The organism is Serratia sp. CC22-02, assembly GCF_900182895.1.
Classification (GTDB): Bacteria; Pseudomonadota; Gammaproteobacteria; order Enterobacterales; family Enterobacteriaceae; genus Serratia; species Serratia nevei.
Map to the genome: position 1 here is coordinate 62120 of NZ_FXUD01000004.1, position 113896 is coordinate 176015.

The window sequence follows — 113896 nt, forward strand, 5'->3', positions numbered from 1 at the left end:
TTCGAACCCTCGATACACTTTCGCGTATACACACTTTCCAGGCGTGCTCCTTCAGCCACTCAGACACCTCACCGTTTTGTTGTCGAAAACGCGTTGCGCTGTCGACGGGCGCTAATGTAGGAGAATCTGATCTCAGCGTCAACCCTCTTATTTCATTCTCATGACTGTTTAGCCAAACTTGCAGCAATTTGCTGATTTACCGAACGATATTCCCACTCGCGGCCACCGGCGGGCAGGGCAGGCAGCGGTTGGAATCCATGAAAGACGATTGTTTGACCTTTTTCTATACAGTTAGCTCAATATGTCGCCAATGAGATTGGGTTGTTTGCTGTTATATGCATTAATACTGGATTATTAGTCAGATGTGTCGCTAAATGGAATCATGTCGGCGCGGCGTTTTTGGCAAGGAACATCACGACGCCGCGCAGATTGCCGGGTGACAGGCCGGCGATATCGCAGACAGGGACAGACTCATTACATAATAATGCAGTAGAGGTTCGTTTTGACTCCTTCAGATGCCATGCCGGCGCCGCAAGCGCGCCATGCCATTCCCCCCGGTGCGGGGGCACTGTTCTTCATCCAGATCTTCGCCACGCTCGGCTTCGCCGTGCTTTACTCTACGCTGGTGCTGTACGCCACCAAGCGGCTGGGCTTTAACGAAAGCAGCGCCAACGCCATGATGGGCGTATTCGGCGCCTTCAACTATGGCCTGCACATGTTCGGCGGTTACCTCGGCGGCCGATTCCTCAGCAACCGCAACCTGTTCGTGCTCGGCATGGTGCTGCAGGTGATCGGCTGCGCGCTGATTGCCGTCGCGGGCGTGTGGGGGCTGTACTGGGGGCTGGCGATGTTCCTGACCGGCAGCGGCCTCAACGTTACCTGCATCAATATGATGCTCACCCAGCGTTTCAAGCCGGACGATGATCGGCGCGAATCGGCGTTCCTGTGGAACTACGCCGGTATGAACCTCGGGTTCTTCGTCGGCTTTACCGTCGCCGGGTATTTCCAACTGACGGAAAACTACCGCGCGCTGTTCCTGTTCGCCACGCTGGGCAACGCGGCGGCGATCATCGTCGCCGTCTGCCGCTGGCGCATTCTGGCGGATCTCAATACCCCGCTGCACGACGCCACCCGCAGCCAATACCGTTGGCGCATGCTGGTCGGGCTGGCGGTGCTGGTGGCGCTGGTGCCGATTATCCGCGTGATGCTGACCCATGCCGAGTTCAGCGGCCACTTCGTGATCGTGCTCGGCGCGCTGATCTTCCTGATGCTGTGCGTGGTGACCCTGCGCCACCATCCGCGCGATGAGCGCCGCAGAATGGCGGCCTATCTGATCCTGGCGCTGGGCTCGCTGGTGTTTTGGGCGCTGTACCAGCTGGCGCCGATGGGGCTGATGCTGTTCTCCGAGCACAACATCAACCTGAACGTTTACGGCATTCAGGTGGCGCCGCAGTGGATCCAGAACATCAACACGCTGGTGATCGTGGTGGGCGGCCCGCTGCTGGCCTGGTGGTTCAACCGCCTGCGCGCTCGCGGTTGCAACATCGACATTCCGCTGCAGTTCTCCGGATCGCTGTTCTGCATCGGCTTGGGCATGCTGGTGCTGCCGCTGGGTATCAGCATGGCGGGCGGCGACGGGCTGGTGGCGTTTAAATGGATCGTTATCAGCTATGTGCTGCAAAGCGTCGGTGAATTGATGATCTCGCCGATCGGCTACGCGATGATCGGCAAGCTGGCGCCGCCGCGCTATCAGGGCGTGATGATGGGCTGCTGGATGATGGTGACCGGCGTCGCCTCGGTGCTGGCGGGCTACGTCTCCGGCCTGATGCCGGAAAACAGCGGCAGCACGCCGCTGCAAACCAACCCCGGCTACAGCGAAATCTTCAGCGCGCTGGGCTGGGGAGCGACGGGCGTCGGCGTAGCGATGCTGATTTTAATTCCGCTGCTGCGGCGCCTTATCCGGCGCGACGGCCCGTCCGCCGCCTGATTCGCTAACATGCACAACAGCCCCACTGGTCGGGGCTGTTTTTATTTTGGGCTTTAACGCTTGCATCCGGCGGCGAATCGCGAAAGGCTGGAGGAAAACCAATAAAAACAAACGGGAGCCCGCAGTATGAACATCATTTATTACCACCCCTTGTTTAACGCCCAGGAATGGCTGGCCGGCATCAAGCAGCGCCTGCCGCAGGCCGAGATCCGCGAGTGGCAGCGCGGCGACGAGCGGCCGGCCGATTACGCGCTGGTGTGGCGCCCGCCGCACGAAATGCTGGCCAACCGCCGCGATCTGAAAGCGGTGTTCGCCCTCGGCGCCGGCGTTGACGCGATCCTCGATCAGGAGCGCAAACACCCCGGCACGCTGCCCGCCGGCGTGCCGCTGCTGCGGCTGGAGGATACCGGCATGGCGCAGCAGATGCAGGAATATGCGTTGAGCTATGTGCTGCGCTATTTCCGTCGTTTCGACGAGTATCAGGCGCTGCAGCAGCGGCAGGAGTGGCAGCCGCTCGATCCGCACTCGCTGGATGATTTCACCATCGGCATTCTCGGCGCCGGCGTGCTGGGGCAGAGCGTGGCGCGCAAACTGACCGAGTTTGGCTTTAGCGTGCGCTGCTGGAGCCGCAGCGCCAAACAGATCGATGGCGTGCAAAGCTTCGCCGGGGAGGCGCAGCGCGCGGCCTTCCTCGACGGCGTCAAATTGGTGATCAACCTGCTGCCCAATACGCCAGAGACCGTCGGCATCCTCAACCGCGAGCTGTTCGCGCAGTTGAGCACGGGCGCCTATCTCATCAACATCGCGCGCGGCGCGCATCTGGTGGAGGCCGATCTGCTGGCAGCGCTGGAGCAGGGGCAACTGGCCGCCGCCACGCTGGACGTGTTCGCCCGCGAGCCGCTGCCGCAGGATCACCCGTTCTGGCGTCATCCGCGTGTCACCATTACCCCGCATATTGCTGCCATCACGTTGCCGCAGCAGGCGATGGATCAGATCGCCGCCAACATTCGCGCGCTGGAGGCGGGGCATGCCCCGGCCGGCGTGGTAGACAGGCAGCGGGGTTACTGATCCTTCAGCCGCCGTTCGGTAACTGATAAGCTGTTATCGTCATCGCGCCTGTCCGTACCTTTGCGGGCGGGCCCTCTGGAAGGAGAAACAATGTACCCCGTTGATTTGCATATGCACACCGTCGCCAGCACCCACGCCTACAGCACGCTGCACGATTACATCGCCGAAGCCCAGCAGAAGGGCATCAAGCTGTTCGCCATCACCGATCACGGCCCGGACATGGCCGATGCGCCTCACTACTGGCACTTTATGAACATGCACGTGTGGCCGCGCCTGGTGAACGGCGTGGGCATCTTGCGCGGCATCGAAGCCAACATCAAAAACCTGCAGGGCGACATCGACTGCACCGGCCCGATGTTGACCGCTACCGACGTAATCATCGCCGGTTTCCATGAGCCGGTGTTTGCGCCGCAGGATAAAGCGTCCAATACTGAAGCGATGATCGCCGCAATGGCGCAGGGGGACGTGCATATCATCAGCCACCCCGGCAACCCGCGCTACCCGATCGACATTCCCGCCGTCGCGGCGGCGGCGGCTAAATACGAGGTGGCGCTGGAGCTGAATAACTCGTCGTTCACCCACTCCCGTAAGGGCAGCGAGGCCAACTGCCGGGCGATCGCCGCCGCGGTGCGCGATGCCGGCGGCTGGCTGGCGCTGGGCTCGGATTCGCACGTCGCCTTTTCGCTGGGTAACTTTGAGCACTGCGAGCGCATTATCGAAGAGGTGGGCTTCCCGCAGGAGCGCATTCTCAACGTCAGCCCGCGCCGGTTGCTGGACTTTCTCGAGCGGCGCGGCAAGCCGGCGATTGCGGAATTGGCCGATTTGTGACATCGTCCCGGCAAAATTTTCCGTATTGTATAAGGCATTATCATGAATGAGTTTTCCATTGTCTGCCGCGTGCTGGGTACGCTGTTCTACCGTCAGCCGCAGGATCCGCTGCTGGTGCCGCTGTTCGCGCTGATCAAAGAGGGCAAGCTGCAGCAACATTGGCCGCTGGAGCAGGATGACCTGTTGAAGCGCCTGCAGCAGGGCTGCGACGTCAACCAGCTGGCGACTGATTTCAACGCGATGTTCGTCGGCAGCGAATGCAGCGTGTCGCCGTTCCGCTCCGACTACGTCGAAGGCGCCAGCGAGGCGGAAGTGCGCACCTTCCTGCAGCAGCGCGGCATGCCGCTGGCGGAGGCGCCGGCCGACCATTTCGGCCAGCTGCTGCTGGCAGCGTCCTGGCTGGAAGATCAGTCGCAGGAAGATGAAGCGCAGGCGCAGATCGTCCTGTTCGACGAGTTCCTGCTGCCATGGTGCGGCCGCTTCCTCGGCAAAGTGGAAGCGCACGCCACCACCGCTTTCTACCGCACGCTGGCGCTGATGACCCGCGACGCCATCCAGGCGATGCGCGACGAACTGGCGGAGTACGAGCAGGACGACGAAGCGGGCGACGAAGACGCGTAACGCTGCAGCTCATCCCGGCGGGCCGCCCGGCCCGCCGATCCGCTAAACACAGGTTTGCATCCCCCAGACGTAAATTGACAAAAGATCCCCTAATCTGGCGGTTTACCGTCGGTTCGGCCGCGCCTGCGCGCCGCGCTTTTTCACGCAAGGGGTAGATGATGAAAAGTAACTGGATGCAGCAGATTCAAACGTTGATCGGGCAGAAGGCCGGCGCGATGGGCGGAGCAGAAGGCATCGGCAAGCTGCTGGCGCCCACGGCGCTGGGCGGCCTGGTCGGCGTGCTGTTGGCCAACAAATCCTCGCGCAAGCTGGTGGGCAAGTTCGGCAAGAATGCGCTGATCGTCGGCGGCAGTGCGGCGGTGGGCGCGGTGCTGTGGAACAAGTACAAGCAGCGGGTGAAGGAGACCCATCAGGGCGAACCGCAGTTCGGTTTGCAAGCCACCCCGGTGGATCTGCGCGCCAAACGCTTGGTGCAGGCGCTGGTGTTCGCCGCCAAGAGCGACGGCCATATCGATGCCGACGAGCAGCGCGCCATCGATCACAGCCTGGCGCAGCTGCAGGTGGGGGAGGAGGCGCAGAGCTGGGTGCAGGAAGCGCTCGATCAGCCGCTCAACCCGGAATTGATCGCCCGCAGCGTGCAAAACGAAGACGAGGCGCTGGAGGTTTACTATCTGAGCTGCCTGGTGATCGACGTCGATCACTTTATGGAGCGCGGCTACCTCGATGCGCTGGCGCTGGCGCTGAAGATCCCGGCGGACGTCAAGCAGGGCATCGAGAGCGACGTCAACGAGAAAAAACGCGAGCTGGCGTAGCGCCGCTTGGCAAGCCGGGGGGAATCGTGTCACTCTTGCCGCAATCTATGTAAGCGGATGATTTAGCAATGATGACCCCACCGAAAGCGGAAAAACGCCCTTATCCCATCACCATCCACGGCGACACGCGCGTGGATGACTATTACTGGCTGCGCGACGACGAGCGCGCAGACCGCCAGGTGCTGGACTACCTGCAGGCGGAGAACGCCTACACCGATGCGATGCTGAAACCGCAGCAGGCGCTGCGCGAAACCCTGTACGAAGAGATGGTGGCGCGCATTCCGCAGCAGGAACATTCGGTGCCTTACGTGCGCCACGGCTATCGCTATCAGACGCGCTATGAGCCGGGCAACGAATACGCGATTTCCGTGCGCCAGCCGCAGGCCGAAAGTGAGCACTGGGAAGTGCTTATCGACGGCAACCAGCGCGCCGAGAACCACGAGTTTTACACCCTGGGCGGGCTGGACGTCAGCCCCGACAACCAGCGGCTGGGGGTGGCGGAGGATTTCCTGTCGCGCCGCCAGTATGACATTCGCTTCAAGAACCTGGCCGACGGCAGCTGGGCGGATGAAGTGCTGGAGAACACTTCCGGCAGCTTCGAGTGGGCCAACGACTCCTCGACGGTGTACTACGTGCGCAAGCACGCCAAGACGCTGTTGCCGTATCAGGTCTATCGCCACGTGGTGGGCAGCGATCCGCAGCAGGACGAGCTGATTTACGAAGAGCTGGACGATACTTTCTACGTCGGGCTGGAGAAGACCACCTCCGAGCGCTTTATCCTGATCCACCTGAGCAGCACCACCACCTCGGAGATCCTGCTGCTGGACGCCGATCGTGCGGACGCCAAGCCGCAGCTGTTCGTGCCGCGCCGCAAGGATCATGAGTACGCCATCGATCACTATCACCAGCATTTCTACATCCGCTCCAACAAGGACGGCAAGAACTTCGGCCTGTACCAAAGCGAACAGGCGGACGAAGCGCAGTGGCAGACGCTGATCGCCCCGCGCGCCGACGTGATGCTGGAGGGCTTCAGCCTGTTTCGCGACTGGCTGGTGGTGGAGGAGCGCAGCGCCGGCCTGACGCTGCTGCGCCAGATCCACTGGCAGACTGGCGAAGAGAAGCGCATCGCCTTCGACGATCCGACTTACACCACCTGGCTGGCGTATAACCCGGATCCGGAGACCGCGCTGCTGCGCTACGGCTATTCGTCGATGACCACCCCGACCACGCTGTACGAGCTGAACATGGACAGCGGCGAGCGGACGATGCTCAAACAGCAGGAAGTGAAGAACTTCACGCCGGAAAATTACCGCAGCGAGCGGGTGTGGGTGAAGGCGCGCGACGGTGTCGAGGTGCCGGTCTCGCTGGTGTATCGCCAGGACAGCTTCCAGCGCGGCGCCAACCCGCTGATGGTGTACGGCTACGGCTCCTACGGCAGCAGCATGGATCCGGCGTTCAGCGCCAGCCGCCTGAGCCTGCTCGATCGCGGTTTCGTGTTCGTGCTGGCGCACATTCGCGGCGGCGGCGAGTTGGGGCAGCTGTGGTATGAAGACGGTAAGCTGTTCAATAAGCAGAACACCTTCAACGATTTTATCGACGTGACCGAAACGCTGGTCGCCCAAGGGTACGGCGACGGCAAGCGGGTGTTCGCCATGGGCGGCAGCGCCGGCGGCCTGCTGATGGGGGCGGTAATCAACCAGGCGCCGCAGCTGTTCCACGGCGTGGTGGCACAGGTGCCGTTCGTCGACGTGGTGACCACCATGCTGGACGAGTCGATCCCGCTGACCACCGGTGAATACGACGAGTGGGGCAACCCGAACGAGCAGGCCTATTACGACTACATCAAGCAGTACAGCCCGTACGATCAGGTGAAGGCGCAGGCATACCCGCATCTGCTGGTGACCACCGGCCTGCACGATTCGCAGGTGCAGTATTGGGAGCCGGCCAAGTGGGTGGCCAAGCTGCGCGAACTGAAAACCGACGATCGGCAGCTGCTGCTGTATACCGACATGGATGCCGGCCACGGCGGCAAGTCCGGGCGCTTCAAGGCCTATGAGGATATTGCGCTGGAGTACGCCTTCATTCTGGCGCTGGCGGAGTAACGGCATTCGGCGGGCGGCCTCTGTGCCGCCCGCCGTGTTAGCCAATCAGATAGTATTTCAGCGTGTGCTTCATGTCCGGGCTCAGATCGTCGATGGATTTCAGCATCCAGCGCAGATAGCCGGGATCTTCCTGGGCGATGCGATCGATCTCCTGCCCGCGATACTTGCCGAATTTGAACTTCTTCAGCAGCACCGGTTGTTCGGTGATCTGCACCATTTGCTCCGGCGTCCAGCCCGAATCCTTGATGATGCGTTGCAGCAGCGCGGCGGTGACGTAGCAGTCATACAGCGCGCGGTGCGGATACAGCGTGGCGTCTGCCGGTAGCTGCACATCCAGGTTCAGCGCATAGCGCAGATATTGGTTGCCGTACTTGATGTCCGGATACAGCGTGCGCGCCAGCTTGAGGGTACATATCCAGGCGCCGTTCATCTCCGGCAGCACGCCGCGATCGAAAGCGGCGTTGTGCGCCACGTAGTAAGGGCTGCCCTGATAGCGGCCGATTGCCACCGCGATGCGCGGTTTGCCTTCCACCATTTGCTCGGTGATGTGATGAATCGCCATCGCGTCGAGGCTGATGGGGCGATCCGGGCTGACCAGATCGCTCATCGGGTTGGTCAATTGACCGTCGAGCAGATCGAGGGAGGCCACTTCCACCACGCCGCCGTCCAGCCCGCAGGTCTCGGTATCTATTACGCGTAACGTCATGTTTTCCTCCGCGTTGCCGTCAGCCTCAGCTTAACCGGCACAGGCGGCCGTGCCAACCGTCGGAAGTCTTGTCGGCGATGATCAGACTTGAGGCGTCATCCGGCGCGGCAACCAGGAGCTCTCCCATGTTATCCCAGATGGCGCTGCGGCCTGCCGGGATCCAGCCACCGGTCGGTGCCGCATGGTTGGCCATCAACGTGACCATACCGTAACGCCGAGCATAGTCTGCCAGCGCGGCGCTGTCTTTCGCGTAACCGGCTTCAGATACCAGGACGCCGGCGGCATAAATGTGCGCACCCGCCCGTGCGGCGGCGCTCGCGTGGCCGGGCTCCGAAGTATCGGCACAGATAGCTAGCGCGATGTTGTGGTGATGGAGTTCCAGCAACGAGCCGCCCTCACCGGGCGAGAAGTATTGCTGTTCCGCGCCGTGCAGATGCTGTTTGGTATAGGTAGTCAATGCGCCGTTGGGGTGAAAGATCAAGGCGGCGATATGCAATGCCGGGCCACTGCGCAAAGGCGCGCCGACGATGATCGTCATCTGCCGTGATTGAGCCACTGCACTGAGCGGCAGCAGGCGAGGATCGTCCAGCGTCAGCGCCAACTCGGGGGCGTAGGCGAGCTCATAGCCGCTCAGCGACAGCTCGGGAAAAACCAGCAGCTGCACCTGCCGATCGGCTGCCTGCGCAACAAATTCAAGGTGACGTTCAAGGTTGCAGGCGATATTGGCCGCCGCAGCGGGGTATTGGGCGGCGGCAAGGGTGATGCAGGACATCGGCCATCTCTCCAGTGAGGCAATAAAAAACCCGCCTTGGCGGGTTTAATGACGGATGGAAGGACGCTTACTCACCAGACGGATGCGCTTTTTTGGCGCGTTTCTCCGCACGTTTCTCAGCTGGGGTTTTCAACGGCTTCTTCTTCGCATTCTTTTTGCTATCCATTCCCTTACTCATGATGGCCTCTCGTTACCTATGATTGGGTGGCTTGCTCAGCTATTAACCGCCTAAAGCCAAGAGGATGCAAGCGGCAAAGTGCAGGTTTAGGTTAACCGGCTGTTTGTGCATGAAATTTTGTTTTTGGATGACCGGGTGCTAAAAATAAATATTATGTTATAATGTTACACTTTTGGTGTTGGGAGAGCGCAATGACAGTCATGACGTTACCGGATGCGCAGCAACTGCTGGCCATGCCGGATTCTGATTATATGAACTCGGTTCAACGGGCGTTTTTCCGCCAACGGTTGCAGGACGAGCGGCAAAAGCTGCTGCTGCACATCGATGAGCTGAAAAAAGAGATCGACGGCGGCGAAGCGACGGGCGATGAAGCCGACAAGGCGGCGCGCGAAGAGGATCTGCGCCTGCTGTTCCGCCAGTTGGATCGCGAAAGCCGCCTGCTGCCGAAAATCGACGCGGCGCTGGCGCGATTGCAGAACGGCGAGTACGGCTACTGCCGGGAAACCGGCGAACCTATCGGGCTGGCGCGCCTGCTGCTGCGCCCGACGGCGGAGCTGAGCATCGAGGCGAAAACCGCACAGGAGATGCGTGAGCCGCATATGCGCAAAGGTGGCTAATTGAGTCCCGCCGGGGGGCGAATGTGCCCCTCAACCGATCGGACCTGTGGGCATTTTGCAGGCAGGTCGTTGTGATTTTGAGCAAACGCGCGCCGAGTTCTCGGCGCGCGTTCGAGTTTTCGGGTTTTACCGTTGACCTGCCGGGCGGCTTCCGCTTTGATGAAAGCATGACTCACAGAGAGACGGAAAGCGCCATGGAACAATTACGAGGTTTGTACCCGCCGTTAGCAGCATACGACAGCGGTTGGCTGGACACTGGGGATGGCCACCGGATCTACTGGGAGCTGAGCGGCAACCCGAACGGTAAACCGGCGGTCTTCATTCACGGCGGGCCGGGTGGCGGCATCTCCCCGCATCATCGTCAGCTGTTCGATCCGGAACGCTACAAGGTGCTGCTGTTCGATCAGCGCGGTTGTGGCCGCTCCCGTCCGCACGCCAGCCTGGACAACAACACCACCTGGCATTTGGTGGCCGATATCGAGCGGCTGCGCGACATGGCCGGCGTCGACCAATGGCTGGTGTTCGGCGGTTCCTGGGGATCGACGCTGGCGCTCGCCTATGCGCAGACTCACCCGGAGCGCGTCAGTGAAATGGTGTTGCGCGGCATCTTCACCCTGCGCAAGCAGGAACTGCATTGGTATTACCAGGACGGCGCGTCACGCTTCTTCCCGGACAAATGGGCGCGCGTGCTGTCCATTCTGTCGGATGACGAGCGTAAAGACGTGATCGCCGCCTACCGGCAGCGGCTGACTTCGGCCGATCCGCAGGTGCAGCTCGAAGCGGCCAAGCTGTGGAGCGTGTGGGAAGGGGAGACGGTGACGCTGTTGCCAAGCCGCGAATCCGCTTCGTTCGGTGAAGATGATTTCGCCCTGGCGTTCGCCCGCATTGAAAACCACTATTTCACCCATCTGGGCTTCCTGGAAAACGATGACCAGCTGCTGCGCAACGTGCCGCTGATCCGCCATATTCCGGCGGTGATCGTCCACGGCCGCTATGACATGGCCTGCCAAGTGCAGAACGCCTGGGATCTGGCCAAGGCCTGGCCGGAAGCGGAACTGCATATCGTGGAAGGAGCGGGGCATTCGTTTGATGAGCCGGGCATCTTGCACCAGCTGATGATCGCCACCGACCGGTTCGCCGGCAAGTGACGTAAAAACCCCGCCGTTACGGCGGGTTTTTTGTTATTTGACCTTCGGCTCGTACGGCAGGCGCGAAAACCTGTGGGATTCCGCGCGGTAGTGCGCCACGCGCTCGCGAAAATAGTCGCGCAGCGCTTCCGGCTGCTCACGCTCCACCACTTCCGGGATCACCGGCATGTTGTAGCGCTCTTTGTACGCCACGCCTGAGGCGGCGAGATCCACGTTCACCCGGTCCATCTCTTCTTTAGACAGCTCGGCCAGATTGTAACCCACGCTATGCTCCTTACTTACTTTGCCGCTTTGAACCTGCGCAGAAGGTAATCCACCCGGCGGCGCTTGGCAAGCCCGTTGCGCCGCTGCTGCGGGCGATATTTGTCCGGGAGTAATGCAATCTATTTATTCTTTTAAATAAGAATGATTCGCTTTTTGATTAAAATAAAAGATGAAAATAATTATCATGTTAATTCTCAATGTGGTGATGATATTTTAATTTGTTGATATATATGATTTTTATAATTAATGTGATTTGAGTGTAAATAAGGTGTTTTTATTTTTACGGCAGCAGGGCATAATGCGCGGAAATTAAATTCATGACCTGCAAAATAAAAGGAATCATTATGCTGACGCAAGAAATGACTCAAAAGCTGAATGAGCAACTGAATCTGGAGTTCTACTCCGCCAACCTGTACCTGCAGATGAGCGCATGGTGCAGCGATAAAGGCTTTGAAGGCGCCGCCGCATTTCTTAAAGAGCACTCTCAGGAAGAGATGCAGCATATGCAACGTCTGTTCGACTACCTGAGCGACACCGGCTCTCTGCCGCTGCTGGGCAGCATCGCCGCACCGCCGGTGACGTTCGAATCGCTGGCGGACGTGTTCCAGCAGACCTACGAACACGAACAGTTGATCACCCGTCAGATCAACGAACTGGCGCACGCCGCCATGACCGCGCACGATTACTCCACCTTCAATTTCCTGCAGTGGTACGTGGCGGAGCAGCACGAAGAAGAGAAACTGTTCAAATCCGTGCTGGATAAGCTGGCGCTGGTGGGCACCAGCGGCAAAGGTCTGTTCTTCATCGACAAAGATCTGAAGAAAATGGGCGCGATGGGCCAGGGTGGCAACGGCCAGGCTTAATCTGCACCAGAACACTGAAAAACCGCGCGCGGGCGAGCCTGACGCGCGGTTTTTTTTACCCTGCGTTTATCGCGGTTATGCGGCGATACGTGCTGCCGGATCGCAAAATGCCAGTGATGCGCTCGACTTGCCGCAGCGTGGTCGTTATGATTTACCGCGATACGCTACAGGGATGGTAGAGTCAAAACAGCGGGTTAGCCGATACAACCCGTTTTTCTGTTTACCCGTGGCGCAATCATTTGCGGTGGGTTGGGGCCGCTGATACATCGCCTTGGCTGTGGCCTTAACCCTTATGACCCTCTTTATACTGTTAAGGGATACCACTGTGATCGGTAAAATTCGTTCCTCCTGTCGCCTGCTTTCCACCGTTTTCGTCCTGTTCGTCGGCCTGTCTTCGCAGCAAGCGCTGGCGCACGCCCACCTGAAAGTGGAAACGCCGAAGGCAGACGCCAGCGTCAGCCCGGCGCCGAAAGCGCTGACCCTCAGCTTCTCCGAAGGCATCGAGCCGAACTTCAGCGGCGTGAAAATCACCGGCCCGGACAACGCCGTGGTGAAAACCGGCAAGCTGCAGCTCGATCCGAACAACAACACCCAGGTCAATGTGCCGATCGAAGGCGAACTGAGCGCGGGCAAATACAACGTCAGCTGGCATGTGGTGTCGGTCGACGGGCATAAAACCAAAGGCCAGTACAGCTTCACCGTAAACTGATCGTGAGTCTGGCGACCCTGTTCGTTCTGTGTCGCTTGGTGCACTTTGCGGCGGTGATGCTGATGTTTGGCATCAGTCTGTTCACCGCCTTACTGTCACCGCAGCGCCTCTCCCCGATCCTCTCCCGCGATGTGCGCCCGCTGCTGCTTGCCGGCACCTGGATTGCCGGGCTTTCCGCCGTGGCGCTGCTGGCCATTCAGGCTGGGCAAATGGGCGACGGTTGGGAAGACGCCTGGCGGCTGGAGGTCTGGTGGGCGGTGCTCGGCACCACCTTCGGCGAAGTGTGGCGCTGGCATCTGGGCCTGTCGCTGCTGGCGATCCTGAGCCTGCTGCTGCCGGAAAGGCCGCGTGCGCAGGCGTTGGCGCTGTGTTCGGCGCTGCTGCTGGTCAGCCTGGCGTTCATCGGCCACGCGGCGATGCACGAAGGCACGCTGGGCGCGCTGCACCGCGCCAACCATGCGGTGCACCTGCTGGCCGCCGGCTACTGGTTCGGCTGCCTGGCGCCGCTGCTGGTTTGCCTGCGCTACCTGCAGCCGCCGCAGTGGCGCAGCGACGCCATCACCACGCTGATCCGTTTCTCGCGCTGGGGGCACCTGGCGGTGGCGGCGGTGATCGTCACCGGCATCGTCAACAGCCTGATCATTCTCGGCGGTTGGCCGCTCAACCTCGGCTCGCCTTATCAGCGCCTGCTGCTGGTCAAAACCGCGCTGGTGGCGCTGATGGTAATGGTGGCGCTGGCCAATCGCTACGCCATCGTGCCGGCAATGAGCCGCGTGCCGGCGCTGGCGCAGCGCGGGGTGGTGCTGGCCTGCTGGCTCGAAGTCGGGCTGGGGATGGCGGTGCTGCTGCTGGTCAGTTTATTTGCAACCTATGCGCCGGTTTGACATTTCAGCTTGCCGCAGGCCGGCAAGCTGCGGGAAAATCGACGCGAATAGCAACCTTAAGGCCATCACATGAAATCGGTATTACTCGGCATTACGCTGCTGGCAACCGCGACCGGCGCGCTGGCGGCAGACAAACTGGTGAACATCACCAAACTGGAGTACGGCAAACAGTGGGCGTTCACCAAGGAAGAAGTGACGCTGCAATGCCGCAGTGGCGGCGCGCTGTTCGTGCTCAACAACAGCACCCTGATGCAATACCCGCTCAATGACGCAGCGGAGCAGCAGGTGAAGAAGGGCCATCAGCGCGCGCAACCGCTGGAGGTGCTCCTGCTGGACGACCCTGCCGAACCGGGGAAAAAAATGAGCCTGGCGCCGTTCATTGAACGCGCCGAGAAGCTGTGCGCTGACTAACCGCTTGTTTGCCAACGCCTTGCCCAACGTGCGCGGATTGATGCGCATTTGCCGCATAGTTATTTCGTCACGAAACTATCACGCGGCCGCCGGGCGGCTGGCAAAACTGGCGCGGTAGGCTACTCTTAAAGTGCACGGCTGAACAAGCCCTGCATTAAATGCCAACTTTTAGCGCACGGCTCTCTCCCAAGAGCCATTTCCCTAGACCGAATATAGGAATCGTATTCGGTCTTTTTTTGTGTGATTGATTTATAAGTATTTTTTCTGAAAAATCGAAATTACTCGAAATTTACTCGAATTTTGATATTCGGTCTTTTACAGTATTACGTACTCCTTCCTCCTCGTGTTGAGATATTTCAACGTCATCGTTTCTGATGAATGCCCAAGCAGTTTTTGCGCAAAGTCTTTCCCTCTTTCCTTTTCATACAGCCGGCCAGCCAAACTGCGGATCTCGTGAAAGGTCGGCGGACTTTCCTCGAACGACAAACCTGAAGCCTTCCGAGCCGCAACAAATTTTTTCGTTAGTCCATCAGGATGCAGTGAGCCATCAGGGCTGTTTTTGCGGATTCCTGCGCTGATCATAAAGTCTGTCGTGCTGACCAACCTGCAGCGATCGATCACTGTCCCTAGGCGGAGACCTGCAATTTTCAGCTCCAGATCGAGGGGGAGGGAAATCATGGCACCCGTCTTCCCTTGCTCGACAAGCAGTCGACCGTTTACGACATGGCTGAAACGCATCTGAGTCAGATCTTCGCGGTGTTGGCCAGAAACCAAAGCCAGATCCATCGCCAAGCCGAACCAGGGCGGCATTGTGTCTGCTGCACCACGAATAGGACTCAGTTAATGCTGGGGATGATCAGTGATGCTGACAATAAGTTATTGATAAAATGGATGGAGTATGTTTAAAAGATTCAGTAATTAGATGGGAATGGAAGTGAAGTGGTCATATGGCCGGAGCCGCCAAAATAAAGCCCTCATGGTAGAGGGCTGAATAGGTCAATTATTATTCGTTCCCAATGATACAATGGCTGTATTACCAGAAATGAACAGGGAATATTCCTTATTGGTTGAGATTGGTTTAATCCCACTGCTGATCATACGAGAAAGCGCATTTTTATTGTTTTGTTCATTTCCGTAACCATGCAGTGTCTGCGGGAACCCTTTATTAATTAGCTGGAAAGAGGCTAGAAACTCAGATGCAGGGCTAAGGAAATAGCCTATTAATGGTTTGTTGCTCATTAGCAGTTTAGTTCTTTCATCTATATTGACTTGGCCAACTGTTCCGATGGTTTTTATTTCGTTATTAGTCATCAAGTCGCGACCAATCATGTTGAAAATGAAATCTTCATACTCGCGCTGTGATTTAATAGCGCTGCTTAGTTGAGCACTGAATGCAATTACTGTAATAACAGGAACAAGTGACAAATATTTCATTTTGGGTAAGAAGCAAACAACGGGGATCGCAATCAAAACAAGACACACAGAGAAGGAGACCAGAGTCCTTGGAAATACAGGTGCGTCTTTAAGAAATATGGTTGGCCCCATAAGTGAAACTAAAAACACAATTAAGGAAAGCACCCAATAAAGACCGAATGATAATGTCATTTTTCCATTATGGCGATTTGCAATTAGTGTGAAAATCAAACCACTAACGACTGGAATTAAAAAATAAATATAAACTGGCCCATAAAAATAAGATAGAACCATATCTTTTAATGCCATTGTCGTAGCTAGCAGATGTTCCAGCCCTTCAGAATTAGCTGATATGATCTCTGCGCGTGAATTGCTTTTTGTAGCAAAAAACAACATGTAAACTAAGTAAAAAGAGATAAATAAAACTGTACTTTTAAATGTTTTATTTATAATCCCAGTAGCCTTGCAGTTATTTTTAACTGCTGCGATCATAATGTCCACAGCAAGTAAACCAATAAATATATTAGCGCATGGCTGATATAGGGTTAAAGATAGTACTCCGGCTAACAGTTTCACCGAAACTTGTCTGATAGGATTATTAGCTTTATAGGTATAAGCCATAACTGCCAGGAAAAACGCAACAGACATGCCTAAAGAGTCATATCTGTAAGCGATATTTTGTAACATGAATGGATTAAAAATGAGAAGAGCAGCAACAAACTTGTGTGAAGAGACTTCTAACCTCGATAAATGCTCGCTAAGTAAAAGCGACGCTCCGCCGATAAACAAGCAGGAAGCAATCATTGTATAGGGGAATAAATCAAGGTTATAGTGGCCACTGGCGGATAAAATCTTCATGAGAATATCTGCAACAGGTCTACCCAATCCTCTCCATCCATACTGGCCAGTTATGGCTCTATCTAGGTCATCCCTATAAAAGATACCAGCTTGGATTAGCGGATAAATAAAAAGAAGAGCAATCCCTGAATAAAGAAAAAGTGCTTTTTTGTCGATTTTACAAAACATATTAATTCTCACCTTACTTCTTTATTATATAACGTGGGCGGCGTTTGGTTTCTATGTATATTCTACCAATATATTCCCCAAGCACTCCGATGCCTATAAGCTGTACACCACCGAGGAAAAGAATGGAAACTATAATTGAAGCATAACCAGCCACAGGGTTTCCCCAAATAACTTTATCTATAATCATCCATGCACCATACATAAATGAAATTGCAGCGACAAAAAATCCAATGTACGCCCAAACCCGAAGAGGGAAGGTGGAAAAACTTGTGATTCCCTCTATTGCCAAATTCCAAAGCTTCCAGCCATTGAATTTGCTGGTTCCTGCGACTCGCTCGGCTCTCGAGTATTCAACAATTGCAACATTTCCGCCAACCCAGCTAAGGATACCTTTCATAAATAGGTTCCTCTCCGGAAGCAACTTAATATTCTCTACGACTTCCCTGGTCATTAGCCTAAAATCACCTACATTCTCTTCTATAGCTGGTTTGCTTATTTTATTGTGAACGCGATAAAACCACTCTGCCGTTTTCCTCTTCATCCTGCCATCGCATTGTCTATCCATACGCTTGGCCAATACCACGTCTGCGCCATCTTGCCACTTATTTAATAAATGGGGGATAACATCAATTGGATCTTGAAGGTCAACGTCAATTGGGATAATGGCATCTCCGGTAGCAGCTTCCAAGCCAGCAAACAGTGCGGGCTCTTTTCCGAAATTCCGGGTAAAGTTCACTGCTTTAACCTTGGGGTCATTGATAGCCAGCGAGGAAATTATTTCTTCTGTCGTATCTGAGCTGCCATCGTTTACGAAAACGATCTCAACGTCTATATGCTCAAAAAGCTTGAACTTACGGACAGACTGATAGAAAAGAGGAATTGCTTCTTCCTCGTTGAATACGGGAACTACAAGTGAAATTTTCATTTATCTTCCCTGAAGACAACTAACTTAGAATAAATGAAGCCACAGATTAGGCTGATCACTGAAAAAGTAACGAGAGTTACAATTGGGTTTGCATGTAGCGTATCTGCTGCCCAACCGACAGAGAATGCCATACCTCCCATAAACAACACATACACCGTATAGCGGTTAGTTGTAGCTTGCGCTTTGAACGTCCACTTGGCGTTAGCAAAGAACGAAACGGTTACAGCGATGCTGAAAGCGACAACATTAGAAACTGATTGTGAGAAGCCGCTAAAGAGCATGAGTCCAAAAGCAGCCCAGTGAACCAAGGTATTGATTACACCTACAGATGCATAACGTATAAAGGTCTTCAATGCGTGAAATTCTTAAAAGTTGGTTTGCCATATTTTGCCATCGCATCATACTGATGGCAAAATTTTCACCCTACACACGATGAGTCGCTCATACACACACATCGTTATGATGACCGGTCCCCATTACGATTTTCGAACTTTTTCTAGGGATGTGCAGCATTAGCTGCGTAAGCCGTCGAATTTTTTTCGAATCAAGCCGAGATTTTTGATAACTATTTGAAAGCAAAAGACGCTTAACGGAGGTGCTTTTGATGGCTTTATAATCAAATTTCAATATATCTATTTGAAATTGCTTGTTTTATTTATTTTCGCTCGATTAAAGGAACCGTATTCGGTATTTTTTTGTGATTGATTTATAAGAAAATTTCCCCTAAATCATCTGCAACAATCCTCTGTTTTCTTTTCGAGCTACCAGACTCTAAGCGCGAACGAATAATGTTCCCTCTGCGATACGAAGCAAGGTTCAATTCATCCAGTCAATTTGTTAGGATCGCCTGACCTACATGACTATTGGTGCAGTACATTGAAAATTAAAGCGTTGTTATTTGTTGCGTTGGCCGCGCTGGCCGGCTGCAGCCAGGAGGGAACCTCGATGAATCAGCCCGTAAACGAGAAAGGCGGCCAAACGGAAGTGTTGCTGGTGAACAGCGCGCTGGTGGACTGCGTGGGCGTCGGCCCGATGAAGTGCATGCAGGTGCGCCGCTCCGCGCAGCAGCCGTGGGAGTTGTTCTATACCGGCATCGAGGGTTTCACCTTCGAACCGGGTTATCAGTATCGGCTGAAAGTGCGCGTCACTCCGGTGGAGAACGTACCGGCCGATGCCTCATCGCTGCGTTATACGCTGATTGAGCAGTTGGAAAAGAACAAGGCGTAATGGATCTACCTTGTCACCACCAAATGGCGTTTCATTTGGTGGTGACGACTTCAGGAAAGTTTGTCTTTTTTCTTTCTTCTGGAGGATTCGAAAGTGGCGAAGGCATGTGCAAGAGCAAACCCCAACGCACAGTAGCGTAGAGGCCAATTTTCTTTGGTCCATGTTTCAGAGTCAGCAATAAACATCGCGTTGCCGTTGGCAAAAAGGGTAAATTGCCAGCAAAGGATTAAAAAGCATATCGTAACCAGAACGACATAACCCTTGGAACCCAGAGGCGGTCTGAAGCCGTATTTCACGGCCAGACAGGCTGCGGCAGCGAGAGTAGAAAGAATATAATATAAAGTCGGTTCCATCACTGTTCCTGGCTGCCTTTATAAATGGAATTAAGGGTTGAGACATCTGCGCCACCTTCAAGCATCAAGCTGGTTCTTCCCATGTTTCTCCAACCGCGAATATAGTCTGTATTGATGTAGCGAAATAATCGCCAGGCTTCAGGTTTCAGCGACAGTTTTAGTAAACCATAGCCTGATAACAGTAAGTCTACGCCACCTAACGCCATGTCTGCTGCTGAATGGGAATAGCCTAGTGTTGAAGCCGCAGAACGGTACATCATTCGGCCTGGACCAATAGTATTCTTGCCAAATAACAGCGTATAACCGTTTTCGTAGACATTATTGATGCCATTGATTAAAAGTAACGTTCCTGGAATGGCTCCGACGCCAGTCCAATCCAAGCCCACGCCGAGTAAAATTTGTGCTATTCCCGAGAGGAAGCCAACGCCGGCTAACACGTAGGTCACTACGGCGTCATGACTGACTTTCTTTCTCATTACGGCATAAAGGTGTCACGGCGTCAGTTCGCAATAAGCGCTCTTGCTCAGAAAGCGATTGATATTCTTGCTTCATTTCTCTCATTGCAACATTCGCCGCTTCACCTACTTGTTGGCATTTTTGCAATTTATCATTCACAAAGCAGTGCATCTCATGTCTGAAGGCATTACCGACTGTCCGATCTTTTAAAAAGTCCCTATTAACGCGCTCTGAGAGTTCTAAAAGCCTACGTCCTTGTTGACGAGCCATCGTTTGCGAGTAGGTATTTAAACGTTCCTTTAGTAACAGTGGATTATCCATTTTTCTTTGTTCCTCCCTGGATTTCGACTGAAAAACAGCCACACCATAACGCAACGCCAGAAGCATGATCAACTTTTGCTGATTTGAAGAGGGAAGGCTTGAACGCGCTGAGGGTACGAAGCGTGGCGTGTAGAGGCATCACAATGCGGAGTTGGGCAACCCTGATCCCTCGACTAAACTGGTCTGTTCACTGCGCTTGTTTTCGCACTTTCTTAAGTATATCGAGAAAATCAGGTATATTGTCCTTCGGTTTTTAGCTACCAAGAAAAAATTACTATGATTATCAAACCTAAAATTCGTGGTTTTATCTGCACCACCGCTCACCCGGCAGGCTGTGAAGCCAACGTCCGTGAGCAAATCGCCTACGTTAAGTCGCGCGGCGAACTGAAAAACGGGCCTAAAAAGGTGCTGGTCATTGGTGCATCCACCGGTTACGGTCTGGCCTCGCGCATCAATGCCGCTTTCGGCAGCGGTGCGGCCACCATCGGCGTATTTTTCGAGAAGCCTGGCAGCGAAGGCAAAACCGGTTCCGCCGGTTGGTACAACTCCGCCGGTTTCGACAAGGCAGCTAAAGAAGAAGGCCTGTACGCGAAAAGCATCAACGGCGATGCATTCTCCAACGAGTGCCGTCAGACCGTGATCGATCTGATTAAAAAAGACCTGGGTCAGGTTGACCTGGTGGTTTACTCGCTGGCTTCGCCGGTGCGTAAGATGCCGGAAACCGGCGAAGTGGTGCGTTCCGCACTGAAGCCGATCGGCGAGCCGTACAAATCCGTCGCGCTCGACACCAACAAAGACGTGCTGGTTGAAGCCGTGGTCGAGCCGGCCAACGAGCAAGAAATCGCCGACACCGTGAAGGTGATGGGCGGCCAGGACTGGCAGCTGTGGATGGACGCGCTGGACGAAGCGGGCGTGCTGGCGGATAACGCGCAGTCTGTCGCTTACTCCTACATCGGTACCGATCTGACCTGGCCAATCTACTGGCACGGTACGCTGGGCAAGGCGAAAGAAGATCTGGATCGCGCGGCGCACGCCATCAACCAGAAGCTGCAGGCCAAAGGCGGCGCGGCTTACGTTGCGGTGCTCAAGTCGGTAGTGACTCAGGCTTCCTCCGCCATTCCGGTAATGCCGCTGTATATCTCCATCGTGTTCAAGATCATGAAGGAGCAGGGCATTCACGAAGGCTGCATCGAGCAGATCCAGCGTCTGTTCGCCACCAAGCTGTACAGCGGTGCGGCGCCGGACACCGACGAGAAACACCGTCTGCGCCTGGATGACTGGGAACTGCGCGACGCCGTGCAGGAAACCTGCCGTGAAATCTGGCAGCAGCTGAACGACAACAACATCAACGAACTGACCGATTACCAGGGCTACAAGGCGGAATTCCTGCGCCTGTTCGGCTTTGGTCTGCAGGGCGTTGACTACGACGCCGATCTGAGCGGCGAAGCCAACTTCGATGTGATCGAGCTGGTCTAAGCGCGTCGAGCGGTCAAACAAGGTCGGGTTAGCCCGGCCTTTTTTATTGCACGCGAATTATCGGGTGGCTAAGCGAAAATGTTTATTTCAGGTTAATAGGTTAACCAGGTGATTAACATCGACGGGCGGCGTTGAAATAACGGCGGTTATTAAACTAAAGAAAGTCATTTTTTTATTTACCCTTGCCGCCGGCTGCGGGTATTTTATTTCCTTTAAGGAGAAAACGATGACATGGCGTTATTGGGCCCCGACATCGTTATTGTTGTTGAGCGCTTGCAGCGCGATTCAGCCGACGTCGACGTCCCCAGACTGGTCTCAGCCGCAGCCTGCCACGCGGGAGCAGCGGCAGCGCATCATGGCGGGCGAGTCCGCCTCCTCGGTATTGCACGAAGGAAATGTTGGCATTGGCGGCACCTTCGATGGGTCGAAAATATTCGATCGTTAAGCCGCTAAATATATTCAGCCAAATTAATGCGCGCATTCTGTCGATATTGTCGGAGGGTTTACCTTTCCTGCGCTATTCTGCCGTGGCCCGACCATTTATTGCGTTAGCAGACAATTCGTTTTCCTTATAGGGAACTGCCGGTTTATTTCGGTGTAATCAAAGGAGTTGCCCATGGCGAAGGACATGGCCGCGATCTTTCTCTTGCTGTTGCTGCCGCTAAGCCAAAGCGCCGGTGCGGCGCGCTACGACAGGCAATGTGAAGGCGTGTCGCCGGTGCTGTTTCAAAAGCGGCTGAAAGCGCTGGCGCAGGATCTGCGGCAGGAAATGAGCGAGGAAGCTCCACCGGCAGAGCGCGATGCGGAAGAGCTGGCGCGGCTGGCGGAGTGCGGTATCGAGCCCGGCAAAGCGCCCGTCACTGGCGGGCAGCGCGCGCCCCGTTCAGAGGAAAAGCCGCCGGCATCGCCGAACGGTTGTTGAGCCGGCGTGCGCGCAGAGTAAAACGATGTAAAAGGAATCATTAATGAAAAGGATAGTGTTGGCCGGCGCGGCCTTGTGTTGCGCCAGCTTCGCGCAGGCGCGGGTGGATTTGGAATACCATGCGGCGGCGCCGAAGGACAGCAAGGTCACCGAGGAGTATCAGAAAAAGCGCGACGCATTGCGCCACAAGGTGTGGAATGTCGATAATCTGACGCTGGCCAACGAGCAGGCGATTGCGCGCGAACAGCAGCGCGAGGCGGCAGAGAGCGCCAAACGGCAGCAGCATCACCTGGAGCAGCAGGAGAAAAAGCAGCGCTGCCTGCGGAGACACTCGAAAGATCCTCACCGCGAGGCGAAGTGTTACATGCACAGCTTCTAACATTAACCGTCCGGGCGCCATCAGCGCCCGGCGTCGTTTAGGCCGGGCGGCAATGCTCTTTCAGCATGGCGATCGCGTCCGGTTTCAGCTGATACAGATAGACCGGGCGGCCGGTGGCGCCGTACAGAATACGGGTGCCGAGAATGCCGCTCTCCGCCAGATAGATGAGGTACTTGCGGCAGGACACCCGCGAAATGCCGATGGCGTTGGCCAGGTTGTCGGTGGAGAATTCGCTGTCATGCTGCTGTTCGATCCACTCGCACACCGTGCTCAGGGTAATGCTGGTCAGCCCCTTCGGCAGCTTCTTGCTCTCCTGGCCGCCGGGCTGGCGGCGCAGCAGGCTGTCGACATCGGCCTGCGAAAACTCGCGCTGCGCCAGAATCTGCGACTGCTGCCGGTAGTGGCTCAGCGCCTCCTTGAAGCGGCTGAACTGGAACGGTTTGATCAGATAATCCACCACGCCGTAGTGCAGCGCCTTTTGCACCGTGTTCACGTCGCTGGCGGAGGAGATGATGATCACATCGGTCTTCTCGCCCAGTTCGCGCAGGCCGGGCAGCAGATCCAGCCCGTTCTCCTGCTGCATGTAGATATCCAGCAGCACCAGATCGATGCTGACGTCGGCATCGGCCAGCAGGGCGCGCGCCTGGTTCAGGGTGGCGACCGTCGCCTGGCAGTGAAAACCGCTGACCTGGCTCAGGTAGTATTTGTTCAGCTCCGCCACCATCGGGTCGTCGTCGACAATCAGTACGTTAATCATGGGCTCTGCTCTTGGCCTGATAGGGAAGGTGCACGAAAAATTGGGTCAGCTCGCCCGGTTCGGATTCGAAATCGATGCTGCCGCCCAGTTTCTCCAGATGGCTGCGGATCAGCGCCAGGCCAATGCCGCGTCCCGTTCCCTTGGTAGAAAATCCGTGTTCGAAGATGCGCGCGCCGATCGCCGGATCGATGCCGGGGCCGTCGTCGCTGACGATACAGTGTAATTGATCGTCGTGGTGATGGAAGCTCAGGCCGATCTCGTGGCCCTCAACGCCGTCGATGGCGTCGATGGCGTTTTCGATCAGGTTGCCGAGCACGCTGATCAGCACATGGGTGGTTTCCGCGTCGTCGGTTTCCGGCAGCAGGCTGGTTTCCTCGATGGTCAGCTCAACGCCGGCTTCGTGGGCGCGGCTGATCTTGCCGATGAAGAAGCCCGCCACTTCCGGCGAGTGAATCTTGCGCAGCAGCGCGCCGATCTCTTCCTGATAGTTGCTGGCGGTATTGATGATGTAGTTTTCCAACTGCTGGTAGGCCTTCATGTGCAGCATGCCGAGTATCACGTGCAGCTTGTTCATAAATTCGTGCGACTGCACCCGCAGCGCATCGGCGTAGTGCGCCATGCCGCTCAGGCGCTGCAGCAGGCGGCTGACCTCGGTCTTGTCGCGGAAGGTGGCGATGGCGCCGGTCACCTGGCCGTTGACGATCACCGGGACGGTATTGGTCAGCAGTTCGCTGCCGTTGAAGCTGATCTGCCGATCGCGCAGCGGTTTGCCGCTGGCCAGCACCTCCGCCAGATGCAGCTGCGCCGGCCAATGCTTGCTGGCGGCTTCCAGCAGCAGGTTTTCCACCGGGCCGCTTTGGCGCAGCAGGCGCTTGGCCTCGTCGTTGACGATGGTGATGCGGGATTCATTATCGACCGCGATCACGCCTTCTTTAATCGATTGCAGCATGGCGTTGCGCTGTTCGAACAGGTTGGAGATTTCGTAAGGCTCGAAACCCAGCATGATGCGCTTGAGTGCGGAGACCAGGAAGAAGGTGCCCAGGCTGCCGACCAGCGCGGCGAAGGCGATGGTCCAATAGATGATCCAGCGGCTTTCCGCCACCACCCGCTGCACGGTATCCAGCGCGATGCCGAGCGCCACTACGCCGATTTGCTGTTTCTGCGCGTCATACACCGGCACGAACACCCGCAGCGCCGGGGCCAGCGTGCCGCGGTTGATGGCGCTGTTGACGTTGCCTTGCAGCGCGGGCGCCAGATCGTCGCCGATAAAATGCTGGCCGATCAGCCAGGGTTTGGGGTGCGAATAGCGGATACCCTGCATATCCACCACCACCACGAACAGCAGCTCGTTTTGATGGCGCACCTGCTCGGCGAAGCGCTGAATGGCGCCGCTTTGGTCGCGCCGCTGCAGGCCGTCAACCACCGTGCTGGAGAGCGCCAGCGTATTGGCGACGGCGATGGCTTTCTGCTGCAGCTGATCTTGCCCCTCGCGGCTCATCTGCACGAAAAACAGCGCGAATACCACCAGCAGCACCGAAGCGATGATGGCGGACACCATCAGCGTGATGGAGGTGCTCAGCTTGAGCGGCACCCGTTGTTTTGGCATGGCGGTTCTCCGAATGGCGATATCACGGCGTATTCTAGCGAGGAATGAGGCAAGCTGCAGTTACCGGCAGCAGGTTATAGCATGCTGCCGGGGAGCGGGGGGCTTATTTTAGTTACAAAAGCGGGTCACTGCTGGTGGTAGATCTCCAGCGCCTGTTGGCCGCTGGCGCCCTGATGGATGATTGCCATCAACGCGCGCACCACCTGCGACGGATTGCTGTGTTGATAGACGTTGCGGCCGTAGACCATGCCGGAGGCACCCTGGGCCATCAGCGCGGCGGATTTCTCCAGCACCGGCCCCAGCTCCCCCTTGCCGCCGCCGCGCACCAGCGTCGGGCAGCGCGCCGCTTCCACCACGCGGTGGAAGTCTTCCACCCGCTCGGTCGGGTCGGCCTTGATGATGTCGGCGCCCAGCTCGCGCGCCAGCCGCACCAGCGGCACGATCTTCTCCACGTCGCCGAGCGAGCCGTAGGCGGCGCCCTGGCCGGCCGGGGCCATCACCAGCGGTTCGATCATCAGCGGCATGGCGTATTGATCGCAGGCGTGGCGCAGGCGGCCGATGTTTTCCACGCACTGGCGGAAAATGCCGGGCTCATCCGGGATCATATACAGATTGACCACCACCGCGGCGGCGTCCATTTGCAGCGCCGCGAGGATCGGCGCCTCCGGGTTGTGCAGCACCGCCCACATTTCGCGGTGGCGCGCGGCGTTATAGGCGTTGCCGACGTCGGTGCGCATCACCAGCGCCGGTTTTTCGCGCTGCGGCGCGCGCTGCAGCAGATCCGCCTGGCCGTAGTTGACCTGAATGGCGTCGGGGCGCGCGGCGATCAGGTTGCCCATCACCCGTTCGATATCTTCCAGGCCGATCAAGAAATCCGGTTCGTTGGCGATGCCGTGATCGATCGCCACGTCCAGGCACTTGCCGTTGTTGAACAGGCGGTTCATCCGCACCTTACTGCTGAGCTGCATGTCAGGTCCTCCTGAGATAGGGATATGTCCATTATTGCCGAGTAAGGATGGTCGGGAAACGCGGAAACCGCAAACTGCGTGGCCGCTCGCAGTTTTTGCCGGCGCACGAAAGAGGAACGCTCGCCGGCGGCTTTCATTTCATTTGTTAGATCCGTGTCATGTTTTTGTTAATAAGCCATTCCAAAATGCATGTTTCGCTTGTTTGGGTTAAAAAGTTTCAATAATCTAAATTATGAAATAAACATTTAAAAATGTGCTGAAGGTGCCGTTTGTTGTGCCAGGGGTTTATTTCAATTGGTTGTTTTTAATCTGTTTTGAGATATTGATCACCATTTTTCCAACGACCTTTATACGGCGATAACGCGGTAAATTCGCCGTATCAAAGGGATAACACCGACCGTATTGTTGTTTGAATGTAAAAAATATTTTTCATTAGCTGTCAACCAACAGACCTCTTCATTCTAACGATTAAAGGGTAACGAACATGAAGCTGAAGAAACTGATCGCCGCCTCGGTACTGATGTGCATGCTGCCGGCCAGCGTGTTGGCGAAAGACATCAAGATCGGCGTTTCCATGGCTTACTTCGATGACAACTTCCTCACCATTCTGCGCCAGTCGATGCAAAACAAAATGAAGGCCGACGGTAATGTCAGCGGCCAGTTCGAAGACGCCAAAGGCGATATCGCGCAGCAAATTCAACAAATCGAAAACTTCGTCAGCCAGGGCGTCGACGCCATCATCCTCAACCCGGTGGATACCCAGGGCGTCAAGCCGATGATTAAGCTGGCCGAGAAGGCCAAGATCCCGCTGGTGTTCGTCAACCGCAAGCCGGAAGTGGCGCTGCCGGCCGGCATGGCCTACGTCGGCTCCGACTCCAAGCTGGCCGGCAAGCTGCAGATGGAAGCGCTGGCCAAGCTGATGAACGGCAAGGGCAACGTGATGATCCTGATGGGCGAGCTGTCGAGTGAAGCCACGCGCGACCGCACCCGCGGCGTGGAAGAGGTGGCGGCCAACTATCCCGGCATCAAAATAGTCGATAAGCAAACCGCCAAGTTCTTCCGCAAAGAGGCGGTGGACGTTACCACCGACTGGATTTTGTCCGGCCAGCAGATAGACGCCATCGCCTCCAACAACGACGAAATGGCCATCGGCGCTATTTTGGCGCTGAAGCAGGCCAAGAAATCCGGCGTGCTGGTGGCCGGCGTTGACGGCACGCCGGACGCGCTGGAGTTCATCAAGAAGGGCGATCTGGCGTTGAGCGTGTTCCAGGACGCTAAAGGCCAGGGCGAAGGCGCGGTGCAGACCGCCGTTCAACTGGTGAAAGGCGAGAAAGTGGAGAGCAACGTGCTGATCCCTTACCAGCTGATCACCCAGGCCAATTACCAGCAATTCGCCGATAAAAACAAGAAATAAGCCGTGAAGCCCGCCGCGGGCGCCGGTGTGGGGCGAGCGCGGCGGAAAACGTGGGTCAGTGCGGAGGTAAGCGGTATGTACCCTTATGTTCTTGAGGCCGAAGGCATCAGCAAGCAGTTCCCCGGCGTCAAAGCGCTGGATAAGGTCTCGATTAAAATCAAACCCGGCAGCGTGCACGCGCTGATGGGGGAAAACGGCGCGGGTAAATCGACGCTGATGAAATGTTTGATCGGTATCTACCACCCGGACGAAGGCTCGATCAAAATCAAAGGCCGGCCGGTCACCTTCAGCGATACGCTGCAGGCGCTGCATTCGGGCATTTCCATGATCCACCAGGAGCTGAACCTGGTGCCCTACATGACGGTGGCGGAAAACATCTGGCTGGGGCGCGAGCCGGCGCGGCTGGGGTTCGTCAACCACGAACAGCTGAACGAACAGACCCGCGAACTGCTGGCGCGGCTGAACATCAAACTGCAGCCGGAAACGCTGGTGGGCGAGCTGAGCATCGCCAACCAACAGATGGTGGAGATCGCCAAGGCGGTATCCTACAACGCCGACGTGCTGATCATGGATGAACCGACCTCGGCGCTGACCGAAGGCGAAGTGGTGCACCTGTTCGCCATCATTCGCGAGCTGCGCGAGCAGGGCAAAGGCATCATCTATATCAGCCACAAGATGGATGAGATCTTCGCCATCACCGATGAAGTGAGCATCTTCCGCGACGGCACCTTCATCGCCTGCGACAAAACCGAAAACCTGACCAAACAGTCGCTGATCACCATGATGGTGGGGCGAGAACTGACGCAGATGTTCCCCAAATTCAACAACAATATCGGCGAGGAAGTGCTGCGGGTGGCGGGGCTGCGCCGCAGCGGCTGGTTCCATGACGTATCGTTTAGCGTCAAGCGCGGCGAGATCCTCGGCGTTGCCGGGCTGGTGGGCGCCGGGCGCAGCGAAGTGATGGAGAGCCTGTTCGGCATGCACCCGGCGGACGGCGGCGAGATCTTTATCGAAGGCCAGGCGGTGAAAGTGGATTCCCCGGCGAAGGCGATCGAGAGCGGGCTGGCGTTCCTCACCGAAGACCGCAAGAAATCCGGCCTGTTTCTGGTGCTGTCGGTGGTCGAGAACATGAGCATCGTCAACCTGTCGGAATACATCGGCAAGAACGGTTTCGTCAGCCACGTGCAGATGGCCAAAGACTGCATGGATCAGATTAAAAAGCTCAACATCAAAACGCCGACCATGGATCAGATCATCAATAACCTCAGCGGCGGTAACCAGCAGAAGGTCTTGATCGCGCGCTGGCTGCTGGCGCAGCCGAAAATCCTGATCCTCGACGAACCGACGCGCGGCATCGACGTGGGGGCGAAAGCGGAAATCTACCGCCTGATCAGCGAGCTGGCCAACCGCGGCGTCGCCATCATTCTGGTTTCCTCCGAGCTGCCGGAGATCCTCGGCATGAGCGACCGGGTGATGGTGATGCACGGCGGCCGCATCACCGGCATTTTGGACAAAGACGACGCGGACCAGGAGAAGATCCTGGCGCTGGCCTCAGAATAACGAAGGGTGAACATCATGAGTAACGTAAAGATTGAGAAGCCGCTCTCCGCCGATTCAACGGGCAAGGGAACGCTGTTCTCCGGGCTGAGCGGCAAAATGCCGAAGGATACCGGTATCTTCATCGTGATGATCGGCATCGCGCTGATCTTCGAAATCCTCGGCTGGTACATGCGCGATCAGTCATTCCTGCTGAACCCGAACCGCCTGCTGCTGATCGTGCTGCAGGTGGCGATCATCGGCATCATCGCGGTGGGCGTCACCCAGGTGATCATCACCACCGGCATCGATCTCTCCTCCGGCTCGCTGATTGCGCTGACTGCGGTAGTGGCGGCCAGCCTGGCGCAGACCTCGGACAGCATCTCGCCGATGTATCCGGGGCTGCTCGATCTGCCGGCGGCGATCCCGATCGGCGCGGGGATCGGGGTGGGCATCGTCTGCGGCTTTATCAACGGCTTCCTGATCACCCGCACCGGCATTCCGCCGTTCATCGCTACGCTGGGGATGATGGTGTCGGCGCGCGGCCTGGCGCAGTACTACACCAAGGGCAACCCGGTCAGCTTCCTGTCGGACGGCTTCACGTCAATCGGCCAGGGCGCGATGCCGGTGATCATCTTCCTGGTGATTGCAGTGATCTTCCATATCGCACTCAAGCACACCCGCTACGGCAAATACATCTACGCCATCGGCGGCAACATGACCTCGGCGCGGGTTTCCGGCATCAACGTCAATAAGTACCTGGTGACGGTTTACACCATCGCCGGCGGCCTGGCGGGGTTGGCGGGCGTGGTGCTGGCGGCGCGCGTCAGCAGCGGCCAGTCGAGCATGGGGATGTCCTACGAGCTGGACGCCATCGCCGCGGCGGTGATCGGCGGCAGCAGCCTGATGGGCGGCGTCGGGCGCATCACCGGCACGCTGATCGGCGCGGTGATCCTCGGCCTGATCAAAAGCGGCTTCACCTTTATCGGCGTCGATTCTTACATTCAGGACATCATCAAAGGCGTGATTATCGTCGCCGCCGTGTCGATCGACATGCGGCGCAACCGTAAAAAACACTGATTGCCGTGAATTGCCGCCGGCGCCAGGGTTGGCCGGCGGCGTTTTTTTACCGGGGGACACATCATGAATTACCTGAAAGGGTTGTGGCTGGCGGTGGCGCTGTGCGCGTCTACCCCGGCATGGGCGCAAACCATCGGCGTGTCGATGGCCTATTTCGACCAGAACTTCCTCACCATCATCCGCCAGGCGATCGACAAGGAGGCCAAGGCGCGCGGCATCACCGTGCAGTTTGAGGACGCACGCGGCGACGTCGGCCGCCAGACCGATCAGGTGCAGAGCTTTATCAGCGCCGGGGTGGACGCGATTATCGTCGATCCGGTCAACTCGGCCAGCACGCCGGTGATGACCAAAATGGTCCAGGCCGCCGGCGTGCCGCTGGTGTACGTGAACCGCACGCCGGGCGACGCCAAACTGCCGCAGGGCGTGGTGTTCGTCGGCTCCGACGAGCGGGAATCCGGCACGCTGCAGATGGAAGAGCTGGCGCGGCTGGCCGGCTATCAGGGCAACGTGGCGGTGATGGTCGGCAACCTGACCGACGCCGGTGCGCTGCAGCGCACCAAAGACGTGGAGCAGGTGGTGAGCAAGTACCCGAAAATGAAGGTGGTGCAGAAGCAGAGCGCCAACTATTCACGCAGTGAAGGTATGGACCTGATGATGAACTGGCTGACCAACGGCGAAGCGATCGACATCGTCGCCGCCAACAACGACGAGATGGCGATTGGCGCAATCATGGCGCTGCAGCAGGCGGGCAAGGCGGACAAGAAAGTGCTGATCGGCGGCATCGACGCCACGCCGGACGGCCTCAAGGCGCTGGCCTCCGGCAAGATGCAGGTCACGGTGTTCCAGGACGCGGTCGGGCAGGGCAAAGCCTCGGTCGATATGGCGCAGCGCATGATCAACGGTGAAAAGCTCGAGCCGTATTACTGGATCCCGTTCGAGCTGGTGACGCCGGCCACGATGCAGAAGTATGCGGCCAGGCCGTGAGTTAACCGTCAGATTCGCGTTGCCGGGGCGCTGCTTGCAGCGCCTTTTTTCATTGGCGTCAGTTACATGTCCGCTTGCGGCCAGCGCGGCGCGGGATCTTGCTTCACACTGAGGATCTTTAAACCGCGTGAGGATGAGCGATGAACGCATTGAACGGCAAGGTGGCGGTGATCGGCGGCGCCAGTTCGGGGATCGGCAGGGCGGCGGCGCTGCTGTTCGCCCGCCAGGGGGCTGCGCTGGTGTTGGGCGCCCGGCGCGAGCGGCTGTTGGCGGAGCTGGTGGAGGACATTCGGCGCGAGGGGGGGCGGGCACTCGCGGTGGCGGGCGACGTGCGCGATGAAGCCTTCGCCGAACGGCTGACGGCGACGGCGGTCGACGAATTCGGCGGGCTGGATATCGCCTTCAACAACGCCGGCACGCTGGGGCCGCTGGGGCCGTCGCTGGCGCTCACCGCGCCAGAATGGCGCGAGGTGCTGGAAACCAACCTGTCGAGCGCCTACTACGGCGCCAAATATCAAATCCCCGCCATGCTGGCGCGTGGCGCGGGCTCGGTGATTTTCACCTCCACCTTCGTCGGCCACACCGCGGCGTTTCCCGGCACGGCGGCCTATGCGGCCGGCAAGTCGGGGCTGATCGGCCTGACGCAGGCGCTGGCGGTGGAGTTCGGCGGGCGCGGCATTCGGGTGAACGCACTGCTGCCGGGCGGCACGGATACGGCGATGGGCCGGCAGATGAGCAATACCCCGGAGGCGCTGGCGCAGGTGGCCGACCTGCACGCGCTGAAGCGGCTGGCGATGCCGGAGGAGATCGCGCAGGCGGCGCTGTATCTGGCGTCTGACGCTTCCTCATTTGTCACCGGCACCGCGATGCTGGTGGACGGTGGCGTGTCCATCCAGCGCGGCTGAGACCACGGGCGCCGTGGCCTCAGCGGGCGTCAGAAAGCGGACAGGTGGCGGCGCACGATCTCGCGGCCGATCTCCAGCGAGGCAGTCGCCGCCGGAGAAGGGGCATTGCACACGTGCAGCGAGCGTTTCCCCTGCACGAAATGGAAGTCGTCCACCAGCTTGCCGTCGGCGGTCAGCGCCTGAGCGCGCACGCCGGCCGGGCCGGGCCGAATATCCTGCTCCTGCAGCGCCGGGATCAGCCGACGGGCGTTCTCGGCAAAGCGGCGGCGCGACAGCGAACGGCGCATTTCCGCCAGCCCTTCGCCGAGGTAGTTGCCGGCGATTTTCCAAAAGCCGCGATAGCCGAGCACCTCGCTCAGATCGCGCAGGCTGAAGTCGCATTTGCGGTAGCCTTCGCGTTTGAAGGCCAGCACCGCATTGGGGCCGACGTCGCGTTTGCCGTTATACATGCGGGTAAAGTGCACGCCGAGGAAAGGGAAATCCGGGTTGGGCACCGGGTAGATCAGATGGTTGACCAGGTGATTTTTCGCGTCGTCCAACACATAGTATTCACCGCGGAACGGCACGATCTTCATGCCGGTTTCGTAACCGGCCAGTTTGGCGATGCGATCGCTGAACAGCCCCGCGCAGTTGATCAGCAGCCGTCCCTCGAAGGTGTCGCCGGCGGCGGTGACGGTGACGCCGGCGGCGTGCTCGCGGATGGCCTCAACCTGATGGCCGTAGGCGATCTCGCCGCCGCGCCGCACAATGATCTCCGCCAGCTTGGCGGCCACCTCCGCGTAGTTGACGATGCCGGCGTCGGGCACCAGCAGCGCTTCAAGGCCATTGACGTGCGGTTCGCGCTCCCGCAGCTGCGCCTGTGACAGCCGGGTGACCTGCAGGCCGTTTTGCAGCCCGCGCTGATAGATGTTCTCCAGCCGATCCAGTTCGTTTAGCTGGGTGGCGACAATCACCTTGCCGCATTGGTCGTGATACAGGTCGTGTTCGCGGCAGAAGGCGAACATGCTGCGGTTGCCCTGTTTTGCCAACTGCGCTTTCAGGCTGCCGGGCGTGTAGTAAATGCCGGAATGCACCACGTTGCTGTTGTGGCCGCTTTGGTGCGCCGCCGGGCCGCGTTCTTTTTCCAGGATCAGAATGCGCCGCTGCGGATCCGCTTCCTGCAGCGCATTCACCACGCCGAGCCCCACCAGGCCGGCACCGATAACGATCGCGTCGTACATCACGGCTCTTGCTCCTCGTTTTCCAGGCGGCGTAATTTGCCGCGTACGTTGTTCAGATGGCTTTGCATGGCGGCGGTGGCCGCCGCCGCATCGCCGTCGCGAATGGCGATAAACACCCGCTCATGTTCGTCGATCACCCGCTGGCGCTCGGCCTGCCGCCCTAGGTTTTTGCTGAGCGAGTACACCAGCACCCCCAGATACAGCTCGTGCATGTTATCGAGGATCTGCACGAAAAAGGGGTTATGCGAAGCCTGCATGATGGCGCGGTGGAACAGGTAGTCCTGCCGATAGCCGATCTGGCCGTCGTTCAGCGTACAGTGACGAAAGGCGAGGTGCGCCTGTTCGATCGCCTGCAATTCCTGTTCGGTACGGCGCTCGGCGGCCATGCGCGCCGCCTGCTGCTCCATGACCTCGCGCATTTCCAGCAGCGCTTCCACCTCGCGGCGGTCGGCTACCTCCATCACCAGCGGTTCGTATTTGCTCAGCAGCGAATGCTGTTCCACCCGGTGGCCGCCGCCCTGGCGTGAGGAGATGATGCCGCTGACCTCCAGCACGCCGAGCGCCTCGCGCACCGGTACCCGGCTGACGCCGAACGCGTCCGCCAACACGTTTTCCGACGGCAGCTTCTCGCCGACCGGAAAGGTGCCGTCGTTGATACCGGCTTTCAGCTGCGCCAGCACCTGATGAGAGGCTTTCTGGCGCGTGACCTTGCGGATCATGACGCGCCTCCCGGCAGCGCGGCGCGCTGTTTATAGCGCAGCAGGTGCATGGCGGCGGCGGCGGCGATCAGGGCCGCACCGCCCAGATCGGTCATCAGGCCCGGTTTGATCAGTAAAATCGCCGCCGCGGTAAACAGCACCCGCTCCAGCCAGTGGGTCTTCATCAGCCAGAAATTGGCGCTGGCGATCGACAGGGCGTAGATCCCCACCAGCGCGCTGATCACCATATGCAGCACCGACAGTGGGTTGAGATCGTCACCCTGCATCAACAGCATCGGGTTGTAGACCAGAATGAACGGGATGATAAAGCCCGGCAGCGCCAGGCGCACCGCGTCCCACGAAGTTTGCATCGGATCGGCGCGGGCGATGCTGGCGGCGGTGTAGCTGGCCAGCGCCACCGGCGGCGTGATGTTGGACAACGCGCCGAACCAGAACACGAAGAAATGCGCCGCCAGCGGCAGCACGCCGGCTTTGATCAGGATCGGCGACACGGTCACCGCGACCACGATGTAGAGCGCGGTCGAGGGTAGCCCCATGCTGAGCACGATGCACACCAGCATCACCACCAGCAGGATCATCCACAGGGTGTTGTCGGTCATGGCGACGATGTTGAACGCCAGCGTGGAACCGATGCCGGTCATGGTCACCACGCAGATGATCACGCCGATGGCGGCGCAGGCGATGGTGACCTGGATCGAGCCGCGCGCCGCGTCATTCAAGGCCAACGCGATTTTTTTCGGCGTCATGCGCACCGAACTGTCGGGGGTGAGCCAGCTGGCGACGATGATGGCAATGATGCCGAGGAAGCCGGCATAGATCGGCGTTTTGCCCAGCAGCAGCGTGCCGATAACGATGACGAGCGGCAGCAGCAGCAGCCCGCGCGCCTTCAGCACCGCGCGCACCTGAGGGATGTTCTCCTTGTTGATGCCTTTCAGACCCTGTTTCTTGGCTTCCAGATCGATTGCCATGATCAGCGCGGCGTAATAGAGCAGCGCTGGCACGATGGCGGCGATGACGATGGTGGTGTACGAGATGCCGAGGAAACCGGCCATGATAAACGCCGCGGCGCCCATGATGGGGGGCATGATCATGCCGCCGGTGGAGGCGGTGGCTTCCACGGCTCCGGCGAAGCGGGACGACAGTCCGATGCTTTTCATCAGCGGAATGGTGAAGGTGCCGGTGGTGGCGACATTGGCCACCGCGCTGCCGCTCAACGAGCCGGTCAGTGCCGACGAGATCACCGCCACCTGGGCCGGGCCGCCGCGGCGGCGTCCGGCGGCGGCCAGCGCCAGATCGTTGAACAGCGCGGTCGCGCCGCTGACGCTGAGAAAGGCACCGAACAGAATAAACACCACGATGGCCGTGGAGGCAGTGGACAGGGTGATGCCGAAAATCCCCTCGCCGGTCATGAACAGCCGATACAGCAGGCGTTCTACCGAGAAGCCGCCGTGGCCGAAGATGCCCATGAAGTATTGCCCGAACAGCGCATAGAGAATGGCGAAGCTCGCCAGGCCGGGGATGAAATAGCCGGTGGTGCGCCGCGCGGCTTCAAACAGCACGCCGATACCGATCGCTGCCATCACATAGTCGGTGGCGTTGGGGATGCTCTTGCGCACCACGTGCAGATCGACGTAGTTAACGTAGAAATAGCCGTAGCTGACCAGCGTCAGGATGATGAACAGATAGTCCCAGCGGTTGAAGCTGCGGGTGGCGTACCGGGCCGAGAAGGGGAACAGGATAAAGCCCAGGATCAGAATGCCGCTCAGGAAAGTGGTGTTGCGGTAGAACTCCTGCGTGTTGGACAACGCGTTGGCGTAGATGGCATAGGCGGAGATGGCGATCGCCAGGACGGTTGCCAGCTGCAAATAGACGCCGCTCAGCGGCCGGTTGCCGGCGCCGGCTTCTTTGTCCAGATCGACGGCGGGCTGCGGTGAAGAAGAGTGAGTGCTCATACGTCCTCCTGGATTAGGGGTTGGCGGCCAGCGCGGCGGCTTCCGGCGGGATCAGATAATCGGGTATCTCGACGCCGGCTTCGCGGTAGTAGCGATAGGCGCCGAGGTGCAGCGGCACCGAAACGCCTTTCAGCGCATTTTCCAGCGAGATGTATTTGGCCGAGCTGTGTACCTGGTGCACTTCCGGCAGGTTCTCGAACATCGTTTTGGTCAGGTCGTACACCAACTTTTCATCGAGCCGGCTGAGGGCCACCAGAATATTGGGCTGTGCGATGGTGGCGACCGCCTTGGGCTGGCGCGGGTAGGTCTCCGCCTTGATGTCGAAACGGAACCAGGAGTTGGCGATGGCGTTGATGCTGGCCAGCTGTTCGTCGGTGACTTCCAGGATGCGTGCCGGCACGCCGCTGGCATACATATCGGTGACGGCGGCGGCCGGCACCCCGGCGGGCAGGGCGCCGCCGTCCAGGCGCCCGTCGCGCATCGCGGAAACCGTGTCGCCGTAGCCGAGGTATTCCGCCGACAGCGACTTTTTGGTCAGGTTGACGCCCTGCAGGATGATCATCGTCGACTGTTCGGTGCCGCTGGCCTGCGGCCCGACGGAAAAGCGCGTGCCGGCGATATCGTTCAGCGTGCCGTCTTTCACCCGGCTTTCCAGCATCACGAAGTGTTCGACGTTGGGCCACAGCATGGAGATGGAGCGCAGATCGCCGTAGGCGCGGCCGTCGAAGTTACGCACGCCCTGATAGGCTTCGACGGCGATCAGGCTTTGCAAAATCGCCAACTGAGCCTCGTCTTTTTGCAGCAGGTCGATATTCTCGATCGAGCCGGCGGAGGATTGGCCGGTGACCTGTATCCCCTGGTGCTTCAGCCGGTTGCTCCAGACGTTGGCCAGCCCGACGCCCATCGGATAGTAGGTACCACCGGTGGAAGCGGTGGCGACGGAGAGGAAGGTTTTATCGGCGTTTTCCGCTTTGCCGGCGATGGCCAGCAACGCGGCGCCGACCACGGCGCAGGTAATAAGTAACGTTTTGATTTTTCTATTTTTCATTATTTTCCCCAGCGGTTTTTTGAAACAAATAGAAAACATTTACGCAAACTTGTATACAACATGGCAGCTTTATTCACCTAAAGCGCAGTGCTTGATTTGTGATCTGAGCGGGCGAAAATTGAACGATGCAGCGGGGGGCGGAAATGAAAAACCCGTGGCCGGGCGCCACGGGCATGCGGGGGAGGGTTACCAGCCTTTGACGGCGTCGCCCTTGTAGATGTCGGCGGCGCTGGCCGCCACTTCGTCGGTCTGATAGGCCTTGACCAGATCTTTCACTTTCTCGCTGTCTTTGTTGTCGATGCGGCTGGCGAAGATGTTGACGTACGGCGAGTTTTTGTCTTCGACAAACAGCCCGTCCTTGGCCGGCGACAGGCCGATCTGGCTGGAATAGTTGGTGTTGATGATCGCCAGCGTCACTTTCTGATCGTCCAGCGCGCGCGGCAGCTGCGGCGCTTCAATCTCGACGATCTTCAGCTTTTTCGGGTTGCCGACGATGTCCAGCGCGGTCGGCAGCAGGCCGACGCCCTCTTTCAGGGTGATCAGCCCCTGTTTTTGCAACAGCAGCAGCGAGCGGCCCAGGTTGGTCGGATCGTTCGGCACCGCCACCTGCGCGCCGTCCGGCAGCTGGCTGAGTGCGGTTATCTTCTTCGAATAGCCGGCGATCGGGTAGACGAAGGTGTTGCCCACCGCCGCCAGCTTGTAGCCGCGCTCCTGCATCTGCTTGTCCAGATACGGCTTGTGCTGGAAGGCGTTGACGTCCAGATCGCCGTTGTTCAGCGCTTCGTTCGGCAGCACGTAGTCGTTGAAGGTCACCACCTCCACGTCCAGATCGTATTTCTGCTTGGCGACCTTTTGCACCACCGCCCACAGCGACTGATCGATACCGGCGCTGATGCCGACCTTGATGTGGTGATCGTCCTGTGCCGTCGGGCCGCAGGCGGTCAGCAGCAGCGTGCCGGCGGCGGCCAGCGCCAGGGTGAGGTTTTTCAGCGTAAATGTCATTTTCCCAGGGTCCTTGTCAACATTGCCTGCTAATTTGGGCGGGCAGAATAGTGGCAGTGACTGTAGGTAATCGCTGGGCTAAAACAAAATACTGATTCACTATGACTCATAGCGATTAGCTATGAGCGGCCGCCTCCCGGTGCGGTGCGGATTGTTTTGACGGCGAATCGGCGGGCTTATTATGATAGCCGTTGGCCCGCGAGGGCAGACTGGGTACTGAAACGAAGGAAAAGACAATGCGATTGAACACTTGGAGCAAGGCGCTGCTGCCGCTGGTGGTGTTGGCCTGCGTCTCGGCGACTCAGGTTCGGGCGGCGGAGAGCGATACCGGGCCGATCCCCAAACAGCTGCTGGGCAACTGGCGCGTCAGTAAAATTGTGCCGACCCAGACCACCGGCTGCTGGGATCAACAGCAGGCACAGAGCCTGATCGGCGGCAAAATCAGCTACAAAGCGGATGCGTTCAGCTGGAACGGCACGGCGCTGAAAAGCGAAGGGGCCACCGTCAGCACCGTAGAAGCGCAGGAGTTTGTCGAGGACAATTCCGGCAGCAGCTCCTACATCGATTTCCCGATGCTGGGCATCAGCACGCCGTCGGTCGAACGCGTGGCCATTCAGCACGCGGATACCGCCATCAAAGGCATCACCGATCAGGGCACCGATGGGGTGCCCGGCGATAACGTGCTGGTGAAAGACGCCAACACGCTGATCCTGTCGCTGTGCAACGTCTGGTTTGAGGCGCAGCGCGAGAAGTAATTTTTGCCTTCAGCCCCGGCAACGGGGCTTTCCCTCCGCGTCGCCACCCGTCATACGCGCCATTTCTGAACTAAAATTAACCATAACGATATGACCCCGGCGTGATATCGGAGCCTCGGCTCTACCGAGTCCATGACAGGAGGCGCTATGTGTTACCACCATATTGTCATCGCCACCGATCTGAGCGATGGCGGCAAACGGCTGGTCGAAAAGGGGGCGCTGCTGGCGGAGGCGCTGCAGGCCAAACTCTCGCTGATCTATGTGGACGTTCACTACGACACCTACCACGCGGCGATCGGCTTTTCGGAGCGCAGCTATGACGGCATGCCGTTCGAAGAGAAGATCCGCAAAGAGCTGGAGCCCACCACGCAAAACGTCAATTACCCGATCGCGGAGGTGATTATCGGGCGCGGCGGCTTCGTCGACGAACTGCGTACGGCAGTCGTGGATAAGAACATCGATCTGCTGGTGTTCGGCCATCACCACGATCTGTGGAGCAACCTGTTTTCTTCCACCCGCAATGCCATCAACCAGCTGAATATCGACGTGCTGGTGATCCCGATCCGCTCATAAACGCGGGCCACCGCCGGGCAACGATGGCGGTGGCCGCTGCGGCTTATTGCGTGAAGAAGTCGTTATACAGCATGTACAGGTGTGCTGCGCTCCAGGAGAAATTCGGCGCGCCTTGCTGCTTGCCGGTGAGCGGGTTGTAGTTCTCGCGGATTGGCCCGTCGGCGACCAGGCCGTCGGCGTGGCGGAAGAAGGCCTGCGCCATTGCCACCGCATCGTCGCGATAGCCGTAGCGCTCCATGCCCTTGAGGCCGAAATACAGCTGATCGACCCACACGCGGCCGCGCCAGTAGATGTCCGCGCCGAACGCCGGATTGGTCAGCGCCGCGGTGCCGAGCGGCACGTAGGTATTGAACTCGCGCGGATCCTTCATCACCCTGACCACCGCATCGGCGTGCGGTTGGCTGGCGGCGCCGTTGAACAGCGGCGACCAGCCTTCCGGCCCTTTGCCGCGTTCGACGATCGGTTTGCCGGCGCAGCCGTTGGCCAACGGCTGGCTTTCGATGCGGATGTCATAGAAGAAACCGCTCTGCTTGTCGAACATGCAGGTGTTGATGTAGGCCGCCAGCCGGTCGGCTTTGGCGCGGAAGGCAGCGGCCTCGGCACCGCGGCCCAGAATATCGGCCATCTCCGCCAGATAGCGGTTGTCGCTGTACATATAGCTGGCCTGATCCACCGACTCTTGCAGCAGCGAGTAGCCGAGCAGCGTGCCGTCCGGCGCGCGGTTTTCGGCGAATTTTACCTGCCAATCTTCGCGTTTGCCGCCCTGCGCCACGTAGCGCGCCAATTGATCCGGATCGATAAAGCCGAATACCGCCGCGTCGTCGCGGCCCGACTCCCAGGAGGCGGCGGTCTGCGCCGGGATCTCGATGCTGTCGTACTGCCCCTCGCGCACGATGCGATCGTAATTGTCGAGGCCGGTCAGCGTTCGCTCGCGCTGCCCGCGTTTGACGGTAAACAACATGCGCCCGTCGGGGGTATTGTGCGCTTTGTCACGGGTGGCGCCGTACTCCGGCACGCCGTTGCCGTTGTGATCGCGGTTGCGCAGCCACCAGTCATGGTAGGCCACCAGCTTCGGGTACATCTCCGCCAGCCAGCCCTTATCGCCGGTGACGCGATACACCTCCATCACCGCCCAGGCCGCCAGGCTCGGCTTGGTGTTGCGCTCGTTCCAGTTGCCGCCGTCGCCGCCGCGCTCCGGGCTGGGGTTGTAGGCGATAAGGTCGGGCAGAAAACCGGCGTCCCACGGGCGCAGGGCGTCGCCCGGTCGGATCTGGAAGGCGAACACTGCGCGAATGTTGTCCTTGGCCACGTCCGGGTTGAAGTGCGCCATGGCGTAGGCCTGTTTCCAGGTGTCCCACGGCCAGGTTTGGTTGCCGGAGAACCAGCGCCCGGTCACCGACGGGGTGACCGAGTCGAACTTCATCGCCCCGGCTGCGCCGCGCCAGTTGCCGTTCAGCGTTTCCATCGCTTTGACCGCCACGCGGGTTTGTTCCGGCGTGGCGTGCGGGTTGCTGAGCCCAGTGGCGAGATAGCGTTCCCAGCGCTGGGCCGACGCGGCCATATAGCGCTGCGGGTGAGCGAGGATATCGGCGATAGCGCGCTGTTCGCGCTGTGCCTCTTCGGCGGTGAGCAGGTGCGAGTAGGTGGTGTACAGGGTGGTGGAACCGGTGATGCGCGCCGTGGCGCGGAAGCGGTGGCCGTCGACCGTGGTGCGCTGCGGCAGTGATTTGTGGATCTGATATTCGGACTGGCCCGAGGTCATCAGCTGCGACGGCGCGCGCACCTTGCCGAAGGTGACGCGCAGGCCGTCAGCCGTCGGCACAATGCGGCGCGTGTAGTCCGGAAACGCCTGCTCGAGGGTCGCCGGCGGCTGCGGTTTTTGCTCTTTGGCCGCGTAGCGCTCCAGCAATTCACCGTCCCACACCAGCTCCAGCGGCGTGTCGGTCAGGATTTGGGTTTCCAGCAGCGAGGTGCGCGCGGCGGCGAAGCGCAGCGTCAGGTTGACGGTCACGCCCGGCGCGCTGAGCCGCTGCACCAGGGCGCCGGGCAGGCTGTAGGCCGTCATGGTGAAATGCACCGGTTTACCGTCTCGATAGACGCTGAGCCGATCGAAATTGTTGGCCATAAAGTTGATGTACTCTTCGGTCAGCAGCGCCGGGCCGGGGAAACCGCCCATGCCTTCCGGCCCGCTCGGCAACAGGTGGCCGTGCCAGGCGCCGAGATCGAAGAACGGATTGAAGCGCTGGTGATCGTCGAAATCGTAATCGAGCATAAAGTGCGGCGCGCCGCGGCGGTCGATGACGTTTTTATAGCGCTCGGCCAACGGGGCGTCGGCGTCGGGCGTTTTCGGCACACAGCCCGTCAGCGCCCATGCGAGGATGAGGGCAGTGGCCAGCGGGGTCAGGGGAGTCATGTTCATCGTAGGAGCCTCAACGGTTACCAATAGAAATATTGCATCAGAAACACCGAGTTGCTGGCACCGGTGCTGTCGTTGCGCATGAAGAATTTGCTGTCCAGCGCGGTGGCCAGTTTGCCGCCGGCGTATTCGTACCAGACGCCAAACTGGGCGTATGAGGTGGCGGTGTCCGCCGCGCGATCAAACCGGTGGCGGGCGTAGCTGTAGGCGGTGGAGAGATACAGCCCTTTGGCGGTTTCCGTCATCGCGCTGAGCATCAGGCCCGATTCGCTGCCGGGATGGCCGCCGCTGTCGCCTTTGCCTGTGTGGTGCCAGATGCGGCCGGCCAGGTGCTTACCGCGCAGCCCCAGCAGAAACAGCTGCCCCAGCCCGTCGGTCACTTCCAGGCCGGTCAGCAGCGTCAGATTCTCCTGCAGGTCGTACTGGGTGTAGCCGTTGGCCATCGCCCGGTAGGTATACTTGTCGGAATAGCGGTCGTATTTACCGAAGTGCAGCAGCGCCTTGCTCTCGTCGATGCGGCTTTCCGGGGCCGCCGTCACGCTGTAGCGAAAGCGCCCGGTCAGGTTTTGCAGCTTGGCGGCATAGCTGAGATCGCGGGTGTTGGGGATCACGTAGCCGTACTCCGGCGTGAAGTCGCCCCACCACTGCAAATCGTCGAGCGACGAATCGTTGCGCACGCTGAGCATCATCTCGGTGCCGTCGTCGGTGCGGTAACCGCCGTAAAAGCGGTTCAATCCACCCTCGAAGCCGCCCCAGCTGTGGTCCGGCGTCCAGGCGTGGCCCTGGCTGTCCGCCTGCACGGTCCAGCCTTCGCCGTAAATCAGGCCGAACCAGTGTCCCCGTTTGATCTCCAGGCCACCTTCGATATAGGTGCCGTCGCTGTATTGATGCTGATGTTCGCCGTTCAAATAGACGCTGCCGCCGATGCCGAGCTCGCCGTAAAAACGCAGGGCGGTCGCGGTGCTATCGGGTAGCGGCGGCGGCGGGAGCTGATTGCGCTCCGCCGGGGTCACCGGTTCCTGCGCCGCCCAGGCGGGCGCATTAACGAGCAGCAACAAGGGCAACAGGGCGTGATGGCTTAGTGATTTCATGGGGCATAGCCTGGTGTTGGATGGATCGGAACGTCAGCCGAGCGGCGGCTCACGCGAGGTCGCTCCCGGATCCCTGGGAGAAGAGAAAAAGTCCGCCCTCATGGGGCAGTAAACGGCAGGTATATTAGTAAAATATTTAGTAAAAAATACGCTTAAATCAGTAAATCGTTAACTTGATCACAGCGGGCGAAATGGGTATCTTTCGCTGCAGGCGCCCGGCAACGGCTGGCATGAGCGTGCGCTGGCCCGGTCTGGGAAGGAGAGGAGGCGGGCGGCGCTGTACGCCGTGGCGCTATCCGATTAAGCTACCGTTTTTCGTCTGTGCATTGGGACTCTATGGCCACACTGAAGGAAATTGCTGAAGCCGCTAATGTGTCCGTCGCCACCGTTTCGCGCGTGTTGAATGACGACCCCACCCTGAGCGTGAAGGCGCAAACCCGCCAGAAGATCCTGGAAGCGGCGGAGCGCCTCGAATACAAGGTTGCACCTTCCAAACGGCAAAGCGGGCAACGCCTGCATTTCGCCGCGCTGTTCACCTATACGCAGGGCGTGGAGATCAACGATCCCTATTACCTGGCGATGCGCTACGGCATCGAAACGCAGTGCGAAAAGCTGGGCGTGGCGCTGAGCGCCGGATATGACTTCAACGGCGACAAGGCGCTGCCGGCGGCCGACGGCCTGCTGGTGATCGGCCGGCCACAGCCCGCGCTGTATGAGCAGCTCAGGCAGCAGGAAACGCCGGTCGTATTCATCGACGGCGTGGTGGAGGATGAGCGGTTCGACTGCGTCAATGTCGACCTGTACAAGATCAGCCGCAAGGTGATCGACTACTTCATCGGCCGCGGCTATCAGCGCATCGGCTTTATCGGCGGGCGCGACGATCCGGCCGGCATCGACCAGCGCGAGCAGGCGTTCGTCGAGTATGGCCGGCAGCAAAACGTGGTGCGAGCGCAGGACATTTACCACGGTGATTTCAGCAGCCAGTCGGGCTACCAGTGCGCCAAAGCGATGTTGCAGAGCAAGAATGGCTATCCGCCGGCGCTGCTGGTGGCGACCGATTCGATCGCGATCGGCGTGCTGCGTGCGCTGCACGAACACGGCATTCAGGTGCCGGGGCAGATCGCGCTGATCAGCGTCAACGACATTCCCACCGCCCGCTTTATTTTCCCCGCCTTGTCCACGGTGCGCATCCCTTCGGAAACCATGGGCGCACAGGCCGTCAACCTGCTGGCGGAGCGGCTGCGCGATGAGCGCGCCGTCCCGTTGTCGATCTTCGTTCCCAGCTCGCTGCAGCTGCGCGACACCACCGTCGCCTGACCGGCCCCGCCTCGGCGGGGCGTTGCGTTGGCGCCCAAAATTAACGTCATGATAAAAAAAGGCATTTGAGATTTATTGTGATCCTGTCGTCATTTGGTAAATATCAACTGTAGTTTTTACTAAATATTTACTATCGTTTCCGCATTGCACAGGTGTCGGGAGACGTGACGTGAATAATTGGGAAAACATTGAAAAACAGTCGGAGCACCGGTTGGCACCGCGCGCGAGCTTCTTCAGCTACGCGGACGCCGGGCAGGCGCTGAGCTTCGATCGCAACGCCAGCCGGCGCTTCCAGCTGCTGAGCGGCCGCTGGCGTTTTCGCTTCTTCGAGCACCCGGCGCAGGTGCCGGCGGCGTTTTATCGGGAGCCGATGAACGACTGGGGCGATATGGCGGTGCCGGGCATGTGGCAGCTGGAAGGGCACGGCCATCTGCAGTACACCGACGAGGGCTTCCCGTTCCCGATCGACGTGCCTTACGTGCCGACCAACAACCCCACCGGCGCCTATCAGCGCCCCTTTACGCTCGACGCCGGCTGGCAAGATCAGCAGGTGCTGATCAAATTCGACGGCGTGGAAACCTACTTCGAGGTGTACGTTAACGGCGACTATGTCGGCTTCAGCAAGGGCAGCCGGCTGTGCGCCGAGTTCGACATCAGCCCCTATGTGCGGCAGGGCGAGAACCTGCTGTCGGTGCGGGTGATGCAGTGGGCCGATTCCACCTACATCGAAGATCAGGACATGTGGTGGATGGCCGGCATCTTCCGCGATGTCTATCTGATCGGCCAGAGCGCCACTCACCTTCACGACCTGACGCTGGTCACCACCTTTGATGAGCGCTATTGCGACGCGCAGTTGGCGATCGATGCCGAGCTGCGCCATCTCGGTGTGCAGGCCGCCGAGGGCTGCCGCCTGCAGGCGCAGCTGTTCGACGGCGATCGCTGCGTGGCGGAGCAGTGGCGCGACGATCTGCGCATCGAGCAGGCGCTGAGCTGCCGTTTCGAACTGCCGGTCAGCCGACCGCAGCAGTGGAATGCGGAAAATCCCTATCTGTATCAGCTGTTGCTCAGCCTGTATGACGGCGCCGGCAACCTGCTGGGCGTGGTGCCGCAGCGGGTGGGTTTCCGCGAGATCGCGGTGCGCGACGGGCTGATGTACGTCAACGGGCGCTACCTCAAGCTGCACGGCGTCAACCGCCACGATCACGATCACCGCAAAGGACGCGCCGTCGATATGGCGCGGGTGGAGCGTGACATCGTGCTGATGAAGCAGCACAACATCAACTCGGTGCGCACCGCCCATTACCCCAACGATCCGCGCTTTTACGAGCTGTGCGATCTCTATGGCCTGTTCGTGATGGCGGAGACCGATTTGGAAAGCCACGGCTTCGCCAACGTCGGCGATCTGAGCCGCATCACCGACGATCCTCGCTGGGAACAGGCCTACGTCGAGCGCATCGAGCGCCACGTGGCGGCGCAGAAAAACCACCCGTCGATCATCATCTGGTCGCTGGGCAACGAGTCCGGCTACGGCTGCAACATTCGCGCCATGGCCCGGCGCTGCAAAGCGCTCGATCCGAGCCGTCTGATCCACTATGAAGAAGATCGCGACGCCGAAGTGACCGACGTGATCAGCACCATGTATTCCCGCGTGGCGATGATGAACGCCTTCGGCGAATACCCGCACCCCAAACCGCGCATCCTGTGCGAGTACGCCCACGCGATGGGCAATGGCCCCGGCGGGCTGTTCGAATACCAGTCGGTGTTCAACCGTCACGCCAGTTTGCAGGGGCACTACATCTGGGAGTGGTGCGATCACGGGCTGCTGAGCCACGACGCGCAGGGGCGCGAGCGCTACCAGTACGGCGGCGATTACGGCGACTACCCGAACAACTACAACTTCTGCATGGACGGCCTGATCTATCCGGACCAGCGCCCCGGCCCCGGCCTGCGTGAATACCAGCAGGTGCTGTGCCCGGTGGAGGTGACGGCGGAAGAGGGGGCGGGTGACGTGCTGCGGGTGAAAAACCGCTATTGGTTCAGCTCGCTGGCGGATATCACGCTGAAGGTCAGCGTCAAGACCGACGGCCGCCAGGTGGCAAGTTACGAATTCAAGCTGCCGCATCTGCAGCCGGGTGAGAGCGAAGACATGCATCTGCCGGTGTTGGCGCTGGGGCAGGGGGAAACGCTGATCGACGTGGCGGTGCATAAGGACAGCGCCACCCGCTACAGCGAGAGCGGCCAGCGGCTGGGGCATTATCAGCATCTGCGCCAGGCGGCGACGCGGCGACCGGCTCCACCGTTGGCCGATGCGCCGGCGCTGCAATGCCGCGAGGAGAATCATCAGCTGCTCGTCAGCGGCGGCCGGTTCCAGCTGGCGTTCTCGCTGCTGAGCGGCGAACTGCTGTCGTGGCGGGTAGACGATGAAGAAATGGTGGGGCGCGCGCCGCGCATCACCTTCTTCAAACCGGTGATCGATAACCATAAACAGGAATATGAGGGGATTTGGCTGCCGCAACATTTCCCCATCATGCAGCAGCACTTCCGCCGCCTCAGCCGGCAATGGCAGGGCGAAGATCTGCTGCTCGAGGTGCACAGCCTGATTGCGCCGCCGGTGTTCGACTTCGGCATGCGCTGCACCTACCGCTGGCGCATCTCCCCGCAGGGCTACGTCAGCCTGGATCTGTCCGGTGAGCCTTATGGCGATTTCCGGCAGATTATCCCGAAAATCGGTCTCGATTTCGGCATCAGTCGCCGCTTCGTGCAGGTGGAATACTACGGCCGCGGGCCGGGCGAGAACTACCGCGACAGCTGCCGAGCCAACCTCATCGGCCACTACCGGCAGCGCGCCGAGGCGCTGTTCGAACACTATCCGTTCCCGCAGGACAACGGCAACCGGCAGGACGTGCGCTGGCTGAGCCTGCAGGACGCGGCGGGCAAGGGGATCTTCATCCAACCGCGGCGGCCGATCAACTTCAGCCTGTGGCCTTACAGCGTCGAGATGCTGCACCAGGCCCAACACATCAACGAGCTGGAACCGAGCGACTGCCTGACGCTGAACCTGGACGACCAGATCCTCGGCCTCGGCTCCAACTCCTGGGGCTCCGAAGTGCTGGATACCCACCGGGTCTATCTGGCGCCGTTCAGCTACGGCTTCACACTGGTGCCGTTCGACGGGCGGCAAACGCAGGGTGCCGCGCTCGCCGGTTATGACTTCGCGCCCGCTCATCATCACCCGCAGTCTGCGGAGGAAAACGTATGATCATTCTCGAATCCCTGGCGGAGTTCCAGCGCATTTATCACAGCGGCAAGAAGTGGCTGCGCTGCATGGAAGCGATCGCCAATGTCGAGCGCATCAGCCCAAACGTGTGCCATTCGATCGGCGACTCGCTGACGTATCGGCTGAGCGTCGGCGCCGGCCGCCAGCACGGCTGGCTGGAGGGCAACCGCCGTTACTTCGACGTGCACTATTACCTCGACGGGGAAGAGACCGTCGAGGTTGCCGACAAACGGGCGCTGACGACGGTGGCGCCCTATCAGGACGAAACCGACCGCGAGTTTTTCAGCGGCGAAGGCGAGAGGCGCCGGGTCGGCAAAGGCAACGTGGTGATCTTCGAAAACCACCAGGCTCACCGCTTCGCAGAAAGCGGCAAGGTAAAAAAAGTCATTTTAAAAGTGACGGTGGAAGACAGCTATTTCGTCAATAAATAGCGCGCTCGCCGATCGATAACAACAAACCGAAGTCCCCTACACCATTCGGAGAATCTCTATGGCTGCGTCGAACAGAAACACCATCGGCAAGTTTGGTCTGCTGTCGATGACGTTTGCGGCAGTGTTCAGTTTCAACAACGTGATTAACAACAATATTCAGCTCGGCATCGCCTCGTCGCCGGTGTTCCTGGTGGCGACGATCATTTACTTCATTCCCTTTTGCCTGATCATCGCCGAATTCGTCTCGCTCAACCGCAACTCCGAGGCCGGCGTTTATGCCTGGGTGAAAAGCGCGCTCGGCGGGCGCTGGGCGTTTATCACCGCCTACACCTATTGGTTCGTAAACCTGTTCTTTTTTACCGCGCTGCTGCCGCGCGTCATTGCCTACGCTTCTTACGCGTTCCTGGGCTATGACTATGTGTTTACCCCGCTGACCACGGCGATCATCAGCATCTTCCTGTTCGCCTTCTCGACCTACATCTCCAACAGCGGCGCAAAACTGCTGGGGCCGATGACCTCCGTCACTTCGTCGCTGATGCTGCTGCTGACGTTTTCCTACATCGTTCTGGCGGGCGCAGCGGTGCTGGGCGGCATCGAGCCGGCCGACCCGATCAACGTGCAGGCGATGACCCCGAACTTCAACTGGGCGTTCCTCGGCATTACCGCCTGGATCTTCCAGGCGGCGGGCGGGGCGGAGTCCGTGGCAGTGTACGTGAACGATGTGAAAGGCGGCAGCCGCGCCTTTGTGAAGGTGATCATCGTTTCCGGGCTGTTCATCGGCGTGCTGTATTCGGTGTCTTCGCTGCTGATTAACGTATTCGTGCACCGCACCGATCTGCACTTTACCGGCGGCACGGTTCAGGTGTTCGAAGGCCTGTCGGCGCACTTCGGCCTGCCGACGGTGCTGATGAACCGCTTTGTCGGCATCGTTTCCTTCACCGCCATGTTCGGCTCGCTGCTGATGTGGACGGCGGCGCCGGTGAAGATTTTCTTCACTGAGATCCCGAAGGGCATTTTCGGCGAGAAAACCATTCGGCTGAACCGGCACGGCGTGCCGACGCGCGCGGCCTGGATCCAGTTCTTCATCGTCATCCCGCTGATGCTGATCCCGACGTTGGGTTCCAGCAGCGTGCAGGATTTGATGAACACGCTGATCAACATGACCGCCGCCGCCTCGATGTTGCCGCCGCTGTTCATCATGCTGGCCTACCTGAATCTGCGGCTGAAGTACGACCGGGTGGCGCGCGATTTCAAAATGGGCTCGCGCCTGCAGGGCATCGCCATCGTCAGCGTGCTGATCGCCATCTTCACCGTCGGTTTCTTCGCTTCGACGTTCCCGACCGGCGCCAGCATCATGACCATCGTGTTCTATAACGTCGGCGGGTTGGTGGTGTTCCTGGGATACGCCTGGTGGAAGTACAACCGCTACTCGAAGACCCTGAACGCCGAGGCGCGCTACCACGAAGACATGCCGCTGGCGCGCCTCGCGCTGGAAGCGCAGGAAGGGGCACCGGCCGGGCAACCCGCGCTGACCACGCCCGCTTGCAATAAGCCGCTGTAATCTCTCCTCTATCGGCTCCGCGCTCCGGCGCGGAGTCTCGCTTGTGTAAAAAATCCACGTCTGCGTTTGCATAATACATAAGTGAACACTAATGTGTTTATATGAACGAAAATGACATCTTCAAAGCGTTGGCCGATCCGACCCGCCGCACCATCTTCGACAAACTCGCCGCCGGCAGCATGAACGCCAGCGCGCTGCGCGAAGGGCTGCCCATCAGCCAGTCGGCAATGTCGCAACACCTGGCGGTGCTGCGCAATGCCGGGCTGGTGCGCGAGGCGAAGCAGGGGCGCTGCGTCAATTATCAGGTCGACCCGGACGGGCTGGCGCAGATCGCCCAGTGGCTGACGAAGTATCGCGCCTGGTGGCCGGCGCGCATCGACGCGCTGCAAACCTTACTGAAGGACATGGATCAATGAACAAACGGGCTGAGCAACCGCCGCGCGATCGGCTGGTGTTGGAATATTCGCTCGATGCGCCGCCGGAAAAAGTGTGGCGGGCGCTCAGCATTCCCGAGCTGCGCGAGCAGTGGCTGCCGACGGGGGATCTGGCGCAGGCCGAACCGCTGGCCACCACGCCGGGCGAGGCGGTGAGCTACCGCCTGCGCGACGACCAACCGCCGTTCCGCGAAAGCGTGGTGACGCTGCAGATTGTGCCGGATGCCGGCGGCGGCAGCCTGCTGCGGATTATTCACCAGCTTGACGCCGCCAACGACGGCCCGACGACGGTGATGCGCGCCGCCTGACGCGTTAAACACACTTCCCTTTGTTGCCAACCCAGGAGTTCACCGATGCGTGAGAAGATGATGCTCGTCCCGATGGTGGTGGAACAGACCAGCCGGGGAGAACGCTCCTTTGATATTTATTCGCGCCTGCTGCGCGATCGGATCGTGTTCCTCAACGGTGAAGTCAACGACGACGTGGCTGAAATGCTGTGCGCCCAGCTGCTGTTTCTGGAGGCGGAAAACCCGGAAAAACCGATCCATCTGTACATCAACTCGCCGGGTGGGGCGATCACCAGCGGGCTGGCGATTTACGACACCATGCAGTACCTGCGCGCGCCGGTGCATACCCTGTGCATGGGCACCGCGCGTTCGATGGGTTCGTTCCTGCTGATGGCCGGCGAGCCGGGGCACCGCATGGCGCTGCCCAACGCCAGCCTGCACGTGCACCAGCCGCTGGGCGGCTTTCAGGGGCAGGCCTCCGACATCTTGATCCACGCCGAAGAGATGAAGCGCACCAAAGACCGGGTGATCCGGCTGTACGCCCAACATTGCGGCCTGAGTGAGGAAGCGGTAGAGCAGGCGTTGGATCGCGATCGCTTCATGACCGCCGACGAAGCGGCGGCCTGGGGGCTGATCGATAAGGTGCTGCGGGAGCGGTAAAACGGCTCAGCGAGGCTCGGCGGCCTGCGGCGTGTGCCAAACCCGTTCAAGCCCGAATTCGACCATCGCGAAATAGAGGCTGAAATAGCGCTCTGCCATGATAAAGAACGAGCTGTTGAGTTCGATCACTACGTTATTGGTGGTGGTCAGCAGGCCCGATTTTTCCGCCGCCTGCAGGATGCGGTTTACGTGCGCGCGTGAGACGGAGCACGACTTGGCGATTTTCGCCGAGGAGAGCAGCAGAAAGGGGGAGTCCTGCCGGATGCTTTCGATATGCAGCATCAGCAGCACCATGTGGCCGGCGTCCTTGCTGATAAACAGTCCGGATTGCGGCACCAGATCGATCAGGTAGATCTCCTTGAGCATCAGCTGCCCGTAAGCGGCGAAAAAGGTGGGCAGAAAGTCGGGCGCCGCCAGCAGCGCCGCGATGGGCATCTGTGGCGCCAGCGCCTGATAGGGCCGCGCCATGGAGGCGATCAGCGCCTGGGTTTCCGCCAGCGCGTGCGGCGTAGGCTTATAGCGCAACTGGCGTTTGTCATGTTCGCAGGGTTTGACCTCCAGCCGGCGGCCGACCCGCAAAAAGAACAGAAAGGAGTCCAGGGAGTTCTCGCTGATCATGTTCTTTCCTTTAAAAAAGGCTTTGATGTCTTTCAGCCCGGCGGCGGGCTGGTGGTAGTAAATGGACAGGATGGTGGAACAAATGATGAACCGGCTGTTCCTGAAGATGATTTTGTAAAACAGCGGATGCTTCTTGTAGGTCTCTTTCAACAACTCCCCGTGTTTGACGATGGCGGCGTGAAATCCCGGTGACTGCCTGATGTTGTTGGCCTGTTTCTCCAGGTGAAACTGTAGCTGGAATCTGCTTAGACTCATTTTTCCCTATTTCCTGTACTTAAAAAATGTGCTGCTTTTTATCGTTATGGGTTTGCTGTGTATGACTTGACGATCTGTTGGCCCTGGTCGTTGATGAGGGTGGCCTGAACGGTGATCTGTGAAGGGAGTGTCGGCGCCGCAACGCCGTCGAGGTGATAATCCCGCATGCTGAACGGCGCGGTCATCATGTCGCTTTCTTGCCGCACCGGGTAATCACGTTTTCCTATGTGTACGCTTATGCGGGCGAAGGAGAGATAAAACGCCGACCGGTTGTGGCAGCGCAGCAGATAGCCGCCCGGCGATTTTTGCAGCGAGAACGAGACGGCCTCGGCCGCGTTTTCGGCGTTTCCCTTTAGCGCTTTGGGGCGGTAGAAGATTTTCATCTGCGTGTTCATCGCCAGCGTCACGCGCGACGCCAGCGGCGGCGTGGTCGGCTGGCTGGGCGGGATCTCATACAGGTTAAGCCAGAACACCGACTCCCTGTCGGTGGGCAGGGCCGCGCCGGCAAACAGGATCCGCAGCCCTTTCAGCGCCGAAGGCGGCAGGGCGAATACGCTGGGCAGGGTGACAAACGGCGCGCGCGACAGTTCGGGGGCGGCATTGACGTCGCCGTTATCGACCCAGGTTTGCGCCACGATCGGATAGCCGTTGGTGTTGAGCAACATCAGGGTTTTTTCCGTGTCACCCTCGCGGAAAATCACCCGGGTGGCGGAGGCGATGATGCCCGCCTGCGCGCCCATGGCCGCCAGCGCCAGCAGCAGGGCGCATCCCATTGTCAGATATTTCTTTCTCATCATTATTGCACCTTAACCCAGACGTAGGCCCTGGCGTCCACTTTGCCGGCGGTGACGGTTTGCCCGGGCAGCCGGGCAAGCGTGGCGGTGAGCTGGGTGGTGTAGTGGGTAAACCCCGCCGCGGTGCTGCCGCCGCCGCTGGCGCCGTTGAGCACCGGGTACCAGCCGGCGTCGTTGCCCTGCGGGCATTGCCCGGCGCTGCAACGCGCCCAGCCGACGAAGTTCATCGGCGCGCCGTTGCCGGCGTTGGCGAGTGCGATGCCCACGCCGGTGGCGACGCTGCTGTCGGTGCCGTAGCCGCTGGAGAGCAGGTAGCTCACGCCGCCGTTGGCGCTGACCAGCCCGAGCTGCTGCGCCGCGACATAGCTTTCATACGGTACCTGCAGGCCGAGGGCGGTATTGTTGCTGCTGACGCCGGACACGGCGGCGTTGTCGCATTCGATATTGATGGTGAACTGCGCCTGAGAGGTTTGCCCGGCGGTCAGCTGGCTGACGGAAATGGTCGGCAGGATCACCAGCGGCGTGACGTTGCGCGCCACGCAGGTGGCGGTATAGGTCAAGGAGGAGATGGGTGCGGTGCCCATGCCCATCGCGTTCCAGCGCCCGGTGCCCCAGGTGGCGTAGTTGGTGGCGGAGTCGCTGCCGATAGGATCCGAGGCGATGCCGGGCCCCTGAAAGGTGACATAGCCGTTCGGCTGCGTGCAGGTATAGTTCGAATTGCCAGTGGTCGAGGCCATGCCCACCAGCGGGTTGCCGGCGCTGTAGCCGCAGTAGTTGCTGGCACCCGCGCCCGGCAGCGAGCTGATGCGGATCAAATCGGCACGGATGGCGCTGAAGTCTTTCACCCGGATCTGAATTTTGCTGCCGACGGTGGCGTAGCGGGTAATCGGCGCCGACTGCCAGTAGCGGGTAAAAACCTTGCCGGAATCCAGATGGGTCAGGCGGATGCCGACGTAGGGGAAGTAGGTGGCGTAGTAGTTGGGATTGCCGTCCTGGGCGCCCAGATCGTAATAGCCGCCGACGCGATCGTCGCCGTTGGTGGCGAAGACTTCATAGATCTGCCCCGCGTCGCCGGCGTCGCATTCATACAACACCTTGTTGGGATCGGGATAGCGTGTGCCGGAGGTGAAGTCGAACACGCTGGTGCCGAGCGGCGTGCCGACGGGCTGCAGGTAAGTGCTGGTCAAATTGACCCGGCCCAGCGCCGTGCCCACCCCGCAGGGATCGCAACCGGAATCGATCCAGGGGGCGACCCGGGTGCATTGCGCCAGCGCGGCGGGCGCGCCGAACAGCGACAGGGCGAGCAGCGCCAGGGCGGCGATCGGGTAAAAAATGCGTTTCATCGTCTCTCCTGAAAATAAGTTTAACGGGCTAGCGGCACGGGGCGCTGAGCCGTTGAATCGGGCCGTCTTCCCCGGCGGGCAGGCGATAATGCAGCGTGCACTGCTGGCCGGGGGCGTCGCCCCAGTTCAGCGTCAGCGCACCGGCATTCCGGTCGCTGCGCAGATACACCTGATTGGCCTGGCCGACCATGCCCACGCTGTTGCCTGCCGCGTCAAGGACGTTGGCGCCCATCGGGATCGGTGCGTTATCGGGCCGCTGCGCGGTGATCAGCAGCGCCTGGCCGCGCACGGTGTTGAAGTGCAGGCGCACCGTGGCACCGGCATAAGGAGCCACGCGCCGCTGGCCGTCTTCCAGTTCCGCTTTGTCGTTCATGCCCTCGGGATTCAGCGCGACGGTGTTGTAGTGATAGGGCACCAGCGACGGTGCCAGGGCGTAGCCGAAGCGATCGACGCGCGCACCCTGGCCGTCCATCACCCGTGCGCCGCTGGCGCCGGGCGCCTCGATCAGGGCGAAGGTATCGCCGACATACGGCCCTAATGTCACGCCGCCGCGGTGCGCCACCACCGCCCCCTGCAGCGACAGGGAGCCTTGTCGGTACTGGCGCGCGGTGGAGAACGAGCCGGTGACGTTGGCGTAAGGCAGACGGGTTTGCAGGTTGCCGCCCCAGATGCTTTGTTGGCGATCGTCATCGGTGGTGAAGTTCAGGCCGTAGCTGACCGGCTGTTCGTCGCCGACGCTGCCCGATAGCGCAGCCTGATAGTTGCCGCCCTGGCCTTGGCTGTGGTTGGCCAACAGCGAGACGCTGGGGGCGGATGACGAACGGCCGAGCGGGAAGCTCAGCGACAGGGCGGTGACGGTCTGCGCGTTCTGCGCCAGCGGCGCGCTGTAGACGTTATCCAGCGGCCCGTAGCCGCGGTAGTCGCCGTTGCTGTAGCCCAGGCTGCGGGTGCGGGTGACGGAGAGGTTAAGCGCCACGCCGTTGCCGAAGGTTTTTCCCCAGCCCAGCTGGAGCTGATTGTCGCGGCCGCGCTGATCGCGGTAGTCCTGAGTCGAGCCGGACATCGTCAGGCTGCCGAACGTCCCCATCCCCTGATTGACGGCGACCTCGAAGCGCGAACGCTGGCGGTAGGAGTCGGACTGCCAGTTTTGGCCGGTAGTGGCGGCGCGCCGTACGCCGAGCACGTCGCTGAGATCGCGAAAGCCTTCGGTGGAGTAGCGGTAGCCGGCGATGGATAAGGTGGTGTCCGTCGGGCTGAAGGTTCGGCTGTAAGAGAGGTGCAGCATCCAGCCGGAGGCGCCGCCGTCCGGCAGGCTGGCGTGGGAATAGGTGGTGTCCATGCCGAAGGCGCCCAGCCAGCTGCTGTACACGCCGCCCAGCATCATCGCCTGATAACCGTCCGCCAGCTGGTTGCCGAGGTTGAAGGTCAGGGCGTTGGTCAGGCCGTGCTGCCAGGTCACTTCGCTGAACAGATCGTTGTCGCCGACGTAGCGGGAACGGCCGACGATCGCGGAGTAGCGCGACTGACCGGGGCGGATGGATTCCGGCACCGCGGCGAACGGCACGGTGAAGGTACTGACGCTGCCGTCGGCTTCCGTCACCACCACGGTGAGATCGCCGGCGTAGTTGGTGGCGTACAGATCGTTGATGGCGAACGGCCCCGGCGCGACGGTGGTTTCATACAGCGTGCTTTTGCCCTGCAGCACCGTCACGCGCGCGTTGCTTTTCGCCACGCCGCGTACCACCGGCGCATAGCCGCGCTGCGAATCCGGCAGCATGCGGTCGTCCGAACTGAGCTGAATACCGCGAAATCCCAGGCCGGAGAAGAAGTGCCCGTCGGTAAAGCCTTCGCCCAACAGCATTTCGCTGCGCCAGGGCAAAATTGCGCGCTGGACGTAGCGGCGGCTGGTGTCCAGGTGGCCGCCGAACTCCCGATCGTAGCGGTAGCTGGACTGCTGGCGGTAGCGCCATAGCCCGAGGTTGAACCCGCCGTTCAGGTTGGCGTAGGTCGAGTCGAGATCGCGGGTTTGCCCCTGTCGATAACTGACGTGGTACTGGTTGAGGTTGTAATTGACGAAGGCCATCGATTCGCCGCTGTCCAGGCTGGCGGGATTGACGCTGCCGCGCGGCTGGCCGTTCAACAGCGCCTGCGGAATGCTCAGATCCAGCCGCAGCCGCGAAATGTCCGCGTTCACCGCGATGTCCTTGAGATCCCGACCGGGCAGCAGGCATTCTGCTTCGGCGGCCGCCGGCGGATTTTTCAGCCCGAAGCGCGCCAGCTGCGGCCGATCGAAACAGGGCAGCACCTGCTGGCCTGCGCGCACGAAGCGAATTTGGTCGCGCTCGAGAAACTGGCCGTTGAGGTACAGATCGAGCTGATAGCTGCCGGGAGCAACGGCGTCCTGTTGGTTGAACTGGCTCAGCGCGCTGTTGCTCAGCACGCTGCCGCGCAGCAGCGCGGGATCGAAGGTATAGCCGTCGGCGGCGGCGCAGCCCAGCGGCAGCGCCAGCAGCGCGCAACACCAGCGCGCAGGCAGCGGCGTCGCCTTGCGGACATCGAACATGAAAACCTCCCTGTCTGGTTTCAGCGCGCGACGTCCAGGGTGCGTGAGATTTCCACCCCATAGTCATTGATGACGCGCAGTGCGACCTGCCGCACCTCCCCGTTCACCGGCCAACTGGCCTGCGAAAACGGCGGGATCAGATCCGCCTGCGGGATGGTGATGCGCTTCGCGCCGCTCAGGATCGCGGCCTGGCTGACGTTGGCGTAGTAGCCGGTCGGGTTGTCGACGCGCAGCGCGTTACCGGCCTGGCGCAGGCTGAGCCGATCGATGACGTGGTTGGCGTCGCCGGCCAGCCCGGTGGGGCGATAGAACACCTTCAGCCGATTGGTGACCACCAGCAGCAGTTTGTTCTTGTCGCTGTCCGTCTGGCGCACGGCGGGCACCTGCAGGAAGTTGAGGTAGAACAGCGATTCGCGATCGCGCGGCAGCGGCTGGCCGACGAACGACAGCCGCACCATCTGCCCGCTGTGCGGATTCATGCGGAAGATTTGCGGCGAGGCGACAAAGGGCGCATCGGCGTTTTCCGGCGTGGATTTGGGGTTATTGATGTCGAGCCAGATCTGCATCAGCGCCGGGGTGCCGTCGTCGTTGGTGAACTGCAGCGTTTTTTCCCGCGCCTCGGCGGGGTAGATCACGCGGTTGCCGAGCAGCGTCACGCTGGCCGACGCGTGGGTAGCGGCAAAACTCATCAGGCAAAGCGACAGGGCGGCCCATCGGCGGGCGGAGCGGGTTATCTGCGGCATAAACGTGAACCGATAAAGGGAGCGAGTCATTCAGCGCCGCCCGGCGAAGGGCGGCGCTGGCATCAACAGGTATGGCGCCTGACGCCGGCTTATTTGTAGCTAATGGCGAACTGTGCGGTGGCGATCACCGAACCGGCCGCCACGCCGGTGTCTTCCGCGTAGTAGCGGGCCACCAGGTTCTGCGAGGTGGAGGTGGCGTCTTTGGCCAGCGTCATCGCCGACGTGGTGACGGTCGAACCGCTGGCGAACGACAGCGGCGTGGTGGCGTCGCTGTCCAGCAGTTGAATGGACACTTTGGCCGCATCGCCCGCGTTGCCCAGGTTGCCGTTGGTGGTTGGGTTGTTGCCCGCCAGCACGGTTTTGATCGCCGTATCGCTGGTTGCGGCCGCACAGCCGGTCACGTTGACGGTGAAGGTGGTGTCGCCGGCGGTGGCGCCTTTGGTGGCGAGTTTGCTGGCGGCGACGGTCGGCAGCAGAACGACCGGGTTGGATTGGTTGCCGTTAATATTCACCGAGCAGGTTTGCGTGCTGACTTCGCCTTTAAATTGCACCGTATTGGACGAAGCGGCCGCACAGGCGCCGGAGAGAGCCAGCATGGATAATGCGACTAATTTAACATTCATGTGAAATGCCCTTTAATTTACTTTAGAGAAAAGCTTTCCTGACAGTAATAAATTACTGACGTGCGGTTGTGGGTTAATCATGTTGCGCAATTGTTTTTTAAACTCGTCGGCAAACATGGATTTTCATCCTAACAAACTAAGAATTTTCCCTATAGGTGTTTTGAATAAGGCAATAAGACGAGAAGGCCTGCTGTTACATTTTTTTTCATTTGTGCTTATATCATACAAAATAGAAAATAGATCTATATCATTACGTTGCGATTTTATTGGATCGCCAGTTTTTGTGATTGAAATAATTTGAAACATTCATGCCTTTTTTGCGTATTAATCAACGTGCTGACGGTTGCGTGATTATTTGAAAAACATGTTATCAAGATGTTTTATATCGGTGTGCTTTGCAGGCGAATTACCCCAAAAAAGAGCAGCGACAAGCCGCCTGAGGTGTGGAAGCATGCGTCCATGCTGATAAGGAGAATTAAAGTGAGAGTGATTTATATCGATGGTTCATCGCTGTGCCGGCTGGGCATGAAAACATTATTGGGCGGTGGGGTGATAACCTTATCCTCACCCAATATGAACATCATTAAAAATATAAGCCCGGCGCCTGATTTAATTATTATGGAGTTTCCCCAGGAGATTTACCGGTTCGAGGCGTATTTAAAATTCATTAAATATTCACGCAGTGAATATAAAGACGTCCGGTTACTGTTCTTCATCGATAAGACTTCACCGCTGATCCTGGCGTTTATCGCTGCGGCGCAGCCGGATGCGATTTTGCACAAACGGGAAGCGCTGCAGGTGGTGCGAGAGACCTGCGCAACGCTGGCCCGCCAGGAGACGAGCGAACGGCACGTGGTGAACCGGCAGCGGGGGGCGGCAATCACGCCTGGCGAGGCGGCAGTGCTGTGTGAAACCGCCCGCACCGAAGATATCCGCCTGACCGCTCGGCGGCTTAACCTGCACCCGAAAACCGTTTATTCGCACCTCAATAACGCCGGCAAAAAGTTCGGCATCCGCAATCGGGTCGAACTGCTGAAGATGATTGCGCTGTTGTAGCGCACCGTTAGCGGGTTTTGCCGACGGCCAGCCGCCATCGCGTTATCTCGTCGGCGCCGGGCCCGGCGGCCAGCGCCAGGTTTTGCGGCGGCAGCGATTCGCCGGTCACGGCATCGACCACGCGCAGGGTGGCGGGGTGGCCGGTCGCACGGTCGACCACGCGCAGCGGCGGCCCGGCCAGCTCGGACAGGTTCCACTTGTCGCCAATCTGGATCATCGCCATCACCAGCAGCCCGAGATCTTTTCCCTTCTCCGTCGGAAGATACTCGTAGCGATCGGGGCGCGTCTGGTATTGCCGCTTTTCGATAAGGCCGCTGCCTTCCAGCGCCTTGAGCCGATCGGCCAACGTGTTGTTGGTGATGCCGGTCGATTGGCGCAGATCGTCATAGCGCGAGAGCCCCAGCAACAGATCGCGCATGAGAATCGCGCCCCAGCGATCGCCCAATGCCGACAGCACGTGGGCCACCGAGCACGTCATACCTTCAAACCCTTTTGCTTTCACGTTGCCTTGCCTCCGTTTGCCGCCCTAATGCGGATAATTTTATCGCCTCGGCTTGATCACTTCAATGATTGGAGTTATTACTCTTATTATTGGAGTTTTGTTTGACACAGGCTGCCGGCCAGAACGATTGTCGATACCCCGCAGCTTTACCGAGGAGATAACGCGATGCCACTGTGGCAGATTTACCACCCTGAACCGGCCTTCAGCGCCGCCGATAAACGCGCGATTGCGCAGAAGGTCACTGCCCTGTACCAGGACTTTTTGCCGCGCTTCTACGTCAACGTGTTCTTCCACGCGCTGCCGCCCGGTACGGCGTATCTCGGCGGCGAACCGGCCGATGATTTTGTGCGGGTGACCATCGACCATATCGCGCGCGCCATGGACAACGACGCGGAGCAGCAGCAATTCCTGGCGGCCTGCACCCGCATCCTGCAACCCTACATCGTCGCACGCGGGCTGCGCTGGGAGCTGCACGTGGACGAAACGCCGTTCTCACTGTGGACTATCGAAGGTTTGAAACCCCCGTTGCCGGGGACGGCAGCGGGGGAGAAATGGCGCAGCGAGAATCGGCCTTCGGTGTGGGAGGGAAGTTGATGGGTTCGATTGGCAAGCAGAGCAAAATCAGCCCCGGGGCGTGGAGGGGAGTAGGCGCGTGGGCCGTAACGTCTTGCCATTGGCATGAGCACCTTTAAAAAATGCAGACCACCCGGTCTGCATTCCAAATGTCACTCTCTGGGTATTGACCGTGCTCGCTGCCTTGTCAGGCAGGCGTTGCAGCGGCAGCCAAACGCTATTCGCCACCGCGAACCGTCATCAGCGCTTAGCCTTTTCGCTTAAAGACCTTTTGCCGCAGCCAGTATTTGATCTGGCCCTAATACTCTTTGCCCAGCAGGACGATGGTAATGATAAACAAGGTTTCACCGACCACGACAAGCGTAGAGACAACGACAATCTTTGTAGGGGATATCGAGGAACGGAATGACAGAAATGTTAAACCAAGACTAAAGAAATAGCATCAGCATTGAAAGCTAATTTTTCGCCTTTTTTGTATTTTTACTGCGATAGTTAACGGCTGGATCTTGTAATTTTACCATTTTCAAATTTTCGCAGTATATCTAAGGTGGTTAATGCCTGTATGTTGAAATTTATGGGGGCCTTATATGTGATTTTATCCACTATTCTGTTAAAACTAATTTCTTTTAATTAATACGATATTTTCTTAATTAGGAATTCATTCGCGGTTAATATTGGGTTGATTACAAAGTTATGATTCGTATCTTAAATTAATTCCAATTCTCGATATGAATTTAAAAAACGCCATTTAATAACAGGAGGTTTTTTCTTGCGAAAAAATTCAATAGCTTCTGTTGATGCTTAACGTTGTGCGACAGGATGTCGAGATTAGAATTGGATGTGCATCATATATATATTCAGTTTTATGATGCACGAAATCATAGAAGGCTTAAATAGCAGTGGTTTTGATAGGCATTTTAAATTATACGTATAATAAAATATGCTGCTCGTGGTTTTTATTTTTTTAGTATGTTTTTATGATTGAAAAATAAAAAAAGAAAATGGTACTATTTAATTATTGACTATGTGTTTTGTGTCTTTATAATAGTAAGGCTTAATGGCTTCTAACTGAATTGGGGGTGGAATGGAATTCTATTTTAGCACAAGGAAAGATATTGCTGATAAGCCAGGAATATATTTAATGCAGGACAACATTGATAAAGGATGGGGGAATCCTTGGAATGACTTTGGTCATGTAATGCTTTTTACAGTATATTATAAAAACGATAAAAGTGAGGTTTATCGGCTTGGTAATATTAGAGTGTTATCTAAAGATTTTTTAGATACTGCAAGCCATTTTAAAGAAAATGGCATTGCATTGGATGATAAAACAATTGATATTACGAGTGTTTTAAATATAGGTGATGTGGTTTCGCTACCTGAAAAAAATGATTTTTATCAAGCTGTCAATAAGGTTTTTTCAACGAAGAATGAGATAAGATTATATTTGCGTGGAATTTGTGATGCCAGTTATCTTAAGCAAATGAAGAGTACTCATGAGACTTGGGAAGGTTATACAGGTGCACTTTTTCGTGATAGCTCGAGTAAAGATGCTATTCTCATGCAAGGTGCTTCAATTGCATTAGGTCATTATAAAATAAAGAATGATTTGTCAATATCTATTGACTCTCTCTCTGAGGGTTTTGAGTCATTTGAATTTTCATTCTTCAATTCAGAACGTGACTCTCATTCAAGTGATAATGTGAACCTGTTAATTGGAAAAAATGGAATTGGTAAAACACACATACTTAAACACTTAGCTGATATGCTAACTGGAATCAAGGATACAATTAATAGGCCGTATATAAATAAAATTGTTGTTGTCGCTTACTCTCCTTTTGAAGACTTTAAACTCAAGGATGACATTGTTGAGGAGTTAAAGGAAAAATATAAAGATAACTTTAAAGATATTACTGATTCAGAACAACTACTCGATGTAAACGACTATGCATATATAGGTTTTAAAAATAAAAATGGAGTGTTTGATAAAAATGCGCCTGAGCAATATGGAGTTAAAGCTTTAAAGAGTATTCTGATCCAAGATGGGAATGATTGGTGGAGAGAAGTAAAAAAATTTAACACGCTAAAAAATACACTATCTTCAGCAATTTGTTTTGATAAGCTTGGAGTTTATAAGGTCAATGGGGATTTTGTTGAGGTTTCAAATGAAAAAATTGATTTAATTAATATTGCGGAAAATGAACTTGACCTGACAAAAGGTATTTCCTTCATTTTCAATGACGAAAAAGTTAATTTGAGCTCTGGTCAAGTTATTTTCTCATGCATGATTCCTTCAATTATTTCAGAAATCACAGATGAAAGTTTGCTTATAATAGATGAACCAGAGCTATATTTACACCCGACTCTGGAAGTGGCTTTGATTTCGATGCTAAAGAGAATTCTAAAGGTGTATTCGTCATACGCAATTATTGCGACACATTCTGCTGTAATGGCTAGAGAGATCAAGAGGGGATGTGTTAAAGTTTTAAAAAACAAAGGTAGTAAAACATTAATTAACCCACCTTCAATCGAAACATATGGTGAGTCCCTTGACCAAATAATAGGAGAGGTTTTTGATGATTACAGAACAGTTAAGCCTTTTCAGGTAGAAATAGATAATATTCTTGAGAGCTCGAATGATAAAGCGTCTGTTATAAAAGAATTGTCAGATAAAATAGGTGATGAGGCATTAATTTACCTGACATCAAAGATGCAGGGGGGAGATGACGAATTAATTATGGAGCCATTGCAATGAAGCATTTGCCAAATATGAAAGCCGCTCAGACTGATAATTGGATTGAATATGCATTAAATTCTAGGCGAAAAGATTCAGAAAAATTTGAAGAGCAGAGGATTGATCTGGAAAATAAATATGCAGACTATGATCAAATAATTTTGGAATTCAAAAATGTTCCATCTCCTAGTACATACACAGCAGGCAGTGAAGATAGTTCAAAAGACAAGTCTCTGTGGTCAGCGAAGAAAATGGTTATCGACTATTACAACTATTCACCAAAAAAATTGGATGCTTTCATTAAAGCGCGGCGCACTGAGCATTCTTTAACTGCATGTCCATATTGTGGAAATCCCGTAACACCGACAACACTTGATCATTTTATCCCAAAAGATGAATGGGCAGAATATTCAATATACCCTGATAATTTAGTCCCTCAGTGTGTAGATTGTGCGCCAATCAAAGGAGACTTTTACTACTCTTCTAATATGCTTATGTGTAAATATCTTCACCCTTTTTATTATGATTTACTTTCAAGGATTGGATTTAATATAACTACAACTGTAAATTCAGCGGGTGTTTTTAATTTTAATATAGCCTGTAAATATGATTCATCTCTAACTGAAGAAGATCTAGGACGAGTTCGGCTGCATCTGCAATCATTAAATGTTGTTAGTCGGATAAAGGTTTTTTGCAAGAGGAAGGTTAAGAACATTGTTGAAGAACAAAAAGCTAGACGTAACGATGTACGGGTTTTTTTAAATGCTAGATTAGCCAGATATAGTCATCCGTTAAATTTATATAATAACTGGAGTGATGCTTTGTTTATTTCTCTGCTTGATGTAAATATAGTGGATTATTTGAATTCGCTATGCCCAGAACAACACCCTTTAGTACAAAATAATACAGAGATAAGAGAAATGGAGTTATAATGAATTTAACTAGAGTTATGCTCATATCAAAAGTTCATATCCAATCCCATGCTTTTTCTAGGTCTATAATTCTTTGGAAATTAGCTAAGTTTATGATATAAGAGGTACGAAAAGGTCATTCGATCCCTCATATCTAGATGGTATTTTATTAGCCTCAGTTTTTTATGTTCACCTATATGTATCAATAAGATCCGAAATATTTGATGCCTCGTTTATCTTGTGGGATCTAGCTCGTTGCGACTGAACTGGCTCCACACAGGTAGACGATCCTATGGTTTGGACTGAGACTCAATGAAAAAAATCCACGCAACTGCATGGATTTTATAGAATTTTATGATGCCAATGAGATTTAGTGAAACCTCATGGAACGACAAATTTTATTTAGACGTTGAACAAGAAGTTCATCACGTCGCCGTCTTTGACGATGTAGTCTTTACCTTCTGAGCGCATTTTGCCGGCTTCTTTGGCGCCTTGTTCACCCTTGTAGGTGATGAAGTCGTCGAAGGCGATGGTTTGCGCGCGGATAAAGCCTTTCTCGAAGTCGGTGTGGATCTTGCCGGCTGCCTGCGGGGCGGTGGCGCCGACCGGGATGGTCCAGGCGCGTACTTCTTTCACGCCGGCGGTGAAGTAGGTCTGCAGGTTCAGCAGCTCATAACCGGCGCGGATCACGCGGTTCAGGCCCGGCTCTTCCAGGCCCAGCTCGGCCATGAACTCGTCGCGCTCTTCGTCTTCCAGCTCGGCGATGTCGGATTCCACGGCGGCGCACACGGCAACTACCACGGAGCCTTCGGCGTCGGCGATTTTACGCACGGTGTCCAGGTACGGGTTGTTCTCGAAGCCGTCTTCGTTGACGTTGGCGATGTACATGGTCGGCTTCAGGGTCAGGAAGCTCAGGTATTTGATCGCCGCTTTGTCTTCTGCGGTCAGATCCAGCGCGCGCAGCATGCCGGCGTTTTCCAGGTGCGGCAGGCATTTCTCCAGCGCCGCCAGCTCGGCCTTGGCGTCTTTGTCGCCGCCTTTGGCTTTCTTCTGCACGCGGTGGATGGCGCGCTCGCAGGTGTCCAGGTCAGACAGTGCCAGCTCGGTGTTGATCACGTCGATGTCTTCGGCCGGATCGACCTTGTTGTTGACGTGGATGATGTTGTCGTTCTCGAAGCAGCGCACCACGTGGCCGATGGCTTCGGTTTCGCGGATGTTGGTCAGGAACTGGTTGCCCAGGCCTTCACCCTTGGAGGCGCCTTTCACCAGGCCGGCGATGTCGACGAATTCCATGGTGGTTGGCAGAATGCGCTGCGGCTTGACGATCTCGGCCAGCTTATCCAGACGCGGATCGGGCATCGGCACCACACCGGTGTTCGGTTCAATGGTGCAGAACGGGAAGTTGGCTGCTTCAATGCCCGCTTTGGTCAACGCGTTGAACAGGGTGGATTTGCCTACGTTAGGCAGGCCGACGATACCGCATTTGAATCCCATGTTGTAATCACCTTAAATATCTTAACTATCAGCCGGTTAGGTTTAATCGACTGCATAAATGGCAAAATAATGCCGCCATTATACACGTAATGGGCGTTTATCTCGATCAGACTTGTTTGGCCGGGGCGAGCCCAGCGCCCGCGGCCGGTTTTTGATTGAGATTTGGATCACATTTACCCATACTGGCCGTTCCGATTAACCGACAGGAAACGCGCCGGATGTATTTCTTGCCTACGCCACCCTGAGCTGTGCCCGCCTGCAGTCTGCCGCCCCTTGCGGCTCCTCATACCCGCTACGCGGGGAGATGATGTCATCTGTCATAAGTGAATAATGCATGTTTAACCTGAGTAACGTCAGGATCGCGGACGTTAAAAATGAAGTCCTGGCGGGCTTTGTGGTGGCGGTTTCGATGATCCCCGAGGCGGTCGGCTTTTCGCTGGTCGCCGGTCTTTCGCCGATCGTCGGTTTGCATACCGCGTTTATCATCGGCCTGGTCACGGCGCTGTTTGGCGGCAAGCCGGGCATGGTTTCCGGCGCCGCCGGCTCCATTGTGGTGGTGCTGATGAGCCTGGCGGCGCAGTACGGCATGGGCTACGTGCTGTGGGCCACGCTGTTTGCCGGGGCGATTCAAATCCTGATTGGCGCCTTCCGGTTGGGCAAGTTCATTCGTCTGGTGCCGCTGCCGGCGATCCACGGCTTCGTCAACGGTTTGGCGATCGTCATCATGCTGGCGCAGCTGAAGATGATCGCCGGGCAGGGGCCGCTGATGTACGGCCTGGTGGCGCTGGCGATTGCGGTGGTGGTGCTGTTCCCGCGCCTGACCAAGGCCATTCCGTCTTCGCTGGCGGCGCTGCTGGTGGTTTCGGCGTTGGCGATCGGCCTCAATCTGCACACGCTGCGGGTGGGCGATCTGGCGGACATTTCCGGCGCGCTGCCGCACTTCAGCCTGCCGACGGCGCCGTTCACTCTGGAGATGGTGCGGGTGGTGTTGCCCTATGCGGTGGTGATCGCCCTGGTCGGTTTGATTGAATCGCTGCTGACCATGACGGTGCTGGATGAAATGGGCGGCAAGAAGGGGAACGGCAACCGCGAAAGCATCGCGCAGGGCGCCGGTAACGCGGTGTGCGGCCTGTTCGGCTGCTTCGCCGGCTGCGCGATGATCGGCCAGTCGATCATCAACTTTACCTCGGGCGGGCGCGGGCGCCTCTCCGGCACGGTGGGCGCCATCCTGCTGATTCTGTTCGTGGTCAGCCTGTCGCGCTATATCGGCCTGCTGCCGGTGGCAGCGCTGGCTGGGGTGATGCTGGTAGTGTGTTACAACACCTTCGAGTGGAGCTCGCTGCGCCGTTTGCGCCGCATGCCGAAGGCGGACGCGCTGGTGATGATCGCCGTCACGCTGATCACCATTTTTACCGATCTGGCAGTGGCGGTGATCAGCGGGGTGATTATCTCGGCGCTGGTGTTCGCCTGGCAGCAGGCGCGCATCCGCGTGCGCCAGCGGCAGGTGACGGGCGACGTGGCGGTGTATCAGCTCGATGGCCCGCTGTTCTTCGGCTCCGCTGCCGCTTTCGCCGAGTTGTTCGATCCGCAGAGCGATGCGCAGAACGTGGTGCTGGATTTTGCCGGCACCCGGGTGATGGATTCCAGCGGCGTAGAGGCGATCGATAAGCTGACGGCACGTTACCTGGCGGCGGGGAAAAGCATTCGGCTGCGCCACCTGAGCGGTGACTGCGTGCGCTTGCTCAAGCGCGCCGGGCCGTTCTGCAGCCATGAGCTGGACGATCCGCAGTATTACGTGGCGGAAGAGGGCTTCACCGCCGATGACCGCCGCGTGAGCGAGGAGACCTTCAACCCGCGCGGCTAGAAGCCGGCAGCGGGCAGGGCGCCCGCTGCGGCAAGGTTCAGGCCTGCGCCTTGAAGCTGTGCAGGCGCTGAACGGTTTTTTCCAGCCCGTCCTTCATCAGCATCTCGGTGCAGCGCAGCGACTCGTCGATCGCTTCGTCAATCATCTTCTGCTCGCTGGCCGGCGGTTTGCCGAGCACGAAGCCCACCACTTTGTTCTTGTCGCCCGGATGGCCGATACCGATGCGCAGGCGGTAGAAGTTCGGGTTGTTGCCGAACTTGTTCTGGATGTCCTTCAGGCCGTTGTGGCCACCGTTGCCGCCGCCGAGCTTGATTTTTGCCACGCCGGGCGGCAGATCCAGCTCGTCGTGCGCCACCAAAATCTCGTTCGGCTCGATGCGGTAGAAGTTGGCCATCGCCAGCACCGCTTTGCCGCTCAGGTTCATGAAGGTGGTCGGCACCAGCAGGCGCACGTCGTTGCCCGCCAGGTTCAAGCGGGCGGTGTAGCCGAAGAACTTGCTTTCTTCTTTCAACTGCTGATTGTGGCGCTGGGCCAGCAGATCGACGTACCAGGCGCCGGCGTTGTGGCGCGTCTGGGCATATTCCGCGCCCGGGTTGGCCAGGCCGACTATCAATTTAATACTGCTCACTGGGAGATTCGCTATGATCAGGGTAATAGAAAGGGCCTTAGTCTACCTGCCGGGGCAGCGAATGACAAAATCCGATCTCCGCCGTCACCGTAGGTAAGAAAGACGAATGATTCATTAGCTGAATAATTCAATTTGTCCGCTAATTTTCAGCGGCGTGTTAAGAAGTGTCAATAATTCTTTACCATTTGTGATCGCCTCCGCAATCCCCTTGCCGCCACAAGGACTATACTTAACTTATCAAAGTGGGTTAACAAGTTGCAGCGTTACCCCGGTTGGCACATGGCAATCATGGAGGTGGCATATGAAACGTAGAAACGCGGACAGAATGGGCAACTTTTTTATGGGGCTGGGCCTGGTCGTGATGATCGGCGGCGTCGGATACTCCATTATTGCTGAAGTATCTCAGTTCGATTTACCGCAATTTTTCGCCCACGGCGCCATCATGAGTATCTTCGTCGGCGCGCTGTTGTGGCTGGTGGGCGCGCGTATCGGCGGCCGCGAGCAAGTGGCGGATCGCTACTGGTGGGTAAAACACTTTGATAAACGGTGCCGTAACGACCAACATCGTTCGTCGCATTGATTAAAAAATCAGAAGGGAAGCGAGAGCAGGGCAAGGGAATATCTGCCGTGCATTAAGGTTTGAGGTCATGTTGGACTACGAGTAGAAAACCCGTTGTTGCTCACGCACCAACGGGTTTTTCTTTTTCTGCTGTCGGGCACGCTATCTTTCCGGCACGGTGGGCGCCGCACCGGAAAGACGACGCATCAATGCTCGAACATCGCAGAGATCGACTCTTCGTTGCTGATGCGGCGGATGGCTTCAGCCAGCATGCCGGACAGGGTCAGAGTGCGAACGTTTTTCAGTGCCTTGATTTCCGGCGACAGCGGAATGGTGTCGCAGACGATCACTTCATCAATCACCGAGTTCTTGATGTTGTCCACGGCGTTGCCGGAGAAGATCGGGTGCGTCGCGTAGGCGAATACGCGCTTGGCACCGCGTTCTTTCAACGCTTCAGCCGCTTTACACAAGGTACCGCCGGTGTCGATCATGTCGTCGACCAGCACGCAGTCGCGGCCTGCCACGTCACCGATGATGTGCATCACCTGAGACACGTTCGCGCGCGGGCGGCGTTTGTCGATGATGGCCATGTCGGTGTCGTTCAGCAGTTTGGCGATGGCGCGGGCACGCACTACGCCGCCGATGTCCGGGGAAACCACGATCGGGTTTTCCAGGTTCTGCTGCAGCATGTCTTCCAGCAGGATCGGGCTGCCGAACACGTTGTCTACCGGTACGTCGAAGAAGCCTTGAATCTGCTCAGCATGCAGATCCACCGTCAGAACGCGGTCAACCCCTACGCTGGAGAGGAAATCGGCAACCACCTTGGCGGTGATCGGCACACGCGCGGAACGCACGCGGCGATCCTGGCGGGCATAGCCGAAGTAAGGGATAACGGCGGTAATACGACCTGCGGAGGCGCGACGCAGGGCGTCGACCATCACAACCAGTTCCATCAGGTTGTCGTTGGTCGGGGCACAGGTGGACTGGATGATGAAAATATCACCGCCGCGTACATTTTCGTTGATTTGCACGCTCACTTCGCCGTCGCTAAAACGACCTACAGCGGCGTCACCAAGGCTGGTGTACAAACGGTTGGCAATACGTTGTGCTAGTTCCGGGGTGGCGTTACCAGCAAAAAGCTTCATATCAGGCACGAGAAGAACCTCAGGCTTGCGTCCAGAGAAGATATTGTCATACGACATCGCCAAGGGGCAGTCGGCGACGCCGGCGCAATATACATACGGGTATGTAAAACTAAAATTGAGACCGCAGGCAGCGCAGGGATAACAGGGCCAGGTGTGCATGACCCTGCGCAGCGAAACGTTGAGCTACGACTCAAACCGCCCGGAACGAATGCGATGTAGTGGGGAGACGTTAACGCCGCGCGCTACAAAACCACACAACCACTCCGGGGCTTGATTTAACACCTGACGGGCGGCGATTTCTGTGTCGAATTCAGCAAACACACAAGCACCTGTGCCAGTCAGGCGTGACGGGGCGTATTCTAACAGCCATGAAAGAAGCTGTTCAACCTCGCGAAAACGTTTTCTTGCGATCGGTTCGCAATCATTTGCGTACGGCGCCTGCAACAGCTCACTTAAGGAGCGAACCGGGGTGTCTCTTTTCAATTCGGGGTCACCGAAGATAACCGGCGTCGGGATGCTGACGCCGGGATGCGCCACCAGATACCACTTTTCTTGCGGCTCGGCCGGCTGCAGACGCTCGCCGATGCCTTCGGCGAAGGCGGCGTGGCCGCGCACGAACACCGGCACGTCGGCGCCGAGGCTGAGCCCCAGCTCGGCCAGTTGGTCGTCGCCAAGACCGCAGCGCCACAGTTCGTTGAGCGCCACCAGTACGGTGGCGGCGTTGGAGGAGCCACCGCCCAGGCCGCCGCCCATCGGCAGGCGCTTGTCGATGCTGATGTCGGCGCCGCGCGGTGCGGTCTGCAGGCCGCGCTCATCGCAATAGCGCTGCAGCAGGCGGGCGGCGCGCACGATCAGATTCTGTTCGTCCGGCACGCCGTCGACCGGCGTCAGCAGATGAATACGGTCGTCCTGGCGCGGATCAATGGTCAGGGTGTCGCCGTAGTCCAAGAACTGAAACAGCGTCTGCAGCAGGTGATAGCCGTCTTCACGACGGCCGGTGATGTACAGAAACAGGTTGAGTTTCGCGGGGGAGGGCCACTGGCGAATCATTTGAGCGTCCAGTTATCCATTTTCAGCTTGATGCGCTGCTCGCCCTGCTGCAGTTCCAGGCGGTTCGGCAGCGTCGGCTGCACCTCGTTGCTGTAGCCCTGGTAATCCACTTTCCAGGTCTGACCGCCTTGCTGGTAAGTCAGCTTGCTCAGGCGATATTGGTCATCCAGCGCAAAATCGCTGGCTTCGCCCGGCAGGCCGAGCATCCACTGGCGCAGGTTGTTCAGTGGGATCGCCATGCCGGTCAGCTTGCGGATCATCTCGTCCGGATTGTCACTGACGTAGCGTTTGCCCTGGTTGTCGGTCAGCTGCACCACGTTTTTCTGCACGTTGAGATCCATTTCCGTGCTGCCCAGCGGGTTGGTCAACAGCAGACGATAGCGCTCCGGTGAGAACTGCTGCCAGAAGAAGCGGGCGTAGACTTTTTTCTGATCAGACAAGTAGGCGAAGGAGCCGCGGGTCTGATAGGTGCTGAGCTGCTGCACCGCCTGCTCATGGGCGCGCCACTGCGGTGAAGTCGGGCTGGTGGCCGGGCCGGTCGGCTTGGTGGTGGTACAGGCGGCCAGCACCAGGCTGGCCAGCGGGATCAGACGGAGCAAACTAACTTTGCGTATTGGCATAACTTTCTCTTGTCCTTTTGTCCTTGCGGGCATGCGCGACGAAACCCGGATTCAGCGCTCACGCTAACGGGGCGGCGGCGGCGCGTCAATTTTTTGCTGCATCGCGTTGAATCTTGCCGCTTTTACTGGCGCAATGCCAACCCGGTACGCGCATTGGGGCGTCATTAAGATTAACACAATCGTTTCGTGCCGTTGTCCGGGGGCAACAATTTTCGATACGGCGGGGTGACCGCCGTTAGCGTTTGGTTGATGTTTGCCTCGGTATGCTGCCGGGGGTTTTTGTTGCGGGAAATAATCGAATGAAGATTGCGGCGCGGATAATCATTTCGCTTCTGTGCTTTGCCGGCGCGGTATTTTTTTATTTTCAGGCCAAGCAGGTTTTTTGCCAGCAGGTCTCTTTTATCCTGGATCCCTCCTACCGTTGCGGCACGCTGGGTTGGTAAACGCGCGGATTATAAGCGGATAACCTGCAGGTTTTACCGAATCCTGTGCGGGAGATCGCATCCTGCGCTAAAATTCAGTATGTTATGTCGTCAAATTATAAATCATCTCACTGTATTTATTAATTATTCATCGATTGATGCCGTCTATGGCAATGATTGAACGGAAGATGCGGTTGTTACTTTTATTGATCCTGCGCATCAAGTAGAATGCCGTTCAACGAGAACCCGTACCAACAGAAGTATTACTCGAAGCAATGACCCTGCTGGCGTTAGGTATAAATCACAAAACCGCTCCGGTTTCTCTGCGTGAAAGGGTGACCTTCTCGCCAGAGTCCATCGATGAGGCGCTGACCAGCTTGCTCCAACAACCGTTGGTGCAGGGCGGCGTCGTGTTGTCCACCTGCAACCGCACCGAGCTGTACCTCAGCGTAGAGCAGCAGGAACACATGCACGAGCAGCTGGTCGCCTGGCTGTGCGCCTACCACAACCTGCGCCCGGAAGAGGTGAAGAAAAGCCTGTACTGGCATCAGGGCAACGACGCGGTCAGCCATTTGATGCGGGTGGCCAGCGGGTTGGACTCATTGGTGCTGGGCGAACCGCAGATCCTCGGGCAGGTCAAAAAGGCCTTCGCCGAGTCGCAACGCGGCCAGTCGCTGTCCGGCGAGCTGGAGCGTCTGTTCCAGAAATCCTTCTCCGTCGCCAAGCGCGTGCGTACCGAAACCGACATCGGTGCCAGCGCGGTCTCCGTGGCTTTTGCCGCCTGTACCCTGGCGCGCCAGATCTTCGAATCGCTGGCCGATCTCAACGTCTTGCTGGTGGGCGCCGGTGAAACCATCGAGCTGGTGGCGCGCCACCTGCGCGAACACAAAGTGCGGCACATGATCATCGCCAACCGCACCCGCGAACGCGCCCAGCTGCTGGCGGACGAGGTCGGCGCGGAGGTGATCACCCTGCCGGAGATCGACGAACGCCTGGCGGACGCCGACATCATCATCAGTTCTACCGCCAGCCCGCTGCCTATCATCGGCAAGGGGATGGTGGAGCGCGCGCTGAAGGCGCGTCGCAACCAGCCGATGCTGCTGGTGGATATCGCCGTACCGCGCGACATCGAACCGGAAGTCGGCAAACTGGCCAACGCCTATCTGTACAGCGTGGACGATCTGCACGCCATCATTCAAAGCAACCTGGCGCAGCGCAAAGCGGCGGCGGTGCAGGCGGAGTCGATCGTGCAGCAGGAAAGCACCAACTTCATGGCCTGGCTGCGCTCGCAGGGCGCGGTGGAAACCATCCGCGACTACCGTTCGCAGGCCGACCAAATTCGCGCAGAGATGGAGGCCAAAGCGCTGGCCGCCATCGCGCAGGGCGCCAACGTGGAGCAGGTTATTCACGAGCTGGCCCATAAACTGACCAACCGTCTTATTCATGCCCCCACCAAATCCCTCCAGCAGGCCGCCGGCGACGGCGACGTGGAGCGGTTGCAGTTATTACGCGACAGCCTCGGGCTGGATCAGCATTAGTTTTCTCTATTAACAGGGTTTATTACCACGCATGAAGCCTTCTATTGTTGCCAAACTGGAAGCGTTACAAGAGCGCCATGAAGAAGTGCAGGCGCTGCTCGGCGATGCCGGCGTTATCGCCGACCAAGACCGGTTCCGCGCGCTGTCGCGAGAATACGCGCAGCTGACCGACGTCAGCCGCTGCTTCCTGGAATGGCGTCAGGTGCAGGAGGATCTGGAGACGGCGGAAATGATGCTGGACGATCCGGAGATGCGCGAGATGGCGCAGGAAGAGCTGAAACAGGCGCGGGCGGCCAGCGAAGAGCTGGAGCAGCAGCTGCAGGTGTTGCTGCTGCCGAAAGATCCGGACGATGAGCGCAGCTGCTTCCTCGAAGTGCGTGCCGGTACCGGCGGCGATGAGGCGGCGATCTTCGCCGGCGATCTGTTCCGTATGTACAGCCGCTATGCGGAAAGCCGCCGCTGGCGCGTCGAGGTGATGAGCGCCAACGAAGGTGAGCACGGCGGCTTTAAAGAAGTGATCGCCAAAGTCTCCGGCGACGGCGTGTACGGTCAACTGAAGTTTGAATCCGGCGGCCACCGCGTGCAGCGCGTGCCGGAAACCGAATCCCAGGGGCGCATCCACACCTCCGCCTGCACCGTGGCGGTGATGCCGGAAGTGCCGGAAGCCGAGCTGCCGGACATCAACCCGGGCGATCTGAAAATCGACACCTTCCGCTCCTCCGGCGCCGGTGGCCAGCACGTTAACACCACCGACTCGGCAATCCGCATCACCCACCTGCCGACCGGCATTGTGGTGGAGTGCCAGGACGAGCGTTCACAGCACAAAAACAAAGCCAAGGCGATGTCGGTGCTGGGCGCGCGTATTCGCGCCGCCGAGATGGCCAAGCGCCAGCAGGCCGAGGCGTCCACTCGCCGCAACCTGCTGGGTAGCGGCGACCGTTCCGACCGTAATCGCACCTACAACTTCCCGCAGGGGCGGGTGACCGACCACCGCATCAACCTGACGCTCTACCGCCTGGACGAAGTGATGGAAGGCAAACTGGACATGCTGATCCAGCCGATCGTGCAGGAGTATCAGGCCGATCAGCTGGCTGCGCTGTCCGCCGAGCAAGAGTGATGGACTATCAACACTGGCTGAAAGCCGCCGCCGCGCGTTTGACCCACAGCGACAGCGCCCGGCGCGACGCGGAAATCCTGTTGGGTTTCGTGACCGGCAAGGCCAGAACCTTCCTGATGGCGTTCGGTGAAACCCTGCTGACGCCACCGCAGCAACAGCAGCTGGAGACGCTGCTGGCGCGCCGCGAACGCGGAGAGCCGGTGGCCTATCTGGTGGGCGAGCGTGAATTTTGGTCGCTGCCGCTGTCGGTTTCACCCGCAACGCTGATCCCACGCCCGGATACCGAATGCCTGGTAGAGCTGGCGCTGGCGCGCCTGCCGCCGCAACCCTGCCACTTCCTCGATCTCGGCACCGGCACCGGCGCCATCGCGCTGGCGCTGGCCAGCGAGCGCCCGGACTGTTCGGCTATCGGCGTCGATGTGCAGCCGGAAGCGGTCGCGCTGGCGCAGCACAATGCGCACAAGCTGAAGATCGACAACGTCCGATTTCTACAGGGCAGCTGGTTTGCGCCGGTGGCGGGGCAACGCTTCGCGCTGATCGCCAGCAATCCGCCCTATATCGACGCCGCCGATCCGCATTTGTCGCAGGGCGACGTGCGCTTCGAGCCCGGCAGCGCGCTGGTCGCCGCCGATCGTGGGTTGGCGGATCTGGCCGCCATCGTGCGCCAGGCGCCGCACCATTTGCAGCCCCAGGGCTGGCTGCTGTTGGAACATGGCTGGCAGCAGGGCGAGAGCGTGCGCGCGCTGCTGCAGGCCGCCGGATTTTCCGCTGTCGCCACCCACCGTGATTATGGCGACAACGACCGCGTGACGCTCGGCCAATGGCCGGGATAAGCGCCTCTCATAATAACGACGCCCGAGCCATTTAAGGGAGCATCATGACTGCATACACCGCGTTGAAACATTTCCATTTGCTGACGGTCGCCATCAGTATTACCTTGTTTGTGCTGCGTTTCTTTTGGCAGTGGCGCCGCTCGCCGATCATGGGCCGCCGCTGGGTCAAGGTAGCGCCGCACCTGAACGACACGCTGCTGTTCGTCAGCGGCATCGCGCTGGTGGTGACGTTCGGGTTTTATCCGCTGCTGGGTATGGACTCATGGCTGACCGAGAAGCTGTTTGGCGTTATTATCTATATCCTGCTTGGCTACGTCGCATTGGGCAAGAAGACCAAAAGTCAGCGGCTGCGAACCGTGGCGTTCGTGCTGGCGTTGGGCTGCCTGTACCTGATAATTAAACTTGCCACGACGAAAATACCGTTTTTGATGGGATACCTATGAGTAGCATTGCTGATTTTGAATTTAACGCCTCGCCGCTGAGCGAAGGGGTGATCCTGGTGTCGCAGTCGGTGCGGCGCGATTTCCCGGTTGCCGACGTGGAGCGCAAGCTGCAACAGCTGGTGGACGAAGCGCGCGCGGCGGTGCCGGTCGATATCACTCAGGAGCAGCAACTGGATGCGCTCATCGAACTGTTTTACAAGACCTGGGGATTCGGCGGCGCCAGCGGCGTGTACCGCCTGTCGGACGCCATCTGGCTGGACAAGGTGCTGGAAGCGCGGCAGGGCACGCCGGTCTCGCTGGGCACTATCTTCCTGCATATCGCCAACGCGCTGGATCTGCCGCTGCTGCCGGTGATTTTCCCCACTCAGCTGATCCTGCGCGCCGACTGGCTGGACGAAGAGCTGTGGCTGATCAACCCGCTGAACGGCGAAACCCTGAGCGAGCACCAGCTGGAAGTGTGGATCAAGGGCAACCTGGGGCTGGGCGCCGAGCTGGAAGACGACGATCTCGACGAGTCGGAGAACATCATGGTGGTGCGCAAGATGCTCGATACGCTGAAGGCCGCCCTGATGGAAGAAAAGCAGCTGGAAATGGCGCTGCGCACCAGCGAAACGGTGCTGTGCTTCGATCCGGAAGACCCGTACGAGATCCGCGACCGCGGGCTGATTTACGCCCAGCTGGAGTGCAACCATATCGCGATTTCCGACCTCAACTATTTTGTCGAGCAGTGTCCTGAAGACCCGGTCAGCGAAGTGATCAAAGTACAGATCCACTCGATTGAGCCGAAACAGGTGACGCTGCATTAATTCAATGACTCCGTGCAGTTTGCAAGGCGACGGTTACAACCTTAACAAAGGCGAAAGCATGAAACAGAAAGTGGTTAGCATTGGCGATATCGACGTAGCAAACGATCTGCCGTTTGTGCTGTTTGGCGGTATGAACGTGCTGGAATCGCGCGATCTGGCGATGAGCATCTGCGAACACTACGTCACCGTGACGCAAAAACTGGGCATCCCTTACGTATTCAAAGCCTCTTTCGACAAGGCCAACCGTTCTTCCATCCACTCGTACCGCGGTCCGGGCCTGGAAGAAGGGATGAAGATCTTCGAAGAGCTGAAAAAAACCTTCGGCGTGAAAATCATCACCGACGTGCATGAAGCGGCGCAGGCGCAGCCGGTTTCCGAAGTGGTTGACGTGATCCAGCTGCCGGCCTTCCTGGCGCGTCAGACCGATCTGGTGGAAGCGATGGCGAAAACCGGCGCGGTGATCAACGTCAAGAAGCCGCAGTTCGTCAGCCCGGGGCAGATGGGCAACATCGTCGACAAGTTCAAAGAAGGCGGCAACGACCAGGTGATCCTGTGCGATCGCGGCAGCAACTTCGGCTATGACAACCTGGTGGTCGACATGCTGGGCATCAACGTGATGAAGAACGTGACCGGCGGCCATCCGGTGATCTTCGACGTGACCCACGCGCTGCAGACCCGCGATCCGTTCGGCGCCGCGTCCGGCGGCCGCCGCGCTCAGGTGGCCGAGCTGGCGCGCGCCGGTATGGCGGTTGGCCTGGCCGGCCTGTTCCTCGAAGCGCACCCGGATCCGAAAAACGCCAAGTGCGACGGCCCGTCCGCGCTGCCGTTGGACAAGCTGGAGCCTTTCCTGGCGCAGATGAAAGCCATCGACGACCTGGTGAAGAGCTTCCCGGAGCTGGATACCAGCAACTAAGCGCTCGTCGCCATAAAAAAAAGCCCGACTCGTCGGGCTTTTTTACGTTTAGGCGCCGGTGGCCGCCAGCGCTTCCGGCAGCGTCGGGTAGAACTGCAGGCGGCCCTCGATCGGCTGCACCCGCGCGCGCGCCAGGGTTTTCAGCGGCTGGAACGGCACGTCGGTGATCACCAGCTTTTTGTCCGCCGGCAGCACGTCGATAAAGCGCCGCAGGGCGCTCAGGCCGCCGGCATCGAGCACCGGCACCGCATCCCATTGCAGCACGATCGTGCGGTAGCCTTCGCTGCGCGCCAGCAGCTCGGTAAAGATGCGCTCGGCGGCGGCGAAGAACAGCGGGCCGTTCACCCGCAGCACCAGGCGGCCGTCGCCGGCGCTCAGCTCGCTCAGCCGCGTCATGCGGGCGATGCGGCGCATAAACAGCAGCGACGCCAGCACGATGCCCACGGTAATGGCGATCACCATATCGAACAGCACCGTCAGCGACATGCACAGCAGCAGCACCAGAATGTCGTCCTTCGGCGCCCGGCGTAGCAGGTAAATCACCTTGTGCGCCTCGCTCATGTTCCAGGCGACCATCAGCAGCAGTGCCGCCATCGCCGCCAGCGGCAGGTAAGAGAGCCACGGTGCCAATACCAGCAGCGCCAACAGCACCAGCAGCGCGTGGATGATGGCGGACACCGGCGAGGTGGCGCCGGCGCGCACGTTGGCCGCCGAACGGGCAATCGCGGCGGTGGCGGTAATGCCGCCGAAGAATGGCGCGATGATGTTGCCCGCACCCTGGCCGATCAGCTCGCTGTTCGAGTTGTGCTTCTTGCCGGTCATGCCGTCGAGCACCACGGCGCACAGCAGCGATTCGATCGCGCCGAGCATCGCCATCGAAAACGCCGCCGGCAGCAGGGCGGAAACGGTTTGCCAGCTCAGGGTGAACGGCTGCCCGCCGCCGCCCGGCAGATCCCAGGGCAGCAGCAGCTGCGGCAGGATCGGCGGGATGCCCTGGCCGCTGCTGCCGTCGGCCAGCAGGTAGCTGAAGCGCGAGCCGATGGTCGCCACCGGGTGGTCAAACAGCGCCAGCAGACCCATTAGCGCGGTGCCCGCCAGCAGCGCCGGCAGGTGGCCAGGCACCCGCAGGCCGAGCTTGGGCCAGAAGATCAGGATCAGGAGCGTCACCGCGCCGATCAGGGTATCGCCGAAATCCAGCGTTGGCAGCGCCTGCAGCAGGGCGTACAGCTTGCCGACGTAATTTTCCGGCGTGTGCGCCAGCTGCAGGCCGAAGAAGTCCTTGATCTGCATGGTGGCGATGGTGATGGCGATGCCGGAGGTAAAGCCGAGCGTCACCGGCAGCGGAATGTACTCGATCAGCCGGCCAAAGCGCGCCAGCCCCATCAGCAGCAGAAACACCCCGGAGATCAGCGTGGCGACCAGCAGGCCGGCCAATCCGAACTGCTGCGAAACCGGATACAGGATCACCACGAAGGCGGCGGTGGGGCCGGAGACGCTGTAGCGCGAACCGCCGCTGACGGCGATGACGATACCGGCGATGGCGGCGGTATACAGGCCGTACTGCGGCGGCACGCCGCTGGCGATCGCCAGCGCCATCGCCAGCGGGATGGCGATAATACCGACCGTCACCCCGGCGATAGCGTCTTTCATCAACCGCGCCAGGCTATAAGGTTCCCGCCAGCAGGCGTCTATCAGCGCGCTGAAGGGGCGAATTTTGTTTATTTCATGCGTTTTCATCTACGGTGCGTACCAAATCTTCAAAAGTGAAAGGAATGGCGGGCCCGATGAGGTCCGTCTTGTCACGTGACAGATACCATACGCCTTTTGTTCAGCGGATTACCAGACCTGTGTCAATTTGGCGCAGGAAATCAGAGAGTCGCCCTTTTGTTTGGCGCTAAATGCGGATAACAGATAAGTCAGCCGCAGATTCTGCGGCTAAAAAGGAAAGGAATAATCAAGGTTTTAACGGCTAGTGGAGCGCGGGCAGGGATAAGCCGAGAAAGTGGGCTAAAGTGCTTACCAGCAGCTGGTGATCTTCCTTCTGCGGCGCGCCGGAAATGCTGATGCTGCCGACGCAGCCGAGGCCGGCCAAGGTGAGCGGGAAGGCGCCGCCGTGCACCGAATAGTCGCGTACGTTCAGCCCGTAGCGCTCCTCCAGCGACGTTTGCCGCTGCTGCAGGCGCAGGCCGATGGCGTAAGAGCTTTTGTGAAAATGATTCACCAGATTGCGCTTGCGCCGCACCCAGTCGGCGATGTCCGGTGTGGCGCCCGGCATGGCGTAATAAAACAGCGTCTGCCCGGCCAGTTGGATCTCGATGGCGATGCTCAGACCGCGCCGCTCGGCGGCGGTTTTCAGCGCCGCGCCCAGCTCCCAGGCGGTGGCGGCGTCAAAATGGGTAAAGGCCAGCGTCGCTTCCTGTTCGCTGAGCGCCTGCAGTTCATCGTCGATATTCATGCGGTTCTCCCCCGATAACACAAAGCACAGAGTAGCCTGAAGCGCGCATCGTGAGATAGACGGCTTGGCGATAAGATAGAACTGCTACTCTATTAATAGACTGTGTAAAATAGCCGCCGCCGAAGCGGAGACGACAGGGATGCGTTATTCAACGTCTGCATATCAACCCCTGGCGATCCCGAGGAGCCGCTGACTATTTATGACCTACATTGCGTCCATTCCCGCCATTTACAGCGACGCCTGCATCACCTACGCCACGCTGTCGGTAAGCTATTTCGTTCTCAGTAAAAATGCGCCGTTCTCCTATCGCTCTGCGCTGTGGAAGCGCGTCGTATTCGGCCTGTTGGCCGGGGTGGCGGTGCTGTATTTAAGCCAGGACAGGCTGGAGCTGACCGATAAGGTGCACTACAGTTTTTCGATGATTCCGATGATCCTGGTGACTTTTTTCGGCGGCGGCATCAGTGGGCTGGTGAGCTTTTTGTTCGCCATGGCGCTGACCGGCGGTTTCACCGTCGATAACCTGTTTATCGCCTCAATCCTGGTGCCGTTGCTGCTGTCGCGCGTGTGGCTGAAGAAATCCCATTGGGTGTTTTACCTGACGATCGGCGCCATCGCACTGTATCGCATCGCGGTGGTGTGGCTGCTGGTGGACATGAGCGGGCTGTGGCTGGACGTGTTGCTGTACCAGGCGGTTTCCGCGCTCTGCCTGGCTATTTGCTACCATGCGCTGAATTTCAAAGAGCGCCACATCTACGCCTATTTCGCGATGCGCGCCCGCGCCACGACCGACAGCCTGACCCATATCAACAACCGCGCCAGCGTCGATTACCACCTGATGCTGCAGCGCGCCGAACGCCGCCCGTGCGGGCTGATGATCCTCGATTTGGATGACTTCAAAAAGATCAATGACACCTACGGCCACCCGGCCGGCGACGTGCTGCTGGCCAGCGTCGGCCGGCTGCTGCAAAACAGCGTGCGCAACGAGGACTTCGTCGGGCGTTACGGCGGCGAGGAGTTTATGGTGATCACCGCCAGCTACGATCCGCTGGTTATCGGTGGGGTGGCGGAGCGCATTCGCAGCGCGGTGGAGAGCTCGACGTTCTTGCTGAATGCCCACGATGAAGCGCACATCACGCTGTCGATCGGCGTGTCGCTGTATCTGCCCGGCATGACGCTGGACAAGGCGATCGCCATGACCGACGAAGCGTTATATGAGGCGAAGCGCAGCGGTAAAAATCGGGTGGTGACCAGCCGCGTGATGCAGCTGGCGCCGCTGGGCGCCGGTTTCCCGCGCGAATAAGCCGCCTCCCGCCGCGCCGGCGGGAGGCGTTGGCTCAGGCCGCCAGCGTGTGTTCGCGGAAGGCGTCCAGCAGATCTTCGGTGAACGTCAGGCGTTTCTGGCGGTCGGCCAAATCGAGCGTGAACTTCAGCTTGCTCGGGCCGTCCAGGCGGTAAACCTGCGGATTGCCCTGCAACAGGCCGATCAGATAACCCGGGTCGACGCGGTTGTTGTCGCCGAACTCGATAAAGCCGCCGCGCTCGTTGCTCTCGATGCGTTTGATGCCCAGCTTCTGTGCATGCAGGCGCAGCGCCGCGCACTGCAACAGGTTGCGCGCCGCGTCCGGCAACTGGCCAAAGCGGTCGATCAGCTCGACTTTCAGCTCATCCAGCTCGCCGTCGCTCTTCGCGCTGGCGATACGCTTGTACAGCGACAGACGGGTATTGACGTCGGGAATGAAATCTTCCGGCAGCAGCGCCGGCATGCGCAGTTCCACCTCGGTCTGGCTGCTGGTGAGATCTTCCAGCGACGGTTCGCGGCCGTTTTTCAACGCATCGACGGCGCTTTCCAACAGCTCCATGTAGAGTGAGAAACCGACGGTGGTCATCTGGCCGCTCTGGTCTTCGCCCAGCAGTTCGCCGGCGCCGCGGATCTCCAGATCGTGGGTCGCCAGCGCGAAACCGGCGCCGAGATCTTCCAGCGATGCGATGGCTTCGAGCCGTTTATGGGCATCGGTGCCCATGGCTTTCGGGTTCGGCGTCAGCAGATAGGCGTAAGCCTGGTGGTGCGACCGCCCGACGCGGCCGCGCAGCTGGTGCAGCTGCGCCAGGCCGAAGCGATCGGCCCGCTCGATGATGATGGTGTTGGCGCTGGGGATATCGATGCCGGTCTCGATGATGGTGGTGCACACCAGCACGTTGAAGCGTTGGTGGTGGAAATCGTTCATCACCCGTTCCAGATCGCGTTCGCGCATCTGGCCGTGGCCGATGGCGATGCGCGCTTCCGGCACCAGTTCCGCCAGGCGCTGCGCCGCTTTCTCGATGTTTTCCACGTCGTTGTAGAGGTAGTAAACCTGGCCGCCGCGCAGCACTTCACGCAGGATCGCCTCGCGCACCACCAGGCTGTCGTATTCGCGCACGAAGGTCTTCACCGCCAGCCGGCGCGCCGGCGGGGTGGCGATGATCGACAGATCGCGCATGCCGCTCATCGCCATGTTCAGGGTACGCGGGATCGGCGTGGCGGTCAGCGTCAGGATATCGACGTCGGCGCGCATCGCCTTGATGCGTTCTTTATGGCGCACGCCGAAGCGGTGTTCTTCATCGACGATCAGCAGCCCCAGGTCTTTCCAGCGGAGATCGCTCTGCAGCAGCTTGTGGGTGCCGATGATGATGTCCACTTTGCCTTCGGCCGCGTCGTCCAGCACCTGCTGCTGCTCTTTGGCGCTGCGGAAGCGCGACATCATTTCGATGCGGATCGGCCAGGTGGCAAAGCGATCGCGGAAGTTGTCGAAGTGCTGCTGCGCCAGCAGGGTGGTCGGCACCAGCACCGCCACCTGCTTGCCGTTTTCCACCGCCAGGAAGGCGGCGCGCATCGCCACTTCGGTTTTGCCGAAGCCGACGTCGCCGCACACCAGGCGGTCCATCGCCAGCGGCTGGCACATGTCGCTCAGCACCGCGTTGATCGCCTGTTCCTGATCCGGCGTGGTTTCGAACGGGAAGCTCTGGCAGAACAGCTGATACTGTTCGCGATTGTGTTTGAAGGCGAAACCGGCCTTGGCGGCGCGCTGGGCGTAGATATCCAGCAGCTCCGCCGCCACGTCGCGCACGCGCTCGGCCGCTTTCTGCCGCGCGCGCGTCCAGGCGTCGCCGCCCAGCTTGTGCAGCGGGGCGTTTTCGTCCGCGCCGCCGGCGTAGCGGCTGATCAGATGCAGCGAAGAAACCGGCACGTACAGCTTGTCCTCACCGGCGTAGGAGAGGATCAGGTACTCGGCCTTGATACCGCCGGCCTCCAGCGTGGTCAGGCCGACGTAGCGGCCGACGCCGTGCTCCAGATGCACCACCGGCTGGCCGGGATGCAGCTCCGCCAGGTTGCGGATCAGGGTATCGGTATTGATGGTGCGCCGGTTGTCCTGCCGGCGGCGGCTGACGCGCTCGCCGAGCAGATCGCTTTCGCAGATCAGCGCCCGCTGGCGCAGGCCGTCGAGGAAGCCGTGTTCGGCGGCGCCGACCATCATGTAACGGCCCGCCGTTTCCCCCTGATCGAGGCGCTGAATCAGCGCCGGCGCCAGCTTGATGCGGCCGAGCAGATCCTGCAGCGTTTCACGCCGCCCCTCGCTCTCGACGGAGAAAATCACGCTGCCGTCGAAGCCTTCGATAAAGCGCCGCAGGTTATCCAGCGGGGATTTATGCTGCGCTTGCACCGCCAGATCGGGCAGGGCATGGTAGTCCAGATTGGTATTGCCGGCCTTGGCCGGCAGCTCAGCGGTTTTCAGCGCGATGCGCGGCCAGGCCTTCAGCTCGCCGAACAGCGCGTCGACGCGCAGCCACAGCGTATCCGGCGCCAGCAGCGGGCGCATCGGATCGACGCGGCGGCTTTCGTAACGCTGGTTGACGTCCTGCCAGAAGCGCTCGGCGGCGCCCTCCAGATCGCCGGTGTTGACGATCAGCGTATTGGCCGGCAGGTAGCTGAACAGCGACGGCAGCGGCTGGCTGAAGAACAGCGGCTGCCAGTATTCGATGCCGGCCGGCCAGGCGCTTTTGCTGACCTGCTGATAGATGTGCTCGGCGTCGCGGCGCACCTCAAACTGCTCGCGCCACTGGCTGCGAAACAGCTCGATGGCGTTTTTGTCGGTGGGGAACTCGTGGGCCGGCAACAGATTGATGGCCTCGACTTCGCTCAACGTGCGCTGGGTATCGACGTCGAAGATGCGCAGGCTGTCGATTTCGTCATCGAAGAAGTCGATGCGGTAAGGCTCATCGCTGCCCATCGGGTAAAGATCGAGCAACGCGCCGCGGGTGGCGAATTCGCCGTGCTCCATCACCTGATCGACGCTGCGGTAACCGGCCTGTTCCAGCTGCGCGCGCAGCTTGTCGCGCGACAGGCGCTGGCCTTTCTTCATCACCAGCGCGTGGCCGTGCAGGAACTCGTGCGGGCAGACGCGCTGCATCAGGGTGTTGACCGGCAGAATGATCACGCCGCGCGCCATGGTCGGCAGGTGATACAGGCTCGACAAGCGATCCGAGATGATTTCCTGATGCGGCGAGAAGCTGTCGTACGGCAGGGTTTCCCAGTCGGACAGCGTGGTCACCATCTGGTCGGTGAACTGCTGGATCTCGTCACGCAGCCGCAGGGCGTTCTGCATGTCCGGCGCGATCAGCATCACCGGGCCAGGGTGGCGTTCGACGATCTCGGCGCACTCCACGGCGCAGGCCGCGCCGGTCAGTTGCCCCAGCTGGCGCAGATCGCCCGCGCGATCGGGCAGAGAATAACGGGGGGATGAGGAACGGTTACGGCTATCGGAAGTGCTCATTCAGGTATCTTTAATCAATGTGTTAGAGGGCGTTCCGGCACGGATAACCCAGCGCCTTTATGCTGTTTATAGTAGCCCAGCGGCCGCCAAACTGACACAGCAAAAAGCGCTATACCCTGATGTTCCGCCTGTTATTTAACCGATGCGCCGCGTTAATTTTCGCCGGCCAGGGCGAGATAGTGCGCAATCTTGTCGACGTCAAGGTTGCCGCCGCTGACGATAACGCCGACCTTTTTACCGTGCAGATCGAGCAGGCCGTTCATCGCCGCCGCGGCCGCCAGGCAGCCGGTCGGCTCAACCACCATTTTCATCCGCTCCATAAAGAAGCGCATTTGCCGACACAGCTGGGCGTCGCTGACCGTCAGAATGCCTTCGACATATTCTTGAATGATCGGGAAGGTCAGCCGCCCGACCTGTTGGGTCTGCGCGCCGTCGGCAATGGTTTTCGGCACCGGGATGTGCACCGGTTCACCGCGCTGAAAGGCTTGCTGAACGTCGTTGCCGGCTTCGGGCTCGACGCCGAACACGCGGCAGCCCGGCGACCAGTGATGCGCCGCTACCGCGCTGCCGGCCAGCAGGCCGCCGCCGCCGGTGCACACCAACAGCAGATCCAATGGCCCGGTCTCTTCAAACAGCTCCTTGGCGGCGGTGCCCTGGCCGGCGATCACCTGCGGATAATCGTACGGTGGCACCAGCGTCAGGCCCCGCTCTGCGGCCAGGCGTCGGGTGATTTCTTCACGATCTTCGCTGTGGCGCTGATAGATGACCACGTTGGCGCCGTAGCCGCGCGTCGCCGCCAGCTTGGCCGCAGGGGCGTCATCGGGCATTACGATGGTGGCGCTAACGCCCAATTCGCGCGCCGCCAGCGCCATCGCCTGTGCGTGGTTGCCGGATGAAAAGGCGATTACCCCGGCCCGACGCTGCTCTGCGCTGAGTTGCGCGATGGCGTTATAGGCGCCGCGAAATTTGAAGGCGCCGATGCGCTGAAAATTCTCGCACTTGAAGAACAGCTGCGCGCCGGCGATCTGGTCGGCCTGGCGCGAAGTCATGACCGGCGTGCGCAGGGCATGCCCGGCGATAACGTCGGCGGCGGTGGCAATATCGGCGGCGGTGATGCAGCGTGGGACTGAACTCATGGCGACCTCGCACAGGTAAGTGATGGACGATGCATTGCTTGGTGTGGATTTTTAATTTACTCTTTGTAAAGTTATTGTCAAATGGTTAACTCAATGAGCGATCTCAGGCAGGAAAATGCGCTGTTGCTGCGCGAAGCGGAAAAAATTGTTCAGGCGTTGGGCGTGATGTTCGCGCCCGGTTGCGAAGTGGTGCTGCACGATCTGACCCAGCCCGATCGCGCCATTGTCGCCATCGCCAACAATCTATCCAACCGCCGCATCGGCGACGCCGCGACGGAAATGGGGCTGGAGCGCATCGCGTCGCCGGAGTTTCCAGACGTGGTGCAGAACTACGCCAGCGTGTTTCCGGACGGGCGCCCGGCCAAGAGCACCTCGATCGGCCTGCGCAATAGCCAGGGCCGCTTTGTGGCGGCAATTTGCCTCAATCTGGATGTGTCTATCTTCAACAGCGTCACCGCTATCCTGCAGCAGCTGACGGCGGTGGTGCAAAGCGCCGCGCCGCAGGCGGCGGAGAGTGCACGCTCGCTGTCGGACATCGCTGCGGCGATCAACGCGTTCGCCGCGTCGCATGCCACCCAGCCGCGCGCTTTGTCTTCCGAACAGCGGTTTCAGGTGGTGCAACAGCTGAAGCAGCAAGGGTATTTGCAACTGCGCGGCGCGGCCACCATGGTGGCCGAAGCGCTCGGCATCTCGCGGGTGTCGGTCTATAACCTGCTCAAGCGAGACGCCGGATGAGGGGCCGCCCGGCGCAATAAAAGGCCGCCGGGTGTTCCCTAAACGAGGGAGAGCCTTTATTATCCATGATCACTTTGCTTAAGCCACGGCTATCAAACGGATTTCATGTATCAACCTGTCGCGTTATTCATTGGCCTGCGCTACATGCGCGGGCGAGCCTCAGACCGCTTCGGGCGGTTTGTTTCCTGGCTTTCCACCATCGGCATTACGCTGGGGGTGATGGCGTTGGTCACCGTGCTGTCGGTGATGAACGGTTTCGAAAAGGATCTGGAGAACAACATCCTCGGCCTGATGCCGCAGGCGTTGGTTACCAGTCCGCAAGGATCGGTCAACCCGCAGCAGCTGCCGGCCTCCGAGGTGCAGAAGCTGCAGGGCGTCACGCGCGTCGCACCGCTGACCACCGGTGACGTGGTGCTGCAAAGCGCCCGCAGCGTGGCGGTCGGGGTGATGCTCGGCGTCAATCCCGACGAAGCCGATCCGCTGACCCCGTATCTGGTCAACGTCAAGCAGCAACAGCTGCAGCCGGGCCAATACAACATCATCATCGGCGAACAGCTGGCGGGGCAACTCGGCGTCAAGCGCGGCGATTCGCTGCGCGTGATGGTGCCGAGCGCCAGCCAGTTCACACCGATGGGCCGCATACCCAGCCAGCGCCTGTTCACCCTTATCGGCACCTTCCACGCCAACAGCGAGGTGGACGGCTATCAGCTGCTGGTCAACCAACAGGACGCTTCGCGCCTGATGCGCTACCCGGCGGGCAACATCACCGGCTGGCGCCTGTTCCTGCAGCAGCCGCTGGCGGTCGATACCCTCAGCCAACAGGCGCTGCCGGCGGGCACGGTCTGGAAAGACTGGCGCGATCGCAAGGGCGAGCTGTTCCAGGCGGTGCGCATGGAGAAAAACATGATGGGGCTGCTGCTCAGCCTGATCGTGGCGGTGGCGGCGTTTAACATCATTACGTCGCTCGGCCTGCTGGTGATGGAAAAGCAGGGCGAGGTCGCCATTCTGCAGACCCAGGGGCTGACTCGCCGCCAGATCATGTCGGTGTTTATGGTGCAGGGCGCCAGCGCCGGCATCATCGGTTCGCTGCTCGGCACGCTGCTCGGCGTGCTGCTGGCCACCAACCTGAATAACCTGATGCCGATCCTCGGCGCCTTGATCGACGGCGCTTCGCTGCCGGTGGCGGTCGATCCGCTGCAGGTAACGATCATCGCCGTGGTGGCGATGGCGGTTTCCTTGTTGTCAACGCTTTATCCTTCATGGCGCGCTGCCGCCGTACAACCCGCTGAGGCTTTACGTTATGAGTAACCATCTTTTGCTGCAGTGTGACAACCTGTGCAAGACCTATCAGGAAGGCAATCTGCACACCGACGTGCTGCGCAATGTCAGCTTTGCCATGCAGCAGGGCGAGATGATGGCGATCGTCGGCAGCTCGGGTTCCGGCAAGAGTACCCTGTTGCACCTGCTGGGCGGGTTGGACTCACCGACCTCCGGCGAGGTGATCTTCAAGGGCGAATCGCTGAACGCCATGTCTTCGGCGGCCAAGGCCGAGCTGCGCAACCGCCAGCTGGGCTTCATCTATCAGTTTCACCATTTACTGCCGGACTTCACCGCGCTGGAAAACGCCGCCATGCCGCTGCTGATAGGCGGCGCCAAGCCGGCGCAGGCGCAGGAGAAGGCGCGGGAGATGCTGGCGGCGGTCGGGCTGGAAAAACGCAGCAAGCACCGCCCGTCCGAACTCTCCGGCGGCGAGCGTCAGCGCGTGGCGATCGCGCGCGCGCTGGTCAACAACCCGGCTCTGGTGCTGGCGGACGAACCGACCGGTAACCTGGACAAACGCACCGCAGACAGCATCTTCGATCTGCTGGGCGAGCTGAACGTGCGTCAGGGCACCGCTTTTCTGGTGGTGACGCACGATCTGCAGCTGGCCAAGCGCCTGAGCCGCCAGCTGGAAATGGCCGACGGCCACCTGCAGGCGCAGCTGACCCTGATGGGGGCCGAGTAATGGCGGGAGCCTCACTGTCCTTCCTGACGGCCCTGCGTTTCAGCCGCGGCCGTAAACGCGGCGGCATGGTGTCGCTGATCTCGGTCATCTCCACCATCGGCATCGCGCTAGGGGTGGCGGTGCTGATCGTCGGCCTGAGCGCGATGAACGGCTTTGAGCGCGAGCTGAAGAACCGCATTCTGGCGGTGGTGCCGCACGGCGAACTCGAGCCGGTCAATCAGCCGTTCAGCGGCTGGCCGTCGATTCTGCAGCGGGTGGAAAAGGTGCCGGGCATTGTGGCCGCCGCGCCGTACATCAACTTTACCGGCCTGATGGAGAACGGCGCGCAGCTGCGCGCGGTGGAAGTCAAAGGCGTTGATCCGCAGCAGGAGAGCCGGCTTAGCGCGCTGCCGCAGTATGTGCAGGGCGACGCCTGGGCCAACTTCAAGCCCGGCGAGCAGCAGGTGATCCTCGGCAAGGGCGTGGCCGACGCGCTGGGCGTCAAGCAGGGCGCCTATGTGACGGTGATGATCCCCAACAGCGACCCGGAAATGAAGCTGCTGCAGCCGAAGCGCATCCGTCTGCACGTGACCGGCATTTTGCAGCTCAGCGGCCAGCTCGATCACAGCCTGGCGCTGGTGCCGCTGGCCGATGCGCAGCAGTATCTCGATATGGGTGACAGCGTCACGGGCATCGCCCTCAAGATGAACGACGTGTTCGCCGCCAATAAACTGGTGCGCGACGCCGGCGAAGTGACCAATTCTTATATCTACATCAAAAGCTGGATCGGCAAGTACGGCTACATGTATCGCGATATCCAGATGATCCGCGCCATTATGTACCTGGCGATGGTGCTGGTGATCGGCGTGGCCTGCTTCAACATCGTGTCCACGCTGGTGATGGCGGTGAAAGACAAAAGCGCCGACATCGCGGTGCTGCGCACCCTGGGCGCCAAAGATGGCTTTATTCGCGCCATCTTCATCTGGTATGGGCTGCTGGCCGGGCTGCTGGGCAGCCTGAGCGGCGTGGTGATCGGGGTGATCGCCTCGCTGCAGCTGACCAACATCATCCGGGGCATCGAGAAACTGGTCGGCCACTCCTTCCTGTCGGGCGATATCTACTTCATCGACTTCCTGCCTTCCGAGCTGCACTGGCTGGACGTGCTGATCGTGCTGGCGACCGCCATCGTGCTGAGCCTGCTGGCCAGTTGGTATCCGGCCAGGCGCGCCAGCCGCATCGATCCGGCGCGGGTGCTGAGCGGACAATAAAACCCACGGGGAGGCAGCGATGCCGCCCCGTTTTTTTAGCCTGGGGATGGGTTATGTACTACGGTTTCGATATGGGCGGCACCAAGATTGAGCTGGGGGTGTTCGACGACCAGCTGCAGCGCATTTGGCAAAAGCGGGTGCCGACGCCGCGTGAAGACTACCGGCAGCTGCTGGCCACGCTGTGCGATCTGACCCTTCAGGCGGATGCGTTTTGTGGCCGGCGCGGCAGCGTCGGCATCGGCATCCCGGGCCTGCCCAACGACGATGACGGCACGCTGTTTACCGCCAACGTGCCGGCGGCGATGGGGCGGCCGCTGCCGCGCGATCTGGCGGCGCTGATCGGGCGCGAGGTGCGGGTCGATAACGACGCCAACTGCTTTGCGCTGTCGGAGGCCTGGGACGACGAGTTTCGCCGCTACCCGACGGTGCTGGGCATCATCCTCGGCACCGGCGTAGGCGGTGGGCTGATCGTCGACGGCAAGACGGTGCCAGGGCGTAACTATATTGCCGGCGAGTTCGGCCATTTGCGCCTGCCGGTGGACGCGCTCGAGGTCTTGGGGCGTGATGTGCCTCGCGTTGCCTGCGGGTGCGGCCATCAGGGTTGCATTGAAAATTACATATCGGGCCGCGGTTTCGAATGGATGTACGCCCATTTCTATGGCCGGCACTTGCCTGCCACCGAGATCATTGCGCATTATCAGGCGGGTGAGCCGCAGGCGGTGGCCCACGTCGACCGCTTTATGGACGTGCTGGCGATCTGCCTCGGCAACCTGCTGACGGTGCTGGATCCGCACCTGGTGGTGATCGGCGGCGGGCTGTCGAACTTCGACGCCATTTACCAGGCGTTGCCGCAGCGGCTGCCGGCGCACCTGCTGCGGGTGGCCCGGCTGCCGCGCATCGAGAAGGCGCGCTATGGCGACGCCGGCGGCGTGCGCGGCGCAGCGTTCCTCAATTTGGTAAACAGGGAAAAGTAAGGAGAGAGTTAATGCACACTCGCCATCGGCTGTGTCAGTTTCGCAAGAGTAAGCATGTGCTGCATCAGCGCTTTCGTTCACGCATTTTTCACCGTGACACCATGGCGGCGGCCGAGCTGAAAAAGCCGTTTGTGGTGGTGTTGACCGGGGCCGGCATTTCGGCCGAATCGGGCATTCGCACCTTCCGCGCCGCGGATGGGCTGTGGGAAGAGCACCGGGTGGAGGACGTCGCCACGCCGGAAGGTTTTCAGCGCGATCCGGCGCTGGTGCAGGCGTTTTACAACGAACGCCGCCGCCAGCTGCAGACGGAGGAGATCGCCCCGAACGCCGCGCACCGCGCGCTGGCGGATCTGGAAGAGTGGCTGGGGGACAACTTCCTGCTGGTCACGCAAAACATCGATAACCTGCATGAGCGCGCCGGCAGCAAGCGGGTGCTCCACATGCACGGCGAATTGCTGAAGGTGCGTTGCACCCAGTCGGGCCAGGTGTTCGAATGGCCCGGCGATCTCAGCGTTGACGATCGTTGCCACTGCTGCCAGTTCCCGGCGCCGCTGCGGCCGCACGTGGTGTGGTTCGGCGAGATGCCGCTGGGCATGGACGATATTTATCAGGCGCTGAGCAAGGCCGATTTCTTCGTCGCCATCGGCACCTCCGGCCACGTCTATCCGGCGGCCGGCTTCGTGCATGAGGCGCGGCTGGGCGGCGCCTACGCCATGGAGCTGAACCTGGAGCCGAGCCAGGTGGAGAGCCAGTTCGACGAGAAACACTACGGCCTGGCCAGCGAAGTGGTGCCGCGTTTTGTGCACAAGTTCCTGGTGGGCAAGGTGGCGCGGGCCGACAGGCCCTGAGAAAGGCATCAGGGCGCACTGCGCGCCCTGATGGGATGGCGGAGCGTGTTAGCGCCCGGCTTTCAGCTTTTGGAAGTAGCTTTCGTACAGCGTGCTGGCGTCGCCGACGTCGTTTTGCCACTCGCCGTGCTCAATCACCGCCTTATCCGGGTAGAGTGACTTGTCATTGGCGATCTCCGGCGACAGCAGCTTCTTCGCCGCCAGGTTCGGCGTCGGGTAACCGATGGTTTCCGCCACCTGCACCGCGATTTCCGGCCGCAGCAGGAAGTCGATCAGCTTCAGCGCCCCCTCGACGTTGCGCGCGTTGGCCGGAATGGCCAGGCTATCCATCCAGAAGATCCCGCCTTCCTTCGGCCAGACGATCTCCAGCGGCGTGCCGGCCTGGCGCGCCACGAAGGCCGAACCGTTCCACACCATACCGACGTTGACTTCCCCTTCCATAAACGGGTTGCCCGGGTTGTCGGAGTTGAAGGCCAGCACGTTCGGCATCAATTTCTGCAGTTCGTGATAGGCGGCTTCGATCTCTTTCGGGTCGGTGGTGTTGCCGGAATAGCCCAGCTTGAGCAGCGCCATCTGGAACACTTCGCGCGCGTCATCGGTCAGCAGCAGGCGGCCTTTGTACTGCGGCTGCCACAGATCGGCCCAGGACGTGACGGTAGAGGGCTCCTGCGCATCGCTGTTAACGCCGATGGCGGTGGCGCCCCAGATATAGGGGATGGAATAGTCGTTGTTAGGATCGAACGGCTTGTTCAGCAGGGCAGGATCGAGATCCTTGAAGTGGCTGAGCTTGCTCTTGTCGATTTTTTGCAGCATGCCTTCCTTGCTCATCTTGGCGATGAAGTAGGTGGAAGGCACCACCAGATCGTACGCGCCGTCTTTATAGGTCTTCAGCTTGGCGTACATGCTTTCGTTGGATTCATAGGTGGAATAGATCACCTTGATGCCGGTTTCCTTGGTGAACTGCTCCAGCAGCCCCGGCGGGACGTATTCAGTCCAGTTATAGAAATACAGCGTTTTGCCGTCAGAGGCGTTTGCAGAGCAGAAACTCAGCGCCATCATCCCGGCTGCGAGCAGATGTGACCACTTTTTCATGCAGCGTATCCTTCAGCAGTAATGAGCCGAACCCGTATGGGCAAACCGTTTGGCGGCCGCGCCATACCCCAGAAAGGGGCCATTATAGGGGCCGGGGCGGGGTGGGTAAAGGCGGTTATCCCAGCGGCAAATCAGCGGGTTAACCGAGCCTGGCCGATCAAAAACGGCCGCAGTCATATCACTGCGGCGAATGAAAGAGTCGGGCGCTGCCGCGCCCGGCGGGAAGGGCTACTCGGCCTTGGGCGAGCGATCGCGCATCACCCACTGGCTGGCGATCACCAGCACCAGCGACAGCAGCAGCAAAATGGTGGCCAGCGCGTTGACCTCCGGCGAGACGCCGACTTTCACCATCGAATAGATCTTCAGCGGCAAGATTTCGTAGCTCGGCCCGGTGACGAAGGAGGAGACGACCACGTCGTCCATTGACAGGGTGAAGCTCAGCAGCCAGCCGGCCGCCACCGCCGGCATCGCCAGCGGCAGGATGATCTTGCGCAAAATGGTGAACTCGCTTGCGCCGAGATCGCGCGCGGCCTCCAGCATCTTCACGTCGAACCCTTTCAGGCGCGCGTAAACGGTCACCACCACGAACGGCAGGCAAAAGGTGATGTGCGAGAACAGCAGCGACCAGAAGCCGAGCGAAATGCCGAGCAGCATGAACAGCACCAGCAACGAGATGGCCATCACGATGTCCGGCGACATCATCACCACGAACAGCATGCCGCCGACGAACGGCTTGCCGCGGAAGCGGTAACGGTACAGCGCCACCGCGGTCAGCGAGCCGATCAGCGTGGCGAAGGTGGCGGAGAGCACCGCCATGGTCAGCGAATGGCCGGCGGCCTGCAGCAGGCTGTCGTTATTCAGCAGCGTGCTGTACCACTTGGTGGTGGCTCCTTGCCAACTGATGCCGAAGCGCGAAGCGTTGAAGGAGTTGACGATCAGGATGACGATCGGGATATACAGGTAGGCGTACACCAGCGTCATAAAGCCGCCGCGCAGCAGACGTCCGATCATGCCAGATCCTCCTTCTTGTTCAGCAGGCGGGCGGCCCGGTAATAGACCAGCAGCAACAGCCCCATCACCAGCGTCAGGCAGATGCTGGTAGCCGCGCCGAACGGCCAGTCGCGGATATTGAGGAACTGGCTTTTAATCACGTTGCCGATCAGCAGATTCTTGGCGCCGCCCATCAGATCGGCGACGAAGAACAGCCCCATCGCCGGCAGCACCACCAGCAGGCAGCCGGCGATAATGCCCGGCATGGTCAGCGGCACGATGATGCGGATAAAGGTCTGCAGCTTGCTGGCGCCGAGATCGCGCGCCGCTTCCAGGCAGGACTTATCGAGTTTTTCGATGCTGGAGTAGAGCGGCATCACCATAAACGGCAGCAGGATATACACCAGGCCGAGGATCACCGCTTCCGAGGTGTACATGATGCGCAGCGGCTTGTCGATGATGCCGATCCACAGCAGCGCGTCGTTGAGATAGCCGCGGGTGCTGAGAAACAGCTTCAGGCCGTAGATGCGGATCAGCGAGTTGGTCCAGAAGGGCACGATCAGCAGAAACAGCAGCAGCGGCCGCACCTTCTGCGGCAACCGCGCCAGGATAAAGGCGAACGGGTAGCCAATCACCAGGCAGCACAGGGTGGCGATCAGCGCCATGTTCAGCGAGTGCAGCAGCACCTGGGCATACAACGGATCGAACAAGCGCCGATAGTTATCCAGCGTGAACACCATCTGCACCAGATTGGCGTCGTCGCGGGTCAGGAAGCTGGTGGCGATGATCATCAGGTTCGGCATGAACACGAACAACAGCAGCCAGGCGACGACGCCGACGATCACCACATTCTGGAAGACTTTACGCGATTTCTTCATCGGCCAGCACCACCTCCCAGCTTTCAACCCAGGTCACCGCCATCTTCTGGTTGAGCGAGTGGTCGACGTCCGGATCGTCTTCATTGAAGAACTCGCTGACCATCACCGTTTTACCGCTCTCCAGCTCAACCACCGACTCCAGCGTCATGCCTTTGTAGTTGCGCTCGCGCACGTAGCCGATCAGCCCGTCGTGCTGCGCGCTGTCGTTCACTTCTTCTACCCGCAGATCCTCCGGGCGCAGCAGCACCTTCAGCTTTTGGCCCGGCTCTACCGGCAGATCGGCATAGATGTCGCACTCGCGGCCTTCGACGTTGGCGCGCACCCGCTGCGCATCGAGGCGCTGCAAGACCACCGCGTCGAAGATGTTGATCTCGCCGATAAAGCTGGCGACGAACAGGTTCTTCGGCTCTTCGTAGATCTCACGCGGCGTGCCGTCTTGCTCGATGCGGCCTTCACGCATCACCACGATGCGATCCGACATGGTCAGCGCTTCTTCCTGATCGTGGGTGACGAACACGAAGGTGATGCCCAGCTTGCGCTGCAGCGCCTTCAGCTCGTTCTGCATCTGTTTGCGCAGCTTGTAGTCCAGCGCCGACAGCGATTCGTCCAGCAGCAGCACCTTCGGCTTGTTGACCACTGCGCGGGCGATGGCCACGCGCTGCTGTTGGCCGCCGGAGAGCTGGCCCGGGCGCCGCTGGGCGAACGCATCCAGCTGCACCATGCGCAGCGCCTCTTCGACGCGCGGCGTCAGTTCTGCCGCCGGCACCTTTTGCATGCGCAGGCCAAAGGCGACGTTGTCGAACACCGACATGTGCGGAAACAGGGCATAGCTCTGAAACACGGTGTTGACGTGGCGATGTTCGGCCGGAATGGCGGTGATGTCCTGGCCGTCGAGCACGATGCGGCCCCGATCGGCGTCTTCAAGACCGGCGATCAGGCGCAGCACCGTGGTTTTGCCACAGCCGGAGGGGCCGAGAATGGTGAGGAATTCGCCGTGGTTAATCGCCAGTTCGAGATCGGCAATGATGGTTTTGCCATCGAACGCTTTGCTCAGGGCATGCAGTTCAACAAGGGGAGTCAGAGAGGATGTCTCAGTCATTTATCGTATTACTCTATCCCGTGGGCTAATGCAGATAGAACCGCAACTGGAAAAGACTGCCGGAGCTTGCGGAATGCCCGCTGATCAAATGAAGCTCAAACCAGTTGCGCCAATGGAAATTTTTCGAGCGCGCATGATAGACGCTGAATGCCGGAATTGAAAGCCGATCTGGCCCAGATGCCGCGTTTTTCATCATGATAGCGACAAATGACCCTGTGATGACAGTGTTATTTCCCTCAGAAATCATCACAAAGATTAATGATATTGGCGAATTCTGGTTAAAAATGACCTGACGCAATATTTGATCCTGATCGGTTCCGCATAATGAAACGCGATATTCTGAGGGGCCGCTACCATGGACAAATTACTTGACCGCTTTTTCAACTACGTCTCTTTCGACACCCAGTCCAAAGCGAACGTAAAGCATGTGCCGAGCACCGACGGGCAGTTGAAGCTGGCGCGTGCGTTGCAGCAGGAAATGATCGCGCTCGGCTTCGAGCGGGTGTCGCTCAGCGAACACGGCTGCGTGATGGGCACCTGGCCGGGCAACGTCGCCTGGCCGGTGCCGGCGGTCGGTTTTATCGCCCATCTGGATACCTCGCCGGATTTCAGCGGCAAACACGTCAATCCGCAGATCGTCGAGAACTATCGCGGCGGCGACATCGCGCTCGGCATCGGCGATGAAGTGCTGTCGCCGGTGATGTTCCCGATCCTGCACCAGATGCTGGGGCAGACCCTGATTACCACCGACGGCAAAACGCTGCTGGGCGCCGACGACAAGGCCGGCATCGCCGAGATCCTCACCGCCATGGTGCGCCTGCGCGCGCGCAAAATCCCGCACGGCGACATCCGCGTGGCCTTCACCCCGGACGAGGAGGTGGGCAAGGGGGCACAGCTGTTCGACGTGGCGGCCTTCAATGCCGAATGGGCTTACACCGTGGACGGCGGCGGCGTCGGTGAGCTGGAGTGCGAGAACTTCAACGCCGCCTCGGTGACGATCAAAATCCTCGGCAACAGCGTGCACCCCGGCAGCGCCAAGGGCGTGATGGTCAACGCGCTGTCGCTGGCCACCCGCATTCATCAGGCGCTGCCGGCGGACGAAGCGCCGGAGACCACCGAAGGCTACCAGGGCTTTTATCACCTCAGCAGCATCAAGGGCAGCGTAGAGCGCGCCGAAATGCACTATATCCTGCGCGACTTCGAGCGCGAGGGGTTTGAAGCGCGCAAGCGCAAGATGGTGGACATCGCCCGCGAGGTCGGCAAAGGCCTACCGCGCGATTGCTATATCGAAGTGAGCATCGAAGACAGCTATTACAACATGCGCGAACAGGTGGCGGAGCACCCGCATGTGATCGCGCTGGCGCAGCAGGCGATGCGCGACTGCGACATCGAACCGGTGATGAAGCCGATCCGCGGCGGCACCGACGGCGCGCAGCTGTCGTTCCGCGGCCTGCCGTGCCCGAACCTGTTCACCGGCGGCTACAACTACCACGGCAAGCACGAATTCGTGACCCTGGAAGGCATGGAGCAAGCGGTGGCGGTGATCATGCGTATCGCGGCGCTGGCCGCCGAGCGGGCGCGGTAAACACCTTCGTTTCCCGGCCGGCTTGCGCCGGCCCGCATTCCCTTTTCTGATACGCCCGGCGGGCTCAGCGTGCCCGCCGTTCTCTTCTTCTGCTCTCTTTATGGCTCCCGATCTCATGGTTGTTTCGTTCACCACACAATCCGCAGTGAGGGAATCCCATTATCCTTCGAGATAAGGTGCTGGTTATGCATACAGCATTGCTGTGTGCTTAACCGGTTTTACAGCTTCGGTGCGGTGAGCCCAGTGGCCAGGGAATGCTGGGGGAATGAGCGCTGTTAACCGCCATCAAACAGGACGTAAGAGGGTAACAATCATGGCAGAAGAAAAGAAAAATGCTCAGGTGATTAACGGCGTTAACGACGATATCGCGGAGCTGAAATCGCTGTCTACGCTGCGCCAGCGCGTGGTCAGCGACGGTGAAATCGTCTCCAAATCGGCCAACGGTTTTCGGCTGGCAAATGGCAATACCGGTGTGATGCTGCGTAATGATGGCGAGGCTTTCTACTTACTGACAACTCAGGCTGGGCAAGCTCAAAACGGACAATGGAACACCTCGCGTCCTTTCGCTTTCAGCCTGGCTTCCGGCAGGGTTGCACTCGGCAACGGCGTTGATATTTCCGGTGGTGCGATGGTATCGCATGACGCGGGTATAGGAGCGGTGACCACGGGACCCACTCCCCTGATAAATGGGCAGGCATACAACGCACCGTATATTCATACGCGCTTCGTCACCAGCGGAGTCAGTTCTTCTATGATGATGGGCGCGCGGATTATCCCCGGGAAAGAAGATACGGGATTACTGGCTTATAGCGACCTTGCGGGACGCTGGAATGAAATTCAAGTAAAGGCGAACAGCGAGCTCTCTGCCGGGCAACTGACAAAACGTAACGGCAATGGCTGGATTGTCGCTGCCGGCAATATTGACGTTTCAGGTAAAGCAGAACGTATTACCAATGGGGTGCGTCTTCAGGGAAATGGGGATCTGAGCGCAGATATTTATCATATTGAACACATTAGCCAATACCATGCCATGGCATTCCATGTGGCCAACGGCGGGGCGCAAGGATGGTATGAGTTCCGGAATAACGGTCATGCCTACACCAACGGCGCCTGGAACAGCAGCTCCGATGCCCGCATGAAAACGGACATCACCCAAATTGCCGGCGCATTGGACAAGCTGGCCAATATTGGCGGCTACACCTACCTCAAACAGGGCGTGCCGGAGGCCGGGGTGATCGCTCAGGAAGTGGAGAGCGTATTGCCGCAGTCGGTAACCCAAACCGAATTGAAGCTCAACGACGGCAGCGTGCTGAAGGATGCCCGCGGCATCAATATCAACGGCGTGGTGGCGTTGTTGGTTGAGGCGCTTAAGGAAGAGCGAGCGGCCCGAGAAGGGTTGGAATCGCGGGTGGCAGCGTTGGAAGGCATGATTTCCAGCCAATAACGATAATAAAACGGCGATTTATTCAATCTCTGTGAGCTGGAAATAAAATTGAGCGTCCATCGACGCGGAAATATTTTTGCATGTCGACGTTTGCCAGACAGGGAATAAATCGCCTTCAGTGCATCTGAAGGATTAGTAATATCCAGGAGAAAATAATATGCCACAGGAACTGAATGGCCATGGCCCTACCGCCGGAGATTATATGGGCGGCAGCGGCGATAATCTCAATGCTCGACCTGATGGTTCGACGCCAGGCGGCTCGAACGGTAATGGCGGCAGAGACAGTAGCATCAGTGGGAACTCTCGGGAAGCCGCTAAGCAACGGCAGGTCAATGCTATCAAAAATGATCCTAACGTTAAGAATATACTGGGAAGCTTGCTGAAAATAAGACGAGCCCTTGCACCTTATGCCTCAGTATCTTTGACGGGGTTGGATGATAGCGGCAGATTGCAGGTTCAGGTCAATGACGTTCGCGCTGTTGATGAAATAGGTGTGCGTAACGCATTAAAGTCTGAGCCACAATTAAAAAATGTCATTGGTTTTGATTTTAATAAGTCTGGAGTGACCGGTTTTGTCGGTCATATTGATACTGGCCATAAGATCGGTAATTATCAGAGTGCACCCAACGGGAACAGTAATGGTAACAATTCTACCGCTGAAGATAAGGTGTCATTAGCCACCTATTCCGAGATGCTTAATGGAAAAATCCCACCGGGTTTCTGGCTTGATAATAATAGGGTGATGACTGAAATTACGGAACGGTATGAGATCAACGGAGGCGGAAAAGGGAGCGATCGCACAGGTTACCGGCAACGTAATGTCGAAGTGCCTTCTTTGACCTCGGCCTACCAACAATTTAAACAGGTAGAACGAGAAGTGGCTGAAGTGGCTCGTAAAGCTGAGGAGGCCCGTAAAGCTGAGGAGGCCCGAAAGGCTGAGGAGGCCCGCAAGGCTGAAGAAGCTCGTAAGGCTGAAGAGGCTCGCAAAGCAGAAGAAGCCCGCAAGGCTGAAGAGGCCCGCAAGGCTGAAGAGGCCCGCAAGGTGGAAGCCGCAAGAAAAGCGTTGTTCGCCAAAGCGGGGATTCTGGATGCACCGGCCTACTCCCCGGAAAAGCTAAAAGCGGCCAATGCGGCACTGGCTGCCGCAGGCGCCATGGTGCTTAACCGCGCGCCCGCGATGCTGCAAACGTCGACGGTCGGGCAAGGCGTGATGACGACCACGAGCGAACTGGCCGGCTGGGCAGCGAGCGCGTCGTGGCGGGCGGCTTATGAAGTTGGCAGTATACGCGCCGGCACCGTAGTCGCCGCCGGATCGGTGCTGGGGGCTTTTGCCCTCGGCTTCTACCCGACAGAGGCCGGAGCCGGGAGTGCCCAGGTGCCCGGGCGGGATGTCAATCTGTTTGCCCTCCAGGCGAGCCTGGCGGCGGCGGGCAGGGCGACCATCCAGCCCGGCATGACCTCGGTCGATTTGCCGGTGCGCGGATTTATCACCACCGACGATGACGGGAGACAGAGCGTCAACTTCGTCAGAACGGGCGTCGGCGGCGTATCGCCGAGCGTGCCGGTATTCAGACCCGTTCGCGATGAGCTGACGGGGCTGGACAAAATCACGCTGCCGGCGGTGGCGGGCACACCGGCCAGAACGATACTGATCAACCCGGTGCCGACCGGGCCGGCAGCGCCGGCGCATACCGGCAACGGCTCACCGGGGCCCAAATCGCCAGTGCATACCGGCACCGGCATCAGGCAGGCGGACAGCATCGTGGTCACCACCTTCCCGGCGGATGTGGTGCAGGATCTGCAAGACTTTATCCTGTGGCAGCCGGATGCGACGGAGATTGGTGTAGAGGCCATCTATGTGATGGTCAGTGATCCCTTGGACTCGGGGCGTTTTACTCGCCAGCAACTGGATAAAAAGTACAAGCACGCGAGTGACTTTGGTGTTGCGGATACCAGAAAAAACAGAGAGACTCTGACTAAATACCGCGATGCGCTCGAGGCTCATTTGAATGATAAGGATACGGTAGAAAGAGGGGTTTATAGACGAGAGAAAGGATCTAAGGTGTTTTTCAATCCTAACACAATGAATGTTGTTGTTTTAAAAGAAAACGGCGATTTCTTATCAGGGTGGAAGATAAATCCAGACGCAGATAACGGTAGGATATATTTAGATACGGGGGATTTATGAATCGGATGGCAATTATTGATCTGGCTAAGAGTTTTCTAAGAAAAGAGGTCGGTGCATTGGAGTTCTCCGAAAAAATATGTGTAGAAAGACGTATGCTCTACGGGGTTAAGGATCAGGATAGAAACGTTATGAATTGTGGGGAAGAGCTATTTATGATAGCTGAAGTTTACAATCCTGATTCAGAACGTGCTGATTATGAACTTGATGATGCCGGATTGCGTGCCGCAGTTATAACGACACTAGAAAAATTCAATTTTATCTGAACACTTATTAGGATAGGTGCTCTAGTAGATTTGAAATTATCTGGGTATTGGGCAAGATAAAAAGAACCGCCTTCATAGTGACAGAATAGTTAACAAAAGTGACCCTAACGCCCAATAGACGAGAGTCTATTGGGCATTTTATTGTTTCGTAACGATGGCAAGGAAGTGAAGAGCTAATTTAATAGCGGTTACTCGGTTACCCTTCAAGGTCCGGCATCAGGCAGGCGGACAGCATCGTGGTCACCACCTTCCCGGCGGATGTGGTGCAGGATCTGCAAGACTTTATCCTGTGGCAGCCGGATGCGACGGAGATTGGTGTAGAGGCCATCTATGTGATGGTGAGCAAACCCTATGGTGAAACCAACGCCAGGGGCAAATACAGCGGTCGTGAATACAACACCAATAAAGCTGGAGGCCCCATTCAGAATCTGGATTGGAAAGGGGCCAGCATCGACCGTGCCGGCGTGGATAAGGTGAAGCTGCATACTGGGCGTTTTGAACAGACTCCGGAAAACCAAGTGATGATTGGCCGTTTGGATAAAATTTTGAAAGGGGAGCTACAACCTACTGACACCGATAGGCGATTTTATACTCATGAAATCAGAGAGTTGGAAAGGTATAGGAATCTTGGCATAAAAGATGGTGAGGTTCCGCACAGTGTTCAAGAACGGAAGGCCGTATGGAATAATACACATACTGCTACGCTTGAAGACTATAGAATAAATGAAAAAGAACAGGCACTTTATACAGATGGGGCCCTACAAGCCGCATATGAACAGGAGCTGAAAGATGCTATGGGAGGGAAGAAATAATGCCTTTAAAAGATATCGTTAAAAATGAAAGTGTAGAAGATGTGCTAACTTTTTTGGGGCCGACCTCTGATTACCGTAAATTGGATCGTCTATATACCTATAATCGCTTTGATGCAATTTCTAGCGGGGAACTCTCTTCTACTTACGATGCATTATTCCAAAAAGGGGTGCTTCAAGATCAAAATGGAAAAGTAGTTAAAGGCCCCAATTGGAAAGAGCCGAAATTCGTAACCGAGAAAAAATACGGTATCGAATAGCCGTGGTTATGGTCTGATTCGTGCTTCTTTAACCCCCGGCAAACGAAATTTTGTTGGGGGTTTCTTTTTTGGCTGGTGGGGGTGCCATAACGCGAGCCTTATGCCGGGTGGCTAAAGTAGCGGCCCTCGCTTTTTTGTCGCCTGAGCTAACGTGCGGATACTGTAGTTAAAACGGGACGCTTGCGATCGGCATAATCGCTTGCCGTAACAAGGCGTTGCTCATAGTGTGGAAGCCTATTCCCCACGCATAAGGACCGCATGATGAGCACCGAATACCGTATCGCCAGCCCGCATTTGGCGCAGTTCGTTCAGGCGATTTGGCGCCAGGCCGGCAGCACGGCGCGCGAAGCCGAGCTGGTGGCCGAACATCTGGTGCAGGCTAATCTGGCCGGGCACGACTCGCACGGCGTCGGCATGATCCCCAGCTACATGGCGTCGTTGGCGCAGGGGCAATTGCAGCTCAATCAGCATGCCGAGGTGGTGCGCGACGCCGGCGCGGTGCTGACGCTCGACGGCGCGCGCGGCTTCGGCCAGGTGGTGGCCAGCGAAGCGATGGCGTTGGGCATTGAGCGCGCCGGCACACTGGGCCTGGCGGCGGTGGCGCTGCACAACGCGCACCATATCGGCCGCATCGGCCATTGGGCGGAGCAGTGCGCCCGCGCCGGTTTTATCTCGATTCACTTCGTCAACGTGGTAGGTGATCCGATGGTGGCGCCGTTCGGCGGCAGCGATCGCCGCTTCGGCACCAACCCGTTCTGCGCCATTTTCCCGCGGCCGGGCCGCACGCCGCTGCTGTTGGATTTTGCCACCAGCGGTATCGCCTTCGGCAAGACCCGGGTGGCCTATAACAAAGGGCTGTCGGTGGCGCCGGGCTATCTGATCGACGAACACGGGCAACCCACCACCGAACCGAAAGTTATGCACGAAGCGCCGTTCGGTTCGCTGCTGCCGTTCGGCTTGCACAAAGGCTATGCGCTGGCGGCGATGTGCGAAATCCTCGGCGGCGCGCTTTCCGGCGGCCGCACCACCCACGACGCCACGCTGAAAGCCGACAGCGACGCCATCTTCAACTGCATGACGACCCTGATCCTCGATCCTCAGGCCTTCGACGCCCCGCAAATGCAGGCCGAAGCCGAAGCCTTTATCGGCTGGGTGAAAGCTTCGCCGCCGAGCGGCGAACAGCCGATCGCCGTCCCGGGAGAGTGGGAAGAGGCCAACCGCGCGGCGCGGCTGGAGCAGGGCATCCCGATCGATGCCAATACCTGGCGGCAGATTTGTGCGGCGGCGGAGCAGGCGGGCATGGCGGCGGGGGAACTGGCGGATTATTGCGCGCAGGCGCGCCAGGCATAAAAAAGCCACCCGGCAGGGTGGCTTGTTCGCGTGACCGCAATCAGTCGTTAAAGTACCAATACCCGCTGTTGACCAGCGCGGTCAGCAGCGCCAGGAACGACGGGTCGTCCACCGCGTCGCCGAGCAGGGCGGCATCGACGCTGAAGTTTTGGCACAGGGCGTCTGCGGCCTGCAGCTGGTCGGTGTCGATCAGCTCGCCGTTGACGAAGCAACGATCGCCGACGCGCAGCACGCGCAACCCACCCAGGCGCTGTAGCGCTTCACCCTGTTGCAGCAGCTCGTAGATTTCCCCGGCCTGATACGGTGGCTCCGGCGGCGCCAGATCCAGCTCGTGGCGCGACTGGGAGATGAACTCGCCGAACCAGTGCTGGAAGTGTTCCGGCTGTTGCACCAGATCCAGCATCATCTGCCGTAAGGCGTCCACTTCCTGCGGCAGGATCTCCGCCGGGTGTTCGCGCAGTTTAACGTCCGGATCGCCGTAGCGCTTGCTGCCCAGCTCGCGCGCCAGCACGTAGTCGGCGAAGCCGCTCACCAGCTCGCGGCCGTTCGGTGCGCGGAAGCCCACCGAGTAGTTGAGCGCGTTTTCCAGCGCGTAGCCTTCGTGCGGGAAGCCCGGCGGAATGTAGAGAATGTCGCCCGGCTCCATCTCTTCGTCGATGATGGCGTCGAACGGTTCCACCTGCAGCAGATCCGGATGCGGGCAGTGCTGTTTCAGCGGCGTTTTTTCCCCGACGCGCCAGCGGCGGCGGCCGGTGCCCTGAATGATGAACACGTCGTACTGATCGAGGTGCGGGCCGACGCCGCCGCCCGGTACCGAGAAGGAGATCATCAGGTCATCCATCCGCCAGTCCGGCAGCTGGCGGAACGGGCGCATCAGCGCTGCAGAAGGCTCATGCCAGTGGTCCACCGCCTGCACCAGCAGCGACCAGTTGTTTTCGCTCAGGTGGTCGAAGCTCTCGAAGGGGCCGTGCGCAACCTGCCAACGGCCGTCCTGGTGGCTGACCAGGCGGCTGTCCACTTCGTTTTCCATCGCCAGCCCGGCCAGCTCATCCGGGGAGATCGGATCGATAAAGTTTTTGAAGCCGCGCTTCAGAATCACCGGACGCTTTTGCCAATAACGTTGCAAAAAATCGTTCCAGTCCAGGTCTAATTGATAATCCATGTTCTATTCCAGGAGAGAGGAGTGAGCCTGAGTGCGATTATAACGGAAGTTTGGCCCCGTGGATCGGGGCCGCAGAGGCATAATTTACTCGTTGTGGTGGGTGTCGTGCTGGCGGGCGAAGGTGACCTGCATGCGCGCGCCGCCGAGCGGGCTGTCGCTGATGACGATTTCGCCGTCGTACTGCTCGATGATCTCCGCCGCCACCGACAGTCCCAGGCCCTGGCCGGGGCGCAGGGTATCCACCCGCTGGCCGCGCTGGAAGATCAGCTGGCGCTTGCTTTCCGGGATCCCCGGGCCGTCGTCGTCGATGACGATGGTGAGGTTTTTCTCGGAGTGCAGTGAGGTGATCTCAACGAACTCCAGGCAGTATTTGCAGGCGTTTTCCAACACGTTGCCCATCACTTCCATAAAGTCGTTCTTCTCGCCCATAAAGGTCACCTCCGGCGAGATGTCCAGCGTGATCACTACCCCTTTGCGCTGATAAACCTTGTTCAGCGCCACCACCAGGCTGTCGAGCAGCGCCGGCACCGAGTGGATCTCGCGCGTCAGCACCGTCTGGCCGGAGTTGATGCTGGCCCGGTGCAGGTAGTAACCGATCTGCTGCGAGATGCGGCCGATCTGATCCAGCATGATCGGCTCGGCTTCTTCGATGGTGGTCTGTTTACCGCTGCGCAGTGAACGCAGGGTACTTTGCAGCACCGCCAGCGGCGTTTTCAGGCTGTGGGTCAGATCTGACAGGGTGGTGCGATACTTGGTGTAACGCTGGCGCTCGTTGCGCACCAGAATGTTCAGATTGCGCACCAGCCCGCGCAGCTCGCTGGGCGGATTTTCGTCGAGCTGATCGCGCTCGCCGTTCTCCAGCTCGCCCACCTGAGTGACCAGCGCCTTGATCGGCCGCAGGCTCCAGTAGGCCGCCAGCCACAGCAGCGGCACCACCAGCAGCAGGTTGGCCAACAGCACGTAGCTGAACCACTCCCACACCACGTCGGATCGCTGCAGCTCCTGCGGAATGCTGTCGACCACCACGATGGTCAGCGCCGGTAGCCGAGGCGTGGCGGCATAGGTGTTGACCGCCACCGAGTGGGTCAGCGCGTTCTGATCGGTATCGTCGTAATTTTTCAGCTGGTTTTGCGCTTTGGGGTTGTCCCCCAGCACTTCGCTACTGACGCGGGTGTCGGTGTCGATTTCGTAGAAGCCGGACTCCTCCAGCCACTCCTTGTTGATCAGTTTCTCCAGCTCCGGCACTTTGCGCTGGCTCCACAGCAGGTTGCCTTTATCGTCGTAGATAAACACCAGCGTCGGGAAGTTGAGATCGATATCGGGGGGAATGGCGATGGTGAGCTTGTTGTCTTTCCACTGCGCCAGGCTGAAGAACAGGTTGCTCTCGCCGCGCAGCAGGCGGAAGGCGGTCTTGTCGAAGCTGACGATGTAGCCGACGACCGCCACCAAACCGTAAGAGAGCGACAGCGCCAGGATCACCCCGGCGGTCGCCATCAGGAAGCGGGCGCGCAGCGAAAACGGTTTTTTATTCTTGTTGAACATCATGTTCACTTCGCGTCAAAACGATAGCCCTGGCCACGTACCGTGGTGATCACTTCATGCGGGTATTCCGCCTGCACCTTTTTACGCAAGCGGCCCATCAGCACGTCGATGGTGTGGCTTTCGCGCAGTTCGGCGTCCGGGTAGAGTTGCAGCATCAACGAATCCTTGCTCACCACCTTGCCGGCGTTGCGGATCAGGGTCTCGATGATGGTGTATTCAAAAGCGGTCAGCTTGATTTGCTGATCGTTAACGCTCAGTTCGCGGCGCGACAGATCGATCTGGAACGGCGGCAGCACGATCACCTGCGAAGCCAGGCCGCTGTTGCGGCGCATCAGCGCCTGCATGCGGGCGATCACTTCTTCCAGGTGGAACGGCTTGGTGACATAGTCGTCGGCGCCGGCTTCCAGCACCGCCACTTTGTCCTGCCAGCTTTCACGGGCGGTCAGCACCAGGATCGGCAGCTTGGTCTGGTGTGCGCGCCAGCGGCGGATCAGGCTCAGGCCGTCTTCGCCCGGCAGGCCGAGATCGACGATGGCGATATCCGGCGCGTGTTCCTGCAGGAAGTAATCGGCTTCCTTGGCGTCTTCGGCCGCGTCGACCTGATGGCCCATCTCGCGCATCTGAACGGAAAGGTGGTGGCGCAGCAAACCATTATCTTCAACAACCAGTACTCGCATGGCGAACTCCTGTGACTGTGCGGGTGAACGTCCTGTCACCCACGCGAAAAAAGGGAACACGCTCTGCGGCGTGTCAGGGGATAACGCGGCCACCTGAACCATTTTGGCAAAAAATGCTGAGGTTATGGTAGGTATAACCCGCTCGGCCCGCAAGAGAGCCGAAGCAATGTATTAAAATAAGCGTTATCAATTTGTTCGCCGACATTATCGGCAAGCTCTGATAAACGTCGGATAAACAGCGGCGGGGCAACGTTAAACGCACCTTAAACGCGGTGGGCATTGCCGGCAGGCGGAAGGGTGAACCGGACCGCTTGAAAAGCTTTAAAGGTACTAATAAGGTATTATGGATGTATCGGCACACTTTTCAGGAGCGACGGATGAAGCAGTTAACCCAGGCAGAACGCATAGCGGGCGCACTTTACGGACAGATGCTGGGCGACGCGCTCGGCATGCCTTCCGAGCTGTGGCCGCGCGAGCGGGTTAAGCGCCACTTCGGCTGGATAGACGGCTTTCTCGATGGGCCGAAGGAGAACACCGCCGCCTGCTACTTCAAGGCCGGGCAATATACCGACGATACCGCGATGGCATTGGCGCTGGCCGATGCGCTGCTGGAAGCGGAAGGCGAGGTGGTGCCGGAACTGATTGCCAGCAACGTGATCCGCTGGGTGGACGGTTTTGACGCCTTCAACAAGAACATTCTCGGCCCCAGTTCCAAACTGGCGCTGAGCGAGCAGAAAGCGGGCACGCCGATCGCCGAGTTGGAAAACAACGGCATCACCAACGGTGCGGCGATGCGCATTTCGCCTTTGGGCTGCGTGCTGCCTTCCGCGCCGCTGGAGGATTTTTGCCAGCAGGTGTGGCTGGCTTCCAGCCCGACGCACAAATCCGACATCGCCGTCGCCGGTGCCGTGACGATCGCCTGGGCCGTCGCGCGGGCGGTGGAGGGGGCGGACTGGGCCTCGATTCGCCTGGCGTTGCCGGAGGTGGCGGAGTATGCCCAGCGCCGGCAGGAGACGACGTTCAGCCCTTCGCTGGCGGCGCGCATCGAACTGGCGTTTCAGGTGGTGGATGAAGCCGCTGACACTGAGCAGGCCTCCGAACGGGTGTATCAGCTGATCGGCGCTGGGGTGAGCACCATCGAGTCGGTGCCTGCGGCGCTGGCGATGGTGCAGCTGGCGCAAACCGATCCTACCCGGTGCGCCGTGCTGTGCGCCAATCTGGGCGGCGACACCGACACCATCGGCGCGATGGCCACCGCGATTTGCGGCGCGCTGCACGGCGCAGAAGCGATCGAACCCGGATTGCTGGCGGAGTTAAAACGGGTGAATTCGCTGGATATCGAGGCTTACGTTCAGGCGTTCGCGCGTTTTCGCCGCCGCCGACAGGGCGAGGCGTAAGCGACCGCGTGACGCAACGGATCAGCTTTCGCTGGTAAATTCGTACATGTCGCTGCGGCAGAAGCTTTCGCTGTATTCGATCGGCTTTTTATGGTGGTCGAACAGCGTCTGGCGCACGATCAACAGCGGCATCGGCTCCGAGAGCCGCAGCGCCTGACGGATATCGTCGTCGGCCATCGCCGCGCTGACCTGGCTGCGCAGCGATCCCATCTCGACCTTATTGCGCCGGAAGTAGTCGTACAGCGAAATGCCGATCTCGTCGACGTTGGCAATTGCCGTCACCACCACGTAGGACACCGCCACCGACATTGGCCGCCGATCGATCAAGTGAATGCGTTTGAGTTTATAGATCGGCGTTCCGGGCGCCAGCTGGAGTTTTTTAGCCAGCTCAGCGCCGGCGGGCATCCGTTCGCGGCTGATCCATTGCGTGTCCGGCCGGCGCCCTTGCTGTATCACCTCGCGCGAGAATCCTTTGACATCTGCCAATGAATAGAACAGCTTCGGCTCGGGCCGTTGCGGTTGGATAAAGGTACCGTAACCGCGCGAGCGGCCGATGATGCCGTCCTGCTCGAGGCAGGCCAGCGCTTTGCGCACCGTGATGCGCGAGATGCCGAGCCGCTCGGTGAACAGGCGTTCGCTGGGCAGAAAATCCCCCGAATTCAGCAACCCTTGCTCGATGGCCTGGCGTACCGAGGCGTTGAAGCGCAAATACAGCGGCATCGCGCCCGCGCTGGCCAGATCCTGCTGCAGTTTGTCCAGCAGACGCTGGTTGGTCTCCTTGCTCATAGCCGACGGAAGTCCTGTAGCCGCAATGCGATGGCTTATTTAAGGGGATTTCGCCGGGCAGCGCAACTGCCGCCGCCGGAGCGAAATGAGGTAGAGTAGTGCGTCGGCCCCCAGAGCCAGGAGAAATATCCCCCATGAGCGACACCCCACGACACGCGGACGACGCGGCGATCCTGTCCGCCTTCGCGCAGCAGCGCCGGCAAGGCCTGACCCGGCGTTCGGCGCTGCATCAGGCCCTGTTGCAGCTGATTGCCGCCGGAGAACTGCCCTGGCGGACGAAGCTGCCGCCAAGCCGTGCGTTGGCGGCCCGGCTGGCGGTGGCGCGCGACACGGTGGAACAGACCTACGCTCGGCTGGAGGCGGAAGGGTTCATCAGCCGAACGGTGGGGCGCGGCAGCTTTGTGCGCTATCGCTGCGACACGTTGCTCGGCCGCGAACTGCTGGCGACGGCGACGGGGCAAGAGGCGCGGCTGGCGGAGCGCGAGCTGAGCGACCGCGGCCGGGCGCTGCTGGCGGTCAGCCATACGCCGCACACCAGCCGCCAGGCTTCGCTGACGCCTTCGCTGGCGGATCTGCGGGCGTTTCCCATCGACCAGTGGCTGCAGCGGGAGAAACAGGCGCTGCGGCAGCACGGCGAGCGGTTGTTGGGGTATGCCGATCCGCAAGGGCTGCCGGAGCTGCGCGCGGAGATCGCGCACTACTTGCAGCGGGAGCGGGGCGTCAAGGCGACGGCGGAGCAGGTGATCGTGGTGACCAGCTCTCAGCAGGCGCTGGCGCTATGTACCCAGGTGCTGTTCGATCCCGGCGATGCGGTGTTCGTCGAAGAGCCGGGTTACCAGGGGGCGAAAAAGCTGGTGCAGTCGGCGGGGCTGCAGGCGCGGCCGATCGGCATCGACGAGCAGGGGCTGGATGTCGGGCAGCTGATGCAGGCCTCGGGCGGCGGACGGGGCGTTTATATCACGCCGTCCCATCACTATCCGCTGGGGTATTCGCTGAGCCTCGATCGGCGGCTGGCGCTGTTGCAGTGGGCGCAGCGCCAGCGAGCCTGGATCATCGAGGATGATTACGACGCCGAGTTCAACTACGACCGGCAAACCAAGGCGGCGCTGCAGGGGTTGGACGGCGGTGGGCGCACGCTGTACCTCGGCACCTTCAGCAAGACGCTGTTTCCGGGGCTGCGCATCGGTTTCATGATCGCGCCGCCGCAGCTGGTGCGGCCATTGGTCGCCGCCAGGCAGTTTCAGGACGGCTACACGTCGGCGCTGGCGCAGATGACGCTGTTCCACTTCCTGCACGAGGGCGGCTACGCCGAGCATCTGCGTAATATGCGCACGCTGTACAAGGCGCGGCTGGACGCGCTGTACGACGCGGTGCATCGTCACCTGGCGGCCTGGACGCGTCCGGCGCTGCCGCAGGGCGGGCTGCAGCTGGTTTGCCCGTTGGCGGATGCGGCGACGGAGCGGCGGCTGGTGGCGGCGGCCGCCGAGCGGGGGATTCGGCTGTACGGCCTGGCGGACTTCTACACCGGCACGCCGCAGCGCGGGGCGTTGGTGCTCGGCTTCTCGGCCTATACGCCGGATGAGATCGTGCGCTTTATCGCGACGCTGGCGCAGGTGTTCAACGCGCTGTCGGTGGCAAGCGACGGCTAAAATTGGTCTTCTCTGCGTTTTGAATTGGTCCGTATTGCACCGCCGCCGTGCGGTGTATTCTGCCGCTATCCGATTATTTCCCTAATGGAAATAATATCTTACTCCGTGAGGCGCTATGAACCTATCCAACCCTGAAGTGACTATCCGCAGAATCAATGGCGACGACAAAGCGCAATGGCTGGCGCTGTGGCAGGGCTATCTCGATTTTTACCGCGCCGACGTGGCGCCGCAGGTGACCGATCGCACCTTCGAACGCCTGGGGCAGGATGAACAGGTGTACGGGCTGGTGGCAGAGGATGCCGAGGGCCGGCTGCTGGGGCTGATGAACCTGGTGTTCCACCCGTCCACCTGGAGCGCGGTCGGCTATTGTTATATCGAAGATCTCTATGTGTCGCCGCAGGCGCGCGGCCACAAGGTGTCGGAAAAGCTGTTCGAACAGGCATACCGATTGGCAGAGACGCGCGGCAGCGATCGGGTCTACTGGATGACCCAGGAGTACAACGCGCCGGCGCGCTCGCTGTACGACAAAATCGGCAGAAGAAGCTCGTTTATCGTTTATTCCCGTTAATCGCAGGAGGGCGTTTATGGCAATGAATCGTTATGGTCAGCCGGTCGGGGAACCGATGCCGGATTGGCAGCCGGCTCGCCGCCCGGGGGGCGCGACGCTCGGCGGGCGTTTCTGCTCGCTGGCACCGCTCGAGCCGCAGCGGGATTACGCCGCGCTGTTCGAGGCGTTTCAACTGGCGCCGGACGGCCGCGACTGGACCTATCTGTCTATCGAACGGCCCGATACGCCGGCGGCGATGCTGCAACATCTGGAGACGCTGCAGGCCAACCCGGCGCTGGTCAATCTGACGGTGTTCGACGCCGCCAGCGACGCGCCGGTGGGCACGGTGGCGCTGATGCGCATCGACGAGGCCAACGGCGTGCTGGAGATCGGCCACGTCAGCTGGTCGCCGTTGATGAAACAGCGCTCCAGCGCCACCGAAGCCATCGCGCTGCTGCTGCGCTACGCCTTCGACACGCTGGGTTACCGCCGCTGCGAGTGGAAGTGCGACAGCCATAACGCGCCGTCCCGCCAGGCCGCGCTGCGCTTTGGCTTTCGCTACGAGGGTAACTTCCGCTTTGCGGTCATCGTCAAGGGGCGTAGCCGGGATACCGACTGGTTCGCCATCACCGCCGACCGTTGGCCGGCGGTGCGGCAGGCGCTGGCGCGCTGGCTGAGCGCGGACAACTTCGATGCACAGGGGCGGCAGATAACCAGGCTGCAGGTGTTGCGCGGCGAATGATAAGCAAAAAGGCGGCCCGAGGGCCGCCTTGTCGTTGTCAGGCTAAAGCGCTTACTTCAGCTCGTCGACCATGGTGGTGGCGCGGCCGATGTAGTTGGCCGGGGTCATCGCCTTCAGACGGGTTTTCTCTTCTTCCGGCAGCGCCAGGCCATCGATGAACGCCTGCATGCCGGCGGCGTCCACGCGTTTGCCGCGGGTCAGCTCTTTCAGCTTCTCGTATGGCTTCTCGATGCCGTAGCGGCGCATCACGGTCTGGATCGGCTCGGCCAGCACTTCCCAGTTGTGATCCAATTCGTCCAGCAGGTGCGCCTGATTCACTTCCAGCTTGCTGATGCCTTTCAGGGTGGCCTGATAGGCGATCAGCGCGTAGCCCAGGCCCACGCCCAGGTTACGCAGCACGGTGGAGTCGGTCAGGTCGCGCTGCCAGCGGGACACCGGCAGTTTGCCCGCCAGGTGGCCCAGCACGGCATTGGCCAGGCCCAGGTTGCCTTCGGAATTTTCGAAGTCGATCGGGTTGACCTTGTGCGGCATGGTGGAAGAGCCGATTTCGCCGGCGATGGTCTTCTGCTTGAAGTGGTTCAGGGCGATGTAGCCCCAGATGTCGCGGTCGAAGTCGATCAGGATGGTGTTGAAACGCGCTACGCAGTCGAACAGCTCGGCGATGTAGTCATGCGGCTCGATCTGGGTGGTGTACGGGTTCCAGGTGATGCCGAGCGAGGTCACGAACGCTTCGCTGAACTGGTGCCAGTCCACTTCCGGGTAAGCGACGATGTGGGCGTTGTAGTTGCCGACCGCGCCGTTGATTTTACCCATGATCTCCACGCGCTCCAGCTGGCGGTACTGGCGCTCCATGCGGTAAGCCACGTTGGCGAACTCTTTACCGACGGTCGACGGGGTCGCCGGCTGACCGTGGGTGCGCGACAGCAGCGGGATATCGCGGTATTCCAGCGCCAGCCCTTTCAGCGCGTCGATGATCTTGCGCCAGTAAGGCAGCACCACGTCCTGACGGGCGCTTTGCAGCATCAGCGCGTGCGACAGGTTGTTGATGTCTTCGGAGGTGCAGGCGAAGTGGATGAACTCGGACACCGCGTGCAGCGCAGGCACCGCCGCCACTTTTTCCTTCAGGAAATACTCGACCGCTTTCACGTCGTGGTTGGTGGTGCGCTCGATGGTTTTGATGCGCTGAGCGTCTTCTTCATTGAATTCCGCGACGATTTTGTCGAGGAAAGCGTTTGCGTCGGCGTCAAAAGCGGGAACTTCCTTGATTTCTGCGCAGGCCGCCAGTTTTTGCAGCCAACGTACTTCAACCTGTACGCGGAATTTCAGCAGACCGTATTCGCTGAAAATGGGGCGCAGTGCGCTGACTTTATCACCGTAGCGTCCATCAACGGGGGAAACGGCGGTCAGTGAGGATAATTCCATCGGTAGCAACTCCTGGGATCGATTAACAATGAGCAACGATATTTTGCGCCTGCTTGAACAGACGATTACGGGAAAACATTAACTGCAGGCGGCTGCCGCCGACCTGTTGCCACAGCACGGCGGCGCGAATGCCGGCCAGCAGCGTGGCGCGAACCTTGGCCTGCACCTGCGGGTTCTGCAAGATTGCCGGCGAGCCGTTCACCTGGATGCGCGGCCCGAGCGGGCTGACCACGTCGACGTAAATGCCGGCCAGCGCGCTGATGATGGTGTCCGACTCAAGATCGAAGTGCGCCAGCTGGCGCTCGAGCTGGCCGAGGCGTTCGCCGAGCGTGTTCATCGCCTGTTTGTTGGCGTTGAGCTTGCGTTCCAGCACCATCAGGCTGATGGTGTAGCGGGTCAGTTCCGCACCCGGCCCTTTGTTGTTGGCGTTAAGCACGCCCATCAGGGTTTCGAGGCCGACCATCAAATTGCGCTCTTCACCGCCGAACACCGCCAGCGTGGAGGGCGGGTCCATCTGCAGCAGGCTTTTCAGCGAGGTTTGAAAGGCTTCGCGGTTACATTGCCCTTCATGGGCAAACTGCTGAACCAAACGCGCCGCCTGGCTGATACCCGCCATGGCCAGCGTGATGTCATAATAATTCTTCGCCACGATGACTCCTGTAAACGCGGTGAACGGTACATGGCTTACTGCATAAGGTTGTGTGTATCGCCAGGGTAACGGCGGCGGCCGCGAACGGGAACGATCGGGCGTGGCTGTAACAACGATGACAACGAATGCCGCGGATCATGCCACAAAATCGAGGGTAAACCCAGCGTCTAATACGCCCGTAACGAGGCGGAGGCGCCGTGCGGCGCAGAACTGTGCAAATAGGCGGCGAAAATCGCCGGCGTGGCGATGCGAACATATTGTTGCGGCGGCAAATAAAGTGCGGCGGCTGCATCTATACTGCCAACGTGAGCCCTCAAATAAAGACCTTTATATGCACGTAAAAAACAAGCAGCCGCTGCCGGCGGTGACGCTGGCGGCCATCGGCGTGGTGTACGGCGATATCGGCACCAGCCCGCTGTACACCCTGCGCGAATGCCTGACGGCAGAGGAGGGTATCACCATGACGCCGGCCTCGATCTACGGCTTTCTGTCGCTGATCTTCTGGCTGCTGACGCTGGTGGTGTCAATTAAATACATTTGTTTCGTGAT

The 113896-nt window shown here is 59.1% G+C and carries 108 protein-coding genes and 1 pseudogene (1 of these 109 only partly in view); 62 read left to right on the forward strand and 47 right to left on the reverse strand.

All coding sequences use genetic code 11. From position 1 onward, the window contains the following. Positions 1-520 precede the first annotated feature (520 nt). The 6 genes from QOL81_RS14905 to QOL81_RS14930 all read left to right on the forward strand — a co-directional run bounded on the left by QOL81_RS14905 (position 521) and on the right by QOL81_RS14930 (position 7418). Positions 521-1987: a peptide MFS transporter gene (locus QOL81_RS14905; RefSeq protein ID WP_060419493.1), complete on the forward strand. Its 1467-nt coding sequence runs from the start codon at positions 521-523 to the stop codon at positions 1985-1987. A 126-nt stretch (positions 1988-2113) separates the two neighbouring features. Continuing rightward, complete coding sequence (ghrA, locus tag QOL81_RS14910; protein WP_060419491.1) at positions 2114-3055, forward strand: glyoxylate/hydroxypyruvate reductase GhrA; 942 nt, start codon at positions 2114-2116, stop codon at positions 3053-3055. Positions 3056-3145: 90 nt separating this feature from the next. Further along, a complete protein-coding gene (locus QOL81_RS14915; protein WP_049202798.1) occupies positions 3146-3883 on the forward strand; it encodes a phosphatase in 738 nt (245 codons plus the stop codon). A 42-nt stretch (positions 3884-3925) separates the two neighbouring features. Next, entirely contained in the window at positions 3926-4504 is a 579-nt protein-coding gene (locus QOL81_RS14920; protein WP_100396556.1) for a TorD/DmsD family molecular chaperone, read from the forward strand. Positions 4505-4662: 158 nt separating this feature from the next. Beyond that, positions 4663-5316: a tellurite resistance TerB family protein gene (locus tag QOL81_RS14925; RefSeq protein ID WP_283439954.1), complete on the forward strand. Its 654-nt coding sequence runs from the start codon at positions 4663-4665 to the stop codon at positions 5314-5316. Positions 5317-5384: 68 nt separating this feature from the next. Continuing rightward, a complete protein-coding gene (locus QOL81_RS14930; RefSeq protein ID WP_169318286.1) occupies positions 5385-7418 on the forward strand; it encodes a S9 family peptidase in 2034 nt (677 codons plus the stop codon). 37 nt (positions 7419-7455) lie between these two features. On the opposite strand, the gene exoX is transcribed toward QOL81_RS14930, so the two are convergent. Together exoX and QOL81_RS14940 are read right to left on the reverse strand one after the other, a co-directional pair. Continuing rightward, positions 7456-8124, reverse strand: coding sequence for an exodeoxyribonuclease X (gene exoX / locus QOL81_RS14935; protein WP_004928833.1), 669 nt, complete (start codon positions 8122-8124; stop codon positions 7456-7458). 25 nt (positions 8125-8149) lie between these two features. Then, positions 8150-8896, reverse strand: coding sequence for a carbon-nitrogen hydrolase family protein (locus tag QOL81_RS14940; protein WP_060419485.1), 747 nt, complete (start codon positions 8894-8896; stop codon positions 8150-8152). 369 nt (positions 8897-9265) lie between these two features. On the opposite strand from QOL81_RS14940, the gene dksA reads away from it, so the two are divergent. Both dksA and pip read left to right on the forward strand, forming a co-directional pair. Next, complete coding sequence (gene dksA / locus QOL81_RS14945) at positions 9266-9691, forward strand: RNA polymerase-binding protein DksA (RefSeq protein ID WP_049270193.1); 426 nt, start codon at positions 9266-9268, stop codon at positions 9689-9691. A gap of 194 nt (positions 9692-9885) precedes the next feature. Further along, complete coding sequence (gene pip / locus QOL81_RS14950) at positions 9886-10839, forward strand: prolyl aminopeptidase (protein WP_100396562.1); 954 nt, start codon at positions 9886-9888, stop codon at positions 10837-10839. A 33-nt stretch (positions 10840-10872) separates the two neighbouring features. Here pip and QOL81_RS14955 read toward each other — a convergent pair whose 3' ends face one another. Next, complete coding sequence (locus QOL81_RS14955) at positions 10873-11103, reverse strand: DNA polymerase III subunit theta (protein ID WP_033638067.1); 231 nt, start codon at positions 11101-11103, stop codon at positions 10873-10875. Positions 11104-11447: 344 nt separating this feature from the next. Between QOL81_RS14955 and ftnA the strand changes: the two genes are divergently transcribed. The 4 genes from ftnA (at position 11448) to QOL81_RS14975 (ending at position 13970) form a co-directional block, all read left to right on the forward strand. Next, complete coding sequence (ftnA, locus tag QOL81_RS14960; RefSeq protein ID WP_038875847.1) at positions 11448-11966, forward strand: non-heme ferritin; 519 nt, start codon at positions 11448-11450, stop codon at positions 11964-11966. Between the two features lie 292 nt (positions 11967-12258). Continuing rightward, entirely contained in the window at positions 12259-12675 is a 417-nt protein-coding gene (gene yobA / locus QOL81_RS14965) for a CopC domain-containing protein YobA (protein ID WP_046686875.1), read from the forward strand. A gap of 2 nt (positions 12676-12677) precedes the next feature. After that, positions 12678-13559: a copper homeostasis membrane protein CopD gene (copD, locus tag QOL81_RS14970; RefSeq protein WP_197757581.1), complete on the forward strand. Its 882-nt coding sequence runs from the start codon at positions 12678-12680 to the stop codon at positions 13557-13559. A 69-nt stretch (positions 13560-13628) separates the two neighbouring features. Continuing rightward, a complete protein-coding gene (locus QOL81_RS14975) occupies positions 13629-13970 on the forward strand; it encodes a YebY family protein (RefSeq protein WP_025302452.1) in 342 nt (113 codons plus the stop codon). 315 nt (positions 13971-14285) lie between these two features. Here the strand turns inward: QOL81_RS14975 and QOL81_RS14980 are convergent. The 4 genes and pseudogenes from QOL81_RS14980 to QOL81_RS14995 form a co-directional block, all read right to left on the reverse strand. Beyond that, positions 14286-14801 (reverse strand): annotated as a pseudogene (locus QOL81_RS14980) (tyrosine-type recombinase/integrase); the annotation flags it as partial. Positions 14802-14966: 165 nt separating this feature from the next. Further along, positions 14967-16409 (reverse strand): glucosyltransferase domain-containing protein, encoded by a 1443-nt coding sequence (locus QOL81_RS14985; RefSeq protein ID WP_187322288.1) that lies wholly within the window; start codon positions 16407-16409, stop codon positions 14967-14969. A gap of 13 nt (positions 16410-16422) precedes the next feature. Further along, positions 16423-17334 carry a glycosyltransferase family 2 protein gene (locus tag QOL81_RS14990; protein ID WP_087762336.1) on the reverse strand — a complete coding sequence of 304 codons (912 nt, stop codon included), beginning with the start codon at positions 17332-17334 and terminating at the stop codon, positions 16423-16425. Beyond that, on the reverse strand, positions 17331-17687 hold the full coding sequence (locus QOL81_RS14995) for a GtrA family protein (RefSeq protein WP_073533859.1): 357 nt from the start codon (positions 17685-17687) through the stop codon (positions 17331-17333). Before QOL81_RS14995 ends, QOL81_RS14990 begins: the two co-directional genes overlap by 4 nt. Positions 17688-18210: 523 nt before the next feature. Here QOL81_RS14995 and QOL81_RS15000 point away from each other — a divergent pair. Beyond that, on the forward strand, positions 18211-18561 hold the full coding sequence (locus QOL81_RS15000; RefSeq protein ID WP_064291232.1) for a DUF4377 domain-containing protein: 351 nt from the start codon (positions 18211-18213) through the stop codon (positions 18559-18561). A gap of 50 nt (positions 18562-18611) precedes the next feature. On the opposite strand, the gene QOL81_RS15005 is transcribed toward QOL81_RS15000, so the two are convergent. Genes QOL81_RS15005 through QOL81_RS15015 form a run of 3 tightly spaced genes read right to left on the reverse strand, consistent with a single transcriptional unit; the run spans position 18612 to position 19757 of the window. Then, positions 18612-18914: a hypothetical protein gene (locus QOL81_RS15005; RefSeq protein ID WP_016928136.1), complete on the reverse strand. Its 303-nt coding sequence runs from the start codon at positions 18912-18914 to the stop codon at positions 18612-18614. Further along, positions 18914-19360 (reverse strand): DUF4225 domain-containing protein, encoded by a 447-nt coding sequence (locus tag QOL81_RS15010; protein WP_197757585.1) that lies wholly within the window; start codon positions 19358-19360, stop codon positions 18914-18916. The genes QOL81_RS15005 and QOL81_RS15010 overlap by 1 nt, the downstream gene beginning before the upstream one ends. Before the next feature lie 7 nt (positions 19361-19367). Continuing rightward, complete coding sequence (locus QOL81_RS15015) at positions 19368-19757, reverse strand: hypothetical protein (RefSeq protein WP_197757587.1); 390 nt, start codon at positions 19755-19757, stop codon at positions 19368-19370. A 210-nt stretch (positions 19758-19967) separates the two neighbouring features. Here QOL81_RS15015 and fabV point away from each other — a divergent pair, with 210 nt between their 5' ends. The 3 genes from fabV to QOL81_RS15030 all read left to right on the forward strand — a co-directional run bounded on the left by fabV (position 19968) and on the right by QOL81_RS15030 (position 22468). Further along, positions 19968-21167, forward strand: a complete 1200-nt coding sequence (gene fabV / locus QOL81_RS15020; protein WP_048322950.1) for an enoyl-ACP reductase FabV — start codon at positions 19968-19970, stop codon at positions 21165-21167. A gap of 616 nt (positions 21168-21783) precedes the next feature. Next, positions 21784-22089, forward strand: a complete 306-nt coding sequence (locus tag QOL81_RS15025) for a hypothetical protein (protein WP_060419416.1) — start codon at positions 21784-21786, stop codon at positions 22087-22089. Positions 22090-22132: 43 nt separating this feature from the next. Beyond that, complete coding sequence (locus QOL81_RS15030; protein ID WP_060419415.1) at positions 22133-22468, forward strand: hypothetical protein; 336 nt, start codon at positions 22133-22135, stop codon at positions 22466-22468. Positions 22469-22505: 37 nt separating this feature from the next. On the opposite strand, the gene dcuR is transcribed toward QOL81_RS15030, so the two are convergent. The 3 genes from dcuR to QOL81_RS15045 form a co-directional block, all read right to left on the reverse strand. Beyond that, positions 22506-23225, reverse strand: coding sequence for a two-component system response regulator DcuR (dcuR, locus tag QOL81_RS15035; RefSeq protein WP_060419412.1), 720 nt, complete (start codon positions 23223-23225; stop codon positions 22506-22508). Continuing rightward, complete coding sequence (locus tag QOL81_RS15040) at positions 23218-24831, reverse strand: sensor histidine kinase (protein ID WP_087762339.1); 1614 nt, start codon at positions 24829-24831, stop codon at positions 23218-23220. Before QOL81_RS15040 ends, dcuR begins: the two co-directional genes overlap by 8 nt. Before the next feature lie 125 nt (positions 24832-24956). Continuing rightward, a complete protein-coding gene (locus QOL81_RS15045; RefSeq protein ID WP_047727766.1) occupies positions 24957-25799 on the reverse strand; it encodes a class I fructose-bisphosphate aldolase in 843 nt (280 codons plus the stop codon). 484 nt (positions 25800-26283) lie between these two features. Between QOL81_RS15045 and QOL81_RS15050 the strand changes: the two genes are divergently transcribed. From QOL81_RS15050 to QOL81_RS15070, 5 genes are all read left to right on the forward strand, one after another. After that, on the forward strand, positions 26284-27213 hold the full coding sequence (locus tag QOL81_RS15050; protein ID WP_033642730.1) for a sugar ABC transporter substrate-binding protein: 930 nt from the start codon (positions 26284-26286) through the stop codon (positions 27211-27213). Between the two features lie 75 nt (positions 27214-27288). Continuing rightward, on the forward strand, positions 27289-28773 hold the full coding sequence (locus QOL81_RS15055; RefSeq protein ID WP_049202519.1) for a sugar ABC transporter ATP-binding protein: 1485 nt from the start codon (positions 27289-27291) through the stop codon (positions 28771-28773). Positions 28774-28788: 15 nt separating this feature from the next. Continuing rightward, a complete protein-coding gene (locus tag QOL81_RS15060) occupies positions 28789-29829 on the forward strand; it encodes an ABC transporter permease (RefSeq protein ID WP_025160279.1) in 1041 nt (346 codons plus the stop codon). A gap of 63 nt (positions 29830-29892) precedes the next feature. Further along, a complete protein-coding gene (locus QOL81_RS15065) occupies positions 29893-30813 on the forward strand; it encodes a sugar ABC transporter substrate-binding protein (RefSeq protein ID WP_283439905.1) in 921 nt (306 codons plus the stop codon). A gap of 140 nt (positions 30814-30953) precedes the next feature. After that, the gene (locus QOL81_RS15070) at positions 30954-31718 is read left to right on the forward strand and encodes an SDR family oxidoreductase (protein ID WP_049274233.1); all 765 of its coding nucleotides are present in this window, start codon (positions 30954-30956) and stop codon (positions 31716-31718) included. 29 nt (positions 31719-31747) lie between these two features. On the opposite strand, the gene lhgD is transcribed toward QOL81_RS15070, so the two are convergent. The 5 genes from lhgD to metQ form a co-directional block, all read right to left on the reverse strand. Beyond that, complete coding sequence (gene lhgD, locus QOL81_RS15075; protein ID WP_049202523.1) at positions 31748-32938, reverse strand: L-2-hydroxyglutarate dehydrogenase; 1191 nt, start codon at positions 32936-32938, stop codon at positions 31748-31750. Then, positions 32938-33657 carry a FadR/GntR family transcriptional regulator gene (locus QOL81_RS15080; protein WP_049202524.1) on the reverse strand — a complete coding sequence of 240 codons (720 nt, stop codon included), beginning with the start codon at positions 33655-33657 and terminating at the stop codon, positions 32938-32940. The genes lhgD and QOL81_RS15080 overlap by 1 nt, the downstream gene beginning before the upstream one ends. Next, complete coding sequence (locus tag QOL81_RS15085; protein WP_087762343.1) at positions 33654-35609, reverse strand: TRAP transporter permease; 1956 nt, start codon at positions 35607-35609, stop codon at positions 33654-33656. The genes QOL81_RS15080 and QOL81_RS15085 overlap by 4 nt, the downstream gene beginning before the upstream one ends. Positions 35610-35622: 13 nt before the next feature. Further along, entirely contained in the window at positions 35623-36657 is a 1035-nt protein-coding gene (locus QOL81_RS15090; protein ID WP_141958918.1) for a TAXI family TRAP transporter solute-binding subunit, read from the reverse strand. A 186-nt stretch (positions 36658-36843) separates the two neighbouring features. Further along, entirely contained in the window at positions 36844-37659 is an 816-nt protein-coding gene (gene metQ, locus QOL81_RS15095) for a methionine ABC transporter substrate-binding lipoprotein MetQ (protein WP_047727757.1), read from the reverse strand. 236 nt (positions 37660-37895) lie between these two features. Here metQ and QOL81_RS15100 point away from each other — a divergent pair, with 236 nt between their 5' ends. Together QOL81_RS15100 and QOL81_RS15105 are read left to right on the forward strand one after the other, a co-directional pair. Continuing rightward, complete coding sequence (locus QOL81_RS15100; protein WP_049202527.1) at positions 37896-38414, forward strand: hypothetical protein; 519 nt, start codon at positions 37896-37898, stop codon at positions 38412-38414. A gap of 147 nt (positions 38415-38561) precedes the next feature. Then, entirely contained in the window at positions 38562-38987 is a 426-nt protein-coding gene (locus tag QOL81_RS15105) for a universal stress protein (RefSeq protein WP_283439906.1), read from the forward strand. A 43-nt stretch (positions 38988-39030) separates the two neighbouring features. On the opposite strand, the gene ygjK is transcribed toward QOL81_RS15105, so the two are convergent. Together ygjK and ygjJ are read right to left on the reverse strand one after the other, a co-directional pair. Then, complete coding sequence (ygjK, locus tag QOL81_RS15110) at positions 39031-41406, reverse strand: alpha-glucosidase (RefSeq protein ID WP_283439907.1); 2376 nt, start codon at positions 41404-41406, stop codon at positions 39031-39033. 17 nt (positions 41407-41423) lie between these two features. Then, the gene (gene ygjJ, locus QOL81_RS15115) at positions 41424-42494 is read right to left on the reverse strand and encodes a protein YgjJ (RefSeq protein WP_100396274.1); all 1071 of its coding nucleotides are present in this window, start codon (positions 42492-42494) and stop codon (positions 41424-41426) included. A 336-nt stretch (positions 42495-42830) separates the two neighbouring features. On the opposite strand from ygjJ, the gene ebgR reads away from it, so the two are divergent. From ebgR to QOL81_RS15150, 7 genes are all read left to right on the forward strand, one after another. After that, positions 42831-43811, forward strand: a complete 981-nt coding sequence (gene ebgR, locus QOL81_RS15120; RefSeq protein ID WP_049202529.1) for a transcriptional regulator EbgR — start codon at positions 42831-42833, stop codon at positions 43809-43811. Positions 43812-43980: 169 nt separating this feature from the next. After that, positions 43981-47070 (forward strand): beta-galactosidase subunit alpha, encoded by a 3090-nt coding sequence (gene ebgA / locus QOL81_RS15125; protein ID WP_283439908.1) that lies wholly within the window; start codon positions 43981-43983, stop codon positions 47068-47070. After that, positions 47067-47519, forward strand: a complete 453-nt coding sequence (locus QOL81_RS15130) for a beta-galactosidase subunit beta (protein WP_055312129.1) — start codon at positions 47067-47069, stop codon at positions 47517-47519. Before ebgA ends, QOL81_RS15130 begins: the two co-directional genes overlap by 4 nt. A gap of 58 nt (positions 47520-47577) precedes the next feature. Next, complete coding sequence (locus tag QOL81_RS15135; protein ID WP_049202532.1) at positions 47578-49080, forward strand: amino acid permease; 1503 nt, start codon at positions 47578-47580, stop codon at positions 49078-49080. Positions 49081-49181: 101 nt separating this feature from the next. After that, a complete protein-coding gene (locus tag QOL81_RS15140; protein ID WP_084826381.1) occupies positions 49182-49496 on the forward strand; it encodes an ArsR/SmtB family transcription factor in 315 nt (104 codons plus the stop codon). Beyond that, positions 49493-49822: an SRPBCC family protein gene (locus QOL81_RS15145; RefSeq protein ID WP_087762347.1), complete on the forward strand. Its 330-nt coding sequence runs from the start codon at positions 49493-49495 to the stop codon at positions 49820-49822. Before QOL81_RS15140 ends, QOL81_RS15145 begins: the two co-directional genes overlap by 4 nt. Before the next feature lie 45 nt (positions 49823-49867). Further along, complete coding sequence (locus QOL81_RS15150) at positions 49868-50461, forward strand: ATP-dependent Clp protease proteolytic subunit (RefSeq protein ID WP_180548442.1); 594 nt, start codon at positions 49868-49870, stop codon at positions 50459-50461. Between the two features lie 6 nt (positions 50462-50467). On the opposite strand, the gene QOL81_RS15155 is transcribed toward QOL81_RS15150, so the two are convergent. Genes QOL81_RS15155 through QOL81_RS15180 form a run of 6 tightly spaced genes read right to left on the reverse strand, consistent with a single transcriptional unit; the run spans position 50468 to position 57400 of the window. Beyond that, positions 50468-51334 (reverse strand): hypothetical protein, encoded by an 867-nt coding sequence (locus QOL81_RS15155; RefSeq protein WP_060419394.1) that lies wholly within the window; start codon positions 51332-51334, stop codon positions 50468-50470. A 44-nt stretch (positions 51335-51378) separates the two neighbouring features. Beyond that, on the reverse strand, positions 51379-52131 hold the full coding sequence (locus QOL81_RS15160) for a fimbrial biogenesis chaperone (protein WP_227818413.1): 753 nt from the start codon (positions 52129-52131) through the stop codon (positions 51379-51381). After that, the gene (locus QOL81_RS15165) at positions 52131-53471 is read right to left on the reverse strand and encodes a fimbrial protein (protein ID WP_060419392.1); all 1341 of its coding nucleotides are present in this window, start codon (positions 53469-53471) and stop codon (positions 52131-52133) included. The genes QOL81_RS15160 and QOL81_RS15165 overlap by 1 nt, the downstream gene beginning before the upstream one ends. A 28-nt stretch (positions 53472-53499) precedes the next feature. Beyond that, positions 53500-56034: a fimbria/pilus outer membrane usher protein gene (locus QOL81_RS15170; protein WP_197757593.1), complete on the reverse strand. Its 2535-nt coding sequence runs from the start codon at positions 56032-56034 to the stop codon at positions 53500-53502. Between the two features lie 20 nt (positions 56035-56054). Next, complete coding sequence (locus QOL81_RS15175; RefSeq protein ID WP_230458157.1) at positions 56055-56807, reverse strand: fimbrial biogenesis chaperone; 753 nt, start codon at positions 56805-56807, stop codon at positions 56055-56057. A 59-nt stretch (positions 56808-56866) separates the two neighbouring features. Further along, entirely contained in the window at positions 56867-57400 is a 534-nt protein-coding gene (locus QOL81_RS15180; protein WP_015377562.1) for a fimbrial protein, read from the reverse strand. A gap of 375 nt (positions 57401-57775) precedes the next feature. Here QOL81_RS15180 and QOL81_RS15185 point away from each other — a divergent pair, with 375 nt between their 5' ends. Next, a complete protein-coding gene (locus QOL81_RS15185) occupies positions 57776-58456 on the forward strand; it encodes a helix-turn-helix domain-containing protein (protein ID WP_283439909.1) in 681 nt (226 codons plus the stop codon). Between the two features lie 7 nt (positions 58457-58463). Here the strand turns inward: QOL81_RS15185 and QOL81_RS15190 are convergent, their stop codons facing one another. Further along, positions 58464-58934 (reverse strand): winged helix-turn-helix transcriptional regulator, encoded by a 471-nt coding sequence (locus QOL81_RS15190; RefSeq protein ID WP_208523541.1) that lies wholly within the window; start codon positions 58932-58934, stop codon positions 58464-58466. A gap of 189 nt (positions 58935-59123) precedes the next feature. Between QOL81_RS15190 and QOL81_RS15195 the strand changes: the two genes are divergently transcribed. The 3 genes from QOL81_RS15195 (at position 59124) to QOL81_RS15205 (ending at position 63197) form a co-directional block, all read left to right on the forward strand. After that, the gene (locus QOL81_RS15195) at positions 59124-59552 is read left to right on the forward strand and encodes a tautomerase family protein (RefSeq protein WP_197757594.1); all 429 of its coding nucleotides are present in this window, start codon (positions 59124-59126) and stop codon (positions 59550-59552) included. A gap of 1063 nt (positions 59553-60615) precedes the next feature. Beyond that, on the forward strand, positions 60616-62286 hold the full coding sequence (locus tag QOL81_RS15200) for an AAA family ATPase (RefSeq protein ID WP_197757595.1): 1671 nt from the start codon (positions 60616-60618) through the stop codon (positions 62284-62286). Further along, positions 62283-63197, forward strand: coding sequence for an HNH endonuclease (locus QOL81_RS15205; protein ID WP_197757596.1), 915 nt, complete (start codon positions 62283-62285; stop codon positions 63195-63197). The genes QOL81_RS15200 and QOL81_RS15205 overlap by 4 nt, the downstream gene beginning before the upstream one ends. Before the next feature lie 381 nt (positions 63198-63578). Here QOL81_RS15205 and ychF read toward each other — a convergent pair whose 3' ends face one another. After that, positions 63579-64670: a redox-regulated ATPase YchF gene (gene ychF, locus QOL81_RS15210; protein WP_004941048.1), complete on the reverse strand. Its 1092-nt coding sequence runs from the start codon at positions 64668-64670 to the stop codon at positions 63579-63581. A 334-nt stretch (positions 64671-65004) separates the two neighbouring features. Between ychF and QOL81_RS15215 the strand changes: the two genes are divergently transcribed. Next, on the forward strand, positions 65005-66534 hold the full coding sequence (locus QOL81_RS15215; protein WP_070914791.1) for a SulP family inorganic anion transporter: 1530 nt from the start codon (positions 65005-65007) through the stop codon (positions 66532-66534). A 37-nt stretch (positions 66535-66571) separates the two neighbouring features. On the opposite strand, the gene pth is transcribed toward QOL81_RS15215, so the two are convergent. Continuing rightward, a complete protein-coding gene (gene pth / locus QOL81_RS15220) occupies positions 66572-67162 on the reverse strand; it encodes an aminoacyl-tRNA hydrolase (RefSeq protein ID WP_004941053.1) in 591 nt (196 codons plus the stop codon). A gap of 301 nt (positions 67163-67463) precedes the next feature. On the opposite strand from pth, the gene ychH reads away from it, so the two are divergent. Further along, complete coding sequence (gene ychH / locus QOL81_RS15225; protein ID WP_025160276.1) at positions 67464-67742, forward strand: stress-induced protein YchH; 279 nt, start codon at positions 67464-67466, stop codon at positions 67740-67742. 185 nt (positions 67743-67927) lie between these two features. Here ychH and prs read toward each other — a convergent pair whose 3' ends face one another. The 3 genes from prs to lolB all read right to left on the reverse strand — a co-directional run bounded on the left by prs (position 67928) and on the right by lolB (position 70536). After that, positions 67928-68875: a ribose-phosphate diphosphokinase gene (prs, locus tag QOL81_RS15230; RefSeq protein ID WP_004941061.1), complete on the reverse strand. Its 948-nt coding sequence runs from the start codon at positions 68873-68875 to the stop codon at positions 67928-67930. Between the two features lie 174 nt (positions 68876-69049). Then, positions 69050-69916, reverse strand: a complete 867-nt coding sequence (gene ispE, locus QOL81_RS15235; RefSeq protein ID WP_060419379.1) for a 4-(cytidine 5'-diphospho)-2-C-methyl-D-erythritol kinase — start codon at positions 69914-69916, stop codon at positions 69050-69052. Continuing rightward, the gene (lolB, locus tag QOL81_RS15240; protein ID WP_060419378.1) at positions 69913-70536 is read right to left on the reverse strand and encodes a lipoprotein insertase outer membrane protein LolB; all 624 of its coding nucleotides are present in this window, start codon (positions 70534-70536) and stop codon (positions 69913-69915) included. Before lolB ends, ispE begins: the two co-directional genes overlap by 4 nt. A 299-nt stretch (positions 70537-70835) precedes the next feature. Here lolB and QOL81_RS15245 point away from each other — a divergent pair, with 299 nt between their 5' ends. From QOL81_RS15245 to kdsA, 7 genes are all read left to right on the forward strand, one after another. Further along, entirely contained in the window at positions 70836-70979 is a 144-nt protein-coding gene (locus QOL81_RS15245) for a hypothetical protein (protein WP_154618166.1), read from the forward strand. Between the two features lie 254 nt (positions 70980-71233). Next, complete coding sequence (gene hemA / locus QOL81_RS15250; RefSeq protein ID WP_033638164.1) at positions 71234-72496, forward strand: glutamyl-tRNA reductase; 1263 nt, start codon at positions 71234-71236, stop codon at positions 72494-72496. A gap of 31 nt (positions 72497-72527) precedes the next feature. After that, positions 72528-73613 (forward strand): peptide chain release factor 1, encoded by a 1086-nt coding sequence (gene prfA / locus QOL81_RS15255; protein WP_033638166.1) that lies wholly within the window; start codon positions 72528-72530, stop codon positions 73611-73613. Further along, the gene (gene prmC / locus QOL81_RS15260) at positions 73613-74446 is read left to right on the forward strand and encodes a peptide chain release factor N(5)-glutamine methyltransferase (RefSeq protein ID WP_060419374.1); all 834 of its coding nucleotides are present in this window, start codon (positions 73613-73615) and stop codon (positions 74444-74446) included. The genes prfA and prmC overlap by 1 nt, the downstream gene beginning before the upstream one ends. Positions 74447-74487: 41 nt before the next feature. Further along, positions 74488-74889, forward strand: a complete 402-nt coding sequence (locus tag QOL81_RS15265) for a SirB2 family protein (protein WP_170310367.1) — start codon at positions 74488-74490, stop codon at positions 74887-74889. Then, entirely contained in the window at positions 74886-75695 is an 810-nt protein-coding gene (sirB1, locus tag QOL81_RS15270) for an invasion regulator SirB1 (protein WP_038872030.1), read from the forward strand. Before QOL81_RS15265 ends, sirB1 begins: the two co-directional genes overlap by 4 nt. A gap of 58 nt (positions 75696-75753) precedes the next feature. Then, complete coding sequence (gene kdsA / locus QOL81_RS15275) at positions 75754-76608, forward strand: 3-deoxy-8-phosphooctulonate synthase (protein ID WP_038872048.1); 855 nt, start codon at positions 75754-75756, stop codon at positions 76606-76608. A 48-nt stretch (positions 76609-76656) separates the two neighbouring features. Here the strand turns inward: kdsA and dauA are convergent, their stop codons facing one another. Next, positions 76657-78345, reverse strand: coding sequence for a C4-dicarboxylic acid transporter DauA (gene dauA / locus QOL81_RS15280; RefSeq protein WP_283439910.1), 1689 nt, complete (start codon positions 78343-78345; stop codon positions 76657-76659). Positions 78346-78577: 232 nt separating this feature from the next. Beyond that, on the reverse strand, positions 78578-79063 hold the full coding sequence (locus QOL81_RS15285; RefSeq protein ID WP_159317918.1) for a heme-degrading domain-containing protein: 486 nt from the start codon (positions 79061-79063) through the stop codon (positions 78578-78580). A 199-nt stretch (positions 79064-79262) separates the two neighbouring features. Here QOL81_RS15285 and QOL81_RS15290 point away from each other — a divergent pair, with 199 nt between their 5' ends. Then, a complete protein-coding gene (locus tag QOL81_RS15290) occupies positions 79263-80363 on the forward strand; it encodes a GGDEF domain-containing protein (protein WP_049202546.1) in 1101 nt (366 codons plus the stop codon). A gap of 34 nt (positions 80364-80397) precedes the next feature. Here the strand turns inward: QOL81_RS15290 and mfd are convergent, their stop codons facing one another. After that, positions 80398-83871 carry a transcription-repair coupling factor gene (gene mfd / locus QOL81_RS15295; protein ID WP_084826369.1) on the reverse strand — a complete coding sequence of 1158 codons (3474 nt, stop codon included), beginning with the start codon at positions 83869-83871 and terminating at the stop codon, positions 80398-80400. 152 nt (positions 83872-84023) lie between these two features. Continuing rightward, positions 84024-85007: a threo-3-hydroxy-L-aspartate ammonia-lyase gene (locus tag QOL81_RS15300; protein WP_060419364.1), complete on the reverse strand. Its 984-nt coding sequence runs from the start codon at positions 85005-85007 to the stop codon at positions 84024-84026. Positions 85008-85100: 93 nt separating this feature from the next. Here QOL81_RS15300 and QOL81_RS15305 point away from each other — a divergent pair, with 93 nt between their 5' ends. The 6 genes from QOL81_RS15305 (at position 85101) to cobB (ending at position 90816) form a co-directional block, all read left to right on the forward strand. Next, on the forward strand, positions 85101-85742 hold the full coding sequence (locus QOL81_RS15305) for a helix-turn-helix transcriptional regulator (protein WP_038877816.1): 642 nt from the start codon (positions 85101-85103) through the stop codon (positions 85740-85742). A 105-nt stretch (positions 85743-85847) separates the two neighbouring features. Next, positions 85848-87050 carry a lipoprotein-releasing ABC transporter permease subunit LolC gene (gene lolC / locus QOL81_RS15310; protein ID WP_038877815.1) on the forward strand — a complete coding sequence of 401 codons (1203 nt, stop codon included), beginning with the start codon at positions 85848-85850 and terminating at the stop codon, positions 87048-87050. After that, positions 87043-87747 carry a lipoprotein-releasing ABC transporter ATP-binding protein LolD gene (lolD, locus tag QOL81_RS15315; protein WP_004941120.1) on the forward strand — a complete coding sequence of 235 codons (705 nt, stop codon included), beginning with the start codon at positions 87043-87045 and terminating at the stop codon, positions 87745-87747. The genes lolC and lolD overlap by 8 nt, the downstream gene beginning before the upstream one ends. Beyond that, on the forward strand, positions 87747-88994 hold the full coding sequence (gene lolE / locus QOL81_RS15320) for a lipoprotein-releasing ABC transporter permease subunit LolE (RefSeq protein ID WP_025302503.1): 1248 nt from the start codon (positions 87747-87749) through the stop codon (positions 88992-88994). The genes lolD and lolE overlap by 1 nt, the downstream gene beginning before the upstream one ends. 53 nt (positions 88995-89047) lie before the next feature. Further along, on the forward strand, positions 89048-89968 hold the full coding sequence (nagK, locus tag QOL81_RS15325; RefSeq protein ID WP_141958975.1) for an N-acetylglucosamine kinase: 921 nt from the start codon (positions 89048-89050) through the stop codon (positions 89966-89968). A gap of 11 nt (positions 89969-89979) precedes the next feature. Further along, entirely contained in the window at positions 89980-90816 is an 837-nt protein-coding gene (gene cobB / locus QOL81_RS15330; RefSeq protein ID WP_015377583.1) for a Sir2 family NAD+-dependent deacetylase, read from the forward strand. 48 nt (positions 90817-90864) lie between these two features. Here cobB and potD read toward each other — a convergent pair whose 3' ends face one another. The 5 genes from potD to QOL81_RS15355 all read right to left on the reverse strand — a co-directional run bounded on the left by potD (position 90865) and on the right by QOL81_RS15355 (position 95173). Further along, positions 90865-91908, reverse strand: a complete 1044-nt coding sequence (gene potD / locus QOL81_RS15335; protein ID WP_060419358.1) for a spermidine/putrescine ABC transporter substrate-binding protein PotD — start codon at positions 91906-91908, stop codon at positions 90865-90867. A gap of 228 nt (positions 91909-92136) precedes the next feature. Beyond that, entirely contained in the window at positions 92137-92919 is a 783-nt protein-coding gene (gene potC / locus QOL81_RS15340) for a spermidine/putrescine ABC transporter permease PotC (RefSeq protein WP_047727722.1), read from the reverse strand. Beyond that, entirely contained in the window at positions 92916-93776 is an 861-nt protein-coding gene (gene potB, locus QOL81_RS15345; RefSeq protein WP_060419356.1) for a spermidine/putrescine ABC transporter permease PotB, read from the reverse strand. Before potB ends, potC begins: the two co-directional genes overlap by 4 nt. Then, positions 93760-94875: a spermidine/putrescine ABC transporter ATP-binding protein PotA gene (gene potA, locus QOL81_RS15350; protein ID WP_060440168.1), complete on the reverse strand. Its 1116-nt coding sequence runs from the start codon at positions 94873-94875 to the stop codon at positions 93760-93762. Before potA ends, potB begins: the two co-directional genes overlap by 17 nt. A gap of 25 nt (positions 94876-94900) precedes the next feature. After that, positions 94901-95173: a hypothetical protein gene (locus QOL81_RS15355; protein WP_126179550.1), complete on the reverse strand. Its 273-nt coding sequence runs from the start codon at positions 95171-95173 to the stop codon at positions 94901-94903. 57 nt (positions 95174-95230) lie between these two features. Here QOL81_RS15355 and pepT point away from each other — a divergent pair, with 57 nt between their 5' ends. From pepT to QOL81_RS15390, 7 genes are all read left to right on the forward strand, one after another. Continuing rightward, the gene (gene pepT / locus QOL81_RS15360; RefSeq protein WP_004941154.1) at positions 95231-96460 is read left to right on the forward strand and encodes a peptidase T; all 1230 of its coding nucleotides are present in this window, start codon (positions 95231-95233) and stop codon (positions 96458-96460) included. Positions 96461-96773: 313 nt separating this feature from the next. After that, on the forward strand, positions 96774-97904 hold the full coding sequence (locus QOL81_RS15365) for a tail fiber domain-containing protein (RefSeq protein WP_060419743.1): 1131 nt from the start codon (positions 96774-96776) through the stop codon (positions 97902-97904). A 157-nt stretch (positions 97905-98061) separates the two neighbouring features. Continuing rightward, positions 98062-100092, forward strand: a complete 2031-nt coding sequence (locus QOL81_RS15370) for an S-type pyocin domain-containing protein (RefSeq protein ID WP_283439911.1) — start codon at positions 98062-98064, stop codon at positions 100090-100092. Positions 100093-100097: 5 nt separating this feature from the next. Then, the gene (locus QOL81_RS15375; RefSeq protein WP_226873076.1) at positions 100098-100355 is read left to right on the forward strand and encodes a colicin immunity domain-containing protein; all 258 of its coding nucleotides are present in this window, start codon (positions 100098-100100) and stop codon (positions 100353-100355) included. A gap of 215 nt (positions 100356-100570) precedes the next feature. Continuing rightward, positions 100571-101167: an S-type pyocin domain-containing protein gene (locus tag QOL81_RS15380; RefSeq protein WP_197756639.1), complete on the forward strand. Its 597-nt coding sequence runs from the start codon at positions 100571-100573 to the stop codon at positions 101165-101167. Beyond that, positions 101167-101424, forward strand: coding sequence for a hypothetical protein (locus tag QOL81_RS15385; RefSeq protein ID WP_015377593.1), 258 nt, complete (start codon positions 101167-101169; stop codon positions 101422-101424). The genes QOL81_RS15380 and QOL81_RS15385 overlap by 1 nt, the downstream gene beginning before the upstream one ends. A gap of 261 nt (positions 101425-101685) precedes the next feature. Then, on the forward strand, positions 101686-102774 hold the full coding sequence (locus QOL81_RS15390; protein WP_197757660.1) for a malate/lactate/ureidoglycolate dehydrogenase: 1089 nt from the start codon (positions 101686-101688) through the stop codon (positions 102772-102774). 40 nt (positions 102775-102814) lie between these two features. Here the strand turns inward: QOL81_RS15390 and QOL81_RS15395 are convergent, their stop codons facing one another. The 3 genes from QOL81_RS15395 to phoP all read right to left on the reverse strand — a co-directional run bounded on the left by QOL81_RS15395 (position 102815) and on the right by phoP (position 106155). Further along, positions 102815-103936 carry a ribosomal protein uL16 3-hydroxylase gene (locus QOL81_RS15395; RefSeq protein ID WP_033638200.1) on the reverse strand — a complete coding sequence of 374 codons (1122 nt, stop codon included), beginning with the start codon at positions 103934-103936 and terminating at the stop codon, positions 102815-102817. Positions 103937-104020: 84 nt separating this feature from the next. Next, entirely contained in the window at positions 104021-105478 is a 1458-nt protein-coding gene (phoQ, locus tag QOL81_RS15400) for a two-component system sensor histidine kinase PhoQ (RefSeq protein ID WP_049288549.1), read from the reverse strand. A 5-nt stretch (positions 105479-105483) separates the two neighbouring features. Then, positions 105484-106155, reverse strand: coding sequence for a two-component system response regulator PhoP (phoP, locus tag QOL81_RS15405; RefSeq protein ID WP_004941169.1), 672 nt, complete (start codon positions 106153-106155; stop codon positions 105484-105486). A 377-nt stretch (positions 106156-106532) separates the two neighbouring features. On the opposite strand from phoP, the gene QOL81_RS15410 reads away from it, so the two are divergent. Beyond that, entirely contained in the window at positions 106533-107552 is a 1020-nt protein-coding gene (locus QOL81_RS15410) for an ADP-ribosylglycohydrolase family protein (protein ID WP_070914801.1), read from the forward strand. A 21-nt stretch (positions 107553-107573) separates the two neighbouring features. On the opposite strand, the gene QOL81_RS15415 is transcribed toward QOL81_RS15410, so the two are convergent. Next, entirely contained in the window at positions 107574-108338 is a 765-nt protein-coding gene (locus tag QOL81_RS15415; RefSeq protein ID WP_169318349.1) for a GntR family transcriptional regulator, read from the reverse strand. Between the two features lie 134 nt (positions 108339-108472). Here QOL81_RS15415 and pdxR point away from each other — a divergent pair, with 134 nt between their 5' ends. The 3 genes from pdxR (at position 108473) to QOL81_RS15430 (ending at position 111276) form a co-directional block, all read left to right on the forward strand. Then, positions 108473-109987 carry a MocR-like pyridoxine biosynthesis transcription factor PdxR gene (gene pdxR / locus QOL81_RS15420; protein ID WP_193158993.1) on the forward strand — a complete coding sequence of 505 codons (1515 nt, stop codon included), beginning with the start codon at positions 108473-108475 and terminating at the stop codon, positions 109985-109987. A 115-nt stretch (positions 109988-110102) separates the two neighbouring features. Continuing rightward, the gene (locus QOL81_RS15425) at positions 110103-110555 is read left to right on the forward strand and encodes a GNAT family N-acetyltransferase (protein WP_049202749.1); all 453 of its coding nucleotides are present in this window, start codon (positions 110103-110105) and stop codon (positions 110553-110555) included. A 16-nt stretch (positions 110556-110571) separates the two neighbouring features. Continuing rightward, complete coding sequence (locus QOL81_RS15430) at positions 110572-111276, forward strand: GNAT family N-acetyltransferase (RefSeq protein ID WP_089185863.1); 705 nt, start codon at positions 110572-110574, stop codon at positions 111274-111276. A gap of 51 nt (positions 111277-111327) precedes the next feature. Here QOL81_RS15430 and purB read toward each other — a convergent pair whose 3' ends face one another. After that, the gene (gene purB, locus QOL81_RS15435; RefSeq protein ID WP_033638215.1) at positions 111328-112698 is read right to left on the reverse strand and encodes an adenylosuccinate lyase; all 1371 of its coding nucleotides are present in this window, start codon (positions 112696-112698) and stop codon (positions 111328-111330) included. A gap of 22 nt (positions 112699-112720) precedes the next feature. After that, positions 112721-113347, reverse strand: coding sequence for a high frequency lysogenization protein HflD (gene hflD, locus QOL81_RS15440; RefSeq protein WP_283439912.1), 627 nt, complete (start codon positions 113345-113347; stop codon positions 112721-112723). A 331-nt stretch (positions 113348-113678) separates the two neighbouring features. On the opposite strand from hflD, the gene kup reads away from it, so the two are divergent. Then, positions 113679-113896, forward strand: the start of a protein-coding gene (gene kup, locus QOL81_RS15445) for a low affinity potassium transporter Kup (protein WP_049296670.1). It continues 1651 nt past the right edge of the window; only the first 218 of its 1869 coding nucleotides appear in the window; the start codon lies at positions 113679-113681; the stop codon falls past the right edge of the window.

Bases quoted from the DNA above. Each gene is read 5' to 3' on its own strand.
- QOL81_RS14905 (WP_060419493.1), top strand. From the start codon at position 521: ATGCCGGCGCCGCAAGCGCGCCATGCCATTCCCCCCGGTGCGGGGGCA.
- ghrA (WP_060419491.1), top strand. From the start codon at position 2,114: ATGAACATCATTTATTACCACCCCTTGTTTAACGCCCAGGAATGGCTG.
- QOL81_RS14915 (WP_049202798.1), top strand. From the start codon at position 3,146: ATGTACCCCGTTGATTTGCATATGCACACCGTCGCCAGCACCCACGCC.
- QOL81_RS14920 (WP_100396556.1), top strand. From the start codon at position 3,926: ATGAATGAGTTTTCCATTGTCTGCCGCGTGCTGGGTACGCTGTTCTAC.
- QOL81_RS14925 (WP_283439954.1), top strand. From the start codon at position 4,663: ATGAAAAGTAACTGGATGCAGCAGATTCAAACGTTGATCGGGCAGAAG.
- QOL81_RS14930 (WP_169318286.1), top strand. From the start codon at position 5,385: ATGATGACCCCACCGAAAGCGGAAAAACGCCCTTATCCCATCACCATC.
- exoX (WP_004928833.1), bottom strand. From the start codon at position 8,124: ATGACGTTACGCGTAATAGATACCGAGACCTGCGGGCTGGACGGCGGC.
- QOL81_RS14940 (WP_060419485.1), bottom strand. From the start codon at position 8,896: ATGTCCTGCATCACCCTTGCCGCCGCCCAATACCCCGCTGCGGCGGCC.
- dksA (WP_049270193.1), top strand. From the start codon at position 9,266: ATGACAGTCATGACGTTACCGGATGCGCAGCAACTGCTGGCCATGCCG.
- pip (WP_100396562.1), top strand. From the start codon at position 9,886: ATGGAACAATTACGAGGTTTGTACCCGCCGTTAGCAGCATACGACAGC.
- ftnA (WP_038875847.1), top strand. From the start codon at position 11,448: ATGCTGACGCAAGAAATGACTCAAAAGCTGAATGAGCAACTGAATCTG.
- yobA (WP_046686875.1), top strand. From the start codon at position 12,259: ATGACCCTCTTTATACTGTTAAGGGATACCACTGTGATCGGTAAAATT.
- QOL81_RS14975 (WP_025302452.1), top strand. From the start codon at position 13,629: ATGAAATCGGTATTACTCGGCATTACGCTGCTGGCAACCGCGACCGGC.
- QOL81_RS14985 (WP_187322288.1), bottom strand. From the start codon at position 16,409: ATGTTTTGTAAAATCGACAAAAAAGCACTTTTTCTTTATTCAGGGATT.
- QOL81_RS14990 (WP_087762336.1), bottom strand. From the start codon at position 17,334: ATGAAAATTTCACTTGTAGTTCCCGTATTCAACGAGGAAGAAGCAATT.
- QOL81_RS15005 (WP_016928136.1), bottom strand. From the start codon at position 18,914: ATGGAACCGACTTTATATTATATTCTTTCTACTCTCGCTGCCGCAGCC.
- QOL81_RS15015 (WP_197757587.1), bottom strand. From the start codon at position 19,757: ATGCTTCTGGCGTTGCGTTATGGTGTGGCTGTTTTTCAGTCGAAATCC.
- fabV (WP_048322950.1), top strand. From the start codon at position 19,968: ATGATTATCAAACCTAAAATTCGTGGTTTTATCTGCACCACCGCTCAC.
- QOL81_RS15025 (WP_060419416.1), top strand. From the start codon at position 21,784: ATGGCGAAGGACATGGCCGCGATCTTTCTCTTGCTGTTGCTGCCGCTA.
- QOL81_RS15030 (WP_060419415.1), top strand. From the start codon at position 22,133: ATGAAAAGGATAGTGTTGGCCGGCGCGGCCTTGTGTTGCGCCAGCTTC.
- dcuR (WP_060419412.1), bottom strand. From the start codon at position 23,225: ATGATTAACGTACTGATTGTCGACGACGACCCGATGGTGGCGGAGCTG.
- QOL81_RS15040 (WP_087762339.1), bottom strand. From the start codon at position 24,831: ATGCCAAAACAACGGGTGCCGCTCAAGCTGAGCACCTCCATCACGCTG.
- QOL81_RS15045 (WP_047727766.1), bottom strand. From the start codon at position 25,799: ATGCAGCTCAGCAGTAAGGTGCGGATGAACCGCCTGTTCAACAACGGC.
- QOL81_RS15050 (WP_033642730.1), top strand. From the start codon at position 26,284: ATGAAGCTGAAGAAACTGATCGCCGCCTCGGTACTGATGTGCATGCTG.
- QOL81_RS15055 (WP_049202519.1), top strand. From the start codon at position 27,289: ATGTACCCTTATGTTCTTGAGGCCGAAGGCATCAGCAAGCAGTTCCCC.
- QOL81_RS15060 (WP_025160279.1), top strand. From the start codon at position 28,789: ATGAGTAACGTAAAGATTGAGAAGCCGCTCTCCGCCGATTCAACGGGC.
- QOL81_RS15065 (WP_283439905.1), top strand. From the start codon at position 29,893: ATGAATTACCTGAAAGGGTTGTGGCTGGCGGTGGCGCTGTGCGCGTCT.
- QOL81_RS15070 (WP_049274233.1), top strand. From the start codon at position 30,954: ATGAACGCATTGAACGGCAAGGTGGCGGTGATCGGCGGCGCCAGTTCG.
- lhgD (WP_049202523.1), bottom strand. From the start codon at position 32,938: ATGTACGACGCGATCGTTATCGGTGCCGGCCTGGTGGGGCTCGGCGTG.
- QOL81_RS15080 (WP_049202524.1), bottom strand. From the start codon at position 33,657: ATGATCCGCAAGGTCACGCGCCAGAAAGCCTCTCATCAGGTGCTGGCG.
- QOL81_RS15085 (WP_087762343.1), bottom strand. From the start codon at position 35,609: ATGAGCACTCACTCTTCTTCACCGCAGCCCGCCGTCGATCTGGACAAA.
- QOL81_RS15090 (WP_141958918.1), bottom strand. From the start codon at position 36,657: ATGAAAAATAGAAAAATCAAAACGTTACTTATTACCTGCGCCGTGGTC.
- metQ (WP_047727757.1), bottom strand. From the start codon at position 37,659: ATGACATTTACGCTGAAAAACCTCACCCTGGCGCTGGCCGCCGCCGGC.
- QOL81_RS15100 (WP_049202527.1), top strand. From the start codon at position 37,896: ATGCGATTGAACACTTGGAGCAAGGCGCTGCTGCCGCTGGTGGTGTTG.
- QOL81_RS15105 (WP_283439906.1), top strand. From the start codon at position 38,562: ATGTGTTACCACCATATTGTCATCGCCACCGATCTGAGCGATGGCGGC.
- ygjK (WP_283439907.1), bottom strand. From the start codon at position 41,406: ATGAACATGACTCCCCTGACCCCGCTGGCCACTGCCCTCATCCTCGCA.
- ygjJ (WP_100396274.1), bottom strand. From the start codon at position 42,494: ATGAAATCACTAAGCCATCACGCCCTGTTGCCCTTGTTGCTGCTCGTT.
- ebgR (WP_049202529.1), top strand. From the start codon at position 42,831: ATGGCCACACTGAAGGAAATTGCTGAAGCCGCTAATGTGTCCGTCGCC.
- QOL81_RS15130 (WP_055312129.1), top strand. From the start codon at position 47,067: ATGATCATTCTCGAATCCCTGGCGGAGTTCCAGCGCATTTATCACAGC.
- QOL81_RS15135 (WP_049202532.1), top strand. From the start codon at position 47,578: ATGGCTGCGTCGAACAGAAACACCATCGGCAAGTTTGGTCTGCTGTCG.
- QOL81_RS15140 (WP_084826381.1), top strand. From the start codon at position 49,182: ATGAACGAAAATGACATCTTCAAAGCGTTGGCCGATCCGACCCGCCGC.
- QOL81_RS15145 (WP_087762347.1), top strand. From the start codon at position 49,493: ATGAACAAACGGGCTGAGCAACCGCCGCGCGATCGGCTGGTGTTGGAA.
- QOL81_RS15150 (WP_180548442.1), top strand. From the start codon at position 49,868: ATGCGTGAGAAGATGATGCTCGTCCCGATGGTGGTGGAACAGACCAGC.
- QOL81_RS15155 (WP_060419394.1), bottom strand. From the start codon at position 51,334: ATGAGTCTAAGCAGATTCCAGCTACAGTTTCACCTGGAGAAACAGGCC.
- QOL81_RS15160 (WP_227818413.1), bottom strand. From the start codon at position 52,131: ATGATGAGAAAGAAATATCTGACAATGGGATGCGCCCTGCTGCTGGCG.
- QOL81_RS15165 (WP_060419392.1), bottom strand. From the start codon at position 53,471: ATGAAACGCATTTTTTACCCGATCGCCGCCCTGGCGCTGCTCGCCCTG.
- QOL81_RS15170 (WP_197757593.1), bottom strand. From the start codon at position 56,034: ATGTTCGATGTCCGCAAGGCGACGCCGCTGCCTGCGCGCTGGTGTTGC.
- QOL81_RS15175 (WP_230458157.1), bottom strand. From the start codon at position 56,807: ATGACTCGCTCCCTTTATCGGTTCACGTTTATGCCGCAGATAACCCGC.
- QOL81_RS15180 (WP_015377562.1), bottom strand. From the start codon at position 57,400: ATGAATGTTAAATTAGTCGCATTATCCATGCTGGCTCTCTCCGGCGCC.
- QOL81_RS15185 (WP_283439909.1), top strand. From the start codon at position 57,776: ATGTTTTATATCGGTGTGCTTTGCAGGCGAATTACCCCAAAAAAGAGC.
- QOL81_RS15190 (WP_208523541.1), bottom strand. From the start codon at position 58,934: ATGACGTGCTCGGTGGCCCACGTGCTGTCGGCATTGGGCGATCGCTGG.
- QOL81_RS15195 (WP_197757594.1), top strand. From the start codon at position 59,124: ATGCCACTGTGGCAGATTTACCACCCTGAACCGGCCTTCAGCGCCGCC.
- QOL81_RS15200 (WP_197757595.1), top strand. From the start codon at position 60,616: ATGGAATTCTATTTTAGCACAAGGAAAGATATTGCTGATAAGCCAGGA.
- QOL81_RS15205 (WP_197757596.1), top strand. From the start codon at position 62,283: ATGAAGCATTTGCCAAATATGAAAGCCGCTCAGACTGATAATTGGATT.
- ychF (WP_004941048.1), bottom strand. From the start codon at position 64,670: ATGGGATTCAAATGCGGTATCGTCGGCCTGCCTAACGTAGGCAAATCC.
- QOL81_RS15215 (WP_070914791.1), top strand. From the start codon at position 65,005: ATGTTTAACCTGAGTAACGTCAGGATCGCGGACGTTAAAAATGAAGTC.
- ychH (WP_025160276.1), top strand. From the start codon at position 67,464: ATGAAACGTAGAAACGCGGACAGAATGGGCAACTTTTTTATGGGGCTG.
- ispE (WP_060419379.1), bottom strand. From the start codon at position 69,916: ATGATTCGCCAGTGGCCCTCCCCCGCGAAACTCAACCTGTTTCTGTAC.
- lolB (WP_060419378.1), bottom strand. From the start codon at position 70,536: ATGCCAATACGCAAAGTTAGTTTGCTCCGTCTGATCCCGCTGGCCAGC.
- QOL81_RS15245 (WP_154618166.1), top strand. From the start codon at position 70,836: ATGAAGATTGCGGCGCGGATAATCATTTCGCTTCTGTGCTTTGCCGGC.
- hemA (WP_033638164.1), top strand. From the start codon at position 71,234: ATGACCCTGCTGGCGTTAGGTATAAATCACAAAACCGCTCCGGTTTCT.
- prfA (WP_033638166.1), top strand. From the start codon at position 72,528: ATGAAGCCTTCTATTGTTGCCAAACTGGAAGCGTTACAAGAGCGCCAT.
- prmC (WP_060419374.1), top strand. From the start codon at position 73,613: ATGGACTATCAACACTGGCTGAAAGCCGCCGCCGCGCGTTTGACCCAC.
- sirB1 (WP_038872030.1), top strand. From the start codon at position 74,886: ATGAGTAGCATTGCTGATTTTGAATTTAACGCCTCGCCGCTGAGCGAA.
- kdsA (WP_038872048.1), top strand. From the start codon at position 75,754: ATGAAACAGAAAGTGGTTAGCATTGGCGATATCGACGTAGCAAACGAT.
- dauA (WP_283439910.1), bottom strand. From the start codon at position 78,345: ATGAAAACGCATGAAATAAACAAAATTCGCCCCTTCAGCGCGCTGATA.
- QOL81_RS15285 (WP_159317918.1), bottom strand. From the start codon at position 79,063: ATGAATATCGACGATGAACTGCAGGCGCTCAGCGAACAGGAAGCGACG.
- QOL81_RS15290 (WP_049202546.1), top strand. From the start codon at position 79,263: ATGACCTACATTGCGTCCATTCCCGCCATTTACAGCGACGCCTGCATC.
- mfd (WP_084826369.1), bottom strand. From the start codon at position 83,871: ATGAGCACTTCCGATAGCCGTAACCGTTCCTCATCCCCCCGTTATTCT.
- QOL81_RS15300 (WP_060419364.1), bottom strand. From the start codon at position 85,007: ATGAGTTCAGTCCCACGCTGCATCACCGCCGCCGATATTGCCACCGCC.
- QOL81_RS15305 (WP_038877816.1), top strand. From the start codon at position 85,101: ATGAGCGATCTCAGGCAGGAAAATGCGCTGTTGCTGCGCGAAGCGGAA.
- lolC (WP_038877815.1), top strand. From the start codon at position 85,848: ATGTATCAACCTGTCGCGTTATTCATTGGCCTGCGCTACATGCGCGGG.
- lolD (WP_004941120.1), top strand. From the start codon at position 87,043: ATGAGTAACCATCTTTTGCTGCAGTGTGACAACCTGTGCAAGACCTAT.
- lolE (WP_025302503.1), top strand. From the start codon at position 87,747: ATGGCGGGAGCCTCACTGTCCTTCCTGACGGCCCTGCGTTTCAGCCGC.
- nagK (WP_141958975.1), top strand. From the start codon at position 89,048: ATGTACTACGGTTTCGATATGGGCGGCACCAAGATTGAGCTGGGGGTG.
- cobB (WP_015377583.1), top strand. From the start codon at position 89,980: ATGCACACTCGCCATCGGCTGTGTCAGTTTCGCAAGAGTAAGCATGTG.
- potD (WP_060419358.1), bottom strand. From the start codon at position 91,908: ATGAAAAAGTGGTCACATCTGCTCGCAGCCGGGATGATGGCGCTGAGT.
- potC (WP_047727722.1), bottom strand. From the start codon at position 92,919: ATGATCGGACGTCTGCTGCGCGGCGGCTTTATGACGCTGGTGTACGCC.
- potB (WP_060419356.1), bottom strand. From the start codon at position 93,776: ATGAAGAAATCGCGTAAAGTCTTCCAGAATGTGGTGATCGTCGGCGTC.
- potA (WP_060440168.1), bottom strand. From the start codon at position 94,875: ATGACTGAGACATCCTCTCTGACTCCCCTTGTTGAACTGCATGCCCTG.
- pepT (WP_004941154.1), top strand. From the start codon at position 95,231: ATGGACAAATTACTTGACCGCTTTTTCAACTACGTCTCTTTCGACACC.
- QOL81_RS15365 (WP_060419743.1), top strand. From the start codon at position 96,774: ATGGCAGAAGAAAAGAAAAATGCTCAGGTGATTAACGGCGTTAACGAC.
- QOL81_RS15370 (WP_283439911.1), top strand. From the start codon at position 98,062: ATGCCACAGGAACTGAATGGCCATGGCCCTACCGCCGGAGATTATATG.
- QOL81_RS15375 (WP_226873076.1), top strand. From the start codon at position 100,098: ATGGCAATTATTGATCTGGCTAAGAGTTTTCTAAGAAAAGAGGTCGGT.
- QOL81_RS15385 (WP_015377593.1), top strand. From the start codon at position 101,167: ATGCCTTTAAAAGATATCGTTAAAAATGAAAGTGTAGAAGATGTGCTA.
- QOL81_RS15390 (WP_197757660.1), top strand. From the start codon at position 101,686: ATGAGCACCGAATACCGTATCGCCAGCCCGCATTTGGCGCAGTTCGTT.
- QOL81_RS15395 (WP_033638200.1), bottom strand. From the start codon at position 103,936: ATGGATTATCAATTAGACCTGGACTGGAACGATTTTTTGCAACGTTAT.
- phoQ (WP_049288549.1), bottom strand. From the start codon at position 105,478: ATGTTCAACAAGAATAAAAAACCGTTTTCGCTGCGCGCCCGCTTCCTG.
- phoP (WP_004941169.1), bottom strand. From the start codon at position 106,155: ATGCGAGTACTGGTTGTTGAAGATAATGGTTTGCTGCGCCACCACCTT.
- QOL81_RS15410 (WP_070914801.1), top strand. From the start codon at position 106,533: ATGAAGCAGTTAACCCAGGCAGAACGCATAGCGGGCGCACTTTACGGA.
- QOL81_RS15415 (WP_169318349.1), bottom strand. From the start codon at position 108,338: ATGAGCAAGGAGACCAACCAGCGTCTGCTGGACAAACTGCAGCAGGAT.
- pdxR (WP_193158993.1), top strand. From the start codon at position 108,473: ATGAGCGACACCCCACGACACGCGGACGACGCGGCGATCCTGTCCGCC.
- QOL81_RS15425 (WP_049202749.1), top strand. From the start codon at position 110,103: ATGAACCTATCCAACCCTGAAGTGACTATCCGCAGAATCAATGGCGAC.
- QOL81_RS15430 (WP_089185863.1), top strand. From the start codon at position 110,572: ATGGCAATGAATCGTTATGGTCAGCCGGTCGGGGAACCGATGCCGGAT.
- purB (WP_033638215.1), bottom strand. From the start codon at position 112,698: ATGGAATTATCCTCACTGACCGCCGTTTCCCCCGTTGATGGACGCTAC.